Here is a 115343-nt window from a genome sequence, read left to right on the forward strand (position 1 = left end):
AGGCTTTCGCCAAGCATGGCGCGCAGGTGAGCGTCTACTACGCCGGCAAGTCCTTCCTCTCCACCGCGGTCGTTCGCTGGGTTCGTGAGGAGGGCCTGTGCCTGGACACCGCCTCCGGTGGCGAGCTGGCGCTGGCTCTGCGCGGCGGCATGCCCGGCGAGCGCATCGCCCTGCACGGCAACAACAAATCTGAGGCCGAAATCGCCCGCGCGATTCGTAGCGGCCTGGGCCGCGTGGTGGCCGATTCGGTGGACGAAATCAAGCTGATTGAGCGGGTGTACGCCGAGCTGGCCGCCGAGCGCGTGGCTGAGGGCGAGGAGCCCTACCCGCCCGTTCCGGTGCTGATTCGCATCACCCCGGGCGTGCACGCCTCCACCCACGAGTCGATCGCGACCGCTCACGAGGACCAGAAGTTCGGCATGTCCCTGCAACCCGGTACCGCTGCGCTGGCCGGCCTGGACGAGGCAGAGCTGGAGCACTGGGGCGTGGAGGCCTCCGACTCCTACGCTGCGCTGGCGGCGGCAATCCTGAATGTGACCGACTCCCTGGAATTCCGCGGTATTCACTGCCACATCGGTTCGCAGATTTTTGAGGCGGAGGGCTTCGAGCAGGCGGCAACCACCGCCCTGGAGTTCATGAACCGCCTCAACCGTGACCTGGGCGTGACCCTGCCGGAGCTGGACCTGGGCGGCGGCTACGGCATCGCCTACACCGAGGCCGATCGTCCCCGCTCCATCGCCGAGGTGACCGAATCCATTGCCGCTTCGGTTGCGGCCACCTGCGAGCGCCTGGGCATGGCGATTCCGCACATGTCCTTCGAACCGGGCCGCTCGATTTCGGGCCCCTCGGGCGCGACCCTGTACACGGTGGGCACCATCAAGAACGTGAGCATTGAGGACGAAAACGGCGAGATTCGCGTGCGCCGTTACGTCTCGGTGGACGGCGGCATGAGCGATAACGCCCGCCCGGTGCTGTACGAATCGGACTACTCGGCAACCCTGGCGAACCGCGCCCCGGCGGGGGAGCAGGTGCTCTGCCGCGTGGTGGGTAAGCACTGCGAATCCGGCGATATCGTGGTGCGCTACTGCTACCTGCCGGCCGACCTGCAGGCGGACGATATTCTGGCGGTTCCGGCGACGGGCGCGTACTGCTACGTGCTGGGATCGAACTACAACTTCCTGACCCGCCCGCCGGTGATTGCGACCGCCGAGGGTCGTCCCTCCCGCGTGATGATTCGCCGCCAGAGCGAGGACGACATGCTCGCCCTGGACATGGGTTCGGATATCTAAGAACCCCATCCCAGAATCTAAGAAACCGTGAAGTCCCCGTCTCTGAATTGCACGCCGTGAGGCGGCGGTTGCAGGCGGGGCTTCACGGTATTGCGCGTTCAAGACTCCGCCGACGATAAGGCTCACCTCATGATTGTGAGGGATGCCTCATCTCAGAGAATAAAAGTCGCAGCTTGAGGCCGATGGCTTCATCCCGCCTCTTGATAAAGTGGTGTTGAGTGCGTGCTCCGCGTAGCGCGCCGCACCGTAGCCCGAAGAGACCCCGGGGAACGCCCCGGAACGACCGTAGAAAGAGACTATCGTGGCTGACAAAATCAAAGTTGCCCTGCTGGGTGCCGGTAACGTCGGTTCCCAGGCGGCACGCATCCTGATAGAGGATAACGCCGTCCTTGAGAAGCGCATTGGTGCGCCCGTCGAGCTGATTGGCATTGCCGTGCGTGATACTCGGGCAACTCGCCACTGGAATGCCGACCCCTCGCTGTACACCACCGACGCCGAAGCTTTGATTGACGCCGCCGACGTGGTGATCGAGCTGACCGGCGGCATCGAGCCGGCCCGCACCCGCATCCTGCGCGCGCTGAACGCCGGCAAGTCCGTCGTTTCGGGCAACAAAGCCCTGCTGGCCAAGCACGGTGTGGAGCTGCAGGCCGCCGCTGATGAGTCCGGTGCTCAGCTCTCTTACGAGGCCGCCGTGGCCGGTGCGATTCCGATTCTGCGCCCGCTGCGCGACTCCCTGGCCGGTGACCGCGTGACCCGCGTTCTGGGCATCATGAACGGCACCACCAACTACATTCTTGATCAGATGGACACCACCGGCGCCTCCTTCTCGGATGCGCTGGCCGACGCCCAGAAGCTGGGCTACGCCGAGGCCGACCCCACCGCCGACGTTGAGGGCCTCGACGCCGCTTCGAAGGCCGCTATTGTTGCTTCGCTGGCGTTCCACTCGGACTTCACGATTGATGACGTGCACACCGAGGGCATTACCGCCATCACCGCCGATGACGTTGCGGCCGCGGACGCCGACGGCTACGTCATCAAGCTGCTGGCTATCTGCGAGCGCGAGGGTGAAGACGGTGTGAACATTCGCGTGAACCCGACCCTGATTCCGCGCCAGCACCCGCTGGCCGGCGTGCACGGTGCGTTCAACGCCGTGTTCGTCGAGGCTGAGAACGCCGGTGAGCTGATGTTCTACGGTCCCGGTGCGGGTGGCGCTCCTACTGCTTCGGCTGTTCTGGGTGACTTCGTGTCCCTGGCTCGTCGCCTCGTGCTGGGCGGCCCCGGTGTTCCCGAGACCTCCCACGCTCAACTGCACGCAACCAGCCTGGACAACGTGATTTCTCGCTACTCGGTGGGCGTTCTGGTGGAGGACCGCCTGGGTGTTCTGGCGAACATTACCCGCATCCTGGCCGAGCACGGCATTTCGGTGGATTCGCTGCGTCAGTCCGCCCCGAAGGAGGGTGTGGCTCAGATTCGCATGGTGACCCACTCCGCGAAGGACTCCGACCTGCGCCGCGCCATCGCCGTGATTGACGCGCTCGATACGGTGCGTGAGGTGAACTCCGTGATTCGCGTGGAGTCCGAGAAGCACTAGGTGCACGTCGAGAGACTATCCAATCCCGCGGCCTGATGCGCCGCACTAAACCTGCGAGGGCAACCCGCGAGGCCCCTCGCTCACTGACGAACCCGCGTACCCGCTACCGGGGTCACAGGACCCCGACGGGCGGTGCGCCTCAAGATTAAAGGAGAAGCCAATGGCACACGTGTGGCAGGGCGTTATCAAGGAATACCGTGACCGTCTGCCCTTCGGTGAGGACGTTCAGGCCGTGACTCTGGGTGAGGGTGGCACCCCGCTGATTCACGCCCCGGCGCTGTCCGCCGAGACCGGCAACACCGTTTACCTGAAGTTCGAGGGTATGAACCCGACCGGTTCCTTCAAGGACCGCGGCATGACCAGCGCCATGACCGCCGCTAAGCGTGACGGCGCGAAGGCAGTGGTGTGCGCTTCGACCGGTAACACCTCCGCTTCCGCCGCAGCCTACGCGCTGCAGGCCGGTCTGCGCTGCGCCGTGCTGGTTCCGGACGGCAAGATTTCCATGGGTAAGCTCTCCCAGGCGATTGCTCACGGCGCCGACATCATCCAGATTGACGGTAACTTCGACAACTGCCTCGAGATTGCTCGCAAGCTCAGCGAGAACTACCCCGTGTTCCTGGTGAACTCGGTGAACCCCTACCGTATCGAGGGTCAGAAGACCGGTTCCTTCGAGGTCGTCGACACCCTGGGCGACGCCCCCGACTACCACATGCTGCCGGTCGGCAACGCCGGTAACATCACCGCGTACTGGAAGGGCTACAAGGAGTACTCCGAGCCCTACACCAACCGTGACGGCGAGGTTCTGGAGCCCGTGGCCACCAAGCGCCCGATCATGTGGGGCTTCCAGGCCGCCGGTGCCGCCCCGATCGTGGCGGGTCACCCCATCGAGAACCCCGAGACCATCGCAACCGCGATCCGCATCGGTAACCCCGCTTCGTGGGAGAAGGCCGAGGCCGCCCGCGACGAGTCCGGCGGCGTGATTGAGGCCGTGACCGACGAGGAGATTCTCGAGGCGCACCGCTGGCTGTCCTCGCGCGAGGGCGTGTTCGTGGAGCCTGCTTCGGCCGCCGGTGTGGCGGGTCTGCTGAAGAAGCACCGCGCGGGTGAGGCCCCCGAGGGTAAGACCATCGTCATCACCGTGACCGGCCACGGCCTGAAGGACCCGCAGTGGGCCCTGGAGGCAGTGAACGGCGTGAAGGTCGAGCCGACCAAGGCTCCCTTCGACGTGGTTGCTGTGGCAAATATTCTCGATTTGCACTAGCCTATTCGTACTACGAGGTGCACTCCGTCCCGGTTTTCGGGGCGGGGTGCACCTGCATGATGGCGGGGCCCGTACCCCGCCACCACCCATTGTTATGGCGGATGTGCGGATTATCAGCATCCCGCTCGCTCACTCCGTCACCGATCGCGAGGTACCTCTTCACATGTCTTCCCTGAACCTTTCTGATATTCCCGTGGGCGCATCCGTCACCGTGCGCGTGCCCGCCACGAGCGCCAATTTGGGTCCCGGCTACGACAGCCTGGGCCTGGGCCTGGGATTCTACGATGAGCTGAGGGTTGAGCGCATCGAGTCCGGCCTGGAATTTGAGCTGACGGGTGAGGGTAGCGCCGAGGTTCCGCGCAACGAAAACCACCTGGTGGTTCGCGCCATGAAGGCGGCTTTTGAGGCGGCCGGCCTGGAGGAGTTGCCCCCGCTGAAGCTGATTGCGGATAACAAGATTCCGCACTCGCGCGGCATGGGCTCTTCGGCCTCCGCGATTGTTGCCGGCGTGGCGGCCGCCAGCGCGCTGCTGCCCGAGGAGCACCGCCTGGACCGCGAGCGTATGCTGCAGGTCGCCTCCGATATGGAGGGTCACCCCGATAACGTGGCTCCTGCGATTTACGGTAACCTCTCGGTGTCCTGGGGACAGCTGGGGGAGTGGCACTCCCTGATTATTCCGGTGCACCCGCAGGTGCGTCCGGTCGTGGCCGTGCCCGACTACGAGGTGTCCACGAAGCTGGCCCGTTCCCTGATTCCCGCGGAGATTCCTCACGCTCGGGCCGCGGCCAATTCGGCGCGTTCCGCGCTGCTGGTGCGTTCGCTCTCGGATGCTCCCGAGTACCTGATGGATGCGACGGTGGACTACCTGCATCAGGGCTACCGCGTTCCCGCCATGGAGCCGTCGGCCGCCCTGGTCGCCTTCCTGCGCGAGCGCGGCCTGGCCGCCGTGATTTCGGGCGCTGGCCCGACTGTCCTGACCTTCGCCCGCGGTGATGAGCAGGTGCAGCAGGCCGCCGAGGCTATTGCCGAGTTCGAGGCGCAGAGCCCCGCGAGCGAGGTGGAGGACCGTCGTCTGAAGTGGCGCGTGCTCCCTCTTGAAATTGATACTGAAGGTGTTATAGTTACTCAGTAGGACGTGTAACGTCCTATCGCGGGTTCTACCCGCCGTTCGACGACGACCGTAATTGACGCTTCCTCGCGGGTACGTTCTGTACCTCACCCCGTTTCGCCCCTTTCCGGACCTTGTACCCGGTTGGGCCTCGGAGGGGAGCTTACCTTCTACAATGCCTCACCCGCAGGGTGCCGACGTGAAGGTACGGTCTCGGTCACGGCGATTGAACCCTCCCGACCGTTCATTCTTGACCCGCCGGCCCCAGGCCCCAGGTGCGGGTCCGATGAATGAGGGGTGCACGCATAATGATAGAGCGCCTTATCTTCCGTGTGTGCTCGCCGTGTCTGAATCGGCGGGTACGGTAAGAGACGCGAACCGCCTCCAGCGCGGTTCGAGGGAGTCGAAGGTGCAGGTCGCCGCGTTCTGCGGCGGCGCAGGAACCTTTGACCGCGCTATAGCGCCCGCCCGATCTTTATTCTGAAGATTTTCAGGGCTTACAACCAAAGGAATTGTAGTTGGCAAAAAATATTGTTGTCACCGATGAGTTCGGCACGGCATCGACCGCGCCGGAACTGGCAAATTTGAAGGTCGCGCAGCTGCGCGTCCTGGCTCAGCAGCTGGGTATTCGTGGCTACCTGAAGCTGAAGAAGGCGGAGCTGGTTCAGGCTCTGGAGGAGCACCAGCGTGGTGGCGCCGTAGCTGCCCCGGCCGCTCCGAAGGCCGAGACCCCCGCCGAAAAGACTTCCGAAAAGCCCACCGCGAAGGCCGAGGAGAAGGCCGCCGAGGCCTCCGCTGAGGCTCCCGCCGAGGGTGAGAAGGACTCCGAGCCTGTTCAGAAGACTCGCCGTACCCGCCGTACCCGCGTCCAGAAGGATGCTGAGGCACAGGCCGAGAAGGCAGAAAAGAGCGGCTCCGAGGGCTCCGAAAAGTCTGAGAAGTCCGAGAAGCGCACCCGCTCTTCGCGTTACGAGACCCCCGCTCAGAAGCGTGCTCGCGCTCGCCGCGCCGCCGAGGGTCAGGAGGCCCCCGAGGCCTCCGAGAAGGGTGAGAAGTCCGAGAAGTCGGAGAAGCCCGAGAAGCGCACCCGCCGTAGCCGCAAGGACGAGAAGCCCGCAGAGCTTCCCCCGCTGGATGTGCGCGCTGAGCTGGCCGCGGAGCGTATCTCTGAGCGTTCCGAGCCGGGCGATTCGGCTCCGAACTCCTCCGAGCTGAAGGCATCCACCGCCGATGGCACCGCAAGCCTGGACAGCCTGAACGCCGCCCTGGACATGACCTTCGGCGCCGTTGACGGCGAGAAGAGCTCCAAGCGCACCCGCACCCGCGAGCGTCGCCGCGATCAGGACGGCGAACGCACCGAACGCGCAGAGCGTACCGAGCGCCGTTCCAAGCGTGACCGTCAGGCCGAGCGCGCAGAGCGTGCCGAGCGTAAGAACTCCGAGCGTACCGAGCGCCGTTCCAAGCGTGACCGTCAGGCCGAGCGCACCGAGAAGCAGGCTCGCCGCCGCGAGGAGAATGAGCCCCGCCTAAACGAAGACGATGTGCTGGCACCGATTTCGGGTGTGCTGGACATCCTCGACAACTACGCGTTCGTGCGCACCACCGGCTACCTGCCGGGCACCAACGACGTGTACGTCTCCCTGGCCCAGGTGAAGAAGTACAACCTGCGTAAGGGCGACCACGTGCTCGGCGCGATTCGCGTGCCGCGCGAGGGTGAGCCGAACAGCCGCCAGCGCTTCAACGCGCTGGTTCAGGTTGAGGCGATTAACGGTCAGAGCGTTGAAGAGGCCGCTAACCGCCGCGTGTTCTCCAAGCTGACCCCGCTCTACCCCAAGGAGCGTCTGCGCCTGGAGACCACCCCCAAGAAGCTGGGTACCCGCGTGGTGGACCTGGTGTCCCCGATTGGTAAGGGCCAGCGTGGTCTGATTGTCTCGCCGCCGAAGGCCGGTAAGACCCTCATGCTGCAGTCCATCGCGAATGCGATTACCGTGAACAACCCGGACGTGTACCTGATGATGGTCCTGGTGGACGAGCGTCCTGAAGAAGTGACCGACATGCAGCGCACCGTCAAGGGCGAGGTTATCGCCTCGACCTTCGACCGCCCCGCCGAGGACCACACCACGGTTGCCGAGCTGGCTATTGAGCGCGCTAAGCGTATGGTGGAGCTGGGCTACGACGTGGTCGTGCTGCTGGACTCCATGACCCGCCTGGGCCGCGCCTACAACCTGGCGGCTCCCGCATCTGGTCGTATCCTGTCCGGTGGTGTGGATTCCGCCGCGCTGTACCCGCCGAAGAAGTTCTTCGGTGCCGCCCGCAACATCGAAGAGGGCGGTTCGCTGACCATTCTGGCTACCGCCCTGGTCGAGACCGGCTCGAAGATGGACGAAGTGATCTTCGAAGAGTTCAAGGGCACCGGTAACATGGAGCTACGTCTGTCCCGCCAGCTGGCCGACAAGCGTATCTTCCCGGCCGTGGACATCAACGCCTCCGGTACTCGCCGCGAAGAGAACCTGCTCTCCCCGGACGAAATCAAGATCATGTGGGGTCTGCGCCGTGCCCTGGCCGGCATGGAGCCCGAGCAGGCCCTGGGCGTTCTGACCAACCAGCTACGCAAGACCGAAAGCAACGTGGAGTTCCTGCTCACGGTGCAGAAGAACGGCCTGCGCCTGGTCGACTAAGACCCGTGTTTCACGCGCCCCACCCCGGTACGACGGTGGGGCGCGTGAGGCGTTCACCCGTGCCTCCCAGCGAGGCGCCCCGTCAGGGGAGTGACGAATTCTAGTGCCCGCCCGTGCGGCGTAAAGTGCGGGAGATGGAAGAGAGAACAGAATGTTTGAATCTATTCAGGTTCTGCTGGACGAGCACGCTGACCTGCAGAATCAGCTGGCCGATCCCGCCGTGCAGTCGAACCAGGGTAAGGCACGCCGAGTGGGTCGCCGCTACGCGGAGCTGACCGGTATCGTGACCGCCTACAACAAGTACACCTCGCTCAAGGACGACCTCGAGGCCGCCCGCGAGATGGCCGAGGAGGACCCGGAGTTCGCCGCTGAGGTGCCCGGCCTGGAGGAGGAGCTGGAGGTAGCTCAGGAGAAGTTGCGCCGCCTGCTGATTCCGCGTGACCCGGACGATGGCCGCAACGTCATTCTCGAGGTGAAGGCCGGTGCCGGTGGTGACGAGGCCGCCTTGTTCGCGGGTGACCTGCTGCGCATGTACATGCGCTACGCCGAGCACAAGGGCTGGAAGACCGAGATTATCTCTTCGACCAGCACCGACGTGGGTGGCTACAAGGACGCCCAGATTGCTATTAAGGGCTCCTCGAACGAGCCGGCCGAGGGCGTGTGGGCGCACCTGAAGTACGAGGGTGGCGTGCACCGCGTGCAGCGTGTTCCGGCGACCGAGTCTCAGGGCCGTATTCACACCTCCGCCGCGGGTGTGCTGGTGTTCCCCGAGGTGGATGAGCCCGAGGAAATCGAGATTAACCAGAACGACCTGAAGATTGACGTGTACCGTTCTTCTGGCCCCGGCGGTCAGTCGGTGAACACCACCGACTCGGCGGTGCGTATTACCCACCTGCCGACCGGTATTGTCGTGGCGATGCAGAACGAGAAGTCTCAGCTGCAGAACCGTGAAGCCGCGATGCGCGTGTTGCGCGCGCGACTGCTGGCTCACCAGCAGGAGCAGATTGACGCTGAGAACGCGGCACACCGTGCTTCGCAGGTGCGCACCATGGACCGTTCGGAGCGCATCCGTACCTACAACTTCCCGGAGAACCGCATCGCCGATCACCGTACCGGCTACAAGGCATACAACCTGGACGCCGTGCTGAACGGTGACCTGGAGCCGGTGGTTCAGTCCGCTATTGAGATGGACGAGGCGCACCGCCTCGCTCAGGTGGGCCAGGAGCAGAAGTAACCCTGTGCAGAAGTAGGTTCTGTATAGGCTTATGCCGATTTTTTGATTCGGCATGAAACGTTGGTGAGGGGCTCGCCGCTGCGGCGGTGGAGCCCCTCACCTGTATGCAGCGATAGGCTTTGAGCCGTTGAAAGACGAGGAGGAGAGCTCATGAAGGTGAATGTGCACGACCCGCGCGGGGAAGAACTCGCGCAGGTGCTGACGCGCGCCACCGCGGCCCTGGCGCAGGTGCCCAGCCCCCGCGTGGACGCCGAGCTACTCGCAGCGCACCTGCTCCACGGTGGTTCTCGGGCCGAGCTGCAGCGGGCCCTGCTTATGGGGGAACGACTCACCCCCGCGCAGGTCGCAGAGTACGAGGCGCTGGTTGCCCGCCGCGCCGCGCGCGAGCCGCTGCAGCACATCACCGGGCGTGCCCCCTTCCATCACCTGGAGCTGTCCGTTGGGCCGGGCGTATTCGTACCCCGGCCCGAAACGGAACTGCTCGTCGAAGAAGCCCTCAAGGTGCTGAGCGCACGCGCCGAGTCGGCGACCGGTCAGTTGCGCATCGTCGACCTGTGCACGGGTTCCGGCGCCATTGCGGCGGCGGTCAAGAGCGAATTGCCGAACGCCCAAGTCTTCGCGGTGGAGCTCTCCGAAGAGGCCATCCCCTACGCCCGCAAGAACCTGGAGTCGCTCGGCGTGCACCTGGTGCAGGGGGACGCCCTCACCGCCCTCACCGAGCTGGCTGGCCGCTTCGACGCGGTGCTCTCCAACCCGCCGTACATTCCGTCGGCGAACGTGCCCGCCGACCCGGAGGCCGCCCTGCACGACCCGGAGATGGCGCTGTACGGCGGGGGAGCGGACGGCATGCAGATGCCCTCCGCCATCGCCGCGCGCGCCTACGAGCTGCTGGCCCCCGGAGGCTTCTTCATGATGGAGCACGACGACACCCAGGAAGAAGCCGTCGCTGAGCTCCTGGCGCGCGTTGGCTTCGAACGGTGCTACCCGGTACGGGACCTGAATGGCAGGCCCCGGCACAGCGCGGGCTACAAACCTGCCGCCGCAGGCTCCTAGCATCGGGGCCGACTCCTAGCCTCCGAGCCGGGCGGGGCCACCGAACGGAGCCGCCGCGCATCCTAACCGTCGCATCAGCCGCCGACGAGGCGCGACGCGTCAACCCCGTGACGCGCACCCTCCCCGGCATATCGCCGCAATCCATAAAACGTGAGACAATATAACCCGTGACTGCAAAGCTGTACCCCGTAACGACTGAAACCGAGACCCGCGAGGCGCTGGACGCCGCCCGCGAGGCCCTCAAGGCGCACGACACGATTGTGATGCCCACCGATACCGTCTACGGTATTGCCGCCGATGCCTTCTCGCATCAGGGCGTTGCCAAACTGCTGGCAGATAAGGGCCGCGACCGCACCATGCCGCCGCCCGTACTCATCTTTGATATCGCGGCGCTCGCCGGCGTGGTGGATGACGTTCCGGACGACATCTACGACCTGGGCTACCGTTTCTGGCCCGGCGCGCTGACCGTCATTCTTCACGCCTACCCCTCGCTGAGCTGGGACCTGGGCGAGACCCGAGGCACCGTCGCGGTGCGTGTTCCCGACGACGAGTTTGCCCTGAAGCTGCTGACCGAGCACGGCCCGCTGGCCGTCTCGAGCGCTAACAAGACCGGCCAGGAGGCTGCCGCGACCGCCCAGGCCGCCATGGACTCCCTGGGCGAGGACGTCGCGGTGATTATTGACGGTGGCCCCCGCCCGAAGCCGCACGAATCAGAGCCCAACGAGGACGGCGTCACGGTGGTGACCGAACGCGAGCCGGCTCCCTCGACCATCCTGGACTGCACCTCGTTCCCCTACGTGGTGGTGCGCGAGGGCGCGATTCCCGTTGAGGAGCTCCGCGAGGTGATCCCCTCGATTCTGACCCGCGCCGAGGCCGACGAACAGGCGGCCCGCAAGGTGGAGGAGGCACAGGCCCCCACGCAGAACGAGTCGAACACCTCGAACGCCTCCCAGCAGGCGCTGGACGAGCAGGAGGGCCTGGACGAAGCCTACGAGCAGTGGGACAGCACCCACACGGTGAGCGGCGAACCCGCCCGCCGCGCCGAGGCACCCGCGGCTGGTTCGATTGCCGCCTCCCTGCTGGGCGCTACGAGCGCGCTGGGTTCGGGCTTCGGCATCAGCTCGGTGGACCAGGAGCGCTCGCGCGGCTACCGCGACAACACTCCCAAGCCGATTCACGCGGATGAGCCGCGGGTTCAGCCCGTCCCTGCCGATACTGCCCGCGCCCTGGTCTTTGGCGAGGCACCCGCCGCCCCGAAGACTGAAGCCAAGGCCGAGCAGAAGAAGACCGAACCTGAAGTCAAGGTCGAGGCTGATGCTAAGACCGAGGCCCCGGAAGCCGCCGAGGATCACCTGTAGGCCCGGCCACGGTTAAAACTCAGGAGTAAAACTTAAGGGAACGCCCGATATATCAACAGATGTATCGGGCGTTCCCTTATGCTATCTCTCGCCGGAGGCGGCGCCACCTAGCTATTGGCGAAGCGGCGGTCCTTCTTCTTACCCAGTGCCGTGTGGGCGGTGCGCAACACCTCGCGCACGCGCGGGGTGGGTAGCAGGTTGTTCTTGCGGGCCCAGGAATCGTCAATACCCTGACCGAACCACATGACCTCGACCTTACGCACGGAACCGGAGAACCTATCGTTCATGAGCTCCGATACCTTGTAGCCGGCCTTGATGGCCGCGCGGCAGAGCCACTCGGGCAGGTGATGGGGCTTGCGGCGGCCCGCATCCAGTGATGCGGAGGCGACGGTTGCGCCTTCCCAGGGCTGCAGCACGATGGTGGGCAGCTCGCCGGGGAAGGTTCCGAGCATCACCACGAACTCGGCCAGCGCGTACACGCTGGAGACGGGGGACTTACCCTGGCCCGCACCGGCCACCGATGCGAAGGGGGAGGAGGCCATCTTGGCAAAGAGCTCGGTCGTGCGGCGGCCGCGACCCTGAACGCTGGTTGCGCGCAGGATGCACAGCTCGGGTGCGCTCTCGGGATGCTCCTCCAGGAAGTAGTCCTGCAGGTCGAGCAGCGCTTCCTCGCCAAGGGTCTTGGAGAACGAGTAGGCGCTGAAGGGGGCGGTCTCCTCGGATGCGTCGAGCACGGGGCGGGGGCCCTGCACCGCGGCGGAGGAGAGATGAATGACGCGGCGCACGCCGGTGCGCTGGGCGGCAATCGCGATGACAGCCGGCAGCAGGGCGTTCGCGCCCATGAGCGGGGGCAGGTCCTGCATATTCGGGGCGGCGAGGCCGGCGGCGTTCACCACGACCTGCGCGCTGGCGAAGGCTTCTGCGAGGGAATCGATGATGCCCTCCAGCTGTTCTGCCTCGTCGATAATGCTGTCTACGTCAAGGGATCGGGTGGCGAGGCGGGGCGCTTCAATGGGATCGACGCTGATCCCCTCTGCGTTCAGACGCGCAACGATGGCGGAACCAACAAAGCCGCTGGCGCCAATGACTTTCCACCTGGATTCGGACATGTCTTTACCTCTCAAAAGCCCGCGGTCGGTGCGGGGAAAAACAGGGTCATTTCAACTTTCGCATATTTGCACCGGTTATGGTGAATTGTTGGGGCGGTGACCGGTTTTTGGTCGCTTTTTCGCACGACGGGCACAGCTCGGGCACAGGGGAGCCATCGAAAACAGCCTTGAAAACATTGGCTGAATGGCACCTTGCTTCGTCGCGGGCCGTAATACCAGCTCGTAACCTGCGCCTCCACCTAATCCTTAGAGGTTATTCACCCTCTGGCGAAGAGTGAACTGCCGCGGGGCCGGCGCAGTCCGATATGCGAAAAAACAACCGGTTGAGGTTGAATATGCGTCATAATGGGTGCGTTAGTGGGGGAAGATTCACCTCGAGGTGAAGACCCCGGTAAAATGGTCACTTTGGAGAGTTATATCCTCATACATGAGCGTCGCGGGCACCGCCGAAACACCCGGTCCCCGCACGGAGAAGGATATGCCTCAACGTTGAACGGATAAGGTGCCTCGGCGCCGCGGAGGGAGAACACTATGGCAGAACAGCACAGCGACCGACCCGCGCCTACCCAGCACCCCGCCGAACATGACGGTCAGCACGAACCCCGCACCGTCGCGGTGATCGTAACCTACAACCGCCGCGATTTGCTTCCCAAGACCCTGGCGGGCATCGCCTCGGGCCGGATGCGCCCGGTCGCCGTGGTCATCGTCGATAACGCTTCCACCGATGACACCGCCGTATACCTGGACTCCCTGGAGTACGACCTGCCGGTGGACCGCATTACCCTGCGGCAGAACATGGGCGGCGCCGGCGGTTTCGCGGTGGGCATCGACCGCGCCCTGGAACGCCACAACCCCGACCTCGTGTGGGTCATGGATGATGACACCGAGCCGACTGAGAACACCCTGGCCGAGGCCGCTGAGGCGTGGCTCGGCTACTCCGAGGTTCCCGCCGAACGCCCCGCGGTGGTGGCCTCTCGCGTGGTGTGGACGAACGGTGAGGACCACCCCATGAACACCCCTCGCACGATGTTTGCGGCGGGGGAGCAGCGCCACGCCCGCGCCCGCGCGGTGGGGGCCCGCCCGATTCGTAGCGCCTCCTTCGTCTCGATTCTCATGGACGCGCAGGCCATCCGCCGTAACGGCGGCCTGCCCATCGCCGAATTCTTCATCTGGAACGACGATTTCGAATTCTCGACCCGCCTGATTCACCACCGCGACGGCATTGCGGTGCCTTCCTCGGTGGCGAAGCACCACACCAAGACCTTCGGCACGACGAACGCCAACCCCGGCCCGCGCTTCTATAACGACGTGCGCAACAAGCTGTGGGTGTTTACGCGCTCGCGTACCCTGAACCCGCTGGAAAAGCTGCTCTACGGTGGTTCTTCGGCCCGCCTGTGGGTCTCCACCCTGCTTCGTACCGACGACCGCCGTACCTACCTGGGGTACTTCCTGAACGGTCTGCGTGACGGCCTGCGCCCGCCCACCCCGAACCGCCGGGTGCTGGAGGGCATCTACCCGCTGACCTTCCCGGGGCGCTACGGCGTTCCGGCCTCGAACCCCGAGCCGGTCGTGACCGGGAACGCCGGGGCCGCTGGATGCGTGAGCTCCGCCCCCGACTTCTCGGTGCTCATGAGCGTGTACGCGAAGGAGAACCCCGCGTACCTGGAACAGGCGCTGGAATCGAATCTGTTGAACCAGACCCTGCGCCCCTCCGAGCTCGTGCTGGTTCTGGACGGTCCGCTCACCCCCGCGCTGCGCGCCGTGGTGGACCGCTGGGGTGCCCGCGCCGAGAACCTGGATTGCCCGCCGATTCAGCTCGTGGAGCTACCGCAGAACGTGGGTTTGGCCGAGGCCCTGAACGCGGGTCTGCGGGCCTGCAGCTACGAGCTGGTGGCGCGCGCCGATTCTGACGATATTTCCGAGCCCACCCGCTTCGCCGAGCTGATTCCGGCCCTGGCCGCGGGTGGCTACGCGCTACTCGGTTCGGCCATGCTCGAGGTCAACGAGAACAACTCGGCGGTCGAATCGGTTCGCGAGGCCATCGTCGAGCCCAAACGACTGCTCCGCGCCATGGATTCGCGCAACCCGATCTACCACCCCTCGGTGGCATTCCGTAAGAGCGCCGTGCAGACCCTCGGCGGTTACGAGTACGTGCCCGGTGCCGAGGACTGGTGGCTGTGGATGCGCCTGCGCGACGCCGGCTACCGCCTGGGCAACCTGCCCGCACCTCTCGTGCGCTACCGCGTGGGCGCCGGCGCCTACACGAAGCGCGGGGGAGTGGACGCCTGGAAGCAGGACTGGGCGATTCAACGCCGACTGTACACGGGCCACGCCATTTCGAAGGCCCGCTGGGCGCAGAACATGGCGGTGCGCAGCGTGTACCGCTTCGTGCCCGAATCCCTGCGCCGCAACGCTTTCCGCGCGCTGTCCACCGTGGCCGCACGCGCATCCTCTACTCGCTCATCTTCGGACCGTTCTACCGGTGCCGCATCTGAAGGAGGCATGTAGTGGCTCAGTTGAAACCTCACGCTCATGTGGTGATGCGGAAGGCTGCTCAGCGCGGCACGATGGTGACGGAGGGTGACTCTGGCACGATGCTGGTGAACCGCCTGTATGAGCGTAAGCCGTGGTGGTTGATTGCGCAGGCGCTGATTGATTCGAGTGCCTGGGTCCTGGCGGTTTTGTTCGCGTATATGCTCCGCTATAGTGTGCTGCTCAGTAACGGCTCGGTGTTCGATATTATTCACCCGGCGTCGTTGACGATGACCGCTACGTTGGCTGTGGTGTTGCACCTGGTCATTGGTCTGGCGGGCGTGAAGATTTATAACGGCGTCTATTCGTACGGTTCGTTTGACGAGTCCTGGCGTGCCGGCGCGGCTGCTTTGAGCGCGGGTGCGGCGTTGACTGCTTTCTCCTTTGTAGATGAGCTGTTGGGTCTGCCGCATATTCCGCATAGCGTGCCTGCGATTGCGGCGGCGTTTAGCCTCATTATGATGGCGGGCGCTCGCATGGCGAAGCGTGTGTACACTGAGCGCGGTGCTGTGCGTGAGCTGACCGGTGAGCCGGTGATTGTGTACGGTGCTGGCTTTATCGGCGGCATGGTCATGGATTCGATGCTGCACGATGAGGATGCGAAGCTTCGCCCGGTTGCGGTCTTCGATGATGACCAGCTGAAGGCTGGTACGAAGTTCCACGGCATTTCGGTGATTACTACTTACCGCGAGCTGGAGCAGGTGATTCGTGAATCGGGTACCCGTAAGATTCTGGTGACGATTTCGGATATGTCGGAGGATTACTTCGAGTCCTTCTGCAACCGCATGCGTAAGCTTAAGGTTGAGGTTCAGCGTATTAGTAGCGCGAATGCTCGACTGATGGGTGAGCGTCTGATTACCGCGAGCGATAACGACCTGATGCGCGTGATTCGTGGCGAGATTAACTACGATATTGACCGCGATATTCTGCGTTCGTACCTGCACGGTAAGCGCGTGCTGGTCACGGGTGCGGGCGGTTCGATTGGTTCTGAGCTGTGCCGTCAGATTAGCGAGTTTGAGCCGGAGACCCTCATGATGCTTGATCATGATGAGACTCTGCTGATGGAGACGAAGGTTTCGATTACTCATGAGTCGAGCCTGGATGATGACCGCATTATTCTGGCTGACATTCGTGAGGGTGATAATCTGCTGGAGATTTTCCGTGACCGTCGCCCCGAGGTGGTGTTCCACGCTGCGGCTTTGAAGCATGTGTCGGCGCTGGAGGCGTACCCGCAGGAGGCGTGGAAGACGAACTCCTTGGGCACTCTGAACGTGTTGCGTGCCGCGGAGGCGGTGGGCGTGAAGACCTTCGTGAATGTTTCGACCGATAAGGCGGCGGATCCGAAGACTGCGCTGGGCCAGTCCAAGCGCGTGGCGGAGCGTCTGACCGCGTACTTTGGCGAGAAGACCGGCAATACCTACGTGTCGGTTCGTTTCGGTAACGTGTTTGGTTCGCGCGGTTCGATTAAGCCGCTCTTTACGAAGCAGATTCTTTCGGGTGGTCCGATTACTCTGACGGATAAGCGTGCGACCCGTTACTTCATGCTGATTACCGATGCCTGCCTGCTGGTGATGCTTGCCGGTGCGATTGGTCGCCCGGGCGAGGTCATGGTGCTGGATATGGGTCAGCCGGTCAAGATCCTGGATGTTGCGAAGGCGATGCGCCAGGCGTATGAGCGGTATGACGTGGAGATCAAGGAGATTGGTCTTCGCAAGGGTGAGAAGCTGGATGAGGCTCTCTTCGGCGGTACCGAGAAGCTGGTACCTAGTGAGGAGAACCGGTATATTTCCCGGTCGAGTGCCCCGGCACTTGACCCTGATGAGCTCGATTACGAGCTGTGGATTCAGAACTACCGCGAGCACAGCGGCTACGAACGCCACGGCCTGGAGCGCGCACCCGATCCGCGCACCCTGGAGAACGCGCAGACCTTCTAACCGACTGGCTCTTCGACGCCGCCCCTATCGGAGCGTCTTCCCGGCGCCCCGGGGTCGGCAGAGCCATACGATAAACACATTCACGAGACAGTACGACCCGGAGCCCTCATGACCTCCTTTCCCGAGCTAACGAGCATTTTCGTTCTTGCGGTGATTGCCGGTGCCCTCCTGCCCTTTGCGGTGCGTCCGATTCTGCATCGTTACAACATGGTGGACATCCCCAACGAACGGTCCTCGCACACCACGCCGACCTACCGCGGCATGGGCCTGGCGACGGCCGCGGCGACCCTGCTGGCTTTCCTCGTGGCGACCCTGCTGGGCTGGACCTACCGCTCCGCCGAGTCCCTGCAGCTGGCCATCACGATTGCCGCCGCCATGCTTTTCTCCCTGGCCCTGGGCTGGCTCGAAGATATTCGCGGCGTGAGCATTGTGCGTCGTGCGGGCCTGCAGCTGGTCATCGGTGTGCTGGTGAGCGTCAGTTTCGCGACGGTTCAGGGTACCAACCCGCTGCTGGTGGTGGTCGGTGCCGTGTTCATCGCGGGCTACATTAACGTGGCCAACTTTATGGACGGCATTAACGGTATTTCTGGTGCTCACGGTCTGGTGGCTGGTTTGGCGTATGCGCTGACCGGCTGGATGGTGAACTTGCCGTGGCTGGCTTTGGCGGGTGTGGCTGTTGCCGGTGCTTTTGCGGCGTTCCTGCCGTGGAATGTGCGCCCGGGTAAGAACGTGTTTTTGGGCGATGCGGGTTCTTATGTTTTGGGTGCGGCGCTGGGCACGTTGGCTGTGGGTGCCTGGTTTGCAGATGTTCCGTTCCTGTTGGCTTTTGCTCCGCTGATGACTTATCTGGCGGACGCGGGTACGACTCTGTTCCGTCGTTTTATGGCGGGGGAGCAATGGTACAAGCCGCACCGCACTCACACGTATCAGCGTCTGACGGATGTTGGTTTCAGCCACCTTGGTTCGACCGCCGTGGTGACCGGTACGACCATTCTGGTATGGGTGCTGTTGGCGTTTGCGTCTGATTTGTATGCTGCGGGATCTGTGGTGGCGACCGTGGGTGTGGTTCTTGTGGCTCTTGCCGTGCTGGTGGTGTACCTGCGTATGCCGCAGCTCTTTGGTGGCGAGGCTCCTACCTCTACGATTGACCTGTCGAAGCGTTTTGCAGCGGATTCGAAGGGTTCGGCGCCGAAGGCGAAGTCGGCAACTTCGGAGCCTGCTACCGGCTCTTTGACTTCGGCAACTGGTGTTCCTGCGACTCCTGAGAATGTGGAGCCGACCTCGCTGCATCCGGAGCCGATCATTCCGGATTCGGTGAAGGATCGTGCGGGTCAGCCTTCTTCTGCTTCCTCTTCTTCGACGCAGTCTAATCAGAATCGTGGGGAGAAACACTAATGGTTTCTGAACACTCTAAACCTTCGGCTGAGGCTCCTGTAGAGCCTCTCTGGAGGCGCGTGGTGGACGTTCTGTGGTATCCGCCGGCGGAGTGCAAGAAGCAGCAGAAACGCCGCCGAGAGCGTGCTCAAGCAGGTTTGAAGGCATCTTCTTTCGAGAGTCAAGAGCTTTCCTGGAAATTTTTGTTCTACAGGGTATCGGCTTACTCTCTGCTGGCTTGGTTGGGCGGTATGATGAGTGCGTACCTGTTTGCGGGCCCCGTGGGCGCGCTAGGAATAACATTGGGCTTTCTGATAATCTATATATGCTTCACTCTGGGCGTATTAGTTATGTTGGTTGCTCCCATTTTCGACTGGGGTGTACCCAAATCGCTGGTGGTGAGCTACCTCGTGAAGATTGCTCTGCTCGGTCTGGTATTGATGTTTGTGCCATTCCCCGAGAATCTGAGGCACGGTTGGACTCTCGCAGGCGCATGTACCGGCGTGATTCTGTGGATTGTTATTGAAACAGTCAGCATCGCACGACTAAGAATTTTGTACTTCGACACCGACTCGGAAGACCATGGTCGGTAACACGATTGGTGTTTGAAAGGAAAAACGTTTGGCCGAAGAGAAGAAGTGGTGGGACGGAGATAAAAAGCTCCGCACCACCGGAGAATTGGTATCTGACGGAGGTCTCTCCGGCGCCGTCATGTCGATTCTCTATCTGATCATCGGTGTAGCGGTGTGGGGAGGCATCGGTTACCTCGGTGACCTGGTCTTCTCCACCACCTGGCTGGTGTGGGTTGGCGTCTTGATTGGCGCTGTCGGAGGTTTGACCCTCGTCTTTACCCACATGACCAGGCAAAATAAAGACCGTTAGGTCATTGAACGCGGACCGCTAGGTCACACATTCATCCATGTAGTTAGCATGTCAGTCGTTTATAGGCAGACATGGGCTCTTGATAGCCACTAGTAGCAAGAAAGGACTTGCTTTGATCGAGAACGGGTTGATCCTCGCGGAAGCCTATGTGCCGCCGACCCCCGAAGACATGCATCTGCCCCCCTTCTTCACCATTGGTGATTTGGCTTTCGGTAAGCAGAACGTACTGATTCTGCTGTCCGTGGTGATTATCGCGGTATTCTTCCTCACCGCAGCACGTAAGCGCGCCATGGTTCCCGGCAAGACTCAGTTCATCGCTGAGTCTGGCTACATGTTTGCTCGCAACTCCCTCGGCAAGGAAACCCTGGGCGTTCAGCACTACAAGCCTTTCGTGCCGATTCTGTTCGCCTCCTTCTTCTTCGTTCTGGTGAACAACCTCTTCGGTTCGATTCCGTTTGTTCAGCTGCCCTCCTTCTCCCACCCCGGTAGCGCCTACGCACTGGCTGGCGTCGCATACCTGACCTGGGTTGGTGTTGGTATCAAGCGCAAGGGCCTGGGCGGCTTCTTCAAGGACATCACCATGCCTTCGGGTCTGCCGGTCTGGATTTACCCCATCCTGATTCCGATTGAGTTCTTCTCGAACCTGCTGATTCGTCCCGCAACTCACGCACTGCGTCTCTTCGCGACCATGTTCGGTGGTCACCTGGCGCTGATGGTTGCATCCAGCATGGTGACCTACATGGTTGAGACTCTGGGCGGCATCGGCTACCTGGCTGCTATTGCTCCCGGTGCTCTGGGCATGTTCCTGTACTTCCTGGAATTCATGATTCAGTGCATCCAGGCTTATGTGTTCGCTCTGCTGCTGGCTGTGTACCTGCAGGGCTCGGTTTCCGAGGGACACTAGTCAGTTTGCTGACACTCTAAATTTTTTATTAGGTTTTCGCGTTCGGGGCTGGGGTACCGGCTCCGGACGAGAATAAAGCAACCCACACGTTCATTGTGCGGGCTATAACTCAAATCAAACTCTGCTCTGTTCGGGTATGTTCCCGGTTGAGCACTGTTGAAAGGAAAAATAATGGTTGGTTCCATCACTGCGGTTGGCTACGGTCTGGCAGCTATCGGCGGCGGCATCGGCGTGGGTCTGGTCTTCGCGGCTTACATGACCAGCGTTGCTCGTCAGCCCGAGTCTCAGAAGACTCTGCAGCCCATGCTGTTCCTGGGCTTCGCGCTGGTCGAGGCACTGGCAATTCTGGGCCTGGTTCTCGTCTTCATCAAGTAACCGGCTCCGCCACATCCTAAACGACCCATCCCATAGAACAGGATTCCCTCCATGATTTATCTGGCAAGCGAAGGGGGAGCGGAGGCAGCTTCGAACCCCCTCATTCCCGACGTCGGGGAAATTGTCATTACCCTCATCGGATTCCTGATCCTCTACTACATCGTTGCTAAGTACGTTGTCCCGGCGTTCGAGAAGATCTACCAGGACCGTAAGGAAGCAATCGAAGGTGGCCTTGCCAAGGCCGAGAAGGCACAGGCAGAGGCTGCAGCGGCTCGCGATGAGTACACCCAGCAGCTCGAAAGCGCTCGACTGGAGGCTCAGAAGATTCGTGAAGAGGCACGCGCAGAGGGCGAGGCAATCATTGCCGACGCTCGCGAGCGTGCAACCGCTGAAGCACAGCGCATTAGCGATAACGCGTTGAAGGCTATCGAGGCAGAGCGTGCGGCAGCAGCAGTGTCCCTCCGTTCCGAGGTTGGCACTCTGGCTACGACCCTTGCCGGCAAGATTGTGGGCGAAGCCCTCAACGATGATGAGCGATCGGCCCGTGTGGTAGATCGTTTTCTTGCTGACCTTGAAACCGAGAAGCAGAACGCAGGTGCGGCTCGGTAATGGCAGGAGTATCTACTGAATCACTGAGCAAGGTGGAAGAGGTTCTGGAAGCCCACGCTTCCCTGCAGCCTCTGAAGCTTGCGGGCGAGCTTTTCGCACTGGTCGACGTGCTCGACCATAACGGCACCCTTCGCCGCGCCGTCACCGATTCTTCGCGTGACGCAGCGGCCCGCCAGGGAATCGTCAATTCCGTTTTTGACGGCAAGATCTCTTCGCAGGCCATGGCTGTACTCACCAACGCGGTGGCTCAGCGCTGGTCCGAGGATTCCGACCTGGCGGATGCCCTGGAACGTGCAGCGGTGCTCGCCGTGATCGCATCGGCTCAGTCTCGCGGTGGCGTGGATGCCCTGGACGAGGTACTCAACGAACTACTCACCTTTGTGCGTACCGTTGATTCCAACGCTCAGGCGCAGGAAGCGCTGTCCGACCATCAGGCAAGCAAAGAAGCAAAGAAGAAGCTCGCCGTGGCGCTCGGTGGCCCCGCCACCACCGCCGAGGGTGTGCTTCTGCTCGAACGAGTTGGCTCTAATCCTCGTGGCCTCCACGCCGCGCGGGCTGCCGACGAGTTCGCAGAAATCATCGTCAAGCGACAGAACCGTTACATTGCGCGCGTTACCAGCGCAATCAACCTGTCGCAGGCACAGCTTGAACGTCTCGGTCGCGCACTCAACGCCGTGTACGGCCGCGAGCTGAAGCTCGACGTTTCGGTGGATCCCGCCGTTCTGGGCGGTTTGCGTGTTCAGGTGGGCGACGAGGTGATCGACGGTACCGTCGAGACCCGTATGTCCGACCTGTCTCGTTCCATCGGCTAGCGGCTCAAGCTAGCGACGCTGAACCGTTCGTCGCAACGGTGATTTAGAAGATACCTCGGGTAGGCGGGTGCGCGGCGTATGCCTCCTCCAACGCGGAGGCGGCATGGCCCGCCCGTTGAGCCCGAATTGCAAGTTTCGGTTAGTTCCGTTGATGGAACGTAACCACAATGAGAGAGCAGGGACACAAGATGGCCGAACTGACCATCAATGCCGACGATGTCCGTAATGCGCTGAACGAGTTTGCAGCGTCTTACGAACCCGGCAATGCAGAACGTGTTGAGGTGGGTCGAGTTGTATCGGCCTCCGACGGTATCGCTCGCGTCGAGGGTCTGCCCTCGGTGATGGCGAATGAGCTGCTTCGTTTCGAAGACGGCACCCTCGGCCTCGCACAGAACCTGGATACCCGCAATATTGGTGTGATTGTCCTGGGTGACTTCACCGGTATTGAAGAGGGCCAGGTTGTACACCGCACCGGTGAGGTTCTCTCGGTGCCCGTTGGCGACGCGTACCTCGGTCGCGTTGTTGACCCCCTGGGTAACCCGATTGACGACCTGGGCCCCATCGAGGCTGAAGGCCGCCGCGCACTGGAGCTGCAGGCTCCCGGCGTGACCCAGCGTAAGTCGGTTCACGAGCCGCTGCAGACCGGTCTGAAGGCAATTGACTCGATGATTCCGATCGGCCGCGGTCAGCGTCAGCTGATCATTGGTGACCGCCAGACCGGTAAGACCGCTATCGCGATCGACACCATCCTGAACCAGAAGGACAACTGGGCTTCCGGTGACCCGGACAAGCAGGTTCGATGCATCTACGTGGCCGTTGGCCAGAAGGCATCCACCATCGCAGCTGTCCGCCACACCCTGGAGACCCGCGGCGCGCTGGAGTACACCACCATCGTGGCATCTCCCGCATCCGACGCAGCCGGCTTCAAGTACCTGGCACCCTACACCGGTTCGGCTATCGGCCAGCACTGGATGTACGGCGGCAAGCACGTCCTCATCATCTTCGACGACCTGTCGAAGCAGGCAGAAGCATACCGCGCCGTGTCCCTGCTGCTGCGTCGCCCGCCGGGACGTGAAGCATACCCCGGTGACGTCTTCTACCTGCACTCCCGCCTGCTGGAGCGTTGCGCTAAGCTCTCCGACGACCTGGGCGCAGGCTCGATGACCGGCTTCCCGATCATTGAGACCAAGGCAAACGACGTTTCCGCCTTCATCCCGACCAACGTCATCTCCATTACTGACGGCCAGATCTTCCTGCAGTCCGATCTGTTCAACGCTAACCAGCGCCCGGCAGTGGACGTCGGTATCTCCGTGTCCCGCGTTGGTGGTGCCGCACAGACCAAGGCTATGAAGAAGGTCTCCGGTACCCTGAAGCTGGAGCTGGCACAGTACCGTGCGATGGAAGCGTTCGCGATGTTCGCATCCGACCTGGACGACGCCACCAAGGCTCAGCTGACCCGCGGTTCCCGCCTGACCGAGCTGCTGCGTCAGCCGCAGTACACCCCGTACGCCGTCGAGGAGCAGGTTGTCTCCATCTGGGCCGGCACCAACGGCTACCTCGACGACATTGAGGTCTCCGACGTGCTGCGCTTCGAGGCAGGCTTCATCGAGTACCTGCGTCACAAGACCTCGGTCCTGACCGACATCGCCTCCTCCGGCAAGCTTGAGGACGACACCGTTGCCGCTCTGAAGACCGCGGTGACCGAGTTCAAGCAGGGTTTCCAGTCTGAGGGCAGCAGCCACCTCGTCGACGCAGGTCACGAGGAGCACAAGGCAGCTCGCGATAGCGACATCACCCAGGAAACCATCGGTTAGCGATTAGTCCTCGCTCCCTGCCCGCCCCGGCTCTAGGGTCGGGGCGGGGCAGACGAGCAGGAGAAAGGAAGCTCTATGGGAGCCCAGATTAGGGTTTACCGACAGAAGATTGCTTCGACGTCGTCCATGAAGAAGATCTTCAAGGCGATGGAGATGATCGCGACCTCCCGCATTAACAAGGCTCGTAACGCTGCTCAGGCTGCCGGCCCTTACGCGAACGCTCTGACCCGCGTGGTGACTGCGGTTGCGACTCAGCACGGTATTAAGCACCCGCTGATTCACAAGCCGAACGAGTCCGGAGCCTACGAACACCGCCGCTCCGCAATCCTGGTTGTTACCAGCGACCGCGGTCTGGCCGGCTCGTACTCCTCCGCTATCCTGCGTCGTACCGAATCTCTGATTGAGAGGCTGCGCTCTAACGGCCAGGAGGTACAGCTGTACCTGGTTGGTCGTAAGGCAAAGGCTTACTTCGAGTTCCGTGAGCGCCCCTACGCCCGTGCGTGGGAGGGACACACCGATGCACCTCGTGTTGAAACCGCCGTCGAGATTCGCGATGCGCTACTTGAGGCCTACGACCTGCCCTTCGAGGAGGGCGGCGTGGACGAGCTGCACATCGTATACACCGAGTTCAAGTCGATGGTTGTTCAGGAACCCAAGATCCTGCGCCTGCTGCCCATCCACGTGGGCGAGGCAAAGGAACTGGGCGAGGAAATCGTTCCCGATCAGGAACTGACCAAGGCTGAGTACGAGCAGGCGGCATCCTTCGAGTTCGAGCCCTCCGCTGAGGAAGTGCTCAACGCGCTGTTGCCGCGCTACATTGCATCGCGTATCTTCTCCTGCCTGCTGCAGGCAGCGGCAAGTGAGCTGGCATCCCGCCAGCGCGCAATGAAGACCGCAGGTGACAACGCTGAGACGCTGATTACCAAGTACACCCGTTTGATGAACAACGCACGTCAGGCGGAAATTACTCAGGAGCTCTCCGAAATCGTGGGCGGCGCAGACGCCCTCGACTCCTAGTACTTGTACGCCAACGAAGCCATCAACTGTCCAAACTTTCTAAGTAAGTGAGAAATATGACTGCCACCTACAACGAATCGGTCTCCGCACCGACTCAGGGCGCAACGGGTCGTATTGCCCGCGTCATCGGCCCCGTGGTCGACGTCGAGTTCCCCGCCGGTCAGGTCCCCGAGATTTACAACGCTCTGACCACCGAGCTGACCCTTGACGGTCGCACCCGCACCATCACCTTCGAGACCGCACAGCACCTGGGCGACTCAATCGTTCGCGCTATCTCCCTGCAGCAGACCGACGGCCTGGTCCGCGGTCAGGCTGTGGTCGACACCGGCGCACCGATTTCCGTTCCCGTCGGTGACGGCGTGAAGGGTCACCTCTTCAACGTGCTCGGTGACGCCCTCGACGTGCCGAACTCCGAGATCAAGGCTGACACCTACTGGCCGATCCACCGTGCCGCTCCCGGCTTCGCAGAGCTGGAAGGCTCCACCGAAATGCTGGAGACCGGCATCAAGTCCATCGACCTTCTGACCCCCTACATCAAGGGCGGTAAGATCGGTCTGTTCGGTGGTGCAGGCGTGGGTAAGACCGTGCTGATCCAGGAAATGATTACCCGTGTGGCTCGTAACTTCGGTGGTACCTCCGTGTTCACCGGTGTTGGCGAGCGTACCCGTGAGGGTAACGACCTGTGGGTCGAAATGGAAGAGGCAGGCGTTCTGAAGGACACCGCCCTCGTGTTCGGCCAGATGGATGAGCCCCCGGGAACCCGTCTGCGCGTGGCGCTGACCGGTCTGACCATGGCGGAGTACTTCCGCGATGTTCAGAACCAGGACGTGCTGCTCTTCATCGACAATATCTTCCGTTTCACTCAGGCAGGTTCTGAGGTTTCCACCCTGCTGGGCCGTATGCCCTCCGCAGTGGGTTACCAGCCGAACCTGGCGGACGAAATGGGTCTGCTGCAGGAGCGTATTACCTCCACCCGCGGTCACTCCATCACCTCCATGCAGGCAATTTATGTGCCTGCGGATGACTACACCGACCCGGCGCCGGCAACCACCTTCGCGCACCTGGATGCGACCACCGAGCTCTCTCGTGAAATCGCATCGCGCGGTCTGTACCCGGCAATTGACCCGCTGTCCTCCACCTCCCGAATTCTGGACGCACAGTACATCGGTCAGGAGCACTACGACACCGCAATTCGCGTGAAGGCTATTCTGCAGGAAAACAAGGAACTGCAGGACATCATCGCGATTCTGGGTGTGGACGAGCTCTCCGAGGAGCAGAAGATTGTCGTGGCTCGCGCACGTCGTATCGAGCAGTTCCTCTCCCAGAACACCTACACTGCAAAGCAGTTCACCGGTGTCGAGGGTTCGACCGTTCCGCTGAAGGACACCATCGAGTCCTTCCAGATGATCTGCAACGGCGATGTCGACCACATCCCCGAGCAGGCGTTCTACAACATTGGTGGTATGGACGACGTTATGCGCCGCTACGAGGAAATCAAGGCACAGACTGGAGCTAAGTAATCATGGCTCTGAAAGTTGAAGTTGTTTCCCGTGAGCGCACGGTGTGGACGGGTGAGGCGAACTACGTTCGTGCACGTTCCGTCGACGGTGAGCTCGGTATTCTGCCGGGCATGATCCCCACCTGCGCACTGCTGGCACAGGACGGCGAGCTGCTCATCGAACCTGTTGAGGGCGAAACCATTAAGACCACCCTCAACGCTGGTTTCTTGACCGTCTCGAACGATCACGTGACCATCGCCGCCAAGCACGCACAGGTCTAGGCCTCGCCTGGACTCGGTGATATAGCAATCGCCGGTGCCCGACCTCGCAAGGGGAGAGGCACCGGCGATTGGCGTATCCGGGCTACATCGTGTGCGCAGAAAGAGGGACGCTTCCCAAAGCACAGGAAGCACCCCTATGAGTTGTCTAGAGCTGCTTAGAACAGGCGGTCCGCGCTGTCGTCCACGCCGCGCATGGCGTCGTAGTCCAGGCTCACGCAGCGGATGCCGCGGTCCTCGGCCAGGGTGCGGGCCTGCGGTTTGATGGTCTGAGCGGCGAATACGCCCTGCACCGGCGCTAGCAGCGGGTCACGGTTGAGCAGCTCCAGGTAGCGGGTGAGCTGCTCCACGCCGTCGATATCGCCCACACGCTTGAGCTCGACCGCCACGGAGACGCCGTGCGCATCCTTGGCCATGATGTCGACCGGGCCAATCGCGGTGGGAAATTCGCGGCGCACGAGGGAGTAGCCCTCGCCCAGGGTGTGGATCTGCTCGGCGAGCAGGCGCTGCAGGTCGGCTTCCACGCCGTCCTTGATGAGGCCCGGGTCCACGCCCAGGTCGGTGGAGTGCTCGTGCTCGATGCTGTAGATGCGAATGAGCAGACGGTCGTCGCTCTTGGCGGCCTGCACCGTCCAGAGCTGCTGAACGTCGGGCTCCAGGTCCTCACGGATGCTCTGCGGAACGTCCTCACGCTCAGCCACCAGTAGGGAACAGGGAGGGCTCATCCAGTTCAGGGGCTTGTAGGAGCCGCCGTCGGAGTGAATGAGAACCGAGCCGTCGTTCTTCACCATGAGCAGGCGGGTGGCGCGAGGAAGGTGGGCGCGCAAGCGGCCCTCGTAATCAACGGAACATTCAGCAATGACAATATGCATCCGTCCACTCTAGCAGGTATCCGCAGCCTCGGGGGAGAGGGCAGGAGCGGGCGCGGTAGAATAGGGCTCATGGCACGTAAGAATCACCCCGGTAAGCGAGCGTCCGGTACCACCAGCGATAAGTGGCACCGTAGCGCACCCGCGGGACGGGACATCAGCAGGATTCTTGACCCCGCGCCCCGCCTGGAGAGCGACCGCTTCGGCGATTGGCTCGTGCAGTACATTCCGGCGGTGAACGCCCGTAAAACTTACACGTGCCCCGAATGTTACCGCCCGATTCCGCCGGGAACCGCGCATCTGGTGGTGTGGCAGGAGAGCCACACGCTGGGACGTTCGAGGGCCATCGACGAGCGCCGGCACTGGCACCAGCACTGCTGGAGGACCCGCCGCAAATAGCCGCGGCAGAGCATCGCGTCGGGCAATCCGGCACCCAGACGCTAGAACCCCCAACGTCAGAAGAATGACAGACGCGCACGCGCGTACATCTCAAGAGTGAAGGAACCCCATGAGCACCGCAGAGGTTACCCGCGAGCAGGAATTCAATCCCGCCCGCTACGTCTTCAGCACCCCCGCAGAACCCACCCCCATTAAGGCACGCACCGTGCTACCGGCACGCCGCGAGAACTTCGTCGTGACCACCGCCGACGGCAAGCGCCTGGTCGGCGAGCTGGCCCTGCCCGAAGGCGAAATCAAGGCAACCCTGGTGACCTTCCACCCGCTGCCCACCCACGGCGGCTACATGGACTCCCACGTGTACAAGAAGGCGTCCTTCCGCCTGCCGGCCCTGGCGAACATCGCGGTGCTACGCTTCAACACGCGCGGCACCTCCTCGATTCGCGGCACCAGCGAGGGCGTCTTTGACGGCGGCTTCGCCGAGAAGAAGGACTTCGACGCAATCCTGAAGTTTGTGCGCGAGCGCGCCCTGCCGAACCCCTGGCTGGTCGGTTGGTCCTTCGGCACCGAGCTGGTGCTCAAGTACGGCCCCGAATACGCCGGCGAGTTCACCGGCGCGATTCTGCTCTCCCCGCCGCTGCACCGTGTGCACCCGGCCGAGCTGGACGAGTGGAACAAGATCTCGAACCCGCTGTACGCGCTGGTCCCCGAGCACGACGACTACCTGCAACCTCCCGCGGCCCGCGAGCGCTTCGCCGCCGTGCCTCGCACTCACGTGATTCCCTTCGAGGGCTGCAAGCACCTGTGGGTGGGCGAGAAGTCGGTGCAGCAGGTACTCAACACCGTGGTGAGCATCGTGACCGGCACCGAAACCGAGCTGCCCACCGAATACAGCGGCCCCGTGGCGGAAGAAATTACCGAGCTCTAAAGGTTCGGTATAAAAACACGGCATAAAACATAAAGGCGGCGGCTTTGGATAGAACATCCAAAGCCGCCGCCTTCGTATCTATACGAGATAGTTGCCCGCAGGAAGAAGAACGAGCGCGTAGAGAACCTACAGCTGTTTACAGCTAGGTGACTGCAGTTGGGCGGTGACTACAGCTGGGAAGTGACTATAACTGGTCTTGGCGAGGAATGAACACCTCACGCACCAGAATCAGCATGGAAGCCGCCGCCGGAATAGCAATCAGTGCGCCCAGCACGCCCCAGAGCGCGCCACCGGCAGCCACCGAAATAATCGCAACACCGGCAGGGACCGACACAGCGCGAGCCATAATACGCGGAGAAATCAGGTACGCCTCCACCTGCAAGTACAGGAAGTACGCCACCGCAAACCACAGCGCCATGCTCCAGCCCTGGGTCAGCAGAATCAGCGAGGTCAGAATCAGCGCCACCACGCCGCCAACCAGCGGGATGAACGCCAGAATTAGGATGACGATGGCCATCAACTGGGGGAAGCTGAACCCCAGGAAGAGCATGGCGAAGAAAGCGAAAAGGGCGTTGCAGATGGCCACCATAGCCTGGCCCATCACGTAGTTACCCACCGAGTCGGTGATCTTATCTGTGATGTACTTGACGCGGGCGCGCTTGGAACCCGGCGCCAGACGCACACCCCAGGCCTTGATGGTGTTCATCGAGGTGAGGAAGTACAGGGACAGGAACAGAACAATAATTACGCCGGTCACGCTCTGCGCCAGGGTAGAACCGGCAGACAACAGGCTCGACATAAAGCTATTGACCTGCGAGGAAGAGAACGTTGACTCCAGGAACTTGGGGACGTTCTCATTCACCCAGCTGCTGATGCTAAAGCGCTGATCGAGCTCGTGGTACCAATCAGAATCGATAGTGTTTTGGTAAATATTCGGGGCATACTGCACAAACTTGGAGGCCTGCTCGCTAATAATCGGGCCGATGCTCATCACCAGGGCGGCAACGGCACCGGCAAAACCGGCGAGAACCACGATCACACCGATGTTGCGCTTAATGCCCCAAGCCTCCAGGCGACGCACAATCGGGTCCAGACCCAGCGCAATGAAAATAGCGCCGGTCACCCAGCCCACCAGGGCACCCACGTTATTGAAGATGTAGTAGGCCAGCAGGGCCAGACCCACACCGACGGTCATGAGGAAGCCGAACGCGACGGGGTTGTGCATCATGGAGGTCTTGCCGTTACCGAGGACCTTCGGCGGCGGGGGAGTATCGCTACCGGCCGCCGACACCACGGGTAGAGTATCGGTCGGGGGCATAGATGCGCGTCGGCGGTTGGAGCGCACCTGGCTGATGCTCTCGGTCAGATCGGTGAGGGTACCCGTCAGCTGATCGGCGAGGGATTCCTTCTTGTGGTGTTCCTCGGAGTGCTGGTCCCCGCCATCGCCGGAGGGGTGCTTCTGATTGCTCATACGGGTCCTTTTCGAGGGAATCGGAGGTTTGTGCGTTGCGACGTCGCGTATGTCTGCGGCGTTTCTCTACTGTGCCATTCTACCGGCTCACGGCCGTGAGGGTTGTGCCCACCGCGACGGGGCCGACCCGTGAGAGTGCGGTTGCACCAACCACGCCCCATCGGTTCGGATGTGCTGAGAGCTAAGGGGCGGGAGTTATTGCCCCCGGGCGAGCCGAACCGGAGATAATGGAGAGAAGAGCCGCGGCAGATTGGGCTATCGCGCGAGAACGTCCGGGCTCAAAGCCGTCGTGAACGACGTGCGCGCGGCACGAGAAGTTGAATGGCGGGAAACGCCGAACAACGTGAACGGAAGGAACGCAGGATGAGCATTATCTTTGACCCGGCAGACCGCGGGCAGAACAACGCCGCGCGGGGTGGGGCGCAGACTGCGCCGGCCGAGGCGAACATCCCCGCCTCGGTGCGCAACGCCGTGGAGCTGAACCCCACCTCCGGCACGCAGGGGTCCGCGGCATCCTCGGGTAATCAGCCCGATGCCCCCGCCGCCCCCACCTGGCGCTACGACGTGAACACCCCCGAGGAGTTCCAGAAGTTCGTTCAGCTCTCCAGCCAGGGCGCCGTGATTTTCGCGCTCTACGCGCCCCATTCACCATCCTCACTGCAGATGCTCGAGGGCGTGCAGAAGCTTGTGGACTCCGCCGCCGGATCCATGATTTGCGCCGCCGTGGACATCACCAAACTGCCCGAGGCCGCGCAGGCCTTCGGCATGAGCGGCGTACCCGCCGGCGTGGCCGTGCTGGGTGGGCGACCCGCCCCGATCTACACCGGCCCGGTCAGTGCCGAGGACCTGGCCGACGTGCTCTCGCAGGTTCTGCAGCTCGCCGCCCAGTACCAGCTGCCTGGCGGTTTTGACCCCGCCGTCCCCGAGGATGAAAAGCCCCTGCCGCCCCTGCACGCTGAGGCCGTGGCCGCCCTGGATCGCGGCGACCTGCCCGCCGCCCGTGAGGCCTACCGCAAGGCCATCGCAGAGAATCCCGGCGATAAGGAGGCGAAACTCGGCCTCGAGCAGGTGGAGCTGCTGGCCCGCGTGAAGGACCTGGATCTGGCCACCGAACGCGCCGCCGCCGCATCCGACCCGCTGAATATTGAGGCGGCCTTTAACGTGGCCGACCTGGATCTGGTGGGCGGCCACGTGGAGGATGCCTACAACCGCCTGCTGCGCCTGTTCAGTGCGGTTGGCCCCGACGATAAGAAGCGCGTGCGCGAGCGCCTCGTGCAGCTCTTCGACGTGGTCGGCGCCTCGGACCCGCGCACGGTGAAGGCGCGTGCCGCGCTGACCATGGCGCTGTTCTAAAGAGGCTCCCCGGCGCGGCCGGGGCAACCTCCGGGAGGACCCACCGGAGAATCGTATGGAATGGTGTGCAATAGGCGGGCCGCCGCCTCGTTGACCTGTAGTGTCGGCGGGGTGGCGGCCCGTTTGCGTGCGTAACGCACCGGCAGGGTAGGGTACGGCATTTTCACTGTGGGGGCGCCCTGCGAACGGCTTCTCTGCGAATGGTCTTGAACGTCCGGACTGTGAACAAATGACATTTTTGAGCATCTTTCAGAAAAAGGTATTTTGGCTAATGGGGGGGTGATAGGGTGAGAGTGTGACCCGTTACTCTCACGCGTAAGGAACCAACGATGCCCCAGGATCCGGTGAACACCCCGCCCCACGACCCGCAGCACGGAACGCCGCAGCACGGTGCAGCGCAGAGCCCAGCTCAGCCTACCCCGGTTCAACCTAGCTCAGCTCAACCCGAACAGCCGGTAGCCCAGCAACCCGAACAAGCCGCCTACGCTCAGCCGGCCTATGCTCAGCCGGGTCAGCAACCCCCGCAGTTCCAGCCGGCCCCCGCGCAATTTCCCGTGGCGCCTCCCCAAGCACCGTCGCAGACCGGAGCCGCCGTCGAGATTCGGGGACTCGCCAAGCTCTTCGACGACAAGGTCGCGGTGGATCGCATTAACCTGACGATTCCCTCCGGCTCGTTCTACGGGCTGGTCGGCCGCAATGGTGCGGGTAAAACCACGACCATTTCCATGGTTACCGGCATGCTTCAGCCTACCGAGGGTACCGCGCTGATTCGCGGTATTGACATGTGGGCCGACCCGCTTAAGGCTAAGGCGCACCTGGGTGTGCTGCCCGACGGCGTGCACCTCTTCGACAAACTTACCGGCGAGCAGCTCATCACCTACTCCGGCTACCTGCACGGAATCGATAAGGAAACCGTTGCCTCCCGCGTCAAGGACCTGCTGGCCGCCATGGACCTGACCGACGCGGCCGGTCGCGCCGTCGCCGACTATTCCGCCGGTATGACCAAGAAGATTGCGCTCGCCGCGGCCCTTATCCACGCGCCCTCCGTGCTGATCCTGGATGAGCCCTTCGAGGCGGTCGACCCGGTTTCCGCGGCCAATATTCAGGACATCCTGCGCGGCTTTGTCGCATCCGGCGGCACCGTCGTTATCTCCTCACACGTCATGGACCTCGTGCAGCGCCTGTGCGATCATGTGGCGATTATGGACTCGGGCCGAATCCTTGCCGCCGGAACCGTCGACGAAGTACGTGCCGGCGTGAGCCTTGAAGAACGATTCGTGCAGCTGGTTGGTGGCCGCACTTCCTCGGAAGGATTGTCATGGTTGGGCACCTCGTCTCACTAAAGTGGAAGTATGTGCAGGCCTCCTTCCGCCGTAGCGTCTGGGCGGTTATCGGTCTGGTCATCGCCGCCGTCTACGCGGTCCTCGCGCTCCTTGGCCTCGCCGTCGGGTACCTGGCGGCGGCCTTTGAGGCGCCCGAAACCGGTCCGCTCATCGCGCTACTGGCCGGCTCGGTGCTCGCTATTGGCTGGTCGGTCGTCCCCATCTTCTTCAGCGGTCTGGACGGCACCCTGGACGAGAGCCGATTCGTGCTCTTCCCCATCGAGCCCGCCACCCTGCAGAAGGGGCAGTTCCTCGGCGGGTTCGTGGGCATCCCCGGCGTTGCCTCCGTGCTAGCCGTGCTCCTGGGCCTCATCGCGTACGGTTCCCAGCCGCTCCTGCTGATCGTGTACCTGGTTTGCGCGGTACTGGGCCTGGCCAACCTCATGGTGTGGGCACGCCTGGCCAACCGCCTGGGTATCATGCTGAGCGCAAACCCGCGCGTCGCCAACGGGCTGATGATTGTGGCTGCGGTGCTCATGATGAGCATGGGCTTTATCTCCGGCGGTACCGCAACCTACCTGATGAGGCACTGGGATGCGCTGCTCCCGTTCCTGCCGTGGCTGGGCGTGACTCCCTTCGGTTCGGCCTACGCCGTACCCTACTGGCTCGCGGCGGGTAACGTTCCCGCGGCCCTCGGATGCCTGGTGCTGACCCTCGGCTACCTGGCCGGCGGCTGGTGGCTGTGGGGTAAGAACCTCGCGCGCTCCATGGCGAACGTTGGCGGTAGCGCCCATCACGCGAGCGCAGCCGAAGTTGCCGCGGGCGACCTGGGTCTGTTCGCTCGGTTCCCCGCAACCCCGCGCGGCGCGGTGGCGGCCCGCACCCTACACTCGCTGCTCAAGGACAACCGCCTGCAGATGCTGACGGTTACCACGGTCATGATGTACCTGCTCCTGGCGGTTGGCTTTCCCCTCTTCATGTCGGCCACGGGCGGGAGCATCCATGGGGAGATTGGCTTCGGCCCCAACCCCGAGCAGGCTACACAAGTCGTCAATAGCGGCGTGATGCAGCTCTTCGGATTCTGGATCTACTTCTGCACCGTCTTCACCGGCTACTACATGTGCTTCCTCGTTTCATACGACAACACGGCCTTTAGCCTGCACGTGCTCTCCCCGCTGCGAGGTATCGACGACCGAATCGGTCGCCTGTGGGGCTACAGTATTCTCGTTGCTCCGATTGTGGTGCTGATGGTGCTGGTGGCCTCTGCGGTGAACGGGCACCTGGAACTTTTCCCCATCGTGCTGATGCACCAGCTGGGCGTGTTCGCGGCGGCGGCAGGCATGGGCTGTGTGCTGGATACCTTCATTAGTCCGCCCGTGGCGCCTCCCGGCGCTAACCCGTTCAAGAACCCGAAGAATAACGAGGGCATGGGCAAGCAGCTACTCCTCATGCTTTCAATGGCCGTGGTGATGCTCAGCGCCCTGCCCGGTGGTATCTCCGTGATCGTGTACGTTTTCCTCACGCAGAACCTGCTGACGCTGGTCATCGGAGGCGTACTGCAGCTGATGATCGGCGCGGGCCTGCTGGTCGGAGGCGTCGTCTGGGGCGGCCGCCGTTTCGACCGGATGAGCCCCCGCATGCTGGAACGCGTGGCGCGATTCAGCGTGAACTAGCGCCCGGCAGCTGACGCCGTGCTGGTTCGCCGCGCGTCCCTCACGGCACCCGGCGCAGAGCCCGCGGCCCGCAATCGTCACGGTTGCGGGCCGCGGGTTTGCTATGAGCCACTAGAATGGAGAGAGGCATGCACGAGCTAGGAGCCGCGGGGTGACCGCGCTCGCAAGAACTTAAAACACCAAGGAGAGAAGAATGAGCTCTATTGAAGGTATTGAAGATCCGTTCGGCCCCGGAACGGCCGGCGGCACGGCACTGCTGGAGCGCGAGGAAACCCAGCTATCCGAGCCGGGCGACCACGAGCGTTTCTCCCACTACGTGCGCAAGGAGAAGATTCTAGAGTCGGCGCTGACCGGTGAGCCGGTGCGTGCGCTCTGCGGCAAAATGTGGGTACCCGGCCGCGACCCGCAGAAGTTCCCCGTCTGCCCCCAGTGCAAGGAAATCTACGAAGGTCTCGCACCCGGCAACGACGGCGATAACGGCTCCGGCGAATAATACAACCAGATAATACGACTCAGACAATACGCCTGGGTAAACCCGAGTGAATACATCTGAATAACACGCCTCAGCAGTAAAGCTCAGCGGCAAAACACCCCATGAGACTTTGCTGACGAGCACCAAATTCTTGCACCACAGCCCGGCCCAACCCGCGGCGGTGGTGCTAGAATTTAACCTCGCTGTGCCCGGAAACCGGTTTTATAACAGGCTCAGAACGGGCCGGCAGAGGCAGACGAGGAAGAAGGAGAGAATGAGCGCAGCACCAGAGGAACCCACGCTATTTGACAGCATGGTGAAGCCGAAGCTCTCCCCGGCATACCCCGACCGCGCCCCCTGGGGCACCTCGGTGCACCTGCGAGCCTGGCAGGCCGAGGCCATGCAGAAGTACTTCGAAAAGAACCCCCGCGACTTCATGGCCGTGGCAACCCCCGGCGCGGGTAAAACCACCTTCGCGCTCACCCTCGCCAAGGAACTCTTCAACCGCGGCACGGTGCGCCAGCTCATCGTTGTGGCGCCGACCGACCACCTGAAGAAGCAGTGGGCGGACGCCGCCGCGAAGGTCGGTATTCCGATTGACCCGAACTTTAAGAACGCGGACGTGACCATCAGCCGCCACTACAAGGGCGTGGCGCTGACCTACGCGCAGGTGGCGAATAAGCCGCAGCTGCACGCGCGCAACACCGAGGCGACGAAGACCCTCGTTATTTTTGACGAGATTCACCACGCCGGAGACTCCCTCTCATGGGGTGACGGCCTGCGCGAGGCCTTCGACGACGCGACCCGCCGCGTGGCGCTGACCGGCACCCCGTTCCGTTCCGATACCTCCCCGATTCCGTTCGTCACTTACGAGGGCGACAACGACGGTATCCGCCGCTCCAAGGCGGACTACTCCTACGGCTACGGCCCGGCGCTCAAGGATCACGTGGTGCGCCCGGTCATCTTCATGGCGTACTCGGGTCAGATGCGTTGGCGCACCTCCGCGGGTGAGGAAATGGCGGCAAACCTGGGCGAGGGCTTCACCAAGGACATCACCTCCCAGGCATGGCGCACCGCCCTGGACCCCGACGGCGAATGGATTCCGACCGTGCTCGCCGCCGCCGACAAGCGTCTAACCGAGGTGCGCCGCACCGTGCCCGACGCCGGCGCGCTCGTCATCGCCACCGACCACGCGGACGCCAAAGCCTACGCCGAACAGCTGCAGAAGATTACCGGCGAATATCCCACCGTGATCCTCTCGGACGACCGCGAGGCCTCCGCCAAGATCGACGAGTTCCGCGAGGGCATGCAGCGCTGGATGGTCGCCGTGCGCATGGTGTCCGAAGGCGTGGACGTGCCCCGCCTTGCCGTGGGCGTGTACGCCACCAGCACCAGCACCCCGCTGTTCTTCGCGCAGGCTATCGGACGTTTCGTGCGTGCCCGCAAGCGCGGCGAAACCGCATCCGTGTTCCTGCCCTCGGTGCCGCAGCTGATGATGCTGGCCAACGATATGGAGGTCGAGCGCGACCACGCCCTCGACCGCGGTGCGCCCCAGGACATCGACCCCATGGTCGAGGGCCTGGACGACCACCTGATTGAGGAAGCGAACCGCGAGGAACGCGCCTCCGAGCAACTGGCACGCGGCAAGTTCGAGGCGCTCGGCTCCGAGGCGTCCTTCCACGGCGTGCTCTTCGACGGCGCCGAGTTCGCCTCCGGCAACCTCGCCGTGGGCAGCGAGGAGGAACAGGACTTCTTGGGTATTCCGGGCCTGCTGGACGCCGAGCAGGTGGGCACGCTACTGCGCGCGCATCAGCGTGAGCACGCGGCTCGTCGCCCGGCAACCGCGGTGCCTTCGGTGGTGGATCATCGCCAGCTGAAGGCGCTGCGCAACAAGCTGGCGAAGAACGTGGCGGCGTGGTCGATTCGTTCGGGCAAGCCGCACGGCGTGATTCACAACGAGCTGCGTAAGATTTGTGGCGGCCCGGCGGTGGCGCAGGCCTCCGCGGAGCAGATTCAGGCACGTCTCGATAAGCTGTCGGACTGGTTCGTGGGTCGACGCTAAAACATAGAGAAAAGCCCCGCGAACGTGTATACGCTCGCGGGGCTTCTGTGTGCCCGTAATATTTGTTTACGTAGATGCTTCGCGTAGACGCGATAGGGCGGGCATCCCGAGTACTCTCGGGGTGCCCGCCCTATCGTTGTGCGAGTTGCGTTGAGGCTAGAGGACCTCCACGACCTCCACGCCGTCGGCTTCCAGTGCCTCGGCGGTTTCGTCGAGCTTATCCTCGTGCACCGGCGCGGTCAAATCAATCAGAACGCGGGTCTCGTAGCCGGCGTCGACCGCATCGCGCGCGGTGGCCGACACGCAGTAATCGGTGGCGATACCGACAACATCAACGTACTCGATACCGCGCTCATCCAGCCACTCCGACAGGGGAGTCTGCGGGCCGTCCTCGGAAGCATCCGCGCCCGGCTCGTGCTCACCGGTGGCCACCTCGTCCTCGGGAGCCAGCAAACCCTCGAAACCCGAGTATGCGGCCTCGTAGCGGCCCTTACGGAAGTACGCCTCAATGTAGTCAGTGTCCAGGTTCTCGTGAATCTGCGCACCCTTGCTCTTGGCCACGCAGTGCACGGGCCAGGAGTCCACAAAATCCGGGGTATCGGAGAAGTGCGAACCCGGATCGATATGCCAATCCTGGGTGGCCACGATTGCGTCGTAGCGGTGGTGGTTGTTCTCCACGAACTCGCTGATGAGCGAAGCAACCTCGGCGCCGCGCGCGGTCGCCAGGGAACCGCCCTCGCAGAAGTCGTTCTGCACGTCCACAATAATCAATGCCTTAGACATAGCCGTCCTTACAAGCCGTTCCTATACGGTCACGGGTAGAAGTATGGCGCGCCGCCCCGCGTGATTGCGCCGGATGCACCCCGTCCTTGAGGGGTATCGCGGCAGCTCGCGGGGCGGGCACCGTGGGGGAGTTTTAGATGAATTCGGTCGGGATAACCGGCTCGCCCTCGGAGAGGCGACGAGCGGCCTCGGGCAGCTCGGCCAGGGACGCGGCGTGGCGGGCGGTTGCGCGGCGCACGCCCTCCTCGCCGGTGAAGCCGGGCAGCAGCTCGCCCTCGCGAACGAAGTCCACGAGCAGGGGGCGGGTGTCCTCGTGCAGGGCCGGGTCTTCGTGGGTTCCCAGAACCTCGGCCGTCGCGATGCCCATGCTGTTCAGGCGGCGGGCCGCGAGCTTGGCGCCACCCACCGAGGCCTTGCCGGCCGAGGCCTTCGCGACCGGCTGCATCTCGCCCGCGGAGTTCTCGCGGGCCACGACCTTGTACACCATGGAGGAGGTCGGTGCGCCCGAACCGGTCACCAGGCGGGTACCCACGCCGTAGGAGTCTACGGGGGCGGCGGCCAGCGAGGCGATGGCGTATTCGTCCAGGTCGCTGGTCACTGTAATCTTCGTATTGGTGTTACCCAGCGAATCGAGCAGTTCGCGCACGTGGGCGGCGGTGGTGACCAGGTCACCCGAGTCCAGGCGAACGCCGCCGAGCTCCTCGCCGGCCAGTTCCACGCCCAGGCGCACGGCGTTGTCCACGTCGTAGGTGTCGACCAGCAGGGTCGTGCGGGCGCCGAGGGAACGCAGCTGCGCTTCGAAGGCTTCGCGCTCGTTGTCGTGCAGCAGGGTGAAGGCGTGGGCGCTGGTGCCGATGGTGTGCAGGCCGTAGGAGCGGCCCGCCTCCAGATTGGAGGTGCCGGCGAAGCCAGCGATGACGGCGGCGCGGGCAGCGGAGACGGCGGCGCGCTCGTGGGCGCGGCGCGAACCCATTTCGAGGCAGGGGCGGTTGCCGGCGGCGGCGGTCATACGCGAGGCGGCGCTGGCCACGGCGGAGTCAAAGTTCAGGATGGACAGCAGGTAGGTTTCGAGGATGCACGCCTCGGCGAAGGTGGATTCGACCTGCATGACGGGGGAGTGGGGGAAGAACGCCTCACCCTCGGCGTAGCCGCGGATGTTGCCGCTGAAGCGGAAGGACTCCAGGAAGGAGAGGGTCTCCTTGTTGACGACGTTGCGGGAGGAGAGGAACGAGAGCTCTTCGTCGGTGAAGCGGAACTCGGAGAGTCCCTCGAGGAAGCGGCCGGTGCCGGCGAGCACGCCGTAGCGGCGGCCCGCGGGAAGGCGGCGGGTGAAGACCTCGAAGGTGCACTTGCGCTGGGCGGCTCCGGAGGCGAGAGCTGCCTGAAGCATGGTCAGCTCGTAGTGATCGGTGAGAAGCGAAGTAGTAGTCATGTGTCTAATTGTAGAGGGGGGAGCGGGCGTTTTTCTTATTGTGACGGCGTGTCAATCACTACATAAAGTACTATTGACTATAAGTAGTGTAGTATGAAAAAGTACAGGCACTCTGCCCGCCGCCCGGCGCGTCCGGCCGTATAATCGAAAGAGATTCGGCCACCGCACACACCGGCCGCGAGCCGCCGCCACGCTGCACGAAGTGGCGAGGCTCGGTTCCCAACAGCCCGGCCCCACGAACTCCGGAATCCATCAGACCGGACCCCGAAGGACCCCCATGAATAACGCAGCCGTGACCCTCTCCAGCGGAACCCTTACCGAAGGCGACACCGACCTGACCACCGAGCTCGAGAACATCCTCGCCGCTGATACCCCCTGGAACGTCATCGTCTGGAACGACCCCGTCAACCTCATGACCTACGTGGCATACGTCTTCCGCAGCCACTTCGGCTACTCCCGCGCCCGCGCCGAGGAGCTCATGCTCCAGGTGCACCACAACGGCAAAGCCATCGTCTTCACCGGGCCCCGTGAGGACGCCGAAAAGCACACCCAGGCCATGCACGCCTGGGGTCTGCTGGCCACCTTCGAGAAAGTGGAGAACTAATGGCACGCCCCTTCCGACGCACCCCCGGCGGCTACACCGCACGATTTGAACAGCCCGAGCGCGAGCTCATCCGAGAACTCGCCGAGGATGTGCGCGCCCTGCTACGCCCCTCCGACACCGCCGCCGACGGCAGTACCGTCGACCCGCTCGAGGCGCTGGTCGGCATCACCGAGAACCCCACGATTCCCGAGGACAGCGCCGTGGCTCGCCTGCTCCCCGTCGCCAGCAGCGACGAGGAAAGTGCGGCCGAGTACCGTCGCTACACCGAACGCGATTTGCGCGAAACCAAGCGCGCCAACCTGGCAATGCTCGCCTTCGACATTGAGTCGAGCGACCTGCGCCTGAACGAGGAGCACGCCCGCGCCTGGGCCGCTGCCCTCGGCGATATTCGCCTGGTGCTCGCCGACCGCCTGCAGATTACCGATGAAGAACGCGCCGACGAGATCGGCACCATCACCGACGCCTCGCAGGTCACTAACAATGAGGAGTATATGGCGATGGTGTACAACTTCATCTCGTGGGTGCAGGATTCGCTCATGCTTGCGATGATTGAGGGCCTGGACGAAGAGGAGTAGAGGCCTCTTCTCGGTTCATAAGGTGCACGCGCGCGCAGTAATATTGCCCGTCGACGTGCGATAGAACACCGCCCACTGAACGGATTTTTCGTTTGCCCCCTCGCACCGCCGTCACAGACCGTCTCATAATGGTGGTTCTGGACTCATCTAACCCCCTCCCGGGAAGAAACCACCCCGAACGCGGGTTAGCATAGAACGAGGAAACGACCGATACCGAAGTGTAGGTGACCCATGAGTGACAGCATCGACGCAACCAATCCCTACCGTGCCCGCACCCCCTGGGGAAGCCCCGAACCCGTAGCCCCCACCGCCGCGGCACCCATCGGCGTCTTTGACTCCGGCGTAGGCGGCCTTACCGTGGCCCGCGCCATCATGGATCAGCTGCCCCACGAACGCATCATCTACGTCGGCGACACCGCGCACGGCCCCTACGGCCCTCTCAAAATTGCAGAGGTGCGCGCCAACGCACTGCGCATCATGGACGAGCTCGTCGACTCCGGCGTGAAGATGCTCGTCATCGCCTGCAACACCGCATCCGCCGCCGTGCTGCGCGACGCCCGCGAACGTTACACCCGCCAGTACGGCATCCCCGTCATCGAGGTGATTCAGCCCGCCGCCCGCCGCGCGCTTGCCGCGACCCGCAACCGCAAGATCGGCGTGATTGCGACGGAGGCGACCGTCACCTCCCGCGCCTACGAGGACACCTTCGCGATTACCCCCAACCTTCAGGTGTACTCGGTGGCCTGCCCGCGCTTCGTGGAGTTTGTGGAGAAGGGCATTACCTCCGGCCCCGAACTGCTGGAGACCGCTCGCGAGTACCTGCAGCCCCTCAAGGATGCCGGGGTCGACACGCTCGTGCTCGGATGCACCCACTACCCGTTGCTGGCCGGCGTGATTTCCTACATCATGGGCGAGGACGTCACCCTTGTCTCCTCCGCGGATGAGACCGCCAAGGATGTGTACCGCGAACTGCTCAACCACGCCATCGAGAGCCCGGTTCCCGAGGAGCACCCGCACCACGAGTTCCTCGCTACCGGCGAATCTGAGACGTTCTCGCAGCTGGCGCGCCGCTTCCTCGGCCCCGAGGTCACGAACGTTCGCCACACCAAATCCGTGGCCGAGCGTTTCCCGACCGGCTCCTTTGCCACCATCACCCCCGAGATGCTGGCCGCACACCGCAACATCACCCTGGACGAAGACGTCGCCGAGGCCGAAGAGGCCGCGGCGACGCAGGAAGGTCCCGCATGCGCCTAACGATTATCGGTTGTACCGGTTCCTTCCCCGGCCCCGTCTCGCCGGCCAGCTGCTACATGCTCACCGCGACCGACTTCGCCGGCCGCACCTGGCGCGTCATCGTGGACATGGGCAACGGCTCCCTCGGCATGCTGCAGCGCCATATCGACCTGAGTGATATCGACGCGATTCTCATCTCGCACCTGCACCCGGACCATTGCATCGACCTGTCCGGTCTGCACGTGGCCGTCAAGTGGGATCCGCGCGGCTGGCCCAAGGGACGTATTCCGCTCTACGGCCCGGCCGCCATTAACGAGTACCTTTCGGCGACCCACGGCCTGGACCCCGACCCGGGCATGAGCACCGAGTTCGAGTACCACACTTGGACCGAGGGCGAGCCCGTGCAGATTGGCCCGTTCCGCGTGGAACCCTTCCGCGTGGTGCACCCCTCGAAGGATCCCTACGCCCTGCGCATCACCTGCAACGACCGCGAGGGCCACACGATTTTCGCCTACTCGGGTGATACCGACCTGTGCGAGGGCCTGGTTAAGGCCGCGCGCGGCGCCGACCTGTTCCTGTGCGAGGCCGCCTACCAGGAGGGTCGCGACGACGCCCTGCGCGGTATCCACCTGACCGGCAAGCGCGCCGGACAGGCCGCCCAGGAGGCGGGCGTACGCAACCTGCTGCTGACCCACCTGCCCGTATGGAACGACCCTGACATCGCCCGCGCCGAGGCACGTAGCGCCTTCTCCGGTCCCGTGGGCGTTGCCGAAATGGCCGCGAGCTACCGCATCTACCCGCGCCCCACGCCGGCGCATCCGGTGACCTCCACGCTGAACGTGGTGGAGGTGCTGGACCCGCCGCTCAAGACCGCCATTGCCCTCCCTAAACCCTAGCTGGACTAGCGCAAACCACATTCAACCCGACCACGTTATAAGCACAACAGACCGACCGACCCAAGGAGAACCCATGACTGTGACCCGCGACGACGGCCGCGCCCTCAACGAACTGCGCCCCATCACCATTACCCGCGGCTGGTCCCGCAACGCCGAGGGTTCCGCCCTCATCGAGTTCGGAAACACCCGCGTGCTGTGCACCGCATCCTTCACCGAGGGCGTGCCGCGCTGGCTCAAGGGCGAGGGCAAGGGCTGGGTGACCGCTGAGTACGCCATGCTGCCGCGCGCCACCAACACCCGTTCTTCGCGCGAGTCGCTGAAGGGCCGCGTGGGCGGCCGCACCCACGAGATTTCCCGTCTGATTGGCCGCTCCCTGCGCGCGGTCATCAACATGGAGGAGCTTGGCGAGAACACCATCGTGCTCGACTGTGACGTGCTGCAGGCTGACGGCGGTACCCGCACCGCCTCGATTACCGGCGCGTACGTGGCCCTGGCCGACGCTATCGCCTGGGCGAAGGAGCAGAAGATTATCTCCGCCAAGGCTAACCCGCTGATTGATTCGGTGTCCGCGATTTCGGTGGGCATCATCGACGGTACCCCTATGCTTGACCTGCCCTACACCGAGGACGTGCGCGCAGAGACCGACATGAACGTGGTCGTCACCGGTAGCGGCAAGTTCGTGGAGGTTCAGGGCACCGCCGAGGGCGCCCCCTTCGACCGCGACGAGCTCAACAGCCTGCTCGACCTGGCCCTGGAGGGCACCGCAGAGCTGGCCCAGATTCAGCGCGAGGCCCTGAAGAACGACTAACCCGCACGGCGCCCCACCCCGCACCGTGTGCACCTGTTGCAAAGGAGAAACCATGGCAGAAGCAAAGATTGTTCTGGCAAGCCACAACAAGGGCAAGCTCAAGGAGCTGCGCGAGATTCTGCGCGGCCACATCGACGGCCTGGACGTTGACACCCAGGTCGTGGATGCAGCCAGCGTGAACGCACCCGATGTTCCTGAGACCGGTGTGACCTTCGCTGAGAACTCCCTGCTCAAGGCTCGCGCGGTCGCCCGGGCAACCGGCCTGATTGCTATTGCCGACGACTCGGGCCTGTCCGTGGACGTGCTCGGCGGCGCCCCCGGCATCTTCTCGGCCCGCTGGGCCGGCCGCCACGGCGATGACACCGCGAACCTGAACCTGCTGCTGGCTCAGCTGAGCGATATCGCTCCGGAGCACCGCGGCGCGAAGTTCTGCTGCGCCGCATCGGTGGCCTCCCCGGACGGCTTCGAGGCGGTTGAATACGGTGAGCTACCCGGTGAGCTACTGACCGCACCGGCGGGGGAGGGTGGCTTTGGCTACGACCCGATTCTGCGCCCCGTGGAGCTCAACGGTGAGAACGCCCTCTACGAGGGTAAGTACGCCGGCAAGTCTTGCGCTGAGATTCCCGCCGAGATCAAGAACTCGATTAGCCACCGCGCGCGTGCTTTTGAGGCGCTGATTCCGCAGATTGCTGCGGCTCTGGCCTAAAACCGTCACTGGGGCGTTACAGCTTGTTTGCTGTGCCTGATATCTGTCGGGTATCTGCCTGGCGGAGGGACGAGTGCGATTTATTCGTACACCGCGGCCAAAATCCCCCATACGAATACCACTTAAAGGCACAATAGGTAAAGAAGCTTTACCTCAGGGTTAGTGACACCAAAGAGACTCGTCTGCTGAAGGTACCTTCGGCAGACGAGTTTTGTTGTTGAAAAGCACTTCAACGGAGCATCTGCCTGATGCCTGCTGCCACCGACCCCGGTAGAAAAACCTGCCGCGAAAGAGAACGCACCGATGTTCATCCTTCTCTTGCTGATGGCGCTGATGCTTGCCGTCGCCCTCTGGTCCTACTCCTACGTGTGGCGCGGCCTCAACCGCCGTGTTATCGCCGCCGTCAAGGTGGTCGACCCCATGATCACGCTCGGCCCGTACGCCATGGTGGCCTGGGCGGGGTTGATGGGCATCATCGCCACGAATATGTGGGCGACCGGTACCCTCCAGCTGGTGCTGAGCGTGGTGTTGTGGGTGATTGTTGCCGGTACTCTCGGCTGGGCTGGTTTTTGGCTCCTCATGCACTGCCTGGGCGGCCAAACCCCCGGCAAGCGCCCCATGTGGTGGCGTGAGGCGGTTGCCGCGAAGTTCGCCTGGCGTAACCTCTCGCGCATGCCCGCCTACCTGGGTGCTCGCACCAGCATCCTGCCGGTGGAGAACCCGCACCTGACCAAGCCGTACTCGGGCTCGTGGACTCGCCCGCTCGGTGCGACCATGCCCGGGTACAGCTCCAACGGTGAGTTTATTGAGGGCTTTGACGAGTTCGGTCGCAAGATGCCGCGCCTCTACCCGGTGGGCCCCGAGCCGACTATTTTTGAGATGGCGCGCTGGGGTAAGTCGGTGAGCTCCGATCAGTTGCTGACGACCTTCCTGCCGACTGCGCCGTTTGAGCGTCTGCGTCTGCCCGGCACCATTACCGGCCCCTTCACCTTTGCGGGGGAGGTGCCGCACGGTGCGGTGACGAAGTGGCCTCGCCGCAGCGGTGCGAACCGCGCCTTCGGCTCCTACGCTCGTCTGGGCGAAATCACCGAACGTAAGGTTGAGCTGCTGGTCGACCACCGCATCATTGCGGCACTGCAGACCACCCGCGAAAGCTACGAACGCCGACACAGCTGGATGCTCGCCTTCACCGATATCGCCGACGGTGACTTCACGATGGACGCAGACGAGAATGGCAACCTGCGCATCACCTTCGGCACCGCCACCGAGGGGTACGAGACTCCGTGGGTCTTCACCAGCACCCTGAAAGACAGCCCCCGCCTGCGCCGCAAGATTCGCCGCGCCATGCGCGAGCGTCGCGTGCTCAAGCAGAGCAGCGGCGAGCTGATGGACTGGTACTTCGTGCCGAAGCTCAGCGAGTTCCCCCACGGCCCGGTCACGAATGAGCTTCCCGAAGAGTTCTACTTCAAGTCCAATATCATGGTCACGAACCGTCACGAGAGCTCCTCGAAGGCTACGGGCGAAGCACACTAGCGGGGTGAACGGGGGAACCACGCACGGCACCATCGGTGACCGTCCTGACCACCCTTTTCCCCAAGCCACGCTAGAATAGAGTTCCGAACGTTGAACGCTCTGCGGGGCACGACACGCGTCGTGCCCCGCATCCGTTCTGCCTAGTAGCACGTGAGCCGGGCCCTCACTCCGCCCTGCGTGCGGCGCGCGTTCACCACCGCAGACATATTCACCCGAAAGGAATCCCGTGGCGTCCTCGAACTACACCGCTCGCAACCTCTCCGTTCTGGAAGGTCTTGAAGCAGTCCGCAAACGCCCGGGCATGTACATCGGCTCCACCGACTCCCGCGGCCTCATGCACTGCCTCTGGGAGATTATCGACAACTCGGTGGACGAGGCGCTCGCCGGCTTCGGCCAGTCCATTCAGGTGATTCTCTACCGCGATGGTTCGGTGGAGGTTCGCGACGACGGCCGAGGCATCCCCACGGATATTGAGCCGCGTACCGGCCTATCCGGTGTGGAGGTCGTCTTCACCAAGCTTCACGCCGGCGGTAAGTTCGGCGGCGGTTCCTACACCGCCTCCGGCGGTCTGCACGGTGTGGGCGCATCCGTGGTGAACGCGCTGTCTTCGCGCCTGGACGTGCAGGTGGACCGCGGTTCGAAGACCTACCAGATGTCGTTCCGTCACGGTATTCCCGGCCACTTCGATTCGGGCCGCACCCCCAAGCCCGATGACCCGTTCACCCCCGCATCCGAGGGCGCCGACGCCCTGCAGATTGTGGGTAAGGCGAAGCGCGGTGTGACCGGCACCCGCGTGCGCTACTGGGCTGACCCGCAGATTTTTACCCCCGACGCCAAGTTCAGCTACGAGGACCTGGTGGCTCGTGCGCGCCAGACCGCGTTCCTCATTCCGGGCCTGCGCATCTGTATTCGCGATGAGCGCCGGCTGCCCGGCACCCCCGGCGAACTGGAGGCACACGAGGAGGTCTTCCAGTACGACGGCGGCATCAGCGAGTTCGTGGAGTTCCTGGCGCACGACGAGCGCGTCACCGACATCTGGCGTTTCAGCGGTAGCGGAACCTTCACCGAGACCGTGCCCGTGCTGGGGGAGGACGGCCGCTCGCAGCTGACTGATGTGGAACGTGATTGCGAGGTGGACGTTGCCCTGCGCTGGGGCATCGGCTACGAGACCACGATTCGCAGCTTCGTGAACATTATTGCCACCCCCAAGGGCGGTACCCACACCGCGGGCTTTGAGCAGGGCCTGCTGCGCGTGATGCGCAAGCATCTGGCCGACAACGCCCGCAAGTACAAGGTGGGTAACGACAAGATTGAGAAGGACGACGTGCTCGCGGGCCTGACCGCCGTGCTGACCGTTCGTCTGGCCGAGCCGCAGTTTGAGGGTCAGACCAAGGAGATTCTGGGCACCCCGGCGGTTCGCCAGATTGTCTCCAAGGTGGTGGGCGATGCCCTGAAGGCCCGCCTGGAGTCGACCGCCCGCGCGGAGAAGGCGCAGGCTACGGCTCTGTGCGAGAAGGTCGTCTCTGAGATGAAGACCCGCGTCTCGGCGCGTATTCACAAGGAGACGCAGCGCCGCAAGACCGCGCTGGAGTCTTCATCCATGCCCACCAAGCTGGTGGATTGCCGTTCGACGAACGTCGAACATTCCGAGCTGTTCATTGTGGAGGGTGACTCGGCGCTGGGTACTGCGCGTCTGGCTCGTTCCTCCTCGTACCAGGCTCTGCTGCCGATTCGCGGTAAGATCCTGAACACTCAGCGCGCCTCGGTGACCGATGTGCTCGCGAACGCCGAGTGCGCGGCGCTGATTCAGGTGATTGGTGCCGGTTCGGGCCGCACCTTTGACCTAGAGTCTGCCCGTTACGGCAAGGTCATCATGATGACCGATGCGGACGTTGACGGCGCGCACATCCGCACCCTGCTGTTGACCCTGTTCTACCGTTACATGCGCCCGCTGATTGAGGCCGGTCGCGTGTACGCCGCGGTTCCGCCCCTGCACCGCGTGGAGGTGGTGCGCCGCGGTAAGCCGAACGAGATGGTGTACACCTACTCCGAGAAGCAGCTGCACGAGCTGCTGGATTCTCTGCGGGAGCAGGGCGTGACCTACAAGGAACCGATTCAGCGTTACAAGGGTCTGGGTGAGATGGACGCCGACCAGCTGGCCGAGACCACGATGGATCCGCGCCACCGCATGCTGCGCCGCATCCGCATCGAGGATGCTGAGGCTGCCGAGCGCGCCTTCTCGCTGCTGATGGGTTCCGAGGTGGCTCCGCGTAAGGAGTTCATTATCGCCGGCGCGCATCAGCTGGATACCGAGAACATCGATATGTAGCGGTTCTTCCCGTGTGTGTTTGCGTGTGTATTTTCTTGCGAGACTCGTGGAAAACATGCTGACGATTTGTCATAAAGTGGGAATTTTCTATGATTATTGTCACAATAGATTTCACCACGGCGCAAAAAATCAGTATTTTTGATGCAAATTTAATGAATTGGCACTGAATAACTATTGTGTCAGTTTCGATAAATCCGTCACCAAAATCTTGCAGACATCGCAATTTACTGCAAGGTTTGAGGGAGGGGTTGGAAAAGGCTTCCGTACTCCGGATGGTGACAGGCTGTTTCTAAACCGTCTCACCTCGGTATTTGCTGATAACGTGCGATGAACCTTTATCGAAACGTCAAACATTTAACGCCCAGTCGGCGCACAGGTGTCTCACAGCCTTCAAAGAAAAACCTGTACCGTAGATGGGTGAGAGACACTGTGTCAGTAACTCTCGCACTCCCTTCACTGACGGGGGAGTGCCCGATTCTGGCGCACGCGCATATCAGTACACACATAGTAAGGACCTATCAATGGATCCCCTTGATTTTGGTAGGTGGCAGTTCGGTATCACCACCGTCTACCACTTCTTCATGGTTCCGCTGACCCTGGGTCTGGGCCTTGTAGTGACCTACCTGTACATTTGCTACGTTCGTACCAAGAAGGACGAATACAAGCGAATGACGAAGTTCTGGGGCAAGCTGTACCTCATTAACTTCGCCATGGGTGTGGCCACCGGTCTGGTTCAGGAGTTCCAGTTCGGTATGGCATGGAGTGAATACTCCCGATTCGTGGGCGACGTCTTCGGCGCCCCGCTGGCTATGGAAGGCCTCTTCGCGTTCTTTGTCGAGTCGACCTTCCTGGGCCTGTGGATCTTCGGCTGGGATCGCCTCAAGCCCGCAGTCCACGCCTTCTCCCTGTTCATGGCTGTTCTCGGTTCCTGGATTTCCGCCTTCTTCATTCTGGTGGCAAACTCCTGGATGCAGCACCCCGTCGGCGCAGAAATGATTGACGGTCGTCCCCGTATGACCGACATCGGCGCCGTGCTGATGAACCCCACCGCATGGGTCACCTTCCCGCACGTCATCACCGCATCCATTCAGGTTGCCGGTGGCTTCCTGGTCGGTATCGCCTGGTACAAGCTGTGGCGCCGCCGCAAGGACGGCATTGACAAGGTCGTTGACGGCAAGGTTGTCGTTGGTGAGTCCGACAAGGGCGCACGCGACAAGAAGGACTTCCAGGTTTGGCTCAAGTCCCTGCGCCTGGGCGCAGTGGTGGGCCTCATCGGCTTCGCTGGTGTTGGCGCATCCGGCCACATGCAGGCACAGATGATGATTCACGAGCAGCCCATGAAGATGGCTGCCGCCGAGGCCGCCTGCCACGACGGTACCTCCTTCTCCGTGCTGACCGTTGGTGAGCTTGGCGCTCAGAGCTGCGACAAGATTCACACCATCATCGAGGTTCCCGGCGTGCTGTCCTTCCTGGCACACGACAACTTCAACACCCCGGTGAAGGGTATCCAGACCCTGGTTCCCGAGTACGAAGCTAAGTACGGCACCAACCTGCCCGATAACCCGCTCTACGGTGAGCGTGCAGGTCAGAAGATTGATTACCTGCCCTCCCTCGAGGTCTCCTACTGGGGCTTCCGCGGCATGATCGGTCTGGGCGCAGTCGTCGTTCCCTTCTACCTCTACGCACTGTGGGTTACCCGTAAGAAGGGCGTGGGCACCGTCCCCGAGTCCAAGCTGCTCAAGAACGTTGCCGTCTGGTCCATCCTGGCTCCCTTCTTCGCAATTGCACTGGGCTGGATCTTCACCGAAATGGGCCGTCAGCCCTTCGTGGTTGTCCCCAACCTTGAGGGCGATCCCGCAATCCGCCTGTACACCGCAGCAGCTATCTCCCCGGGTGTTTCCGGTGAAGAAATCCTCTTCTCCCTGCTCACCCTGGGCCTGCTCTACGGCGTGCTGATGGTGGTTGAGGTTTACCTGCTCATCAAGTACGTCAAGGCCGGTGTGGTTGCTGCAATGCCCGAGCTGGTTCAGTCGCACCACGAGGACGAGTCCAACGACAAGTCCAAGCGCGACGTGCTGGAGTTCGCCTACTAGGCGGGTAAGGATTGATTCACCATGAACTTTGATTTCAATATCTTTGCCGGTCAGCCTGGCCTGCCCACCCTCTGGTTTGTTGCCATTGGCGTCTTCCTCATCATGTACATGATCCTGGACGGTTTTGACCTGGGTGTCGGTATGCTGATGGGTTCCAAGTTCGCAAAGAACGAGAAGGAACGCCGTCTGCTGCTGAACATCATCGGCCCCGTCTGGGACGGTAACGAGGTGTGGATTGTGTCCGGTGGTGCTGCTATCTTCGCGGCATTCCCCATCTGGTACGCAGCCCTCTTCTCGGCTCTGTACATCCCCCTGACCCTCGCGCTGGTCTTCCTGATTCTGCGCGTGGTCGCAATTGAATACCGCGGTAAGAAGAACGACGAGAAGTGGATCCGTAACTGGAACATCGCTCTGTCCGTCTCCTCCTTCTTCATCGCTCTGCTCGTGGGCGCGCTGCTGGGCCTGACCTCCATGGGTCTGCCCATCAACGAGAACGGTGACCGCGTTGGCGGTGCCTTCGCCTGGATTTCTCTGCCCGTCCTGCTGGGCGGCCTGGGCTTCGTGGGCTTCGCTCTGGTTCAGGGTCTTGCCTTCGTCGCTCTGAAGACCGACGGCGATATCCGCGACCGTGCCCGCAACACCCTGGTGCGCTGGGCTCCCGTCCTGCTGCTGCCGATCGTCGCATGGGTTCTGACCCTGGACTTCACCAGCGGTAACGGCATCTCCTGGCTGTGCACCATCCTGGCTGTTGTTGCCGTTCTGATTGCTTGGGTCTCCGCTAAGGGCGGCCGCGAGGGTCGCGCTTTCGCCGGCCTGTCCGTGTTCGTCGCACTGGGCGCACTGGCAATCTTCACCGCAATGTACCCGAACGTGCTGCCCTCCACCCTGGACCCGGCATACTCGCTCACCATTGCGAACGCATCCAGCTCCGAGTACACCCTGGGCGTTATGACCTTCGTGACCTGCCTTGGTCTGCCGGTCGTGTTCGTCTACCAGGCTTGGACCTACTGGGTCTTCCGTAAGCGTCTGCACGTGGATCACATCCCCGAGGCTCACGACGCTACCGAACTGGCTGAACTGCCGACCAAGTAGCATGTAGCTGATTGAAAATCCCCCGGATTTCTCTTGCGAGAAGTTCGGGGGATTTTTTGTATTTGCGGGGAGAACACGGATCCAAGGTAGGTGAGAAGAGAATTCATAAAAATTTTTGGTGCACACCCCCCCCGAAATTCGAGCGCGACAGGGAGCGGAACGTGTAATGTGGTGAGCAACTCACTCCTATGAAAGGTGTTCAACGATGAAATCTCTCAACCGCCGCACCGCCGCTCCTCGTACCGGCACGAGCCGCCGCCTGCTCGCCACGGGTGCCCTGCTCTGTGTCGGCATCATGCCCCTGAGTGCTTGCTCGCTCTTCAACCCGCCGCTGGAACGCGACGAAAGCGTCCACGCCATCTTTGACGCGGAGCAGGACATCGTGAAGATGCCCCTGGACGATTACACCTACTACGAGCGCACTCACTACGAATACACGGCCTTTCAGATTGCTATGAAGCAGTGCTTTGCCGAACACGGGCAGAACTACACCATCCAGGCTCCCTACTCTGAGGGTGCGCCCCGCGGCGAGATGGGGCGAAAGTACGGTCCCTGGAATGTCGAGTACGCCCAGAAGTACGGTTTTCAGAAGCGAGACCCCAACAACGCAGCCGCCCCCATCTCCTATAACTCGGGGGAGAGCATGAGCCCCGAGGACAAGCTTCGCACCGAATGCTACCCCAAGGCCCGCGAGACCCTGGAGGCCGCGGTGCCCGAAGGTAAGAGGCCCGAGAATGAAGGGCAGTCCACAAACAGTCGTATCTCTACCGAGGCGGGTAACGCTGTGTACGGTAGCAAACTGCACCGCGAGCTCGAAGAGAAGTGGAAGCAGTGCGTCTCAGACCGCGGCCTCACCCCTCGCTCGGCAGGCTCCGTCGCCGAGGAAACCCCGCTGGCTGAGCAGCTGAGCAAGAACGACGGATTCAACAAGCCCGCCTCCGAAGAAGAGATTCGCATCGCCACCATCCAGGCCGAATGTAACCAGCAGGTCGGCATGAGCAAGCAGCTCTACGACCTGGAAGCTCAGTACCAGATGCCGCTCATCCGCAAGTACCAGTCGCAGCTTGAACAGGAGCGCCAAGCCGATCGCGACCGCGACGAGAAGTTCAAGCAGTACGTTCAGGAGCACCAGTAACCCGAGCGTCCACGACCGGTTTTGACGTCGGATTTTAAAACCGAATCTTGATACCGGGGAAAGACCGGTAATGGTGCGGGCCACCCGAGACACAGGCTCGGCGGGTAGCCCGCACCCGCGAGGATATTCCCGCAGAGGATGCAGCTCGCGGCAGGCGGGTGGGCGCGCAAAAATTTTTGGTGCACACCCCCCCCGGATTTAAGGCGCGGCAAGGAGCAAAAAGTGTAATGTGGTGAACAACTCACTCTTATGAAAGGTGTTCAACGATGAAGTCCCTCAACTGCCGCACCGCCGACCCTCGCACCGGAACTAGCCCTCGTACCGGCATGAGCCGCCGACTGCTCACCACGGGTGCCCTGTTCTGTATCGGCATCATGCCCCTGAGCGCCTGCTCGCTCTTCAACCCGCCGCTGGAACGCGACGAAAGCGTCCACGCCATCTTCGACGCGGAACAGGACATCGTAAAGATGCCCCTGGACGATTACCTCTACTACGAGAGGGGCACTCATTACGAATACACGGCCTATCAGATTGCCATGAAGCAGTGCTACGCCGAACACGGGCAGAGCTACACCGACCCCGACCAAGCTCCCCAATCTGAAAGCGCGCCGCGTGGCGATCCGGGCCGAATGTACGGCCCCTGGAACGTCGAATACGCCAAGAAGTACGGTTTTCAGAAGCGAGACCCCAACGCCAAAGCTCCCATCTCCGTCACCCCAGGGGCAAGCCTCAGCCCCGAGGAGAGGCTCATCATCGAATGTGAGGACAAGGCCCGCGAGACCCTGGACGCCGCGGTTCCCGAAGGTAAGAGGCCCGAGAACGACGTGCAGTCCACATACAGTCGTATCTCCACCGAGGCGGTCAACGCCGTTTACGGTAGCAAACTGCACCGCGAACTCGAAGAGAAGTGGAAGCAGTGCGTCTCAAACCGGGGGCTCACCCCCATTAAGGCAGGGGCGGTAGCCGAGGAATCCCCGCTGGCTGAGCAGTGGAGCAAGAACGACGGTATCGACGAGCCCGCCTCCGAAGAAGAGATTCGCATCGCCACCATCCAGGCCGAATGTAACCAGCAGGTCGGCATGAGCCAGCAGCTCTACGACCTGGAGGCACAGTATCAGATGCCGCTCATCCGCAAGTACCAGTCGCAGCTTGAGCAGGACCGCAAAGCAGAACGTGAGCGTGACGAGAAGTTCAAGCAGTACGTTCTGGAGCACCAGTAAACCGGGGCACTAAAAGACAGCGCACCGAAAGACGGCGCTAAGAAATAGGCAGCGCAGAGAAATAGACAGCGTTGACACAGTTCAGAAAGACACCGCCATGACCACTCACACGAAAAACCAAAACAGCGGGCACCGCTTCAGCGAACGCATCGCCCGACCCCGCGTGCTCCTGCTGCTGGCTATCCTCGCCATCGGCTCGCTCATGCTGTCCTTCTACCTGGGCACCCGCTACGCCGCCACGGGCCCCGACCCGGCCGTGCAGGCGAAAACCGTGATTCCGGTCTGGGCGAAGGTCGAAGAACGAACCGTCAGCGAGGGCCTCGCCATTGCCGGAACCACCAAGGCTGGGGAGACCGCCCCGATTAGCGCGCGCACCAACGGTGAGCCGGTGCTCGTCTACCAGAACCAGAAGCCCGGTAACGTGCTCAAGGCCGGTGACTTCATCGGCATCATTGGCGCCGACCCCGTCTTCGTGCTGGAGGGGCCGCTGCCGCTGTATCGCGACCTCAACCTGGGCGATAACGGCGACGACGTGCTCGCCTTCCAGAAGGCGCTGAACTCCGCCGGGTACTCCACCGTGCAGAGCGGCACCGTCACCGAAGACACCCTCGACGCCGTCACGCGCCTGCACCGCGCGCACCTGACCGGCGTGCCCAGCGAGGGTGTCACCACCATTGCCCGAAGCAACTACGCGATTCTGCCCGGCGGTAGCCACACCGTCACCGCCGTTGCCGCGGTGGGCCAGCTCATCAGCGACGGCAACCCCATCGCGAGCGTAGAAACCAGCGAACCCTACGTGGAATCCAGCGTTGAACTCGCCGTCGCCAACAAGCTCAAGGTGGGCGACCGCGTTAGCCTGCGCACCTCTACCGGCAGCGTGGAGGGAACCATCACCAGCATTGGTGAGCTGCAGAACGACCCCTCCAAGGGCGCGGCGAAGAGCGTGCGATTCAGCGCCGACGACCCGAGCAAGCTCACGCCGGGCCAGAGCGCATCCATCACCAGTAAGGGCAACACCTCAACCACCCTCGCCGTGCCGACTACCGCGGTACGCCAGGACTCCCAGGGCACCTACGTGCTGGTTGAAAAGGGCGGAAGCTCCACCTCGACCAGCAAGGATGCGCCCGCCACCGAACGAGTCAACGTTGAGGTTCTGCGCACCGCCGGCGGATACGCCGCAATCAACGCGAACCTCAGCACGGGACAGAAGGTGCTTGTCTCATGAGCCGCCGTAAGAGAACCCCAGACGCAAGCCCGGGACGTGCGCCTACAGTTGCGCCCAACGTAGCGTCCGCCGCTACACCTGCCGCCGGGCTCGGTACCGCGCCCGCTATCGAAATGCACGGCATTACCCGTGTTTTCGAGAGGAGCGAACGAGCAGTCCTCGACCATCTCGACCTGGTGGTGGAACGCGGCGAATTCCTCGCCATTATTGGTCCGTCGGGCTCCGGTAAATCCACCCTGCTCAACGCCATTGGCCTGCTCGACACTCCCACCAGCGGAACCTACAGCCTCTTCGGCAAAAACACGGAAGGACTCAGCGACAGAGAACGCGACGAAATGCGCCGAGACCACCTCGGCTTCATCTTCCAATCCTCAAACATGCTGCTGGACGAAACCAGCACGACCAACGCCTCCATGGGCCTGCGCGTGCAGGGCGTACCCTACGGCGAGCGCCTGCAACGCACCGAAGAAACCCTAGAATTTCTGGGGTTGAGCGACCGCGCCAGCATCCGTACCCGCTACCTTTCCGGTGGCGAGAAGCAGCGCTGCGCCATTGCTCGTGCCCTCGCCACGCGCCCGCCGCTGATTCTTGCCGACGAGCCCACCGGCAACCTGGACAGCCACAATAGCGCCAAGGTCATTGAGATTCTTCAGCGCATTAACGCGACCGGCTGTACCGTGCTGGTGATTACCCACGACCCGGAGGTTGCCGCCGCCGCCCGCCGCGTGATCCGCATTGAGGATGGGCGGCTGCACGAGCAGAGCCGCACCGATTCGGCTACGGTGCCGGTTGCTGAGGTGCCGGTTGCCGAGGCTGTGTCGGCTGCAACGGATACCCCTGCAGAAGCTACGGTAGGTGCCCCGGTAGACGCCTCCGCCAGCCTCGCACCGGGGGAGAAGCCCGCTACGCATCGCCGCGGAAGCTTCCTCACCGACGACAGCATCGAGGCGATCTCGGCGCTCACCTCACGACCGCTACGCACCCTGCTGCTGGGCCTGTCCTTCGCACTGGGCGTGGGCGGACTCATTAGCGCCTCCGGCATGAGCGAATCCGCCAGCTACCAGGTGAACCAGCGCCTGCTCGGATCCGAACAATCCACGCTCTACATCAGCGACAGGGACAATGACCAAAACATGCTCGGAACCTACCGGCAGGGTGAATCCGCGCAGAATGTTGCCGACCGCATTAGCGCGCTGGACTACGTGAAGAACACCGGATTCGTCAGCAGCGTGGCGCCCGCCGACGTGCGAATCACCCGATTCAGCCCCTACGAGGACGAACCCAAGACGGCGATTGGCCTCAGTTCCACCTCGAAGACCAGGCTCGAGCAAATCGGTGCCCGCATGAACCCCGAAACCCTGCGTGCGCTCGAACAGATGAACTCGACCCTCACCCAGCAGAACGTTGCCGACCGTGAACGCGCAGAGCAGCTCTCCGGCGCTATCGTCTCGGTCTCCGCTGCCCGCGCCCTCGGCATTCTCCCCGAAGATAAGGCGGCAGATAACGCCACAACCGAGCCCAGACCCGGCGAGCTACCCGCCGTCGACTACGGCATTAAGCTCGGTGGGCTGCCGCAGGTGGCACCCGGTGTGAGCATCTGGGTGGATGGTCAGCTGATGCCGGTCGTCGGCCTTTTCGACCCCGGCAATAGCGGCTACGAATTCAGGAACACGGTCATTGTCTCGCCGGGCACACTTCAGCGCACCGGACGCGGCCAGGTGACCTACATTGCCGAAACCGAACGAGGCTACGGCAAGGCGGTCGCCAAGGCCATTCCGCTGACCCTCAAACCCGCTGAACCCAGCCAGATTAACGTGGAAACCCCCTCCGACCTGCAGAGCCTGCGCGCGTCCATCGCCTCGGATCTGGGCCTGTACGTGGGTGTGCTCTCCGGTATTCTGCTGGTGCTCGCCTCCCTCTCGGCGGCAACCGCCATGTACCTGTCCGTGCAATCGCGTACTGCCGAAATCGCGCTGCGCCGCGCCATCGGATCCAGCAAATGGCTGATTGCCCGCATCTTCCTCATGGAGGGCGTCATGCTCGGCGTGCTCGGCGGCTCCATCGGCGCCTGCTCCGGCATGATTGCGACCATCATTCTTTCGCTCGTGCAAGGCTGGCAGGCGGTCCTCTCCCCGGGATTCGTGGTGCTCGGCGTGGGCGTTGGCGCCCTTACCGGTCTGGTGTCTTCGGCGTACCCGGCGTGGGTGGCGTCCCGCAAGAGCCCCGCCGACGCGATGCGCGGCTAGAACTAGCGCAGGGTGAGGACCAGCCAATTATCCGAAACTTGACTGGTCAAATAGGTATTGGATAGCCCAACCCTTAAACTGATGGGAGGTAAAAACAGCAGAAGACTAAGGACAACACGTGAGTCGAACGCACACACCGCGTCATGCTGATAAACATCAGAACACTGAGGCACCAGAGGTGACCGAAGGAAAGCGCAATAACCGCGCTGACCGCCGTCCGCCGCTGGGACCCAACGCCCGCAAAAATCTGAGCACCTTCGGCATCATCACTGCCGTGCACACCCTGGCCACCGTGCTTTTCAGCGCGGCGCTCGCGGTCATCATTGCCCGCGCAGCCCACGCGGGGTTTGCCGCGGTCGCCGCCGAACACGCGCGCCTCAAGGAGACGAGCGCGCCGGACGTGTACCGCGCCTACGTTGAGTTCGCCGGCTCCGCCCAGGCACACCTGGAGGCGCACGGCGGCTGGCTGCTCGGACTCGGCGGCATCTTCGGTGACGGCGACGCCATCACCCCCGGCTTGCTCATCGTGGCGGTCCTGGCCCTCGCGGTGCGTTCGGGCGCGGACTACCTGCTGGCGGTGAGCGCGCAGCGTGCCGCCTCCGGAGCGAAGTCTCAGATTCGCCGTAGCCTGCTGCGCCGCGTGCTCGCCACCGGTGGCGCGGACACCCCCGAGGGTACCGGCGCGACCGCGGTGTTGCTTTCGCGCGGCCTGAACGCCCTGGACGACTACTACACCAAGACCCTGACCGCGTTTGTTTCCACCGCGGTGGTGCCGGTCCTGCTGTGGATTGTGGTCGCCTCCCTGGACATGATGAGCGCCCTCGTGTTGCTCTGCACCCTGCCGCTCATTCCCGTGTTCATGGTGCTGATCGGCAAGAACACCCGCACCGAAACCGCGGAGGCGCAGGCCGAGCTGCACCGCCTCTCGGACCACATCCTGGAGCTCGTGCGCGGCCTGCCCGTGATCATCGGTCTGGGCCGTGAACGCGCGCAGACCCGCGCCATGAACTCCCTGGGCCAGCGCTACCGCGAGCGCACCATGCAGACCCTGCGCAGCGCCTTCATGTCTTCGCTGGCTCTCGAGCTGATTACCACCATCTCCGTGGCGCTGATTGCCGTGCTGATTGGTGTGCGCCTGGTCAACGGCACCCTGGGCCTGGACACCGCCATTCTCGTGCTGCTGCTCGCCCCCGAATGCTACCAGCCGCTGCGCGATGTGGGCGCCGCCTTCCACCAGTCCGAGGACGGCGTGGCCGCTCTGCGTAGCGCCCAGAAGATTATTGATGCGCCCCTGCCCGAGGAAACCGTCGAGGACGACTCGGCCAATCCCGCAGCCATCGAGGTGCGCAACCTGGACGTGAACTACCCCGATCGCCCCGAGGTGCTGACCGACCTGTCGCTGAGCCTGCCTCGCCGCGTGGCTCAGGCGGCGGAGCCCGGTTCGGAACGCGGTACCGTCATCGGTATCATGGGCCCCTCCGGTTGCGGCAAATCCACCCTGCTGAACGTGTTCTCCGGTGCCGTGCGTGAGGGTCTGGTGCCCACCGGCTCGCAGGAGCCGATGCGCGTCACCGGTAGCGTCACCGGCCTGGGCACGACCCTGATGATTCCGCAGTCGCCGGTCTTCACCGCACCCACCGTGCGCGCCGAAATGGCACTGTACGCCCTGAGCGCCGACGACTCCGAACGCGAGCGCGCCGCGGCCCTGGTGACCGGCGTGCTGGAGCGCGGCGAGTTCGCCGTGAGCCCCGCCGATAACGACCTGATGATGCGCCCGCTGGCGCAGCTGGGCCTTGAGAGCGTAAACGTGCTGGAACCGGGCGCCCTGAGCGCCGGTCAGGCGCGCCGCCTCGCCGTGGCACGTACTCTGGCCCGCGCCGAGGCCATCTACCGCGCCGGCGGCGAGCAGACCGTGCTGACCGTCCTGGTGGACGAGCCCACCGCGCATCTGGACGCCTACTCGGCCTACCTGGTCACCCGTGCCCTGCACCGCCTGGCTGAGCTTGGCGCAACCGTGCTGATCGTGACCCACGAGGGTGAACTGGCCGCGCACTGCGACCACCTCGTGCGAGCCGAGCTGGGCGCGTCTGGAGACACCTGGAGCACCTCGCTCAACGCGACCCGCGTGCCCGTGCCCGCCGAAGCCCCCGCGCACCTGCTGGAGCTCAAGAGCGAGCACGAGGCCGAAAGCCGCGCCCTCGTGGAGGTCGCCCCCGCCGCGGACGAGAACCCCCAAGAGGAAAAGCCCGCGGGCCTGTTCGCCACCCTGCGCACCCTCAAGGAACTGACCGGAATCGGTGCGAGCGCCTTCTCCGGCCCCGTGCTGATGGCGGCGACCACCTCCCTGATGGCCGCGGCCCTGACCGCGCTGTCCGGCTGGCTTATCGTGCGCGCGGGCGAGGGCCCCGCCATGATGTACCTGATGGTCGCCATCGTGGGCGTGCGATTCTTCGGCCTGGGCCGCGCGTGCGCCCGCTACGCCGAGCGTCTGATGACCCACTCGAAGGTGCTGGCCGCCGCGAATATCCTGCGTCTGCGCGCCTGGGTTGGCGCCTGGCAGAGCGTGAGTAGCGTGCGTGCCCTGCTGCGCGGTGACGCCCTGCTGGAGCGCCTCGTGGGAGGTATTGACGAGCTTCGCGACGGTATTCCGCGCGTGATTATTCCGCCGGCTGCGCACCTGCTGGTCATGATTGCCGCGCTGGTGACGACCGCGTGCATCCTGCCGCAGGCCCTGATTCCCGTGCTGGCGGCGGTGCTGGTGAGCACCTTTGTGGCCCCCTGGGCCGTGCTTCGTGCCGATGCCCGCGCGGAGGCTCTGGCCCGCCAGTCCACCGCACGTATGCTGCGCCTGGGCACCGGTATGCTCTCCGCCGCCGAGGACCTGCGCGCCAACGGCGTGGCGAACACCGCCGAACGCGCCAACAACGATCTGGACGCGCAGAACCTCTCCGCCCTGCAGAAGGGCTCGACCGCCCAGGGCCTGGGCCGAACCCTCGTAGCGCTGAGCTGGTTTGGCGCCGCGCTGGCGAGCGCCGTGATTGCCTACCCGCTGGCCGTAAACGGCACCGTGGGCGCCCCCGAGTCGGCGATCGTGGTGCTACTGTGCACCGGCATGCTGGAGAGCTCCCTGGGCCACATCGAGGCGGTTCGCTCCTGGCCCGAGTTCGCCCGCCTGCTCGCCTCGATTGCCCCGAGCGTTCGCGACGTATCCCTGGAGGGCGTTGTCGCCACCTCGACCCTGAAGCGTTCCGTGCCCACCGAAGCCGAGGTGGACACCCACGTTCTGCCGCGTCGTGCCGAGCGTCTGCGTGCCCGTGCCGAGGCCGAGATGGAGGAGCTGCTGGAGGCGGACCGCCAGCGTGCCCGCCGCTTCGCGCGCCCCGACTCTGCGGCTGAGTCCAAGGCTGAATCTCCGCGCCCGCCCAAGCCCGGCGAGCCCAAGATAGTCGGATGCGGCACCCCGCAGCAGCTCGGCGTGAAGGTCACCGGCGCGGCCCCCGCCCTGGCCATGCAGGACGGTTCCGCCCGCTGGCCCGGCATGGACCACCCGGTCTTCGCACACCTGAACCTGACGGCTCGCGAGGGCTCCTGGACCGCGGTGACCGGCCCCTCCGGATCCGGTAAGTCCACCGTGCTGGCTACCCTGCTGGGCTTCCTGCCCCTGGAGTCGGGCCGCATCGAGGCCGCCGGCGAGGCACTGGATCCCGAAGAGCTGCGCGGCTACGCGGCGTGGTGCCCGCAGGCGGCGCATATCTTCGAGTCGACCCTCGAGGGTAACCTGCTGCTGGCCCGCGACCGTTCGGATCGACCGAGCGAGGAGGAGCTCATCGAGGTTCTGCGCCGCGTGGGTCTGGGCGAGTGGTTTGACGCCCTGCCGAAGGGCCTGCGCACCCCCGTGGGTGCCGGCGGTTCCTTCCTGTCGGGCGGTCAGCGTCAGCGCCTGGCGGTGGCTCGCGCCCTGCTGGTGAACTCGCCGGTTCTGCTGCTGGATGAGCCGACCGCGCACCTGGACGCCGAGTCTGCCCGCGCGCTCATGGCCGACCTGGATGCGGCAACCCGCGCCAGCTCCGTGGCCACGGTTCTGGTGTCGCACCGTCCCGAGGATGTCGCCTACTGCGACGAGGTGGTTCGCCTCTAAACGCACCCGGGCGCAGGCACCGCGTGCGAGGCTGAACGCAAGAAACTGCCCGCAAGAAACTGCACGAAAGGCCCCGGTACTTCACGGAAGTACCGGGGCCTTTCTGTGTGCGCAGATAGTTCTGAGTGTTTATATCTCCGCGCGGATAGGTTCGGGTGAGGGGGGGAGAGGAGGAAGCTAGACCCAGCCGAGTATCTGCGCGCTCAACCGCAGTAGCATGAGGGTCATAACGATAACGAGCACGCGGCGAATGAATCGTTCGCCCAGGTGAATTGCGGTGCGGGCACCAACCCAGCTTCCCGCCATGTTGGCGCATCCCATGGCGATTCCGAGGAGCCAGTGAATTGAGCCCAGCGGAATGAAGTAGAGGAGCGCGCCGAGGTTGGTGGCGGTGTTGAGAACCTTGGCGGCGGCGGTCGCGTGGAGCATATCGTAGCCCATGGCTACCTGCAGGGCGACGAGCATCATCGCGCCGGTGCCAGCCCCGAGGATGCCGTCGTAGCCGCCCAGAATCAGACCCAGCGCAAAGCCGCGCACTAGGAACGATGAGGTTGTGAGCGCGCGAGACTGCCCGCGAGGTATGCGCGGTTGTAGCACCGAGAAGACGAGGATAGCGGCTAGAACCACCACAATGGCGGGGCGGAAAATATGTGCCGGCAGGATTGTGGCGCAGTAGGCGCCGGCGGCGGAGGCGCAGAACGCCACGAACGCTACGGGGAGTAGGATTTTCCACGGGATTTTGAGTGAGCGAATATAGGTTGAGGCACTCGTCAAAGTGCCCATGGAACTGGCAACTTTATTGGTGCTCAGGGCGGCGACGGGTGAGAATCCGGGTGCCATGAGCAGTGCGGGGAGCTGGATCATGCCGCCTCCGCCCACGACAGAGTCGATGCATCCCGCGCAGAAGGCGGCGAGCAGGAGCACGATAAATAACTCTGGTGTGACGGACACTAAATCAAGCACGACAAATCCTCTAGGAATAATGCGTCAATAAATGTGTGCTGTGTTACTTAAGGTACACCACATAAAAGCCGGGGGTGAAGACACACACAACGTGTCTTCACCCCCGGCTTTGTTAGCAACATGAGGTCGAAAGGCCGTGAACGGCGCGCCTAGAAGAGCTTTTCACCCTCCGGGCTGACCGCCAACGCCGCGGAAACCGCCGCGTAGTTCGGACCAACCACACCGATGCTCTGGGTGAGCATCACGCCGGAGCCGTCGCGGGCACCGTGCTCGGTCGGCAGGGAACGAGCCACGCCGCCGGAGGATGCCGCCTTCGTCGGGCCCACGCCCACCCACGCCAGAGCCAGCTGGCTCTCACCGGTGAGGAATCGGTGCGCACGCACACCGCCGGTCGCGCGGCCCTTCTGCGGGTACTCGCTCAGAGCGGTGACCTTGGCGCTCGCCAGGCCGTCCTTGCCGTTGGTGACGGTCACGACCTCCGCCGCGTCGCCGGGCGCGGTCACACCCAGGGCGATGACGCGGTCGCCCTCGGTGAGCTTGATGCCTGCGATGCCGCCTCCGGTGCGTCCCTGCGGACGAACCTTGGCGGCGTCGAAGGTCAGCAGTTTTGCGTCGCGGGTGACGAAGGTGAGTACCGCATCGTCGGCGGGGCAGGGGGCGGCGGCCACGATTTCGTCGCCGTCCTTGAGCTTCATGATGTCCCACTCGGTCTGATTCAGCGGGTAGTCGGGGTTCACGCGCTTAATCACGCCGCCGGCGGTTGCCATCGCCAGCACGGTGTTCAGCGGCACGAGTGCAATCAGCTTCTCACCCTTAGCGAGCTGAACCAGCTCGGTTGCCTTCACCGCCGACGCCATGGAGGGGGTGCCGCCGTTCTCGTCCAGCACCGTAATGTCCATGACGGACAGACGCACCATGCGTCCGGCGGAGGTGACGGCACCAATCTCACCGCGTGCGGTGGTCGGCACAATCGAAGCGAACACGTCGTGCTTGAAGCGCTTGCCGGGATCCACGAGCGCCTCGCGGATGGGCTTGCCGGGGGTGCGTCCCATCATGCCGGTGGCGGAGAGCAGCACCCAGCAGGGCTCGTCGGCAATCTCGAGGGCCAGGCCCAGACTCTTCTTCGCCTTGGACTGCGCGGTGACTGCCTCAATGGCGACCTGCATCTCGTCCTTGGTTTTGAGCTGGGTGCGGCGGTCGGTGCCGTAGCGTTCGGCAACCTCGGCGAGCTCCTCGGAGACCAGTTCGCGCAGCGCCGCATCGGAGCCGAGGATGCGCTGCAGCTCCGCGATTTCCTGCTGCAGGGTATCGCGTTCTGCCTCGAGCTCCAGGCGGGAGTACTTGGTGAGCTGGCGCAGGCGCAGCTCCAGAATGTGGTTCGCCTGCGTGTCGGTCAGGTCGAAGACGACCTTCAGCTTTTCGCGTGCCTGAGCGGTCTCGTCGGATTCGCGAATAATCTGGATGACCTCGTCAATGTCGAGGATGGCCACGAGCAGGCCCTCGACCAGGTGCAGGCGGTCGGTGCGCTTGCCCAGGCGGAACTCGGTGCGGCGGCGGACCACGTTCAGGCGGTGGTCAATGTACACGCGCATCAGGTCGAGCAGGCCGAGGGTCTGCGGCTGACCGTCCACGAGCGCCACGTTGTTGATACCGAAGGAGTCCTCGAGCGGGGTGTGCTTGTATAGGGCGGCGAGCACGGCCTCGGGGTTGAAGCCGTTCTTGATCTCGATGATGAGGCGCAGGCCGTGGGTGCGGTCGGTCAGGTCGACCACGTCCGAGATGCCGGTGAGCTTCTTGGAGTTGACGCCGTCCTTGATCTTTTCGATGACCTTTTCGGGGCCGACCATGTACGGCAGCTCGGTGACGACGATGCCCTGCTTGCGGGGGCTAACCTGCTCGATGGAGACCTTCGCGCGGGTCTTGAAGGTGCCTCGGCCGGTTTCGTAGGCGTCACGGATTCCGCTCAGGCCCACGATGGTGCCGCCGGTGGGCAGGTCGGGGCCGGGGATGAACTTCATGATGTCTTTGAGGCTCGCCTCGGGGTGCGCGATGAGGTGGCGGGTACCGGCGATGACCTCGCGCAGGTTGTGCGGCGCCATGTTGGTGGCCATGCCGACCGCGATGCCTGTGGTGCCGTTGACGAGCAGGTTCGGGAACGCGGCGGGCAGCACGGCGGGCTGCATGAACTGGTTGTCGTAGTTGGGCACGAAGTCGACGACATCTTCGTCGAGGTCGGCGGTCAGCGCCTGCGCGGCGGGCGCCATGCGCGCCTCGGTGTATCGGGCGGCCGCGGGACCGTCGTCGAGGGAGCCGAAGTTACCGTGACCGTCCACGAGGGGCAGACGCAGCGCGAAGGGCTGAGCGAGGCGCACCATGGCGTCGTAGATGGCGGCGTCGCCGTGCGGGTGGAGCTTACCCATGACCTCACCGGTCACGCGGGCGCTCTTGACGTGGCCCTTATCGGGGCGCAGGCCCATCTGCTGCATCATGTAGAGGATGCGGCGCTGTACGGGCTTGAGGCCGTCGCGGGCGTCGGGGAGGGCGCGCGAATAAATCACCGAGTAGGAGTACTCCAGGAAGCTGGATTCCATCTCGGCGGATACGTCGATGTCGACGATATTCTCTACCACATCCACCGGGTAGTCACTGGCGGTGGATTTGGATCGGCGAGCCATATATCTCCTCGTGTCGGTGTGTTTTTCGTACTTCTATTCTAGCGGGTGCACGCGGGTGAACCTGGCCGACCGGTCAGCGTCACGCGCGAAGATACACGGAGACGCGCGGGGATACCCGGGCGTGCGTCTGGGCGGCCGGGAGATGGTGCGTCGACCCGGCGGGGGAGCGGGCCTCGCCCGGCGTCTCGTCATATGCGCACCTGTACGCGTGGTTAAGTAGCACAGCCCGGCTGGAACCCTCTAAGGTAGAAGGTAGTAATGCCTAACCGCCGAAACGCGCACGCCCCGCAGAGCCGCCGTGCGCGCCGGCTGACACCGCACGAAAGAGGTCCGATGAACACCCCCACCCCCGAACGCGAGCAGCTGGTCGCAGACATCAAGCACGCCGGCTTCTACCCTGACCTGGTGCTGGAAGTGGTGGACGAGGCCCTGGCCGATATGAACCCCGACGCCCACTTCGTGCAGCACGAAACCCATTTCTCGCGCGATAACTTCCACCGCCACATCACCGTGATGGTCCTGTGCGGCGACTTCATCGTGTTCGCCCACCTGGACGACCAGCACCTCGAGGGCGATGCGCAGGGCACCGTGGCGCACGTGAGCGTGGAGGCCGTGCACCTGAGCGACCTAAACGCGGTCACCATGAGCTACGGCTTCAGCCAGCCGCAGGCCTACAACGCCGGCAACACCGCCCCGACCGAAATTTCCTTCCAGATTGCCTGGACCGGCTCCCTGCACCTGGAGCTCGCCCCGGCCGGCTGCCAGGATCCGCAGTGCAACGCCGACCACGGCTACACCGGTGACGCCCGCCGCGAGGATATCGCGGTGCGTGTTTCCGCAACCGCTGACGGCCCCGAGTCGGTGTACCGCGCCCAGCACTTTGCGCGCGCCCTGCACCGCGCCCGCATGCGTGCCACCCGCCGCTAAGCAGTCATCCGCCGCTAAGCAGTCACCCGCCGAGAGGAACCACCATGACGGCCCCGTCCCGCACCGAACAGCCCGCCCTGCACGATATCTTGGGTGCGCCGCTGCCTCCTGCGCCGGCCTACGGTCGCAATAGCATCGCCGATGTGCTGGAGTCCGCCTCATCCCTCGTGGCTCAGCGAAGCCTGGCGCGCCCCGCGCACGCCCTGGACGCCGATCCGGCCTTCCACTCCTCCGCCGACCCTCTGAACCTGGCTGCCCGCCTGGCCGAGCAGGATGTTGACCCGGACTCCTTCCGCCACGCCTGCGTGATCTTGGTGGACGGCCTGGGCGAGGAGCTGCTCAACCGATACGCCGGCTACGCGCCCGCCCTGCGCAAGAGCCTGAACCTGGGCCCGCTGGACGCCGCGTTCCCCACCACGACCGCCGCCTCACTGACCTCGTTGGGTACCGGCGCCGCACCCGGTGCGCACGGCGTTGCCGGCTACGAGGTGCGCAACCCGGATGGCAACGGGGGAGCGGGCTCGGTCATGAACCACCTGTCCGGTTGGGATCAGTCGGTCGACCCCCACGCCTGGCAGCCGTTGCCGACCGTGCTGGAACGCCACCATACGAACCGCCGCGTGCTCACCATCTCGCTGGGCAAGTACCGCGGCACCGGACTCACCGAGGCCGCCCTGCGCGGCGGAGACTTCGTGGACGCCGTCGGGTACAACGCCCGCGTCACCTACGCCCTGGAGGCGCTCTCCAGCCGCACCCCGACCACCGTGTACCTGTACTGGGGCGAGATTGACGCCGCGGGCCACCGCTACGGCGTGGGCAGTGACGAATGGCTGCAACAGCTTGAGGAACTGAACTCGGCGCTGAAGCGTCTGGCGGAGCGCGCCCCGGCGTGGGCGGCACTCTTCGTGACCGCCGATCACGGCATGGTGAACGTGCCCGAGCATCAGCGCATCGACTACTCCGGCGTTGAGGAGCTGACTCGCAACATCGCGATGACCGCGGGCGAGCCGCGCGCCGTGCACCTCTACCTGGAGGACACCTCGGATGCGGCCCGCGCCGCCACCGCCCAGCGTTGGGCGCAGTACTGGGGTGAGCGCGCCTGGGTGGTGGACTCGCGCGAGCTGATGCGCGCCGGCTACTTCGGACCGATCGTGACCGATGTCGCGCGCTCGCGCATCGGCGACCTGATGGTGTGCGCTCGCGATGACTGGGCGCTCTACGATATGCGCCACTACCAGGAACGGGCCCTGCACATGGTGGGCCAGCACGGCTCGCTCACTGACGCCGAGCGCCTGGTACCCCTGCGCATGCTCAAGACCTTCTAGATTCGGAAGAGCCCCGCTCAGCGGATACAAGCTGAGAAGATAGAAAAAGCCGCCGGTTATTCACGCGAATAACCGGCGGTTTTCTGCTGTCTTGGTGCCTTTGCCTAGAAGCCTTTGTCGGGCGGCGCGAGGGCGGTCGCTTACTTGCGGCCGCCGAAGATGATGTCGTCCCAGGCGGGAACGCTCACGCGCTGCTTCTTCGAGGAAGACTTGGGCTTCTCGGCTGCGGGGGCCTTGGCGGGTTCCTCGGCCGCACCTGCTGCTTCTGCGGGCTCATCCTGCGCCGCGGGAGCCTCGGCGCTCTCGGCTGCCTCGGTCTCGGGGGAGTGCTTGCCGTACTCCTCCGGTGCCGGATGCGCCGCGGGGGTGTGCGCGGAGGGCGCACCGGTCAGCGGGCCTCGATCGGCGGTTGCGGGCTGTGCGGGTTGCTCGGGCTGTTCCTCGTTCGCGCGGGTGGTCGCCTCAGCCTTGGGGGCCTCAGCAGGAGTCTCTGCGGGAGCTTCAGCCTGCGGAGCCTCAGCGGACTCGCGATGCACGAACACCTCGGGCTCCTCAACCTGGGCGGGACGCACCGAGCGGGCGCGTTCCAGAAGCTCCTTGAGCTTACGCTCGTCAGCACTCTCGGAAGAAGCCAGGGGAGCCGGTGCGGGCTCCGGAGCCTTCGGCAGGCGGGCCTGCGGAACCTCCACGGGGGCCTTCTTCGCGGCGGCGGCCACAGCGTCCTCGCTATTGCCCATCAGGAAGTACGCGGCCTCGTTCGAGGCGTACAGGCCCTGGTTCGCGGGGTTGTACACCCAGCGGGCGGGGAACATCACCTGCGAGGGCAGGTTCTGACGCACCGAATCCTTCAGCGCAATATCAACCTCAACGCGCCACTGGCCGTTCTCCTGCTGGCGGGTCGTCCAATCCTGGGTGGCCTCCTCAAAACCGTAACGCTCCGAAACCTCCTCAATGCGGGCGCTGAGCGTCACCGGAATCTGCGCGCTGCCCGAAGCCGAATCGCGGCGGCCAATCTTCACGCTCTGAGCGGCGCGAATAATGTGGGCGCGCTCGGCCACGATCGGCCACTCGTAGCGGCGCACGCGCTCCGGCTCCCAGCCGGACTCCTCCGCAATCTCCTCAACGGAGGCACCCTGACGGAAACGGGTCTGAATATCGCGCGGGCCGTAGGTGCCCTTAGCGCCCAGGCCGCGGGCGGGCTGAATACGGCGAGCCTTGGTGATGCTCGTGCGCAGGTAAGCGTCAATGGGCAGCAAGAAGCGAGTGCCGTCGGCAGACTCAAGCACCAGATTTTCGCCGTCATCGTGCACGCCAATCAGACGTAGCTCAAGCATGAGAACCTCCATAGGTGAACCGGGCGCCTTCCGTGAAATGTGGTGCACGGAACGCAAACTACCTTCCAGGGTACCGTGAAAGCGCGCAAAATCAGTAGCGCGGGGGCTTGTTTGGGCCAAAAAATATGTCCCGCGCCATCTTTATTGCACAGAATATGACGCCGTATATGCTCAAAGCTCACGCTGGATTAGACAAAAGGGTGTTCAATGGTGAACAATACCTGGCATGTCGTCACGGGCGTAGCGGCGGCATGGAGAATTTTAAAACCAGAGTGGCGCGGCTAACGCGGCCACAGATTCAATAGATTCAACGGAGCGTGAAAGTTTGGCAACTGATTACGATGCACCTCGCAAGCAGGACGAAGAGCAGAGCGAAGAGTCCTACGAGGAGCTCAACGCGCGCCGTTCCGACATGCAGTCCGGCGCGGTAGATGAGGACGAGAACAGCGCCGCCGAGAGCTTCGAGCTTCCCGGCGCCGACCTCTCCAACGAGGAGCTGAACGTCGTGGTTCTGCCCGCTCAGGACGACGAGTTCACCTGCGCATCCTGCTTCCTGGTCCGCCACCGCTCGCAGATTGCACGCGAGGACGGCGGCCTGTACTACTGCGTCGAATGCGAAGGCTAATATTCCAAGGATGGGTAACCCCCACCCGATAGACATCTGAACGGGGCGAGTGCCACACGGCACCGCCCCGTTGAGTATGCCTCCGCACCCGCCGCGCGGAGCCTGGCACACACATCCCGAAAGGACCGACCCCGATGAACCCCATCAACGTTCACATTAAGCTGCTCGATCCCGAGCTGCCCGCCCCCTCCTACGCCAAGCCCGGTGACGCCGGCGCCGATCTGCGCTCGCGCATCGAATTCGAGCTGGAGCCGGGCGAGCGTGCGCTCGTGCCCACCGGCGTGGCCATTGCCCTGCCCGAGGGTTACGTGGGTCTGGTGCATCCGCGCTCGGGTCTGGCCACCAAGCACGGTATTACCATTGTTAATGCGCCCGGAACCGTTGACTCCGGCTACCGCGGTGAGCTGATGGTCACCCTGCTCAACACCGATAAGACGAAGACTTTCCACGTGAGCCGCGGCGATCGCATCGCTCAGCTGATGATTCAGAAGTACGAGCACGCGACCTTCACCATCGTGGAGGAACTGGACGAGACGGAGCGTGGCTCCAGCGGCTTCGGCTCCAGCGGAGTTCACTAGGACGGGCTCGCACGGGTCCGCCGCGCTGCGGCTCGCGCGTAGAAACGTACCTCCCCTCAACGGATTCTGACGGATTCCCCGGGTGGAGGGAACACAACCCGCACCCGGGGTGCGGCGAAAGGTGGAACACCATGTTCGGATTTGGTAAGAAGAAGAAAGCCGAGGAGGCCGAGAAGGCCGCCATCGACAAGGCTGTCAACGAGGAAATCGAAGAGACCAGCGTCGAGGTCGAGGAGCTGAAGGAGGAGGAGAACTCCGCCGAAGTGATCAAGTACGATCGTGTGAACGGCCCCCACGACATCGAGGAGGTCAGCGAAGAGGATCTCGAGGACTACGTCGACCTGGGCGCCCTGCGCATCAAGATGCACGAGGGCATGAACCTGCGACTCGAGACCGATGACTCGACCGGTGCGGTGATTGCCGCAACCATCACCCGCGACGGTGCAACCCTGCAGGTGCAGGCCTTCGCAGCGCCGCGTACCACCGGCATTTGGGACGACATCCGCCACGACCTGACCGAGTCCGTCGCCTCCCAGGGCGGCACGGTTGAGGTGTACGCCGGCGTTTTCGGTGCCGAGATGCTGACCCGCCTGCCCGCCGTCACCCCGGACGGCAAGCGCGGCGAGCGCATCGCCCGCTTCGTGGGCGTGGACGGCCCCCGCTGGTTCCTGCGCGGCGTCATCTCCGGTGCCGCTGTGCTGGGCGACGAGGCTGCCGCAGCCTCCGTGGAGGAGGTTTTCCGCGATGTGGTGGTGGACCGCGGTGACGACCCGCGCCCGCCCCGCGAGCTGCTGCCCATGACCCTGCCCGCAGACCTGGCTATCGCCGAGGACGACGGCGAGGACGAGGAGCCGAAGGATAATCACCAGGAGCTCCGCCCGATGCCTCGCCGCGGCCCCGAGATCACCGAGATCGGCTAATGCCGAGCTTTTCGCATCATCCGAGCGCGCTCGTGGTTCCCGAGGAGCCCCTGATTGCTCCCGGCTACCCCGAGCGCTTTCGCGTGCGCCTCGCCGGTCGCGTGGAGCAGGTGTGGCTGCCGACGGCCCACAGCAAGCCGATGTACCGCGCCGAGCTGCTGGTCGCCAAGTCGAAGCCGCTGCAGTGGACGAACCCGCGCGCAATCATCGGCATGCCCATTGTGGAGCCTCCGGGCGAGGATTTTGACGAAGATGCTGAGGCTCCCACGGATGCCGGGAAGCACCTGAACACGGCCTCGCTGGCCACGGTCACCTCGCAGCTGGAAACCGTGGATGTGGCTTTTCCCTCCTACCCGCCGTTCAACTACGGCGACCGGGTGATACTCAAGTGGCAGGGCCAGCAGATGGTGCCGGGCATCCTCGCCGGTGCGCTCCTGCGCTGTTCGGGCGTGGTGTCGATTCGCGCGAACCAGCCGATTATTTACAATCCGCGCTACGAGATTGTGCCGCAATTCTTTGTGGAGAAGGGATAACATGAGCTCCGAGCCGACCAGCCCCGACCGGGAGGCCGAGAAGACCGCGCGCGAGACCGTGCCCGCATCCGCCGCACAGCAGGGCCGGGCGAGCGAGCGGAACGAGTCCTCCAAATCGTCCGAGTCGCCGCACCAGTTCGCGCAGGCGGTGAGCGCCTCCATGAGCGCGAACATGCGCCGCACCGCCAATGGTGACGTGGATGTTCTGCACGCCATCGGCGGTTGGCGCGGCCTGGTGGAATCCTCCCTGCCCGCGGTGGCGTTCCTGGTGTTGTTTACCGTGACGAAGGAACTGAACCTTTCGCTGATTGCCGCGCTGGTCGCGGCCGCCGCCTTCACCCTGATTCGCCTGGTGCAGGGGTCCAAGCTGGTGAGCGCCCTGACCGGTCTGGTGGGCGTGGCGATTTGTGCTTTCGCGGCCTACCGCACGGGTAACGCGAGCGACTACTTTGTGGTTGGTTTCTGGACGAACGGCCTGTATTCGCTGGGGTACCTGGTGTCCATGGCGGTGCGTTGGCCGATTACGGGCCTGATTTTCGGAGTGATTCGCGGCGAGGGCCTGACCTGGCGGAAGAACCCGGTGCGGGTGCGCCAGTACATGCTGGCCACCTGGATTATTACGATCCTGATGCTTCTGCGCCTGGCGGTGCAGATGCCCCTGTACTTTGCCAACGCGGTGGAGGCGCTGGGCGCCACCCGCCTGATTATGGGCCTGCCGCTGTACGCTTTGGGCGTGTGGCTGGCCTGGCGCGTTTCGGCCCCCGGAGAGGCGAGCGCGGGCGAGGCGCGCTCGGGAGAGGCCGCCGAGGCTCGCGATGCCGACGAAGCTGAAGCACCTGAGACCGCTAATAGCGCTGACAGCGCTGAGGGCTCTGAAAACCGCTAAAACACACCCCGCACCTTCGTAGAGAATGCTTCATAGAAGATAAGGCGAAAGCCCCGGTCCGTAAGGGGACCGGGGCTTTCGCATCCTCAAATTTAGGGGATAACCACGCCGCGCAAGTCTACGCGAAGAGAGCGCGAATCTGATCCTCACCGGCAATCGTCGTGATGAAGAACAGCTCGTCGCCGCCCTCGAGCGCGACGTCGGGGCTCGGCGGAATCGGGGCGCCATCGCGCAGAATCGCGGTGAGTACCGTATCGGCCGGCCACTGCACGTGGTCCACACGGTAACCGATGATGGGGTGGTCCTCCGGCACAGTGTACTCGGCCAGGGTCGCGCCACCGGCCTGCAGAGTCAGCAGACGCACGACGTCGCCGACCTCCACGGCCTCCTCAACCAGCGCGGTCATCAGGCGCGGGGTGGACACGGCCACATCCACGCCCCAGGAGTCGTCGAAGAGCCACTCGTTGCGGGGGTTATTCACGCGGGCCACGGTGCGCGGCACGCCGAACTCGCTGCGCACCAGCAGGGAGACCATCAGGTTTGCCTTGTCGTCACCGGTTGCGGCAACGACCACGTCCGCCTTGTTTGGGTGCACCTGGCGCAGCACGGACAGCTCGCAGGCGTCGCCGATATGCCAGCGCACACCGGGCAGGTCGGCGCGCTTCTTAGCTTCGGGCTTGGAATCGATGATGGTCACGTCGTGTCCGTTCATCATGAGCTCCTTGGCAATCGACGCACCCACGGAACCGGCACCGACGATGAGTACCTTCATTACTTCTCCTTAGGGTTCGGGCGCTGGCGGCCAAAGAGCTGGCGGGGATCGGGCAGGGAGGGGGTCCCGGATCCAGGGGTGGCCTTACTCGTGGCGGAACGCAACCAGTCCATATTCGCGTCGGTGCGGTACTCCACCTCCTCGTCCTCGGTGCGCGGCGGGCGCGAAAGAATACGCGTCACATCGGCGACGTCGTCGGTACGCATCATCACGTGCACGCTATCACCCTGCTGGTAGGCGCTATCGGGGCGGGGGAGCATACCCTCACCAAAGCGGGTGATGTAGGCGATGCGCACCCCGGCGGCACGCTCAATGTCGACGAGCGCGTGGCCGGCCCAGCCGTCATCCAGCGGAATCTCGGTGAGCATGAGACGGCCCGAAGGCTCACGGAAATCACCCTTCAGGGCCTGCTCGGGCAGCAGACGGCGCAACACCTGATCGGTAGACCAGCGCACCGAGGCCACCGTGGGGATGCCCATGCGCTGGAAGAATTCGGCGCGGTTGGGATCGTACACGCGAGCCACCACGTTCTTCACCTTGAACAGCTCGCGAGCCACACGCGCGGCAATGATGTTCGAGTTATCACCCGACGAGACGGCGGCAAAGGCGTAGGCCTCGGTAATTCCGGCGCGCTTGAGGGTCTCCTGATCGAAACCCACACCGGTCACCAGCTGACCCTCAAAACCCTTGCGCAACGGCTGGAAGGCGCGCTCATCCTGATCGATGACGGCAACCGTGTGCCCGGAAGCCTCCAGCGTGCGGGCCAGCATGACGCCCACACGCCCGGCGCCCATGATGACAAAGTGAGGCATGCTTCTCTCCATGTGTTGATGACGCGCTTTAACGCATACCCTTCCAGTGTAATTGAACCGCTCATTGAATTGAGCTTTGGGGCCCGGGAAGATAGCCTTAATAGGTGAGAAATCGTTGGGACAGGATGCGCATCGCCCTGATCGGTCGACCGGTCAGCACGCGGAACCTTTCGGCAGTGACCCTGCCGAAGCGGTACGCCCTGCCCCTTTTCGGTGCCGACGGTATCTCCTCGGTGGCCTATGCTGCCGACCAGACAATCCTGACCCTGGCCGCGGCGGGTGCTTCGGCGCTCGCGTTCTCCCCGTGGGTTGGCCTGGCGGTCGCCCTGGTGGGGCTGGTGGTCATCGGCACCTACCGCTACAACATCAGCCAGATTGCCGCCGAGGGCGATATTCAGCTGGTGCACAAGAAGCTGGGCGCGCTACCCTCGGTCATGATGGGTGCCTCCTCGCTCATGGACTACATGCTGACGGTGTCGGTGTCCATGTCTTCGGCGGCCACATTCCTCGTGGCCCTGTACCCCGAGATTCAGGATTGGCGCACAACGATTGCGGTGTTGCTCATCCTGGCTCTGACGCTCACGGCCCTGCGCGGTCTGCAGCTTATGGGCAAGATTGCTCACTGGCCGCTGTACATCTTCCTGGCGCTACTGGGAATCACCCTGATTATTGGTTGGGTGCGTGCCTCCGTGGGCGCCCTGCCCGTGGCCGAATCCGCCGGCTACGCCATCGTGCCGGAGCTAGGCAGCAACGCCACCGAAGGCGTGGCGCTCATGCTGCTGCTGGCACGCTCCTTCTCGGGAGGCGCGGTTGCCTTTTCCGGCGTGTCGACGATTTCCAATTCGGTCCGCTACTTCCGCCCGCCCAAGAAGTACAACGCGGCCCTGACCATGATGATGATGGGCATCATCACCTCCGTTCTGCTGGTGGGCCTGTTGAGCCTGGCCTACCTCACGCACGTGCACATGGTGCATGACACGACCCAATTCCTCTTCATCGACGGGCGCGCGCCGGGGGAGTACTTCCACCAGAAGCCCGCCCTCTACCAGGTGGCTCTCGCGGTGTACCGCGACACCCCGATTTACGCGCAGCTGCTGGTGTTTGCGACTGTGGGCGTGCTGATTATCGCTTCGATTACCGCGTTCACCGGCTTCCCCATGATCGCCTCCTCCCTGGCGGACTACCAGTACCTGCCCGTCTTCTTCCGCAGCGTGGATTCCCGCGGCCTGTACACCAACGGCGTGCTGACCCTCGCGGGCTTCTCGACGATGCTCACCGTGCTCTTCGGCTCGGATGTCTACTCCCTGATTCAGCTGTACATTGTGGGTATGTGTATCTCCATGGCCATGGTGCAGCTGGCCGTGGTGCGTTACCGCATGCGCCTGCTGCGCGTTACCCTGGCCCAGATGCCCCGCCGCGCCCTCCTGCGCGATATCGCGGTGTCCGCCCTGGGCGTGACCGTCACCGCCGCCGTACTCGTTGTGGTGATCGTCACGAAGCTCGGTGCCGGCGCCTGGCTGTCCCTCGGAATGATTGCCCTCATGGTTGGAGGTATGATGCTCACTCACCGCCGTTACGCCACGGTCGATGAAGCCATGGATATGCCGCTGAACGCCGAGTCCGTGGCGGATGTGGCGGCTCTGCCCTCGCGCGTGCACGCCATCGTGTACGTGGAACGCGTGCGCAGGCCCGCGGTGCGTGCCCTCTCGTATGCGCGTGCCTCGCGCCCCTCGACGATTGAGGCGCTCACCGTCAACAACGACCGCGCGGCTCTCGAGGTCGTGAAGAACCGCTGGTACGCCCTCGACATCCCCGTGCCGCTGTCGGTCATCGACTCGCCCTACCGCGATACCGTGCAGGCCGTGGTCTCGTACATTCGCCGCCGCCGCAAGAAGTCGCCGCGCGACATTCTGGTCGTGTACCTGCCCGAATTCGTGGTGGATCACTGGTGGCAGCGTATTCTGCACCGTCGCACGGTGCGCCGCCTGAAGAAGGCGCTGCTGCACGAGCCGGGCGTGATGACCGCGACCGTGCCGTGGGCCATGCACGAGGACGAAGTGTACGACGAAATCTCCGATCAGCGCCTGCAGTCCGAAGAGGTCGTCGAGGAGACGACCGCCCCGGGAGAGAACCCCGCCCTGGCACCGAACGTCACCCGCCCCGCCGGTGGCGGCCGAGAGCTCACCCAGAGCAACCGCCATGCGGTCTACCGCGGCCGGTTGCACGAGGATTCTGCATCCTAAGCTACGCGGGCGAGCGCAACTTCCCGAGAGCTTCCCTAGAAAACGGCGGCCCCGAAGAGCCGTGCTGAAACATGAGGGGACCGCGCTGAAAAGCTCGCCCTATTGCCTTGCTACAAGCACCTGCTGCAAATGCCCCGGACCGGCACGGTGAGGGCTTCACCGCACTTCACCCCCGGGGAGCGTCGAAACCCGAGACCCCGAATATTTCGGTGTAAAATAGTTCACATTAAGTGATGATTAGGAGACAACGTCGTGACTCAACACACCACTGACCCCGCTGCCGCCTCCACAGAAGCAGGCGGTTACAGCGTCGGCCAAGTCCTCACCGTCACCTGTGAAGCACCCGCCCACGGAGGCTCCTTCGTCGCCCGCACCGCAGAGGGCGTCATCTTCGTTCGCCACGGCGTTGTCGGCGAGCAGGCTCGCGTGCGCATCACCTCCATCGGCCCCAAGCGCCGCTACTACTTCGCGGACGTCATCGACGTTCCCGTGCCCTCCCTTGCCCGCCGCCCCCATCCCTGGATTCAGGCCGATGCGCTCGCCAGCGCCGAGGAGCGCGCCGCCGCAACCGGCGTACCCGAGCTGCTGGGCGGCATGGAGTACGGTCACCTCGCGCTGGATGAGCAGCGCCGCTACAAGACCGATATTGTGCGCACCCAGATTCACCGTCTGGGCGGCCTGCCGCTGACCTCTCCGCTGCTGACGAACCTGACCGTCGAGGAGCTGCCCCTGCGCGATAACTCCGAGGGGCTGTCGTGGCGAACCCGCGTGCGCTACGCCGTGGCCCGCGTGCGTGAGGAAAACGCAGAGGGCCGACCCGTCGTGACCTGGCGCGTCGCCATGCACCCGTACCACGCCTCCTCGCCGGTCCCGGTCGTTGATTTTCCGCTTGCGGCCAGGGAGTTGCGCGACCTGCACCTGGAGCAGCTGAACCTGCGCGGTGTGCGCGAGGTGGAGGCGACCGTCTCCTCCCGCGGCCGGGTGCTGCTGCAGTTCATCGTGGACCCGCGCTTCTCGATTGACGAGATTGCGCGCGCGGTGGAGGAGCAGGCCACCGAGGCCTGGGGACTGCTCGCTAAGCGTAAGGTGTCCCTCTACTTCACCCCGGAGTCGACCTCGAACGGCAAGCCTAAGCGCCGCCGTCCCGGCGCTTCCCACACACCCTACCGCCGCGTGGAGGAAAGCGACCGCCTGCTCGGCGCTGGCCTGCGTTCGGTGACCGAGGAGGTGACCTTCGGTCCCCGCCGCTTCAGCTACCAGGTTTCGGCCGGCGGTTTCTGGCAGATTCACCGTTCGGCTCCTTCGACCATGATTGCGGCGATGCTGACCATGCTGCGCCCGCAGGAGGGCGAGTGCGCCCTCGACCTGTACGCCGGAGCGGGCCTGTTCACCGCGGCCCTGGCCGATGCGGTGGGACCCACCGGAACGGTCATCAGCATCGAGGGTTCCCCCGTGACCCACAAGGACGCCCGCTCCAACTTTGCGCCCGACGGATGCTCCCGCACCGATAACTCGGCGCAGACCCGCATCGAGGTGATTCGCGGTGACGTGGCGCGCCACCTGGTCGACCTGAAGACCGCCCGCGACTTCGAGCAGATTCCGCCGATTGACGCCGTGGTTCTGGACCCCTCGCGTGAGGGCGCCAACCGCACCACCCTGGAGCGCCTGGACGCTCTGGATCCCGGCCGCATCCTGTACGTGGCCTGCGATCCGGCGGCCCTGGGGCGCGACACCGGTATTCTGCGTGAACTCGGCTGGGATATGGTGCAGCTGCGGGCCTTCGACATGTACCCGAACACGCACCACGTTGAGAGCGTGGCGCTCTTCGAGCGGGCACCGGCAAAGCCTCGCCCGCGTCGTCGCCGCAAGTAGGCGGCGGGTTGGCCGCGGCTCGTCCTTCGGCAGAGGAGGACGGGACGCGGGCCGGCGTTCGATTGGCGGCAGACCTGCCCGGGGTGCCGTCGGAAGAGGGGAGAACTCGTCTCACCTGACGGTGACGCGAATCTGATTTTTAGCCCCTTAAAAGGTAAAATCATTGGAGAACCAACGCACGGAATGAGCCGTGCCCTGAACCCTTGAGGAGTGTGGGTGTATGTCTGCTGAAAATGCGTCGCCGCAGGAGAACAACCCGAAGGCCGCCACCCCCGGAGCACCCACCGTAGATTACAGCCTTGGCGATGGCCACACGGCCCGCCTGCTGCCCGGCATCAAGGACCCCTCCGACCTGCGCAACCTGAGCTACGAGCAGCTGGAGGAGCTCTCCAACGAGATTCGCCAGTTCATCGTGACGAACGTTTCGGCGACCGGCGGCCACCTGGGCCCGAACCTGGGCGTTGTGGAGCTGACCCTTGGCATCCACCGCATTTTCGATTCCCCCAAGGACAACATCCTCTTTGACACCGGCCACCAGTCCTACGTGCACAAGCTCGTGACCGGCCGTCATGCGTTTAAGACTCTGCGCCAGAAGGGCGGCCTCTCGGGCTACCCCGACCGCAACGAGTCCAAGCACGACATTATTGCCTCCTCGCATGCCTCCAGCTCTATCTCCTGGGCCGACGGCATTTCGCGCGCCAACCGTATTAACGGTGAGGACGACCGCTACACCGTCGTGCTCATCGGCGACGGCGCGCTCACCGGCGGCATGGCCTGGGAGGCCGTGAATAACATCGCCGCCGACCGTAGCCGCAAGGTCGTAATCATCGTGAACGATAACGGCCGCTCCTACGCGCCCACCATCGGCGGTTTCGCCAACCAGCTTTCCGAGCTCAAGCACGGCGTGCAGCAGCAGGTGGACCGCGTTCGCCTGGACCACCGCTACGACCGCGCCCTCGACGCGGTGCGCGTGGGCCTGCAGCGGGGCGGCGCCCTGGGCCAGATGATTTACCGAGGCCTGCACGGCATGAAGGCCGGCATCAAGGACGTGGTGGTGCCCAAGGGTATCTTCGAGGAACTCGGCATGAAGTACGTGGGCCCCATCGACGGCCACGATCAGCAGGCTGTGGAGAACGCCCTGACCGCCGCGAAGAACTACGGGGGCCCGGTCATCGTGCACGCCATCACCGAGAAGGGCCACAGTTATGCGCCCGCCCGCGCGAACAAGGACGACCAGTTCCACGCGGTCGGCCCGATTGACCCGCTGACCGGTAATGCCGTCTCCAAGAGCACCGCCGAGTCCTGGACCAGCGTCTTTGGCCGTGAGATTGCAGATATTGCGGATGAGCAGGAGAACGTCGTCGGCATCACCGGCGCTATGCTCATTCCCGTGGGTCTGCGCGAGTTCCAGAAGCGCCACCCCGACCGCGTGATTGACGTGGGCATCGCCGAGCAGCACGCCATCGCCATGAGCGCGGGCCTCGCCTACGGCGGCATGCATCCGGTCGTCGCGCTCTACGCGACCTTCCTGAACCGCGGTTTCGACCAGCTGCTCATGGATGTGGCACTGCACAAGGCCGGCGTGACCGTGGTCCTGGACCGCTCCGGCATCACCGGCCCCGACGGCGCAAGCCACCACGGCATGTGGGACTTGGCGATGCTGCAGTTCATCCCCGGGCTGCACCTGGCCGCCCCGCGTGACGCCGCAACCCTGCGCGAGGAGCTGCGCGAAGCCGTAGCCATCAACGACGCACCCACCGTGATTCGCTACCCCAAGGGCTCCGTGGGCGAGGACATCCCCGCTATTGAGCGCCGCGCCGACGGTGTAGACGTTCTGGCCCGCACCGGCGAACCGCATCCCGAGACCGGCCAGCGCGACGTGCTCTTCGTGGCCGTGGGCGCCATGGCCCGCGTGGCCCTGGAGGTTTCCAAGATTCTGGCCGCAGAGGACATTGAGTCCACCGTGATTGACCCGCGCTGGATCATTCCCGTTCCCTCCTCCGTCGTGGAGCTGGCCCGTGACCACCGCATCGTGGTGACCATCGAGGACGGCGTGCGTTCCGGCGGCGTGGGTGCGCGCATCCGACAGGAGATGCGTGAGGCCGGCGTCGATACGGCCCTGAGCGAGCTGGGTCTGCCCGCCGAGTTCATCCCGCACGCATCGCGCGAGCAGATTCTGGAGGAGGTTGGCCTGACCCCCGAGCGAATCGCCGCGGATGTGCGTGCCCAGCTGGCCGGCGACAAGGTGCCCTTCGCCCGCGAAGAGGGCCAGAAGCCCCGCCACACCGCGTAGCCGTAACGCGTAAAAGTTAGAGACGCAGAAAACCCAGCTACCCCGACCGGGTAGCTGGGTTTTCTGCGTTTTCGACGGTGCACTTCAAGAGCGTAATTCAACAGTGCACTTCAACGGCACACGAAACTAAAACGGGGCGGATACGAGCCCTAGCTGTTGTTTCCCACAAAGATACGGCCGTCTTTCACCTGCACCGAGTAGGTCTTCAGCGGGGTCTCCGCCGGGCCGTGCAGCACCGAACCGTCGGCGGTCGCGAACTCCGAACCATGGCAGGGGCACACGATGCGGTTCGAATCCTGCACCTGCAACTGGCACCCCTGGTGAGTGCACACGGGGCTGTACGCCTTGTACTGACCCTCGGACGGCTGGGCCACAATCACGGTCGTGGTGCCGCGGGTCAGCTTAGCGGCCTTACCCACGCCCACCGAAGACGCGGCTGCCATATCCACGGTTCCGTCGGGCGCGGTCACCGTCGTGCCGCCGCCCTCGGCGCAGGAAGCCAGCGCCGCGGTGGAGGCCAGGGCCCCGGTCACCAGGGTTGCACGGCGCGAAAACAGACGGGACGAGGCCCTCTCGGCATCCGACGCAAGGTCGGTTTCGGCAGTCGCCGCGGGCTTCACCGAAGCGGACTGCTCCTGAACGCTCGCCTGCCGGCAGCAGGAACAATTCTGAGAAGTAGACATAAATCCTCTTTCGTTGAGCGAAAGCTAACCCAAATGCTTCGCGAATACCGGCGCGATCGCGGGGGCGACCAGACCGGTCTGCCAGTTGCGTGCGCCGTAGGCGGCCAGCGCATCCCGCAGGGACTGCTCGTCGTGACGGGCCGGAGGCTCCCAGCACAGTCGACGCACGTAATCGGTCGTAATCAGGTTCTGCGCCGGAATCGTCAGGCGCTCTGAGAGGTCGTCAATCACCTGGCGAACCTCGGTAAACAGCGCAAGATTCTCGGGGCGCTTCGACTCCCACGCCTTCAACGGGGGAGGGGCGGTCGAGGGCAGGGTGTACGGCACCGCGTTCTCGCCGCGGGCCGCGGATGCGATAGCGCGCACCCAGCGGGGACCCTCACGGCGCAGGCCGCGCGTCTGAAAACCGGGGATGGCCATCACGGCCGGCACGTTGCGGGGCATGGTGCGGGCCGCCTCAATCAACGCGGAATCGGGTAGTAGCCGCTTCGAATCGATGTCCTTCTTGCGGGCCAGCGAATCGCGTTCAACCCACAGGTTACGCAGCGCCGTCAGCTGTTTGACCGACCGCAGGGCAGTGCGGCCCTTCGTCTTGCGCCAACGCTCCGGCTGGTCCGTGGGGTCCTTCACCGGTGATGCGCACAGGTACGCAAACTCCTCTTGAGCGTACTGCAGCTTGCCCTGCTTGCGGAGTAGCTCCTCCAAGGCGTCGCGCAGGTCGATGAGCACGTCAACGTCCAGTAGCGCGTAGTTCAGCCACGACTCCGGCAGGGGACGGTGCGACCAGTCCTCCTTCGAATGCTTTTTCTCCAGCCTGTAGCCCAGAAGCTCCTCAACCGTCGCGCCCAGATTCACGCGTTTCAGGCCCGCCAGGCGAGCACCCAGCTCGGTATCGAATAGACGCTTGGGGCGCATGCCCAGCATGTCGAGGCTCGGGAAGTCCTGAATCGCCGCGTGAATCACCCATTCGGCGTCGGCCAGCGCATCATTAATGATGCGCAGGTCAGAGAAGGCTTCCGGATCGATCAGGTACAGCTTGTCCTCGCGCTTGAGCTGCACTAGGAACGCGCGCGAACCGTAACGGATACCCTGCGCGCGCTCGGTATCAACGGCCACCGGGCCGGAGGCCGCCGCCAGCGACTCGGCCGCACGGCGCAAACCGCTCTCGGTGTTAATCAGCGTGGGAATCGGCGTCGAAGGGGTGTTCAGCGGAACAACCTCGGGAACCTCAATATCCTGAAGGGTCAGCGAACCGTTCGCTTTAGCTGCGCTACTCATGGAACCATCCTCTTCTGACGCTCAGGTGTTGTACATGTAAATCGCCCCGGGCACGCCACACCGGCCCCCAAAGGCACTAGGCCATTCTACCCGTCCCGGCTGAGAGGCTCGAATTAGGGGAATTTGGGTGGCCCCGGGGCCGCTTCTGGATGCTATTCCTCTTCGGCCTTTTCGTTCTCGGCCGGAGTGAGGGTCAGGCACACCGAGTTAATGCAGTAGCGCAGGTCGGTGGGGGTGGGGTAGCCCTCACCCTCGAATACGTGGCCCAGGTGCGAGTCGCAGGCGGCGCATCGCACCTCGACGCGGCGCATGCCGAACGTCGTGTCTTCCAGGTAGCGCACGCGGTCCTCGGCCAGGGGAGCGAAGAACGACGGCCAGCCGCAGTGCGAGTCGAACTTCTGGTCCGAGCGGAACAGCTCCGTGCCGCAGGCCCGGCAGGAGTAGATGCCTTCGGTGTGTGTGTTCCAGTACTCGCCCGTGAAGGGACGCTCCGTGCCGCCCTCGCGCAGCACCGCATATTCTTCGGGGCGGAGGACTTCACGCCAATTCTTTGCGATGGTGCCGACACCCGGCAACGAGTTACCCATGGGATTCTCCTTTAAATCGTTGATCTGTACACATGCATAACGCGGCGGTGGAGAAGTATATTTCCTCAACCGCCGCGGTGCGCAACCTGTGCCGATAATATTCTGTCGCGGGGCAGCACGAGGCTGTTAGGCGCGGATATCTGCGTACTTTCCGTTGGTGAGCTTCAGCAGGTCGTCGGGGGCGAGCTCGACGTCCAGTCCACGCTTGCCTCCGGACACCATGATGGTATCGAAGAGCTGGGCGCTTTCGTCCAGGAGGGTGGGGGAGGGAGTCTTCTGACCCAGCGGAGAAATACCGCCCACCACGTAGCCGGTGCGGCGCTCAGCGACCTTCGGGTCGCACATGGAGGCGCTCTTCCAGCCGAGGGCTGCGGCGGCAGCCTTAATGTTCAGCTTGCCAGAGACCGGCACGATTGCGACGGCGAAATCCTTCTCGTGCACGATCAGCAGGGTCTTGAACACCTGCTCCTCGGAGGCGCCGAGGTTCTTCGCGGCCTCTTCACCGAAGGAGGTGACGCCCTCAACATGCTCGTATTCGCGCATCTGGAAGGGGGTGTTCGTCTCGGTGAGGAGGGCAACGGCGGCCGTTGCTGCTCCGCTCTTCTTACCTTTAGTTTTCTTAGCCATAGACACCATTTTACGGAAGTCACCATGCGCCGAAACACATGTGGCTTCTCAATGGTTATGGGGTTATTTCAGTAGCCCTTTTTCCTTCAGCTGCTCTTGAGAAAGCGAGCCAACAACAGCCCAAAATCCATCTGATTTGCCTACGTTCTGAGGTAGCCTTTAGGCTCCCTTTTTCTTAGTAAATACCGATGAGTAATTGCATGCCAAGACTAGTCAGGATGATAGCAATCCAGCAAAGGGCTCCAAGAAGAATGGATTTTCCACTGGATTTGATCATAGCAATGAGGTTGGTTTTGAGACCAATAGCACTCATAGCCATGATGATGAGGAATATGGAGAGTTGTTTGAGAGGTGAAAAGAAGCTATTGCTGACACCGAAAGATGTGAGAAGAGTAGTTATCAGAGAAGCTAGGATAAAGTAGAGAATGAAAACGGGGAAGATTTTTTTAAGCTTCACTCCTTGGTTGTTGCCTTGTTGACGGCTTTGCCAATAATAGGAGAGGAAGAGAACGATAGGGATAATAGCTAGAGTACGTGTCAGCTTGACAATAGTTGCAGGCTCAAGAGTGTTTGCATTGTAAAGACTATCCCAGGCACTAGCAGTAGCTGTCACAGAGGAAGTATCGTTGACCGCAGTACCCGCAAAGAGAGCAAAACCTTCGTTGGAAAGATGGAGCCAAGAACCTAGAGTTGGAAAGATAAGAGCTGCCAAGACATTGAAGAAAAAGATAACAGAAATGGATTGGGCTACTTCTTTTTCCTTGGCGTGAATAACAGGAGCAGTCGCTGCAATGGCAGAACCGCCACAGATAGAAGATCCAACTCCAATCAAGGTAGCTAGCTTTGTATCAAGGTTAAAAAAGCGTTGGAAAAAGAAAGCTATAATCAAAGCAATTGAAATAGTTGAAAGGATAACAGGAAGGGAAGATTTTCCAACTGCGAAAACTTGTGAGATATTGAGTCCAAACCCAAGCAAAATAACAGCATACTGAAGCAGTTTTTTGGAGCTATAAGTCAAGCCGGCATCCAGTTGTGCATAGGAAGTGAGAAAGGGATGGAGAATCATTCCGATAAAAATGGCGAAAACAGGTGCTCCCACAACAGGCAGAAATCCTCCTAAAATCCAAGAGATGATAGAAATGATCAGACAGACTGACAGTCCTGCCCAATTTTTTGATAGAAATGACATAAAAACCTCCGAAAATAAATACTCCTTATTATAATATTATTTGTTAGAAAATTAAACTAGAAAGTAGGAATACAGACCCAGCCCGGGGAACGCGCCACCTCAGCCTCCGCGCTGATAAAGGCCTTCGATATCCTTGAGGAACTTAATATCCTTCTCGTAGGTATCCAGCATATAGGGCCATACATACTGCATGTCACCGGTCTGAATACCGTAGTTACGGGCTCTGACCCAATCGGTCATCATCTCACGAAGACCAGCAAAGGTTTCAGGGTACTGTTGCGGCTTAGCCTTCGGAAGAGGGACGTTTTGAGCTATACCATATGCATCAGCTTTGCGGTACTCGCCGTCGGGTGCCTTTGATCCGCCGGAATAGCCGCGGGTAATGACCGGGCTCGGAGTAGCGGAAGCAGAAGTAGCGTTAGATGCTGCCGCAGACGCCGAGGCGGTTTCGCTCGGCGCTGCGGAGGCGGTGGCTGCCGCCTCGTTATTTGCCTGATGGCCGCATGCCGCAAGCAGGGCACCAAGACCCAGAAGGGTACCGCCGCTCAGCATTGCGCGGCGGGTAAATAAGGTTGGAAGTCATGGAATTGTATTCCTCATATCGGTGTGGTGTGTGAAGAGATGGGGGGGCTGGTTAGAAACCGGAAGACTAACCAACCGAAGGGAAGAACCCCGATAGATGAGAAGCCACATGTGTTTCGAAAAGCCACCAAAGAAGCGGCTTCTCGGCAAACATGTGGCTTCTCAACGTAAGACCCGCGGCGGACTTTACATGTCGGGCCAGTCGCGGTGCAGTGAATACTCTGTGTCCCCGTCACCGCTGTCGTTGAGATGCCAGCGCTGGCCGGTACGGATGTCAGCCTTGCGTAGGCGCGGGTTCGGGTTATCCTTCTTGCCCATCGTCGGGTCATTCTTGCAGCCCCAACGAGTGTCGTCTTCATCGCAGGAGCCGGCCACGCGTCCCACATCAACCCACCACACACGAATCAGTAGCGGGTCGACAGTTTCCTTCGTCAACACGACATCCAGGGCCTGCCAGTCGCCGCCGTTCACCCGGAAACGACCAGAGTAAGACACCGTTGCGTAGGCATGGAAATTACCCGAACGCTTATACACATAACTGGTGGCGGTCTTGCGTGACTCTTCACCGCGTGCCCTGCTAACCGGCTTACCCATGGTGTAGAAGCTACCCTCGTCACCGTTGCCGTATTGGATGGTCATTTGGGTGGGGTAGGATTCGATTTCTACGTGGCCGATCATGAGGTCGCCTTCCCAGTGTGCGGTGGGTGCGTCGACGTAGAAGTTGACGGCTTGGTTCTTGTAGACGTTGGGGTTGTTTTCGCCGAGGCCGGTGCCGAGGTTGTAGGACTGTTTTAGTTTGGGGGCCTGGATATTGGTGTTAGCGAATTGGTCCTCGATTTCTTGGAGCATTTCTTCGATAGTGGGTCCCTTGGGGGTTTCTTTGGGGTTGGTGGGGGTGAGGGTTTTAGTATCGTTGGGTTGGCAGTATGTTGAGAACCCGGTTTTTAGGTTGTAGTTTGCAGCTTCGCCGGTTGCGGGTTGTTCTAGGACGCGTATGGGTTTACCCGGACGCTGGTCCTCGGTATAACAAACGTCTTTTCCTGATTGTTGGTTGTTATACTTTGGGAAAAACATTCTATGGTTCATCCCATCCAGTGTTTCAACATTCCTTCTCCTAAATTCTTCAGCAGCTTTTTCAGCATCATATTCGACACCTGTATTATCACTTTTTGAATCATTTACAGTGTTATCTTCTTCCCCTTCACCAGTGGAACGAGATGGTGGCAAAGGGGCTGAGGAATCTCCAGGAATTTGTACACAATGGCCATTAGGATTCTGACACTCCACCGCGTAAATAACGGAGAAAGAACTTATATTCACAAGAGTAGAACACAGCAGAAGCTTTACAAGGGTACTGGAACGAAAAGTCACTTTTTCAAAATCCCCTTTTGAATCAATTCGCGCTGAGAAAGCGTATTTACAATCTTCCAATACCCATTATTAAAATTAAAGATAAATGCACACATGTCGTCGTTATTGGCAGTATTTTTCTTTGTAGTTGTATGCCCATCGGGTTCAACATAAATAGCGTACGTCCATAGATGACGGGTCACCAGTGTATATTCTTTAGTCTCCGCGTCGAAAGTAAAAGCACCTTCCTGCTGATAACCATCGGTTCCTTCGATGACCCAGCCACCGCGCTTATACAACCCCTCAAGGTAGTCGTAGAACTTGTATTCCGATGTATTTTTTCCCATGTACATCCGGGCATAGCTACAATCACCGGTCTGCATTCCATAGTTGTGTGCATCTAGCCAATTATTCATCATGCTTTGCATGCCATCTTCATTCTCAGGGTACTGCGCGGGCTCATTGCGGGGCTTCGGGACATTCTGGGCCGGGCCGTAACCGTCCGCCTTGCGGTACTCGCCATCGGGGGCTTTCGAGCCACCGGAGTAGCCTCGGGTAATGACAGGACTCGGGGTGGCTGAGGCCGAAGACGCATCGGTAGCCACAGCAGTTGCCGAAGCGGTCTCACTCGGTGCGCCGGAAGAAGTCGAGCCTGCAGCCTCATTAGCGGCCTGCTGACCGCAGGCCGCCAGCAGGCCGGTCAAGCTGAATAGTGCGCCGCCACTCAGCAGGGTGCGGCGGGTCAAAGCGGATTCAGGTCCCATTAGGGGTGCTCCAATCGTCGGTGATGGTGTGTATGTGCTAGTCGAGAATGTTTCTGTAGGTACGGCGACGTGCCTCGAAAGTGTTCTGGCTAGGTATTCCATGCTGTCGATGCACCGGTGCATCGCTTTGGGTCCCGAGACCACTTTACAGGATGTTTGCCATCTTTTGCAGTCTTTTGTGGTTTGTGAAGTTTAGATGTAGATATTGGAATACTTTCGCTATCAAGTAGGTCTTCGGAGAGTGTTGATTGAGAGAAGTGTTGGTTCAGAGGGTATTGGGGGAGGGGGCGAGGCAACCTCGACCTCTCAGACCTGCCAACTGCATCCGGCGCATCGCCTTACTCATAATGTGGCGGGCAACTCATGCGGCTCACGCGGGGTGTTAGGCAGTACTACACTTAAAACGAAAGTCACATCGCCGTCACTGAAGAAAAGAGTTTTTGTGCCCACCACGACCGTACATTTGACCGACCGCATCCCGCGCGTGTCTGCCGATGAGCTGCTGGCAGGTTTCCGCCCGTCAGAGCGTTTTGGAGAGGTTTCGTTCGACACCTATATCCCCGACCCGAACCAGCCTTCGCAGGCTGAAGCGGTGCAGAAGCTCAAGGATTTTGGCGACAAGATTAACGGCGGCGGCTCCGGCAGCGGCTTCTTTGGTCGACTCTTTGGCGGCAAGAAGAAGGACACCTCGAAGGCCGGCCTGTACCTTGACGGCGGTTTTGGTGTGGGTAAGACCCACCTGCTGGCTTCGCTGTGGCATTACGTAGACGGCCCGAAGGCGTTCGGCACGTTCGTGGAGTACACGAACCTGGTGGGTGCGTTGACGTTCCGCAAGACGGTTGAGGCGCTGAGCGGTTACAAGCTGGTGTGCATCGACGAGTTTGAGCTGGACGACCCGGGCGATACGGTGCTCATGTCCCGCCTGATGCGTGAGCTGGCCGATGCCGGCGTGAAGCTTGTGGCGACTTCGAACACTCTGCCGGGTGCCCTGGGTGAGGGTCGCTTCGCGGCGGAGGACTTTAAGCGTGAGATTCAGGTTCTGTCCTCGCAGTTTGAGGTGCACCGCGTGGATGGTGAGGACTTCCGTCACCGTGGCCTGCCCGCCGCACCGGAGCCTGTAGCAGACGCCGAGTTTGACGCGAAGGTTGAGGAGGTGTTCGCCGGTAAGACGGTGGGCGTCGATAACTTCGCGGACCTGGTGGAGCATCTGGCGAAGGTTCACCCCTCGCGTTACCGTCAGCTGATTGACGGTCTGCAGGGTGTTGCGTGGCGTGATGTGCAGCCGATTACGGAGCAGTCGGTGGCGTTGCGTTTTGTGGTGCTGGCTGACCGCCTGTATGACAAGGACCTGCCGATTGTTTCTTCGGGTGTGCCTTTTGACAAGGTGTTTACTGAGGAGATGCTGGCCGGTGGTTATCAGAAGAAGTATTTCCGCGCGGTGTCTCGTTTGACCGCGCTGGCTCGTGAAGGCCTGCTGGGTGAGGAGGCGGAGCGCTAGTTCCGTTGTTCGCCGGGGCCGAGCTTTGGCCGGCTCGGGTTTTGATGCGCTGTTCTTTCTAGTCCCGTGAGACTCGAAGCTCGCCCGGTTTGCATGGTTAGCTTGGTTAGTCTGGTTTACCTGAACCGCGCCAACCCCTCTCATACGTGAAGACCCCCGCCGGGTCGCTTAGGAAGCACCCGGCGGGGGTCTTCGTTTGTCTTAGCTAGCCTTCGTTATCAAGCTTGAAGCTCTGCAGGCCTAGCTGGGTGCTGTACACGAGCTCGTAATCGCAGAGTTCGTACGAGTATACGCCTGCTTCGACCTCTTCGAAGGGCAGGATGAGTTGCCCTTCCAGCATGAATGATTTCTGCCAGTTTTCGATGCGTTCCTTTTCCAGCTGGTCGAGTGCGGCGTCGAATCGGAGTTTCCCGCCCTTGATGCGGTGGTTGGGTGCATCTGAGTATTGGTAGGGGAGTCGAATCGATGAAGCCGCGAGTTGCATGCTCTGCCAGTAAGTCGGCGGGTCATCGGCTGAAGCGTCAAAGCGGAGAGATTCAGCCTCGTCTGTGCCGTTGATGGAAGGCAAGAGTCGGTAGCTTTTAATCGCACTCTTGGGGTTGCCCGGTTGGTTCCGTTCCACAACGATTGCGATAACTTCCAGGGATGCGTCGGTGTCGCGGACCTTTGCCTCGCCGATTTGCTCGTCAGAGAAGCGCAAATCGTCAGGCTTAAGGAGGCGATTCATGCAGTCCGCCATGGTGTACTGTGCGCGCTGAGGTGCACAGAGCAGATAGCCTTTAGCACGGACCTTGGCTAGATCCTTACCTTTCTCACATTCTTGCTTGGCGCTCTCGTAGATTTCTGCCCAGGCACTAGGAATCTCACCAGATGCATTTTCCTGATAGGTTTTCTGCACCAGTGGACTGATATCCGCAGGAATTCGAATAGGTTCACCGTCGAAGTGGGGGAGTAGCTGTGCGTAGCTGCTGAGCAGGATCATCGGCTCATAGACTGCCTTGGACCCACGCGGGAAGTCGGGTGCCTCAACGTGTGAGCCGAACGTTTCAACTCCTCGTACGTAGCACACCGGATTACGGTATGCGGGGGTGCGTTCTGAGCTGCTGCGGCTATCGTGACGGTGTAGACGTCCCATGCGCTGAAGCACCAGGTCAACCGGCGCGAAGTCGGTAACCATTACGTCAAAGTCCAGGTCAAGCGACTGTTCGATGACTTGCGTACCCACCACAATGAGGCGGTGCGGGCGCGAGGAATCCTCCCCGTCAGCTTTGCTGTAGTGTGCCTTCTTGCCGAGCTTTGAGACAAGGAGTTCCTCTTGCTCGGCGCGGTGCGTGGCGGTAAAGCGAGAGTGCGTGAGGATTACGTGCTCTTCACCGAACTGTTCACTCAGAAATGCGTGCATTTCCTGGGCTCGCCCAACGGTGTTGCAGATGACTGCGGCGCATCCGTGGTCATTGGCGAGCGGTTCGAGCACGTTCAGGACGCTTTCGGGGCTGTCAGCGATGAGCTTCAGCTCGATTTCGGTTTGCTCTACGGGCTGTTCAACCTTCCATTTCTTGGGAGTTCCGTTGTCCTCGGCGGTGAGCGTGTGAATGACGGGGTAATCCAGATCTAGGAAGGGTTCTTCGGACGCTTCCGGCTTAGGTGCTGCCTGAATACCTGCGAGTCGAGCTTTCATTTTCGCCATCAGGTCATTCTGTGATGGGGGAGCAGGAGTAGCTACTTTGTTCGGTTCTGCTCCAACCTTTAGACCCTTGGCATAGCTCTTCATCAGATCATCACGAGTAGCTGACGGCAGGGTTGCCGACATGAGAATGACGGGCGCATTCATCTGGCCCAGCCAGTAGAGCGCAGCGGAAAGGTACTTGCTCATGTATGCGTCATAGGCGTGCACCTCATCAATGATGATGACCTTGGAGGCAAGCCCAAGGTAGCGGAGCATCACATGCCGTGCTTGCAGTGCGGTCATGAGTACCTGGTCGATGGTACACACAACGAAGCTTGAGAGGAGCCCTTTCTTGGTACCGCTGAGCCAACTGTGGCGGGCGAGAGATGTTCCAGGGCGTAACGTTTTTCGGTTGTTTTCTCGCCCAGGGGTAGATGATTCGTCAAAAATATCTGCCTTGGAGAGTGCCTCGTAGGACTTGTTGAAGCGGTTCTTAGAATGGCCCAGGAACATGGAGTGCGGCTCAATAGGTCCGCCCTGTTCTTGCGCCACGTTATTTGTCTGGTACTTCACCCATTCGATAACACGGTCAAAGAGAGCGTTGGAGGTCGCCTGAGTCGGTGCCGCGAAGGCCACTCCGGTGCGACCGGTTGCCTGCGCAAGGAACTCGGCCGCAATGAGACCGGCTTCAGTCTTACCCTGACCCATCGGCGCTTCGATGCACATCATGCCGCCGTGTTGCATGGAGCGTGCCGCTTCGACTACGACTTCCTGCATGGGGCGTAGGGTCGGGTTGCTCCACCCAAAACGGGATGCGTAAAGATCAGCTGCGGGGGTATCGGGATTAGTGTCCAGCGCGGCAATCCAACGCTGTTCGAGCCCGAGCGCCTGCCAGCCGATGCGCGCTCGTTGCTCCTGTTCGGCTGAGCTGAAGGTTCCCATGGGGAAGAAATCAGGGTTTGAAGCAATCCAGTCTGACATGATGACGAAACCGGTAATGCAGAACTGCACGGAAACGGGGAGAGCCTGTCCGTGCTGTGCTAGCTGCTGTAACGCCGAGGACGCGCCAAAACGTTCCAGGGTAATGTTGTAGAGCTCCTGCCAGACGGCATGCCACCTGGGGGAGAGGCGTTCCAAAATAACGTTGCTCAGTTCAGTGGATGTAGGCATGTAGTCTGCGGGTGTGCCGTGGTGTGCACCGGAGATACTAGCGAGAGTTTCAGCAACTTCACGTGGCATGCCCTCAATATTGTTGGTGAGCAGGTAAATGAGGATGCTCTGGCTGTACTTGCTGTGGGGGCACCGCAAGCCGCTAGTGGGCGTGACGAGGTCTTCGGGGAATTCAAAGTCCTGCTGTTCGATACGCTGACGGTACACGGCGAGGTTTTCGTCGCGTCGTGCATCGAGCTGCCCGGAGAATTCGGGGGTTGCCTTGCCCATGTCGTGGGTTGCGGCAAGCCAGCATACGAGCGCGCGCGTATCTTCCATGGAGAGATGGAGGTGCTCGCTGAATTGCTTCTGTAGACCGGGGGCGAGCCATGTATCCCAGAGCCGTGCGGCTACAGAGCCGGCGTCGAGCATGTGCTGAACGAGGGAGAGTCCGCGGGTGGGGGAGTCTTTATCTCCTGTTTTTGCCCAGAATGATGCCGTTTCAGGTGTTGAAAGATGTTCAGGGTCGGGTGCCATGATTCTCCTTAGACGGTAGACTAGTGCGTGCCTCGCTGCGGTGCGAGGCGTATGTTCCCCGAAGCAGACGGGGATGAGCCAGTATGACTTTTGATGGCTGATGTGTTCCCTGTGTGAGCGGGGATTCTGCGTCTTTGGGTACGATTTTATCAAAAATTACAAACGTATGACTTTAATATGGCAGAATCTCTTGACTTAATCTTCTGAATGGTCCTATGATGAACTCAACAAGCCAATGAAGGTTCTTCAAAGAACCTCCTGACAAGGCTTAATTGCCTGGTCTACTCTCATTGTGGACCAGAGTCCGTTATTGTGCTCGCTTATTCGTCATCGACGGTGAGCCGATTTCAAAGAAGAAAGGAGTGGGAATGGTTGCTATGGAAGAACCTCAGTTCAACCTGCTTGACGAATGTTGGATACCTGTATTGCGGGTGGACGGAAGAAATGTTGAGGTTTCTCTGAAAGACTTGTTTGTTTATTCCTATAAGATTCGGCGGATAGACACTGGTGACCCGTTGCAAGATACGGCTATTTTGGGTGTTGCTCTTGCTGTCTTTGCGCGTGCCGCTTTTCTTAGTGAAGGCGTTAAGACCTTCGGTGGTGTGGCACCCTGGATTCGCCAGATGCGTGAATCTGACACTGGTAACCTGGTCGCTGTTCTTGGGTACCTCGAGTACTTCAGGAATCGTTTCTGGCTGGCTGGAAGCGACCGTCCCTTTATGCAGGTATCTGAATTGGGGCCTCGAGGAGGCGGTATTTCAAAGGTAAAATTGACTGATTTATTTCTTGAGTCACGTGTCAGTACAACAAAGCGACCACAATTTACAATGGTTGCAGATGATGCCTTGAAAACTCTGACGTATGCTGAGGCAGCTAGGCGTCTTATAACTTTGCAAGCTTATGACATCTATGTGCCTCGTGGAGCCGCTGCTGGAGATCCTAGAGAAAAAGCTGGGAAAGTATACGGTGTGTCAACAGGGTGGTATGGAACAACCGGCAAGGTAATTGTTCATGGAGCCAACCTGATGGAGACCTTGCTGTATAACCTCGACTATGGGCAGCTGACCGGCGAGTCGTTTGAACATGATTTGCCGGTTTGGGAGCGCACTGAACCTGATACCGCAGCACCGCGTGCCTACACCGGAGGCCCTGCTTCCCAATATAAAGACGTAGCAATCCCTGCGAAAGGCATGTGCGAGATTCTGACCTGGCAGTCGCGTCGTATCCGTCTGCAACATGACGGGTACCGTATTGTTGGGGTTTTTATCGCTAATGGAGACAAATGGTATAACAAGGATACTTATGTCGACCACCTAACAGGATATCGCCGTAATAAGAAGCAGGAATGGGTTCCTAGACTTCATGCGGCTGAGCACTCGCTGTGGTACGGGGCAAGCTCTTTGCTAACTTGGCTAAATCCGGAGTCTGATGAGCAGAACAAACCAGCTCCGGTAATTCGTCAGCTTGGATTAGGCCGATACTTTCCTGCAGATACTGTAGTTAATGTGCAATTAGTTGGTGTTCAATATGGGGACGTTTATGGTTCATTCGTCAGCCAGGTTATCTCTGAATCTGTCCCTATGGAACTTTCCCTGCTAACTGTTGAAGGGGCCTCGGTGTCCCAGATGGTATGCGAGAACATTAAAGCCACTATGGATGTGGCGGATGCACTTGGGCAGTTTGCAGGCAACCTATTGAAAGCTGCAGGTAAGGAATATAAGTTCTGCTCTGATGCTACAGAAGCCCTGCTCCATCGCATGGAAGATTCTTTTCGTCAGTGGGTTGTTCTCCAACATCCTTCTAAAGATATTGTTCTTCAGAAAAAAGAATGGCAGAAAACAGTGCGCACCTCAGTTAGCCAAGAAGCTGAGCTCTTGATAAATAGCGCTGGCCCTAAAGCCATGATGGGAACGTTTGTGAAAGATCGCTCGGGGAATGATTCTTTCTACAGTGCAGCTACTGCTAGGCGACAGCTTGAAAGTCGTCTGCGTAAGATTATCCCCTTGGCTTATCAGGACTTTATATCTCACTCTGACAAGGAGGAAACCAATGAGTGAATACACGGCGCAGAACGAGCTACGACGTTTCGTTGTAGCAAAAATACTGCGTTTGTACCACCAGAAAAGTAACGGGGTTTCATCAGCTACTGCCCAGCTGGCGCAGCTTCGTCGAGGTGTGGGGGCATCACCCCTTCAGCACCCGGAACTGTTAGGAATCATTCTGGAACAGGAAGACGGTGCTGAAGGTATCCCGGAAGAGTACCGCGGCAAGGGCGACCAACCGAGTAATGCGGAGAACGCCGCGTACACTGCTTTGACTCTTTTTGCTCTGCATCAGCAGTCGCAGAACCAGCCTATGCATGTTGCGGGTGTTTCTTTCGGCCAGGCAGTCGGTCGCTTAGTCAGTCAGACCACTTCTTCAACGAAGAAGCGTTTTGATTCTCTGCTGACAGCTCAGACGGAGAACGCGCGCCAGCATTATCTGCGTAGCCTGATTACTCTGCTCCGTTCCGAAGGTATTGCCTTTGATTACGGTCGATTTGCGGTGGATTACATGCGTCTTCTGACTCCTGTGACGCGTCAGAAGGTACTGTACCGCTGGAACCGCGACTTCTCCTACGGACTCATCCCTGCTCGCGATGCTGCGAGCAAAACCGCTAAGTAACTATCACTCCTGAAAGAAGGAAAACATCATGACTACTTTCGTCGATATCCACGCCCTGCAGACCCTGCCCCCGTCGAATATTAACCGTGACGACACAGGCAGCCCCAAGTCCGCTTTCTTCGGCGGCGTTCAGCGTCAGCGTGTTTCCAGCCAGGCTTGGAAGTCCGTTATTCGCCGTGATTTTGAATCGCATCTCGACCGCTCGAAGCTGGGTGTACGTACCCGCTTGGTTGCCGACAAGGTAGTGGCGCGCATCCTGGATCTTGCGCCCGAGTTCGATGCTGACCTGGCTGAAAAAGCTGTCGTGGAGGCGTTCAAGGCGGCAAAGATTAAGCTGGAGAAGCCGAAGAAGAAGGAAAACGAAGAAGCAGGCCGTGCTGTTTCTGGCTACCTGATTCTGCTGAGCAACCAGCAGATTGACAAGCTGGCGCAGGCAATCATTGACGCTAACGGCGAGAAGCTCGTTGCGAAGGATGTTAAGGAAATCCTCGACACCAACCACAGTGTTGATATTGCTCTCTTCGGTCGCATGCTGGCAGAAGCTGCCGACTTCAACGTTGACGCCGCATGCCAGGTAGCACACGCTTTGAGCGTCCACGGTTCCGAACCCGATTTCGACTACTACACCGCTGTGGATGACGTCGTTCGTTCTTCCGATGACTCTACCGGTGCGGGCATGATCGGCACCATTGAGATGGCGGCAAGCACCTTCTACCGCTACGCCAACATCAACTTGGACGCGCTGAACGCTAACCTGGGTGATGCTTCTGCAAGTGTTGAGGCAACCCTGGCGTTTGTCCGTTCCTTCATCAATTCCATGCCTACCGGTAAGCAGAACTCTTTCGCCGCACGCACCCTGCCTGACGCTGTTATCGTCACCGTTCGCAACGACCGCCCCATCTCCTACGTGAACGCCTTCGAGAAGGCTATTACGGAGGTTGAGGGCCGCCGCGTGGTTGCTGCTCGGGCGCTCGCATCTGAGGCGAAGAACATTGAAGAAGCGTACGGTTACGAGCCGGTTGCTTCGTATGTTCTGGCTTTGGGCGACCTCAAGGAAGAACTGGCTGGTCTTGGCGAGTCTGTTTCTTTGAAGGGTCTGCTGGAGTCCCTGGAAGCTCAGCTGACTGCTCTCACCTCTCAGGAGTCCTAATGCCTACCCTGCTCTTGAAGATGAGCGGGCCGTTGCAGTCATGGGGTACTCAGAGCCGTTTCCGTCGCCGTGATGCTGGACATGAGCCGAGCAAATCTGGCGTGATTGGAATGGTAGCTGCAGCCTTGGGGCGCTCGCGTAATGAGCCGGTTGACGATTTGGTTTCGTTGAGGTTCGCGGTGCGTACGGATGCCTCGGGTACTCTGATTCGTGATTATCAGACCGCTAAGAACTGGGCTAAGAACCCGAAGGGTGCGGTTTCTCTTTCGACTCGTATGTACCTTTCGGACGCTGTTTTTGTGGTGGCTCTGGAAGGTGAACGTGAACAGCTGGAGACTATCGAATCTGCGCTGAAGAAGCCTGTTTATCCTCTGTATCTTGGGCGGCGTGCGTGCCCGGCTGGTTACGACCTTGTCCTGGGTATCCGTGAGGAGCCCGCTGAGGAGGCTCTGCGTTCGTTGGAGTGGCAGGTTCCTGAGTATCGCCGTAAGGATTTTCCGAGCCCGGTAGCGTTGCGTATCCTGCGTGATGCGTTGCCTGGCGAGCGTGGTGATTTGGTTCAGGATATTCCGGTGAGTTTCAGCTCGGAGCATCGTCAGTATGCTTCGCGTGAGGTTGTATCGGTTGAGCCTGTCCTCGTAAATATCAAGGAAAATCAGCGTGCACAGAACATGGAGGAAGGGGCTTCTGTAAAGAACTCTTCTACCCAGGATTCTGAGTCTGATTATATGAAGGCGGTGGTGGAAGCGTGACGTATTTTTCTCGTTTCATGATTAATCCGCAGCGTCGTGGCGCGTGGAAGCTTCTGCGTAGCCCGCAGGCTATGCATGCTGCTGTGATGGCGACTTTGCCGCCGGATACGGATTATTCTGAGAGCCGCATCCTGTGGCGTTTGGATGACTCTAAGCATGCTCCGGTTCTGTACATGTTGAGCCCTGAGAAGCCTGATTTTTCGGCTCTTGTGGAGCAGGCTGGTTGGCAGACTCGCCCTGGTGAGAGCGCTCATTATGGTCGTTTGCTGGCGAAGCTGGAGAACGGTCAGGAGTGGGCTTTCCGTCTTGCCGCAAACCCGGTGAAGCGCCATACGAATAAGCAGACGGGTAAGCGTGAGGTGTTCCCGCACGTGACGGCTAAGCAACAGCGGGCGTGGATTCGTGAGCGTGCTCCGCAGTGGGGATTTGAAGTAATTCCCGCGGTTGAGGGTCAGGATATTGAGGAGTGCCCGATGGTTTCTTCTCGTCAGGACCTTGCGTTTGCCCGCCGCAATGCTGAGGGCAAGGTCGGTAAGGTGACTCACCGTAAGGCTCAGTTTGATGGTGCTCTTCGCATCACTGATGTTGAGCTGTTCCGTAAGTCTCTGCTCTCCGGTATGGGCAGGGGTAAGGCGTACGGCATGGGCCTTCTGACGTTGGCGCCTCTGTCCCGCTAGGTAACGCGGGTGAAGGGTGGGGGACTGTTCTGTGTGATGGTGCCCCGCCCTTTCTTTATTCACTCATACTTTTGTGCCGATGCTGGCACGCTGATGTTCATAGGAGAAGATCATGCAGGGGGCTATTCCTCCGAGCTCGTCTGAGCTGTTCCGTAGTTCTGACCGTTTGAGTTTTGTGTATGTGGAGCATGCGACGATTTCCCGTGCGGATAGTGCGGTGACGTTTGTGAAGGAAGAGGGCGTGGTTCATTGCCCTGCTGCGAGTTTGAGCGCTTTGCTGTTGGGGCCGGGTACTCGTATTACTCATCAGGCGATGGCTTTGTTGGGGGAGTGCGGTACTACGGTGGTGTGGGTTGGCGAGCAGGGGGTTCGTTATTATGCGAGCGGTAAGTCTGTGGCCCGTTCTTCGCGTCTGTTGATTGCTCAGGCGAAGTTGGTGTCGAATACGCGGAGCCGTTTGGCTGTGGCGCGCATGATGTATCAGTGGCGTTTTCCTGGTGAGGATACGAGCGAGCTGACGATGCAGCAGCTGCGTGGTAGGGAGGGCGCTAGGGTGCGTTCTGTGTATAGGCAGTGGTCTGAGCGGACTGGTGTTCCGTGGGAGCGCCGTGAATATGATCCGAATAATTTTGGTGATGGGTCACCGATTAATCAGGCGTTGTCGGCTGCTCATGCTGCGTTATATGGGATTGTTCATGCGGCGATTGTGTCTTTGGGCTGTGCGCCTGGGCTGGGTTTTGTGCATACCGGTAATTCTTGGTCTTTTGTCTATGACGTTGCTGATTTGTATAAGGCTGAGATTACGATTCCTGCTGCGTTTGAGGTGGTTGCTGGCTATACGGAGGGGATGGATATTGGGTCTGTGACCCGTAGGGCGGTGCGTGACCGTATTCGCTCTGAGAAGGTGATGGAGCGGGTTGTGCGGGATATTCAGCGGCTTCTGCTGTCTGAGGAGGTTCCTGAGGAGATGCTTGAGCTGGATGTTGTGGGTTTGTGGAATGAGCAGGGTGAGGCTCAGCGCGGTGGCATGAATTATGGCGATGGAGGGGCGAACTGATGATTGTTATTGTTTTGTCTGCTTGTCCGGTGAGTCTTCGTGGTGATTTGACGAAGTGGCTTTTGGAGATTAATCCTGGTGTGTTTGTGGGTCGTGTGAGCGCCAGGATTCGTGAGAAGTTGTGGGCGCGTGTGTTGGAATCGGGTGGTACTGGTCGTGCGACTATGGTGTTTCCGGCGGATAATGAGCAGCGGCTTGAGTTTCGGGTGAATAATGCGGATTGGGAGCCTGTCGATTTTGAGGGTGTGAAGCTGATTTATCGTCCGGTTGTTCGTAAAACGGTGCCTAAGTCAGGGTGGAGTAAGGCGAGCAGGTATCGCCGTGCTCGTCGTGGTTAGGAGCTGCTGTTTATCGTGTATTCTGGACTTGGGCTCTGGCTTCAAAGTGATTCTATTTTGCCGGTATAAGGGGTAAAGCCCCATGTCAGCAAGTGTGTTCCCCGCGCGAGCGGGGATGAGCCCAATTGGGAACAGGACGTCGTGTGGGCTTCCAAGTGTTCCCCGCGCGAGCGGGGATGAGCCCAGGTGTGCAAACTATATGAACCCCCGTATTTCGTGTTCCCCGCGCGAGCGGGGATGAGCCCAAGACGTGCAATACTTGCCGGCTGACCTGCCTGTGTTCCCCGCGCGAGCGGGGATGAGCCCTGGCTCCGAGCCCCAACCACCGCGACGGATACGTGTTCCCCGCGCGAGCGGGGATGAGCCCGCTTCTTCTCTCTGGAGGGAGCTTGCGGAAGGGTGTTCCCCGCGCGAGCGGGGATGAGCCCCGCGTGAAGGGCGCTGATGGTCAGTGGTCATCGTGTTCCCCGCGCGAGCGGGGATGAGCCCCAAGAAACCCAAAAGGTCATCTCCATCATACAGTGTTCCCCGCGCGAGCGGGGATGAGCCCACTAGGTCTGCTACCTTGACAGGGTTGTTTCCGTGTTCCCCGCGCGAGCGGGGATGAGCCCAACAAGAAGAACCGTGAAGAGCCTTCCAAGGGGTGTTCCCCGCGCGAGCGGGGATGAGCCCAAAGGTAGCAACAACCTGCAACACTATGAAAGGTGTTCCCCGCGCGAGCGGGGATGAGCCCCTGAGACTCGTAGGTGAAAGTCCAGGAGGCGAGTGTTCCCCGCGCGAGCGGGGATGAGCCCGAAATCACCTTCAAGTACAGCAATGAGGCGTCGTGTTCCCCGCGCGAGCGGGGATGAGCCCGCGGCCTCGAAGCTATCGCCGACGGCGAACCAGTGTTCCCCGCGCGAGCGGGGATGAGCCCTCGAGGGTGAGGAACCGCACGACGCAGAGACCGTGTTCCCCGCGCGAGCGGGGATGAGCCCCACCCTTACCAATGGTTGGTATGGGGGGGCGTGTTCCCCGCGCGAGCGGGGATGAGCCCCGGAACCGGAGCCTTCCACCCCGGCACCCGAGGTGTTCCCCGCGCGAGCGGGGATGAGCCCGCGGTACGACGCTTCTTCGAAGACACCTCGGTGTGTTCCCCGCGCGAGCGGGGATGAGCCCTTCATGGTCATGATTTATTGTCCTTCTGTTGCGTGTTCCCCGCGCGAGCGGGGATGAGCCCGGTGCACCGGTGGGCTACGACCTCACGAGCGGGTGTTCCCCGCGCGAGCGGGGATGAGCCCTCGCAATAATGCGCCCACTAAAGAATGGTTCAGTGTTCCCCGCGCGAGCGGGGATGAGCCCCGTGAGTAATGTCGTTACGAAAAATGACGTTTGTGTTCCCCGCGCGAGCGGGGATGAGCCCGGCCAGGTGACCGGGGGTGTAGAGGGCCTTCTGTGTTCCCCGCGCGAGCGGGGATGAGCCCGACAAGCTGGTGCCGGGCGGTGCTGGTATTGGGTGTTCCCCGCGCGAGCGGGGATGAGCCCTACGAGATGAAAGAGAGTCAGTAATGACCGCGGTGTTCCCCGCGCGAGCGGGGATGAGCCGGCGGCGGCGGCAAAAACAATGGGCCAAAACATGTGTTCCCCGCGCGAGCGGGGATGAGCCCGCGATTAACCGAGAGGTCCACGGCGTGACATTGTGTTCCCCGCGCGAGCGGGGATGAGCCCTTGCCGGTAACCAGCGTCGCTGAGACTGGTTCGTGTTCCCCGCGCGAGCGGGGATGAGCCCCAGTTCTGCGCTTTTAAAGATGCTCACGACCGGTGTTCCCCGCGCGAGCGGGGATGAGCCCCCGAGAAGGGGGCGGCTTTCCATCTCGAAGACGTGTTCCCCGCGCGAGCGGGGATGAGCCCGCCTCGGACAGCGCACCGTCAAGACAACCTTCGTGTTCCCCGCGCGAGCGGGGATGAGCCCATCACTATCGGGAAAACCCGCAGATGACGTATGTGTTCCCCGCGCGAGCGGGGATGAGCCCCCGTCCGCGTTTACCCCGCCGGCACCCGTGTTGTGTTCCCCGCGCGAGCGGGGATGAGCCCAAGGGCCTGGCCCTGCCGGGGGTCCTCTCCACGTGTTCCCCGCGCGAGCGGGGATGAGCCCAGCCGCCCCACACTTCAGTCAGAAGTGCGGGGGTGTTCCCCGCGCGAGCGGGGATGAGCCCAGCCGGTGACCGGTGAACAGAATGACCAGCAGGTGTTCCCCGCGCGAGCGGGGATGAGCCCGACAAGCTCGTGCCGGGCGGCGCGGGTATTGGGTGTTCCCCGCGCGAGCGGGGATGAGCCCGGTTGTTTCTTGAGGGAGTGCCAATGATGATGGTGTTCCCCGCGCGAGCGGGGATGAGCCCGCGCGTTCTATTGGCATTGAGTGCCGCCCGGAGTGTTCCCCGCGCGAGCGGGGATGAGCCCACGGGCCGCGGCTCGTGGTGGGCAATCTCATTGTGTTCCCCGCGCGAGCGGGGATGAGCCCTTATCACGCCCGCCGGCCCCGCCCTTGCCGGCGTGTTCCCCGCGCGAGCGGGGATGAGCCCAAACCCAGCGAGGCATCAACCGGGGCGTACTCGTGTTCCCCGCGCGAGCGGGGATGAGCCCGTCGGTTGCCTTTGCAGATGCCATAGTCTCGGGTGTTCCCCGCGCGAGCGGGGATGAGCCCGCGCCCGCTCCGCTGTCTCATGCTGAGGTGGAGTGTTCCCCGCGCGAGCGGGGATGAGCCCAGTGTCACGCCAACGCATGACACCACCACCGGGTGTTCCCCGCGCGAGCGGGGATGAGCCCCGTTCACCACGGACGGCGACAGGATAACCGGAGTGTTCCCCGCGCGAGCGGGGATGAGCCCGTCCGCGCTCTGTGCTAGGGCACGGTCTGCACGTGTTCCCCGCGCGAGCGGGGATGAGCCCCGGGCATACCAGAAATAGGAGTCTGCTTAGACGTGTTCCCCGCGCGAGCGGGGATGAGCCCCCAGGGACACGGCGGGACTCCAGCGCCTCGGAGTGTTCCCCGCGCGAGCGGGGATGAGCCCATCCTCGCCCTGGTTTGCAAGCTTGTCAAGCCGTGTTCCCCGCGCGAGCGGGGATGAGCCCTGGGCAGGCCGCTAAGATTCGCGATACTCTGGGTGTTCCCCGCGCGAGCGGGGATGAGCCCATGACCGAATGCATGGCGTTCTATGTACAGGCGTGTTCCCCGCGCGAGCGGGGATGAGCCCGGTTCCCGTGAGATTACGATTAGCGGGGATGTGTGTTCCCCGCGCGAGCGGGGATGAGCCCAGGCGGTACACCTTCTCATTGGCGACGGTCACGTGTTCCCCGCGCGAGCGGGGATGAGCCCTATCGACGTTATCGGTTCTGTATTCCGCTGGTGTGTTCCCCGCGCGAGCGGGGATGAGCCCGCCTGGATTCGTGGAGGCGGCGCATCGAGATTGTGTTCCCCGCGCGAGCGGGGATGAGCCCCCCAAGTCCTGCCGGTGAGAGAGGCCGGGTGCGTGTTCCCCGCGCGAGCGGGGATGAGCCCTATAAGTGTAAGGAAGAACGGGGCGGAACCCCGTGTTCCCCGCGCGAGCGGGGATGAGCCCGAAAACACGCAGATTGGTATTGACGAGCTACGGTGTTCCCCGCGCGAGCGGGGATGAGCCCCGTACTTATCGCCCCTGTAATCAACCACACGGGTGTTCCCCGCGCGAGCGGGGATGAGCCCATTCCCGCTAATGTCGGCGGTATTGTTTTTCAGTGTTCCCCGCGCGAGCGGGGATGAGCCCGTGGTTGGCGCTGTGAACTCCGCCTTTGATGCGTGTTCCCCGCGCGAGCGGGGATGAGCCCCACCGGGCTAAACTCACTAATCCCGAACAGAAGTGTTCCCCGCGCGAGCGGGGATGAGCCCATCGATAGCGCCCTTAATACCATTCCAGACAGGTGTTCCCCGCGCGAGCGGGGATGAGCCCAACTCAACCGTGGTTCCGTGCACAAAGCCGGTGTGTTCCCCGCGCGAGCGGGGATGAGCCCCATGAGTGCCCAATAGCCGGTGTCCACCGCCAGTGTTCCCCGCGCGAGCGGGGATGAGCCCTTTGTGACCCACACGGTACCGGAAATGCTGGTGTGTTCCCCGCGCGAGCGGGGATGAGCCCTAAACACATCACGACTATAGAGTTAGTCACCACGTGTTCCCCGCGCGAGCGGGGATGAGCCCGCGGCGGCAACCTGCTCACCCAGCGAACCAGCGTGTTCCCCGCGCGAGCGGGGATGAGCCCGGCGACCCGAATGTGACGCAGAACGGGTATGTGTGTTCCCCGCGCGAGCGGGGATGAGCCCGCGTTGGCGGCGCGCAGGTTCGCGATGGCGCGGTGTTCCCCGCGCGAGCGGGGATGAGCCCACTACCCCCGCCGTCCAGGAGGCGGCAACCGAGTGTTCCCCGCGCGAGCGGGGATGAGCCCGCTCATCCGAGACCACGCGAGCGATTTCCTTTGTGTTCCCCGCGCGAGCGGGGATGAGCCCCGACTCGGAGGGCGACGACCAGATGCGCGCACGTGTTCCCCGCGCGAGCGGGGATGAGCCCTCAGCGACGGGGTTCACGGTGTCAACGACGACGTGTTCCCCGCGCGAGCGGGGATGAGCCCTGGATTTTAGGAGGAGCAATGAATAACATTTCGTGTTCCCCGCGCGAGCGGGGATGAGCCCAGCTGGGGCAGCCGTGAGGAACGCATGAACCCGTGTTCCCCGCGCGAGCGGGGATGAGCCCCCGGTTGCCGCGTACCCGGCGGCGACTAACGCGTGTTCCCCGCGCGAGCGGGGATGAGCCCCCTTTGAATGGGAGACCAACTACAGCGCCGAAGTGTTCCCCGCGCGAGCGGGGATGAGCCAACGGCGCGAACCGCAAAAATTATTGAGCAACAGTGTTCCCCGCGCGAGCGGGGATGAACCTTGCTGTAGGTCATTCTGCGTGGTGCGGTCACTGTGTTCCCCTCGGGCGAGGGGATGAGCTTCGGCGTTGCCGTTCTCTTTTCGCTGGTCTTGGATGGGTTTGCCCTCTGAGCCTGCAGGGCATCTAGAAATGGCGATGAAAGACGAATACCTGTAGTAGGTCTTGGCGTCTGGTCGTTTGGGCTGGCAGGCATTATAGTCGTGACTAATACTGTCCATGTGGTTGGCTGCTTATTGACTGCAAGAATATAAAAACCCCGGTGCCACCGCCCAAAAACAGGTGTGGGAAAAGACACCGGGGACCCTCACCAAACGAGGGGGACAGAAGGGCGTGAAAATCATCAACACGCAGAAGAAAGGATAACAGCAATGGCAAAGAAAGAGGAACACACAGAGTTCACCGTGTATCTGTCCTCTAAAGAGGTTGCGGCAATGGCTGGAGTGGAGGTTAAGACCGTGAATAATGCCCGTCAGAAGGGCGACCTGCACCCCGCCTCACGGACTGGCAGCACCTGGGGTTATTTTGAATCCGAGGTGCGCCGCTGGATGGATTGGCGCGAGAAGAACCCGCCGAAATCCCGAGTATGGGGCTGGAATAACAGCGGCACCCCGCGTCCGCACGGTGTTGAGGTCAAAGAAAAGAAGGATAAATGAGCGGTTTTTCTTGTGTTCCCCGCGCGAGCGGGGATGAGCCCACCTACAGTAAAGGTGAGCCTGTGCCTCCTACGTGGTCCCCGCGCGAGCGGGGATGAGCCCGCGTTCTGCCATGCCTTTAATTTCGAAGATGGGTGGTCCCCGCGCGAGCGGGGATGAGCCCTGCGCCAGCCCCTGTGCTCCTACACCGGAGACGTGGTCCCCGCGCGAGCGGGGATGAGCCCGGCAAGGGCAAACAGAGGGCTGAAAATCCCACGTGTTCCCCGCGCGAGCGGGGATGAGCCGAGCGGCCACCGTTCCGTAGCTGAGGCGTACCGATGTTCCCCGCGCGAGCGGGGATGAGTCTCAGAACTGCCACTGCATCGTGAGATTCAGTGCATATTCCCCGCAGTAGCGGGGATGAGCCCTATATTAAGGGCAATAATGAAAGAGGCTCAACGTATTCCCCGCACTCGCGGGGCACAGGTAAAGCCCCTCGGCCCGCAGCAGTAAACTGCAGGTCGAGGGGCCTCCTCATGCATTAGCGTTAGCTGGTAGAAGGGTCAGCACCCGAAAACCCGGGAACCGCCCCTTACGCCACCACCGCCTCCTTGGCCGCGGTGCCGTTGCGGGTCCACAGCAGGAACGCCGCCACGCTGTTGATGATGTAGAAAATGTACTTGCCGACGTTCGCAAAGTTACCCTGAGTCAGCGCCTTCACGCACTGCACGGTGTTGTACAGAGCCCAGAACTGCCACTGCATCGTCAGCTTCAAGGCGTTCAGAATGTTCGCTGACAGGGACAGGCCAAACACCACGGTCGTGATCCAGAACAGGAAGGTCATCTGGCCGCGGTAGCCGATATAGTTCGCTACCAGGGAGAATGCGAACGAACCCGCCACAATGCCGGCGATAATCAGCAGACCCTTCTTGCCGGTCGGCGGTTCCATGGCCTTGCCGCGCTCGGAGTTCTGCCACCTACGAATCGCGAAGGTGTACACGATAAAAGTCACCGGGTAGGTGATGATTGCCGCCTTATTACCCAGAATGTAGTCGATCGTTCCAGACAGCGCCGTGTTAATAATGCCGAGCACGTTACCGACGTTCGAGAGGCGGCCGGTCAGGCGGGTGGACATCATTGAAATGCCCACGTTAATCACTGAAATAACGCCGAGGGGGATGAGGCTCGTCATCGGGCCCCAGTCAACGTACTTGGCGAGGTTGGTGTTCAGGTATCCAGACCCGATAGCGATGGCAATAACCAGTGCCACGCCGAAGAGGTCGGCGTAACGCGACTTGGCGAAGAAGATAAGTGCCTTATCCACGAAAGCTCCTTTGGGATGGGTGTGTTAGCTCGCCGTTGAGTGGTATCGCAACGGTGATAAGGTTGTAATAACTATAACTCCCGAATCTGGAGACACGCCAAAAACACACCAAACCGGTGCTATTTGTAACGCGATTCACTTTTGAGGGGCTGTAGATTGATTCGGGGCTTGCGGGTTGAATCGGGGAGGCGGGTTGATGATTCTCACGCCTTCTAGCCTCACATAATTCGCCAAACCCTCGAATAAACTCGAACCTTAAGGTATTCTTGATAGCTGGGTCAGGAACCACGCCGGTCTCACTCACTGCGCATCCGCCCGGCACTCACCCTCCGCGTCTCACTCACGCTCAACAGGGAATCGCGTATCGGCCTCACTCACCGCACACGCTATTGCCGCGCCTCCTGCCACCCGTAGCTCACTCAACTCAAACGACAAGTGAATAGGACAATCATGCCCTTCCTCAACAATCGACTCTCACGACGATTCTTCCTGAAGGGTGCCTCCGCTGCCACCGCAGCAGGCGCCCTCGCACTGCAGGCCCAGGCTGCAAACGCAGATGAAGCCCCCAAGACCGCCGAGTCCCCGGCCGCCGCCGAGGAGACCAAGGGCCCGCGCCTCACCATCCAGCGAGCCACCATCACCGAAGACGGAATGACCGTCAGCTACACCGCGCACGGCCTGCGTGAACTCCTCGCCGAAGGCACCACCCTGACCGTGCGCCACGGCTACGTGCGCGACAACTCCTTCGAAACCCTGCGCTCTTGGCCGCTCACCCCCGAATTCAACGGTGACGAAGACACCTTCAGCGGAACCGACCTGTTCCCCATCGAACTCATTCAGCCCGAGGGCGTGGACCACGCCCTGCAGCTGGATATCTGCACCGACCCCTGGGGGCAGGAAATCGCCCACCAGGTCGCCGCACGCATCCCCGTGGCCGAAACCAAGATCCTGAAGACATCCTTCGAAGACGTGCCCGGCAACCACCCCTACGCCGACGACATTCGCGTGGCTAACCAGAAGAAGTGGCTGCTGCCCAACCCGCAGACCGGCGCCTTCGAGCCGGACCGCGCCGTCACCCGCGAAGAGGTCATCGCCCTGCTCAACCGTGCGGCGGGTCGTCCCGGCGTGAGCGAGAACTCGGAAGTCGCACCCTACGCGGATGCGGTAGACCGCCCCGCCGCGAACGCCCTGCACTGGGCGCGCGACCGCAAGATTGCTGAACCGATCGCTAGCGGCGAGCGCATCGACCCGACTGCCCCGATCTCGCACGAGGAGCTGGCGGCGGTGCTGTACCAGTACAACACCGAGGTGCAGCTCTCCGAGCTGGAGGATGCCTTGGGCTCCCGTTTCCGCGATGTGCTGGGTGCGGGTCCACTGCACCGTTACGTTGCGTGGGCTGGCGCGAACGATATCGTGCTGGACTCTTCGGGTGAGTTCAAGCCGACCGCCCCGACGACCCGCGCGGAGCTGGCTCGCTTCATTCGCCGCTACAAGCTGCAGAACCTGCTGTTCACTGACTTCTCGTATGTCTCCTAATTTTTAGCTATCCCTGGCGTTGCGCGCTGGGTAGCGTGAAACCCCCGTCTTCTGGCTTTTGCTGGAGGCGGGGGTTTTGTTGTGCGGGTTTAGCGACAGGCTGTGCCTGGCATGTGAAATTTTTGCGTCATATATACCTGAAATCTTGCAAAAACCTAGGAGCTAAGTAAGTATTACCTAGAAGGTAAATTAATGATTGCCTTACTTAATACTGTGTGAAGGCTAGTTCACTCCTTGTGGGTGCACGAAACACCCGCCGCATAAGGCAGAAAAACACGGCGCCTCACCGCCCCTCAAACAGGGGAGAGGCACCCCTTCACACACCACCCACACGATAAAGGACATACATATGAACCTCGCATCGAGCAAGGTATTCAAGGGCCTCGCCGTTGGCTCGCTGGCACTGGCAATCTCGGGCGTTGCCACCATCCCCGCATCATTCGCTGCGGACCCCGCCCCGGCGGCAAGCCAGAGCAGCGACGCTCGCACCATTGCAGACAAGGCCATGGCGAAGATTACCCAGGGCCTACCCGGTCAGTTCCAGGTCGCTTACTCCAAGAAGACCAACAAGATTTGGGTTGCGGGCACCGCGGACCGCGACAAGCACGTCTCCACCATCGCTCGCATTGACGCGAACTCCCTGAAGATTGAGGCCGTCGCCGAGCTGCCTATCATCAAGAACGACAAGGGCTACCAGTACGATGCGGCCTATGGCATCACCGTTGACGACGTGGACGGCACCGTATGGGTCACCAACACCACCGACAACTCCATTTCCGTGTATGACCAGGAAACCCTGCAGCAGACCTGGACCACCGCGGGTATCGCAGAGACCGACCCGAACTGGATTGAGCACCCCCGCTCCGTTCTGGTTGACCACGAGTCCGGCAAGGCGTTCGTCACCGGTCGTTTCTTCGTGTCCGCTATTGACCTGAAGACCAAGCAGGTTGAGAAGATCCAGCTCGAGGGCGCACCCGACGGCGGCACCCGCTACATCAGCATGAACATCCTGGTTGATGGAGGTAAGCTGTACGTGCCCGAGCGTACCGGCGGCAAGATTTTCGTCGTCGACACCAAGACTTTCAAGGTCGAGAAGACCATCTCTGTGAAGGGCGATAAGGACGGCGAGGTTCGCCCCTCCGACGTGGCTATTGACCACTCGCAGAACGAAATTTACGTCTCTTCGCAAGGCGTGAAGGGCGAGAACTCCGGTGTATCCGTGTACGATGCGACCACCTACGAGTTCAAGAAGTTCATCCCCTTCGGCACCCAGGCGCTCTCGCTCGATAACGATGAGGCCAACGACCTGGTGTACGTGACCGACTTCGGCACCGGCAAGGTGGGCGTGATTGACGGCGGCGCAGCGGACAAGCTGATTGCCGAGGTCGCCATGAACGGCGGCAAGGCAAACGACCTGGTCGTACTGCCCAACGGCTCCGTGGTCGCCGTGGACAAGCAGGCTGGCGCAACCGCAACCGTGCCCTACGTCCTCGACGGTACCACCGGTACTGTCAGTACCTCCAGCCAGGTCACCAGTAAGCCTTCTAAGGACAAGCAGGGCAACGAGGTTCCCGCCAAGACCTCCGAGATTCAGGCGAACTCCATCCTGAAGTTCAAGGTCACCGCAACCGCGGGCGACAACTCCGAGGTCAAGCAGGTCACCCCCGAAACCCGCGAGTTCCAGGGCTACCCGGCAACCGCCACCAAGACCACCAAGGCAACCGACACCACCACCCCCTCCACCGAGGCACACCGCACCGTGGATGCAAACGGTAGCGTCGCAAATATCATTCAGGGCCTGCCCGGTCAGTTCCAGGTTGGCTACTCCAAGAAGAGCCATAAGCTCTTCGTGCCCACCGTGGGTGCGCGAGGCAATCTTGCTTCCTCCCTGGCGCGCGTGGATGCAGACACCCTGCAGACCGAGGCCTTCGCCGAGCTGCCCGTCAAGCAGAACGACAAGGGCCAGTACGGCTACACCTCCGCGTACGGTGTGACCGTCGATGACGTGGACGGCACCGTCTGGGTCACCAACACCACCGACAACTCCGTGGCGGTGTACGATCAGCAGACCCTCAAGCTCATCTGGACCAACGAGGGCGTGAAGGAAGGCGACCCGAACTGGATTGAGCACCCCCGTTCTGTGCTCGTCGACCACGAGTCCGGTAAGGCGTTCGTGACCGGCCGCTTCTTCGTCTCCGCTATCGACCTGAAGACCAAGCAGGTTGAGAAGATTCAGCTCGAGGGTGCCCCCGACGGCGGTACCCGCTACATCAGCATGAACCTGTTCCTGGACGGTGGCAAGCTGTACGTGCCCGAGCGTACCGGCGGTAAGCTCTTCGTCGTGGATACCAAGACCTTCAAGGTTGAGAAGACCATCCAGACTCAGGGTGAGGATTCCACCGTTGAGGTTCGCCCCTCCGACGTTGCTGTGGATCACTCGCTGAATGAGATTTACGTTTCTTCTCAGGGTGTGAAGGGCGTCAACTCCGGTATCTCCGTGTACGACCTGCGCACCGGCGAGTTCAAGAAGTTCGTCAAGTTCGGCACCCAGGCGCTCGCTCTGGAGCACGATGAGGACCGCGACCTGGTGTACGTGACCGACTTCGGCACCGGTAAGGTTGCGGTCTTTGACGGCCGCGCCGACGAGGTGATCGGCGAGGTCGAGATGAACGGCGCCGCCGCGAACGACGTGACCCTGCTCAAGGACGGCTCCGTGCTGGTCCTTGACAAGAAGGACCGCGACGAGAAGGTCACCCTGCCCTACGTGCTCAACGGCACCACCGGCGAGATCAGCACCGCCAGCGAGTACACCACCCTGCCTACCAAGGACCGCCAGGGTAACGACGTGCCCGCATCGGTTCAGCAGCTGAAGGCCAACTCGATTCTGAAGTTCAAGGTTGGTCTGAAGGACACCGCCGAGAGCGCGGCTCCCGTGACCCTCACCCCGACCGCCCTGCAGTTCGCGGGCTACCCGATGGTGACCGGCGTGAAGGCCGAGGAATCGAAGCCGACTGACCCGAAGTCTGAGGACGCTAAGAAGGACAACTCTTCGACCCCCGCCCCCTCGCAGTCGGCCGATTCGGCCACCGACGCGAAGGATACTGCGAAGTCCGATGCAAAGACCGATAGCAAGAGCGGTTCTCGGGACGAGCTGAACCCCTCCAAGGATGGCGTGAAGGCCGATCTTTCCGGTTCCTCGCAGGCTCAGCGCGAGGGTGGCTCCTCGAAGGGTGCTCTGGCCAGCACCGGTGCGAACGGCGTGGCCGGCCTGCTGGCCGTGGGTTCGGTCGCCCTGCTGGGTGGCGCGGCCATTCTGGTTCGCCGTCGCAAGGCCTAAGCTGTAACCGCCGACTTTGCCATAAGGAGGCGGTGAGTAGCAACGTTCAGCGGCCACTCTGAGCTGCTGCGTGAGGCGGGCTCCCGGCCCCGCCGCAATCGTCGAGATTGCGGCGGGGGAGGGGCCCGCCTTTTGCGCGTATTGGGTGCGTTCGCACGAACGGAAAAGTGATGTCGTTGAGGGAAGAATAATGCATCGGAATAATGTACCGGGTGAAGCAAATTTTTACATTAATGTGTAAATATAAGAGCTAATGAATATCAGGCTGACCAGGGTTTTTGCCTCCCGGGGAAGGCAAATCTCCCTCTAAGGGTTCAACGTTCACGTGATGCTCAAGGTAAATTCGCGGGATGCGCCCAAAAATATTGAACACACCCTCGACATAGCTTGTATTTTCCTGGGAAAACACTGAGGATAAGAGGGTAGGTAAATTTATGCATTACTTGCGCTTCTGCTCCCGCTACCGCTGAGCGTGTCACCGCACGCTCACGAAGTGTCTCGTTAGCACTTCGATACGGCGGCGAAGTACTTCCGTTACATCTCTACAAGGACACACATTGAACCTCACTCCTTCTTCGGGTAAGGCGCTGAAGGGCATCGTTGCTGGCTCCCTCGCGCTCGCCATTTCCGGCGCGTCCATGATTCCTGCCTCCTTCGCAGCGCAGAACACCGCGCAACCGACCACGACCCAGTCCGCTTCCTCCTCCGACGCAGAAAGCACTGAAAGCCGCGTCGTAGATGTCTCCGCATCCACCGCCCAGATTACTCAGGGTCTGCCCGGCCAGTACCAGGTGGCCTACTCGCAGGCGCACCACAAGATCTGGATGGTTGGCGTGGGTGGCAGTAGCAACCTGGCCTCCACCATCGCACGTGTCGATGCAGACACCATGAAGATTGAAGAAGTAGCGGTCCTTCCCTTCGAATATGACGCAAACGGCCAGTTCGGCTACGTTTCTGCGTACGGCATCACCGTCGATGATGCCAACGGTACCGTGTGGGTTACCAACACGACCGACAACTCCCTCTCCGTGTTCGACCAGGAGACCATGGAGCAGATTTGGACCAGTCACGGCATGTCCCAGGCTGATCCGAACTGGATTGAGCACCCCCGCGAGGTTCGCGTGGATAACGCATCGGGCAAGGTGTTCGTGACCGGCCGCTACTACGTCTCGGCTATCGACATGAAAACCTTCGAGGTCACCAAGATTCAGCTGCAGGGTGCACCCGACGGCGGCACCCGCTACATCGGCATGAACGTGGCCATCGACGGCGACAAGCTGTATGTGCCCGAGCGTACCAGCGGCAAGCTCTTCGTGATTAACACCAAGACCCTGAAGACCGAGCAGGTCATCCAGACCCGGGGCGAGGACTCTTCGGTTGAGGTTCGCCCCTCCGATGTGTCCATCGATCACTCCCAGAACGAGATTTACGTATCCTCTCAGGGCGTGAAGGGCGTTAACTCCGGCATCTCGGTGTACGACCTGAAGACCGGTGCGTTCAAGAAGTTCGTCAAGTTCGGCACCCAGGCCCTGGCCATGGTCAACGATGAAGAGCGCGACCTCGTGTACGTCTCCGATTTCGGCACCGGTAAGATTGCTATCTTTGATGCCAAGACCGACCGCGTGATTGGCGAGGTCGAGATGAACGGCGGCAAGGCTAACGACCTGACCCTCGCCGACGACGGCTCCGTCGTGGCCGTGGACAAGCAGGACATTGAGGGTGCAACCGCCTCCGTGCCTTACGTTCTTGACCCGAAGACCGGCGACGGTTCGACCACCGACAACTACATGTCCAAGGCTCGGGTTGGCCGCGATGGTAAGACCATCCCCTCCACCCGCGAGGTCCTCAAGCCGAACTCCATCATGAAGTTCCGCGTCGAGCTTGCCGACGGCGAATTCACCTCGCCCGCAACGATTGTTCCTTCCAAGCTGGCCTTCCAGGGTTACCCGAAGGAAGCGCTGCCCGTGATTATCGGCCCCACCCTGAACTTCGCGGAGGGCACGATTGACATCACTCGCCCCTACACCTTCCATGTCACCGGCGCTGATTTTGATAAGCCCCCGGCCGAGGGTATTCGCCTCTTCCTGGTTAAGGACGGCGAGTGGCTTCCCGGCAACGACAAGCTGACCGACAGCGAGCTGCAGAACATCCAGAAGATTTCCACGGTTATTCCGGCCAGCGACTTCGTGTACAACGAGAAGACCGGTAAGTACTCCTTCAGCGGCACCCTGCGCGTACCGGCAAACACCTTGAAGTACGGCCAGGGCTACCTGCTCGGCACCGTGACTGCCGGTTCCGACGTTGCTGTGAACCGCGACTACGATTCGGCTCGTGCGCTGATTGTTAACGATGTTCAGGAAGACGCGGATAAGGCTGATAACCGCGCCACCTCGGATGACTCGAGCAAGCCGAGCCAGCCCGCAGAGTCGCCTGCCGCCCAGCAGCAGGATAACGCTCAGTCCAAGACTGCTGACTCGAACGCCCCTGCCGCACAGGAGCAGATGGGTTCCACCGTGAAGACTCCCGCGAAGAAGAGCTCTTCGTCGCAGCCGGCCTCGAACTCTTCTTCCTCCTCTCAGTCGAAGGGCTCTAACGCTCAGGTAAATGCCTCCGCGACGAAGTCCTCGACCCAGAGTGGTTCGCTGGCTAAGACCGGTGCACAGAGCGTTCTGAGCCTGGCTGCCGTGGGCGCTTTCGTCCTGATTGCCGGCGCCACCCTGGTGGTGCTGCGTCGCCGTAAGTCCTAGCCTGTAACGGTATCTGATCGGTTCTTATCGGTCCTTCCGGATGCGCCCCGTACCGAGTGTGCGGGGCGCATCTGTATTGGGGCGCTGATGCGGGTCGGGGAAGCGGTCGGCAATATCTGTTGTGACGGCAGAAACCAACATTGGATAATGTGTGCCATTTCACCCGATTTCGATTTGGTCGTTTCATGGAACCTCTGTATAGTAGTATGTGTTGTCAGGGAGACCTGATAAAAGAGATGTAAATCTCACGGCCCCATCGTATAGCGGCCTAGTACTCCGCCCTCTCACGGCGGCAACACCGGTTCAAATCCGGTTGGGGTCACCACTAGGAAAGAAGCTCTCCAGTCGAAAGACTGGGGAGCTTCTTTGTTTATGTCTGTATTCGTTAGAACTCTCTGGCTTTGCGGTGCCGCCGTGAGCCTCTCACGGCGCCGCTCCTTACGTCGCGGCACTCCGGGGCATGATGGATTTCCTCGCGCGCTCGGCATCATGCCCCGCCACTTCTTGCGGCGTGGCATTCGGACGCATAATGAATTCCCTCGCGCGCTCGGCATTATGCGCCCTCATCACCATACAAATCCGGTTGGGGTCACCACTAGGAAAAAGCCTTGGTTCTTCGGAATCAAGGCTTTTTTGTTTATCTCTTATTCGTCAAAGGTCTTTAGATTTGCGGTGCCGCCGTGAGCCTCTCAAAGACTAAAAGCGAGAAGCCACATGTGTTTCGAAAAGCAACAAACATGGTGGCTTCTCGAAACACATGTGGCTTCTCAGCGGTATAAGGCGTAGAAACTTTACTGCGCTTGTTGAATCTACTGCGCCGAGGCCTCAGCAGAAGCGGTAGTAGCCTCCGCAGAAGCGCTCGGGCTCACCGAAGCAGCCGGCGAAGGCGAAGCTGTACCGGGAGTACGGCGCACCATACGCCAGGTGCCGTCCTGGTAATGAGCCACAACCTGGCCGGCCACCGGCTTACCCTGGTACTTGAACACATCGGCCAGGGTCTGGGTGCGGTCGTTGGTCTTGCTGTACACGCCAGCACCCTCGGCGGTATCAATCGTCATCTCGGTAGCCCAGGTGTAGTAACCGGTGCGAGTGTCCTTCGTGGGGCGATCCGCGGTCAGCGAGAAGACCAGAGGGCGTTCCGAACCAACCACCCAGCCGCTATCAGAGGCGTACATGCTCTGGAATAGCTCGGCCACCGTGGTGTAGTCACCCGTGTGGTCAATGTTCGTGAAGCGGGCACCGTCGCCGGTGAGCAACAGGTAGTTCAAGGTGGCCTGCCAGTACGCAATGAACGCGTGCAGGCCCTCAACGCTGTTCTCACGCAGCTTCGCGGGCTCCAGGGGAACCGGAACGTTCTGAGCCTTGTGCTCCTTCGTACCGGCCTCAAAGGTACCGGTCGAGGAGTAATCGGCCAGAACGACCTCGCCCTTCAGGCTGGGGCCGGGCTCAACGGTGGTCGTCGCCTCCGGAGAGGGAGCGACGGAGGCGGAAGGAGTCGTGCTTGCGCTCGAAGGTGCGGTAGTCGCACTCGGCGAGGAAGACGACTCAGAAGAGTTAGAAGAGCAAGCGGCCAGCAGGGTAGCGGCCCCCATACCCAACGCAGTTAGCGCGGTACGGCGGGTGTACAGAGTAGACATAAGAATCTTTCTGAGTAATGTACGTGCATGAACAGTTAAAACCAGAATATCGCAGGCTGGTTCTCAACCCAATATGAAGTTATCCGGGAGGCTGACTAGACGTTGAGTCCGCCGCTCTTCCCACTGCCGCTCTTCGGGCTCTTGGAACTGGGGGAGGGGGAACTGCTGGAGCTTCCGGAGCTACCGCTGTCGTCGTCGCTCGTATCTTTGGTGATAACGGTCCAGCCGCCAGACCTGTAGGTCATATCGATGTAGATGTCGTGGCTCTCCGCGGTAAAGGCCGTGTTGGAGCCCCTACCCTGCAGATAAATCTTCAGATTCTGATCGAGAAGCAAACGACCATTCCAACGGTATCGCGGGTTAGAGCCCGAGGACTTCTGGGTAGGAGTATCGGTGGAAAGCGAGATGCCCATCGGAGCATCAGAACCGTACATCCAACCGGACTTGTCCTGGTACATGGTGGAGAAACGCTGGAAAATCTCCACATAATCCTGATCGGACTTGCTCAGCGGTTCGGAGTCGCCAGTAAGCAACAAATAATTAATCGACGAAATCCAGTAGCCGAGGAAAGAGTAGAT

87 protein-coding genes, 1 tRNA gene and 1 CRISPR repeat array (2 of these 89 cut by a window edge) are annotated in these 115343 nt (G+C 61.9%); of the genes, 66 read left to right on the top strand and 22 right to left on the bottom strand.

Features of this window, described 5'->3' with window-relative positions; all coding sequences use genetic code 11:
- The 8 genes from AC3E6W_RS04560 to AC3E6W_RS04595 form a co-directional block, all read left to right on the top strand.
- A protein-coding gene (locus AC3E6W_RS04560) for a diaminopimelate decarboxylase family protein (RefSeq protein WP_490652438.1) crosses the window boundary here: on the top strand, positions 1–1289 show its 3' portion. The gene continues 232 nt to the left of window position 1, outside the view; only the last 1289 of its 1521 coding nucleotides appear in the window; the start codon falls outside the window, past its left edge; it ends in the stop codon at positions 1287–1289.
- Between the two features lie 301 nt (positions 1290–1590).
- Positions 1591–2880 carry a homoserine dehydrogenase gene (locus tag AC3E6W_RS04565; protein WP_294646412.1) on the top strand — a complete coding sequence of 430 codons (1290 nt, stop codon included), beginning with the start codon at positions 1591–1593 and terminating at the stop codon, positions 2878–2880.
- A 160-nt stretch (positions 2881–3040) separates the two neighbouring features.
- Positions 3041–4141: a threonine synthase gene (gene thrC, locus AC3E6W_RS04570; RefSeq protein WP_490652439.1), complete on the top strand. Its 1101-nt coding sequence runs from the start codon at positions 3041–3043 to the stop codon at positions 4139–4141.
- Between the two features lie 163 nt (positions 4142–4304).
- Positions 4305–5273 carry a homoserine kinase gene (gene thrB, locus AC3E6W_RS04575; RefSeq protein ID WP_049333719.1) on the top strand — a complete coding sequence of 323 codons (969 nt, stop codon included), beginning with the start codon at positions 4305–4307 and terminating at the stop codon, positions 5271–5273.
- 494 nt (positions 5274–5767) lie between these two features.
- A complete protein-coding gene (rho, locus tag AC3E6W_RS04580) occupies positions 5768–7927 on the top strand; it encodes a transcription termination factor Rho (RefSeq protein ID WP_490652440.1) in 2160 nt (719 codons plus the stop codon).
- Positions 7928–8078: 151 nt separating this feature from the next.
- Entirely contained in the window at positions 8079–9161 is a 1083-nt protein-coding gene (prfA, locus tag AC3E6W_RS04585; protein ID WP_049363905.1) for a peptide chain release factor 1, read from the top strand.
- Between the two features lie 150 nt (positions 9162–9311).
- Positions 9312–10214, top strand: a complete 903-nt coding sequence (gene prmC, locus AC3E6W_RS04590; RefSeq protein WP_490652441.1) for a peptide chain release factor N(5)-glutamine methyltransferase — start codon at positions 9312–9314, stop codon at positions 10212–10214.
- A gap of 167 nt (positions 10215–10381) precedes the next feature.
- Complete coding sequence (locus AC3E6W_RS04595; RefSeq protein ID WP_490652442.1) at positions 10382–11572, top strand: L-threonylcarbamoyladenylate synthase; 1191 nt, start codon at positions 10382–10384, stop codon at positions 11570–11572.
- Positions 11573–11679: 107 nt separating this feature from the next.
- Here AC3E6W_RS04595 and AC3E6W_RS04600 read toward each other — a convergent pair whose 3' ends face one another.
- Positions 11680–12681, bottom strand: a complete 1002-nt coding sequence (locus AC3E6W_RS04600; RefSeq protein WP_049333680.1) for an NAD-dependent epimerase/dehydratase family protein — start codon at positions 12679–12681, stop codon at positions 11680–11682.
- Positions 12682–13212: 531 nt separating this feature from the next.
- Here AC3E6W_RS04600 and AC3E6W_RS04605 point away from each other — a divergent pair.
- From AC3E6W_RS04605 to AC3E6W_RS04665, 13 genes are all read left to right on the top strand, one after another.
- Entirely contained in the window at positions 13213–15189 is a 1977-nt protein-coding gene (locus AC3E6W_RS04605; RefSeq protein WP_490652443.1) for a glycosyltransferase, read from the top strand.
- Positions 15189–17147, top strand: a complete 1959-nt coding sequence (locus AC3E6W_RS04610) for a polysaccharide biosynthesis protein (RefSeq protein ID WP_490652444.1) — start codon at positions 15189–15191, stop codon at positions 17145–17147. Before AC3E6W_RS04605 ends, AC3E6W_RS04610 begins: the two co-directional genes overlap by 1 nt.
- A 108-nt stretch (positions 17148–17255) precedes the next feature.
- A complete protein-coding gene (locus tag AC3E6W_RS04615; RefSeq protein WP_490652445.1) occupies positions 17256–18542 on the top strand; it encodes an MraY family glycosyltransferase in 1287 nt (428 codons plus the stop codon).
- Positions 18542–19114 (top strand): hypothetical protein, encoded by a 573-nt coding sequence (locus tag AC3E6W_RS04620; RefSeq protein ID WP_490652446.1) that lies wholly within the window; start codon positions 18542–18544, stop codon positions 19112–19114. Before AC3E6W_RS04615 ends, AC3E6W_RS04620 begins: the two co-directional genes overlap by 1 nt.
- A gap of 28 nt (positions 19115–19142) precedes the next feature.
- Positions 19143–19403 (top strand): hypothetical protein, encoded by a 261-nt coding sequence (locus AC3E6W_RS04625; protein WP_005506464.1) that lies wholly within the window; start codon positions 19143–19145, stop codon positions 19401–19403.
- Between the two features lie 112 nt (positions 19404–19515).
- Complete coding sequence (atpB, locus tag AC3E6W_RS04630; RefSeq protein ID WP_005506462.1) at positions 19516–20307, top strand: F0F1 ATP synthase subunit A; 792 nt, start codon at positions 19516–19518, stop codon at positions 20305–20307.
- Between the two features lie 171 nt (positions 20308–20478).
- Positions 20479–20682: an ATP synthase F0 subunit C gene (gene atpE, locus AC3E6W_RS04635; protein WP_049333669.1), complete on the top strand. Its 204-nt coding sequence runs from the start codon at positions 20479–20481 to the stop codon at positions 20680–20682.
- A gap of 51 nt (positions 20683–20733) precedes the next feature.
- On the top strand, positions 20734–21291 hold the full coding sequence (locus AC3E6W_RS04640; protein ID WP_049333667.1) for a F0F1 ATP synthase subunit B: 558 nt from the start codon (positions 20734–20736) through the stop codon (positions 21289–21291).
- On the top strand, positions 21291–22103 hold the full coding sequence (locus AC3E6W_RS04645; RefSeq protein ID WP_049333666.1) for a F0F1 ATP synthase subunit delta: 813 nt from the start codon (positions 21291–21293) through the stop codon (positions 22101–22103). Before AC3E6W_RS04640 ends, AC3E6W_RS04645 begins: the two co-directional genes overlap by 1 nt.
- A 188-nt stretch (positions 22104–22291) precedes the next feature.
- Positions 22292–23917, top strand: a complete 1626-nt coding sequence (gene atpA, locus AC3E6W_RS04650) for a F0F1 ATP synthase subunit alpha (RefSeq protein WP_049333664.1) — start codon at positions 22292–22294, stop codon at positions 23915–23917.
- A 75-nt stretch (positions 23918–23992) separates the two neighbouring features.
- Positions 23993–24934: a F0F1 ATP synthase subunit gamma gene (locus AC3E6W_RS04655; protein WP_490652447.1), complete on the top strand. Its 942-nt coding sequence runs from the start codon at positions 23993–23995 to the stop codon at positions 24932–24934.
- A 56-nt stretch (positions 24935–24990) separates the two neighbouring features.
- Entirely contained in the window at positions 24991–26454 is a 1464-nt protein-coding gene (atpD, locus tag AC3E6W_RS04660) for a F0F1 ATP synthase subunit beta (protein ID WP_490652448.1), read from the top strand.
- A gap of 2 nt (positions 26455–26456) precedes the next feature.
- Positions 26457–26714: a F0F1 ATP synthase subunit epsilon gene (locus AC3E6W_RS04665; RefSeq protein WP_294646440.1), complete on the top strand. Its 258-nt coding sequence runs from the start codon at positions 26457–26459 to the stop codon at positions 26712–26714.
- A 155-nt stretch (positions 26715–26869) separates the two neighbouring features.
- Here the strand turns inward: AC3E6W_RS04665 and nucS are convergent, their stop codons facing one another.
- Complete coding sequence (nucS, locus tag AC3E6W_RS04670) at positions 26870–27583, bottom strand: endonuclease NucS (protein ID WP_490652449.1); 714 nt, start codon at positions 27581–27583, stop codon at positions 26870–26872.
- Between the two features lie 69 nt (positions 27584–27652).
- Here nucS and AC3E6W_RS04675 point away from each other — a divergent pair, with 69 nt between their 5' ends.
- Together AC3E6W_RS04675 and AC3E6W_RS04680 are read left to right on the top strand one after the other, a co-directional pair.
- Complete coding sequence (locus tag AC3E6W_RS04675; protein WP_049333654.1) at positions 27653–27979, top strand: Rv1322 family protein; 327 nt, start codon at positions 27653–27655, stop codon at positions 27977–27979.
- 109 nt (positions 27980–28088) lie between these two features.
- A complete protein-coding gene (locus AC3E6W_RS04680; RefSeq protein ID WP_490652450.1) occupies positions 28089–28904 on the top strand; it encodes an alpha/beta hydrolase in 816 nt (271 codons plus the stop codon).
- Positions 28905–29088: 184 nt separating this feature from the next.
- Here AC3E6W_RS04680 and AC3E6W_RS04685 read toward each other — a convergent pair whose 3' ends face one another.
- Positions 29089–30375 (bottom strand): AI-2E family transporter, encoded by a 1287-nt coding sequence (locus tag AC3E6W_RS04685; RefSeq protein ID WP_490652451.1) that lies wholly within the window; start codon positions 30373–30375, stop codon positions 29089–29091.
- Positions 30376–30738: 363 nt separating this feature from the next.
- On the opposite strand from AC3E6W_RS04685, the gene AC3E6W_RS04690 reads away from it, so the two are divergent.
- From AC3E6W_RS04690 to AC3E6W_RS04710, 5 genes are all read left to right on the top strand, one after another.
- Positions 30739–31728 (top strand): co-chaperone YbbN, encoded by a 990-nt coding sequence (locus AC3E6W_RS04690; protein ID WP_490652452.1) that lies wholly within the window; start codon positions 30739–30741, stop codon positions 31726–31728.
- 329 nt (positions 31729–32057) lie between these two features.
- Positions 32058–33071, top strand: a complete 1014-nt coding sequence (locus AC3E6W_RS04695) for an ABC transporter ATP-binding protein (RefSeq protein ID WP_490652453.1) — start codon at positions 32058–32060, stop codon at positions 33069–33071.
- Positions 33047–34723 (top strand): transporter, encoded by a 1677-nt coding sequence (locus AC3E6W_RS04700; RefSeq protein ID WP_371555767.1) that lies wholly within the window; start codon positions 33047–33049, stop codon positions 34721–34723. The genes AC3E6W_RS04695 and AC3E6W_RS04700 overlap by 25 nt, the downstream gene beginning before the upstream one ends.
- A gap of 193 nt (positions 34724–34916) precedes the next feature.
- The gene (locus tag AC3E6W_RS04705) at positions 34917–35216 is read left to right on the top strand and encodes a DUF3039 domain-containing protein (protein WP_005506434.1); all 300 of its coding nucleotides are present in this window, start codon (positions 34917–34919) and stop codon (positions 35214–35216) included.
- Between the two features lie 253 nt (positions 35217–35469).
- Positions 35470–37257 (top strand): DEAD/DEAH box helicase, encoded by a 1788-nt coding sequence (locus tag AC3E6W_RS04710; protein ID WP_490652454.1) that lies wholly within the window; start codon positions 35470–35472, stop codon positions 37255–37257.
- 156 nt (positions 37258–37413) lie between these two features.
- Here the strand turns inward: AC3E6W_RS04710 and AC3E6W_RS04715 are convergent, their stop codons facing one another.
- Together AC3E6W_RS04715 and AC3E6W_RS04720 are read right to left on the bottom strand one after the other, a co-directional pair.
- A complete protein-coding gene (locus AC3E6W_RS04715; protein WP_049333640.1) occupies positions 37414–38040 on the bottom strand; it encodes an isochorismatase family protein in 627 nt (208 codons plus the stop codon).
- A 133-nt stretch (positions 38041–38173) separates the two neighbouring features.
- Entirely contained in the window at positions 38174–39472 is a 1299-nt protein-coding gene (locus AC3E6W_RS04720; RefSeq protein ID WP_049343123.1) for a nicotinate phosphoribosyltransferase, read from the bottom strand.
- A gap of 277 nt (positions 39473–39749) precedes the next feature.
- Between AC3E6W_RS04720 and clpS the strand changes: the two genes are divergently transcribed.
- The 15 genes from clpS (at position 39750) to AC3E6W_RS04795 (ending at position 61305) form a co-directional block, all read left to right on the top strand.
- A complete protein-coding gene (gene clpS / locus AC3E6W_RS04725) occupies positions 39750–40076 on the top strand; it encodes an ATP-dependent Clp protease adapter ClpS (RefSeq protein ID WP_049333636.1) in 327 nt (108 codons plus the stop codon).
- Positions 40076–40651 carry a DUF2017 domain-containing protein gene (locus tag AC3E6W_RS04730; protein ID WP_049333633.1) on the top strand — a complete coding sequence of 192 codons (576 nt, stop codon included), beginning with the start codon at positions 40076–40078 and terminating at the stop codon, positions 40649–40651. The genes clpS and AC3E6W_RS04730 overlap by 1 nt, the downstream gene beginning before the upstream one ends.
- Before the next feature lie 231 nt (positions 40652–40882).
- A complete protein-coding gene (gene murI / locus AC3E6W_RS04735; protein WP_049343120.1) occupies positions 40883–41905 on the top strand; it encodes a glutamate racemase in 1023 nt (340 codons plus the stop codon).
- Positions 41896–42780: an MBL fold metallo-hydrolase gene (locus AC3E6W_RS04740; protein ID WP_049333630.1), complete on the top strand. Its 885-nt coding sequence runs from the start codon at positions 41896–41898 to the stop codon at positions 42778–42780. The genes murI and AC3E6W_RS04740 overlap by 10 nt, the downstream gene beginning before the upstream one ends.
- A gap of 73 nt (positions 42781–42853) precedes the next feature.
- Positions 42854–43588 (top strand): ribonuclease PH, encoded by a 735-nt coding sequence (gene rph, locus AC3E6W_RS04745; RefSeq protein WP_049345640.1) that lies wholly within the window; start codon positions 42854–42856, stop codon positions 43586–43588.
- A gap of 52 nt (positions 43589–43640) precedes the next feature.
- Positions 43641–44294: a non-canonical purine NTP pyrophosphatase gene (locus AC3E6W_RS04750; protein WP_490652455.1), complete on the top strand. Its 654-nt coding sequence runs from the start codon at positions 43641–43643 to the stop codon at positions 44292–44294.
- Between the two features lie 303 nt (positions 44295–44597).
- Positions 44598–45827, top strand: coding sequence for an RDD family protein (locus AC3E6W_RS04755; RefSeq protein WP_049345636.1), 1230 nt, complete (start codon positions 44598–44600; stop codon positions 45825–45827).
- Positions 45828–46053: 226 nt separating this feature from the next.
- Positions 46054–48156 (top strand): DNA gyrase/topoisomerase IV subunit B, encoded by a 2103-nt coding sequence (locus tag AC3E6W_RS04760; RefSeq protein WP_314506969.1) that lies wholly within the window; start codon positions 46054–46056, stop codon positions 48154–48156.
- Between the two features lie 521 nt (positions 48157–48677).
- On the top strand, positions 48678–50249 hold the full coding sequence (locus AC3E6W_RS04765) for a cytochrome ubiquinol oxidase subunit I (protein ID WP_049343116.1): 1572 nt from the start codon (positions 48678–48680) through the stop codon (positions 50247–50249).
- A gap of 21 nt (positions 50250–50270) precedes the next feature.
- Entirely contained in the window at positions 50271–51341 is a 1071-nt protein-coding gene (gene cydB / locus AC3E6W_RS04770; RefSeq protein WP_049343115.1) for a cytochrome d ubiquinol oxidase subunit II, read from the top strand.
- A gap of 205 nt (positions 51342–51546) precedes the next feature.
- A complete protein-coding gene (locus AC3E6W_RS04775) occupies positions 51547–52476 on the top strand; it encodes a multidrug transporter (protein WP_314083124.1) in 930 nt (309 codons plus the stop codon).
- Positions 52477–52742: 266 nt separating this feature from the next.
- The gene (locus AC3E6W_RS04780) at positions 52743–53696 is read left to right on the top strand and encodes a multidrug transporter (protein WP_306539057.1); all 954 of its coding nucleotides are present in this window, start codon (positions 52743–52745) and stop codon (positions 53694–53696) included.
- A 97-nt stretch (positions 53697–53793) separates the two neighbouring features.
- Complete coding sequence (locus AC3E6W_RS04785) at positions 53794–54921, top strand: efflux RND transporter periplasmic adaptor subunit (RefSeq protein WP_049343113.1); 1128 nt, start codon at positions 53794–53796, stop codon at positions 54919–54921.
- Positions 54918–57167 carry an ABC transporter ATP-binding protein/permease gene (locus AC3E6W_RS04790; RefSeq protein WP_490652456.1) on the top strand — a complete coding sequence of 750 codons (2250 nt, stop codon included), beginning with the start codon at positions 54918–54920 and terminating at the stop codon, positions 57165–57167. The genes AC3E6W_RS04785 and AC3E6W_RS04790 overlap by 4 nt, the downstream gene beginning before the upstream one ends.
- Positions 57168–57345: 178 nt before the next feature.
- Positions 57346–61305, top strand: coding sequence for a thiol reductant ABC exporter subunit CydD/CydC (locus tag AC3E6W_RS04795; protein ID WP_490652457.1), 3960 nt, complete (start codon positions 57346–57348; stop codon positions 61303–61305).
- Positions 61306–61482: 177 nt separating this feature from the next.
- Here the strand turns inward: AC3E6W_RS04795 and AC3E6W_RS04800 are convergent, their stop codons facing one another.
- Together AC3E6W_RS04800 and AC3E6W_RS04805 are read right to left on the bottom strand one after the other, a co-directional pair.
- Positions 61483–62268: a sulfite exporter TauE/SafE family protein gene (locus tag AC3E6W_RS04800; protein WP_070681546.1), complete on the bottom strand. Its 786-nt coding sequence runs from the start codon at positions 62266–62268 to the stop codon at positions 61483–61485.
- 149 nt (positions 62269–62417) lie between these two features.
- The gene (locus AC3E6W_RS04805) at positions 62418–64943 is read right to left on the bottom strand and encodes a DNA gyrase/topoisomerase IV subunit A (RefSeq protein WP_490652458.1); all 2526 of its coding nucleotides are present in this window, start codon (positions 64941–64943) and stop codon (positions 62418–62420) included.
- Positions 64944–65276: 333 nt separating this feature from the next.
- Here AC3E6W_RS04805 and AC3E6W_RS04810 point away from each other — a divergent pair, with 333 nt between their 5' ends.
- Together AC3E6W_RS04810 and AC3E6W_RS04815 are read left to right on the top strand one after the other, a co-directional pair.
- Positions 65277–65870: a DUF5998 family protein gene (locus tag AC3E6W_RS04810; protein WP_490647627.1), complete on the top strand. Its 594-nt coding sequence runs from the start codon at positions 65277–65279 to the stop codon at positions 65868–65870.
- Between the two features lie 44 nt (positions 65871–65914).
- Positions 65915–67195 (top strand): alkaline phosphatase family protein, encoded by a 1281-nt coding sequence (locus AC3E6W_RS04815; RefSeq protein ID WP_490652459.1) that lies wholly within the window; start codon positions 65915–65917, stop codon positions 67193–67195.
- A 140-nt stretch (positions 67196–67335) separates the two neighbouring features.
- Here AC3E6W_RS04815 and sepH read toward each other — a convergent pair whose 3' ends face one another.
- Positions 67336–68529, bottom strand: coding sequence for a septation protein SepH (gene sepH / locus AC3E6W_RS04820; RefSeq protein WP_490652460.1), 1194 nt, complete (start codon positions 68527–68529; stop codon positions 67336–67338).
- Between the two features lie 325 nt (positions 68530–68854).
- On the opposite strand from sepH, the gene AC3E6W_RS04825 reads away from it, so the two are divergent.
- The 5 genes from AC3E6W_RS04825 (at position 68855) to AC3E6W_RS04845 (ending at position 72071) form a co-directional block, all read left to right on the top strand.
- Positions 68855–69154, top strand: coding sequence for a DUF4193 domain-containing protein (locus tag AC3E6W_RS04825; RefSeq protein ID WP_049333595.1), 300 nt, complete (start codon positions 68855–68857; stop codon positions 69152–69154).
- A 134-nt stretch (positions 69155–69288) separates the two neighbouring features.
- On the top strand, positions 69289–69732 hold the full coding sequence (gene dut / locus AC3E6W_RS04830) for a dUTP diphosphatase (protein ID WP_490652461.1): 444 nt from the start codon (positions 69289–69291) through the stop codon (positions 69730–69732).
- 131 nt (positions 69733–69863) lie between these two features.
- Complete coding sequence (locus AC3E6W_RS04835; RefSeq protein ID WP_371584613.1) at positions 69864–70652, top strand: DUF3710 domain-containing protein; 789 nt, start codon at positions 69864–69866, stop codon at positions 70650–70652.
- On the top strand, positions 70652–71185 hold the full coding sequence (locus AC3E6W_RS04840; RefSeq protein ID WP_490652462.1) for an asparaginase: 534 nt from the start codon (positions 70652–70654) through the stop codon (positions 71183–71185). The genes AC3E6W_RS04835 and AC3E6W_RS04840 overlap by 1 nt, the downstream gene beginning before the upstream one ends.
- A gap of 1 nt (position 71186) precedes the next feature.
- Positions 71187–72071 (top strand): DUF3159 domain-containing protein, encoded by an 885-nt coding sequence (locus AC3E6W_RS04845; protein ID WP_490652463.1) that lies wholly within the window; start codon positions 71187–71189, stop codon positions 72069–72071.
- Positions 72072–72189: 118 nt separating this feature from the next.
- Here AC3E6W_RS04845 and AC3E6W_RS04850 read toward each other — a convergent pair whose 3' ends face one another.
- Positions 72190–72843, bottom strand: a complete 654-nt coding sequence (locus AC3E6W_RS04850; RefSeq protein ID WP_294646508.1) for a potassium channel family protein — start codon at positions 72841–72843, stop codon at positions 72190–72192.
- The gene (locus tag AC3E6W_RS04855) at positions 72843–73655 is read right to left on the bottom strand and encodes a potassium channel family protein (protein ID WP_049359769.1); all 813 of its coding nucleotides are present in this window, start codon (positions 73653–73655) and stop codon (positions 72843–72845) included. Before AC3E6W_RS04855 ends, AC3E6W_RS04850 begins: the two co-directional genes overlap by 1 nt.
- 176 nt (positions 73656–73831) lie before the next feature.
- Between AC3E6W_RS04855 and AC3E6W_RS04860 the strand changes: the two genes are divergently transcribed.
- The 3 genes from AC3E6W_RS04860 to dxs all read left to right on the top strand — a co-directional run bounded on the left by AC3E6W_RS04860 (position 73832) and on the right by dxs (position 80063).
- Positions 73832–75898 (top strand): APC family permease, encoded by a 2067-nt coding sequence (locus AC3E6W_RS04860; RefSeq protein WP_490652464.1) that lies wholly within the window; start codon positions 73832–73834, stop codon positions 75896–75898.
- A 252-nt stretch (positions 75899–76150) separates the two neighbouring features.
- Positions 76151–77770, top strand: a complete 1620-nt coding sequence (locus tag AC3E6W_RS04865) for a class I SAM-dependent RNA methyltransferase (RefSeq protein WP_490652465.1) — start codon at positions 76151–76153, stop codon at positions 77768–77770.
- Positions 77771–77990: 220 nt separating this feature from the next.
- The gene (dxs, locus tag AC3E6W_RS04870; RefSeq protein WP_490652466.1) at positions 77991–80063 is read left to right on the top strand and encodes a 1-deoxy-D-xylulose-5-phosphate synthase; all 2073 of its coding nucleotides are present in this window, start codon (positions 77991–77993) and stop codon (positions 80061–80063) included.
- Positions 80064–80212: 149 nt separating this feature from the next.
- Here the strand turns inward: dxs and AC3E6W_RS04875 are convergent, their stop codons facing one another.
- The 8 genes from AC3E6W_RS04875 to AC3E6W_RS04910 all read right to left on the bottom strand — a co-directional run bounded on the left by AC3E6W_RS04875 (position 80213) and on the right by AC3E6W_RS04910 (position 87123).
- Positions 80213–80746 carry a Rieske (2Fe-2S) protein gene (locus tag AC3E6W_RS04875; protein WP_294646516.1) on the bottom strand — a complete coding sequence of 178 codons (534 nt, stop codon included), beginning with the start codon at positions 80744–80746 and terminating at the stop codon, positions 80213–80215.
- Between the two features lie 24 nt (positions 80747–80770).
- Entirely contained in the window at positions 80771–82024 is a 1254-nt protein-coding gene (locus AC3E6W_RS04880; RefSeq protein ID WP_070649019.1) for an HRDC domain-containing protein, read from the bottom strand.
- A gap of 152 nt (positions 82025–82176) precedes the next feature.
- Positions 82177–82611 (bottom strand): peptide-methionine (R)-S-oxide reductase MsrB, encoded by a 435-nt coding sequence (gene msrB, locus AC3E6W_RS04885; protein ID WP_049347611.1) that lies wholly within the window; start codon positions 82609–82611, stop codon positions 82177–82179.
- A 126-nt stretch (positions 82612–82737) separates the two neighbouring features.
- Positions 82738–83238: a Cys-tRNA(Pro) deacylase gene (gene ybaK / locus AC3E6W_RS04890; RefSeq protein ID WP_005506356.1), complete on the bottom strand. Its 501-nt coding sequence runs from the start codon at positions 83236–83238 to the stop codon at positions 82738–82740.
- Between the two features lie 175 nt (positions 83239–83413).
- On the bottom strand, positions 83414–84427 hold the full coding sequence (locus AC3E6W_RS04895; protein WP_490652467.1) for a YeiH family protein: 1014 nt from the start codon (positions 84425–84427) through the stop codon (positions 83414–83416).
- Between the two features lie 99 nt (positions 84428–84526).
- Positions 84527–84979: a DUF6318 family protein gene (locus AC3E6W_RS04900; protein WP_490652468.1), complete on the bottom strand. Its 453-nt coding sequence runs from the start codon at positions 84977–84979 to the stop codon at positions 84527–84529.
- 216 nt (positions 84980–85195) lie between these two features.
- Positions 85196–85858, bottom strand: a complete 663-nt coding sequence (locus AC3E6W_RS04905; protein ID WP_490652469.1) for a hypothetical protein — start codon at positions 85856–85858, stop codon at positions 85196–85198.
- A 518-nt stretch (positions 85859–86376) separates the two neighbouring features.
- Positions 86377–87123, bottom strand: coding sequence for a DUF6318 family protein (locus tag AC3E6W_RS04910; protein ID WP_490652470.1), 747 nt, complete (start codon positions 87121–87123; stop codon positions 86377–86379).
- Positions 87124–87565: 442 nt separating this feature from the next.
- On the opposite strand from AC3E6W_RS04910, the gene zapE reads away from it, so the two are divergent.
- Positions 87566–88621, top strand: coding sequence for a cell division protein ZapE (gene zapE / locus AC3E6W_RS04915; RefSeq protein WP_490652471.1), 1056 nt, complete (start codon positions 87566–87568; stop codon positions 88619–88621).
- A 205-nt stretch (positions 88622–88826) separates the two neighbouring features.
- Here zapE and cas3 read toward each other — a convergent pair whose 3' ends face one another.
- A complete protein-coding gene (cas3, locus tag AC3E6W_RS04920) occupies positions 88827–91973 on the bottom strand; it encodes a CRISPR-associated helicase Cas3' (protein ID WP_490652472.1) in 3147 nt (1048 codons plus the stop codon).
- 368 nt (positions 91974–92341) lie between these two features.
- Here cas3 and casA point away from each other — a divergent pair, with 368 nt between their 5' ends.
- From casA to AC3E6W_RS04960, 8 genes are all read left to right on the top strand, one after another.
- The gene (gene casA / locus AC3E6W_RS04925; protein WP_490652473.1) at positions 92342–94030 is read left to right on the top strand and encodes a type I-E CRISPR-associated protein Cse1/CasA; all 1689 of its coding nucleotides are present in this window, start codon (positions 92342–92344) and stop codon (positions 94028–94030) included.
- Positions 94023–94637, top strand: a complete 615-nt coding sequence (gene casB / locus AC3E6W_RS04930) for a type I-E CRISPR-associated protein Cse2/CasB (protein WP_490652474.1) — start codon at positions 94023–94025, stop codon at positions 94635–94637. Before casA ends, casB begins: the two co-directional genes overlap by 8 nt.
- Positions 94638–94665: 28 nt before the next feature.
- Positions 94666–95787 carry a type I-E CRISPR-associated protein Cas7/Cse4/CasC gene (gene cas7e / locus AC3E6W_RS04935; RefSeq protein WP_490652475.1) on the top strand — a complete coding sequence of 374 codons (1122 nt, stop codon included), beginning with the start codon at positions 94666–94668 and terminating at the stop codon, positions 95785–95787.
- Positions 95787–96539, top strand: a complete 753-nt coding sequence (cas5e, locus tag AC3E6W_RS04940; RefSeq protein WP_314066134.1) for a type I-E CRISPR-associated protein Cas5/CasD — start codon at positions 95787–95789, stop codon at positions 96537–96539. The genes cas7e and cas5e overlap by 1 nt, the downstream gene beginning before the upstream one ends.
- Positions 96536–97216 (top strand): type I-E CRISPR-associated protein Cas6/Cse3/CasE, encoded by a 681-nt coding sequence (gene cas6e / locus AC3E6W_RS04945; protein WP_490652476.1) that lies wholly within the window; start codon positions 96536–96538, stop codon positions 97214–97216. Before cas5e ends, cas6e begins: the two co-directional genes overlap by 4 nt.
- A gap of 112 nt (positions 97217–97328) precedes the next feature.
- Positions 97329–98273: a type I-E CRISPR-associated endonuclease Cas1e gene (cas1e, locus tag AC3E6W_RS04950; protein WP_490652477.1), complete on the top strand. Its 945-nt coding sequence runs from the start codon at positions 97329–97331 to the stop codon at positions 98271–98273.
- On the top strand, positions 98273–98611 hold the full coding sequence (gene cas2e / locus AC3E6W_RS04955; RefSeq protein ID WP_049352937.1) for a type I-E CRISPR-associated endoribonuclease Cas2e: 339 nt from the start codon (positions 98273–98275) through the stop codon (positions 98609–98611). Before cas1e ends, cas2e begins: the two co-directional genes overlap by 1 nt.
- Before the next feature lie 94 nt (positions 98612–98705).
- Positions 98706–103553: direct repeats of the CRISPR family, unit length 29 nt; unit sequence GTGTTCCCCGCGCGAGCGGGGATGAGCCC.
- 367 nt (positions 103554–103920) lie between these two features.
- The gene (locus tag AC3E6W_RS04960) at positions 103921–104205 is read left to right on the top strand and encodes a helix-turn-helix domain-containing protein (protein ID WP_490652478.1); all 285 of its coding nucleotides are present in this window, start codon (positions 103921–103923) and stop codon (positions 104203–104205) included.
- Between the two features lie 571 nt (positions 104206–104776).
- Here the strand turns inward: AC3E6W_RS04960 and AC3E6W_RS04965 are convergent.
- Positions 104777–105508 (bottom strand): nicotinamide mononucleotide transporter, encoded by a 732-nt coding sequence (locus AC3E6W_RS04965; protein ID WP_490652479.1) that lies wholly within the window; start codon positions 105506–105508, stop codon positions 104777–104779.
- A gap of 450 nt (positions 105509–105958) precedes the next feature.
- Between AC3E6W_RS04965 and AC3E6W_RS04970 the strand changes: the two genes are divergently transcribed.
- The 4 genes from AC3E6W_RS04970 to AC3E6W_RS04985 all read left to right on the top strand — a co-directional run bounded on the left by AC3E6W_RS04970 (position 105959) and on the right by AC3E6W_RS04985 (position 113453).
- A complete protein-coding gene (locus tag AC3E6W_RS04970) occupies positions 105959–107044 on the top strand; it encodes an S-layer homology domain-containing protein (protein WP_490652480.1) in 1086 nt (361 codons plus the stop codon).
- Positions 107045–107393: 349 nt separating this feature from the next.
- Complete coding sequence (locus AC3E6W_RS04975) at positions 107394–110381, top strand: LPXTG cell wall anchor domain-containing protein (RefSeq protein ID WP_490652481.1); 2988 nt, start codon at positions 107394–107396, stop codon at positions 110379–110381.
- Positions 110382–110938: 557 nt separating this feature from the next.
- Complete coding sequence (locus tag AC3E6W_RS04980) at positions 110939–113128, top strand: DUF5074 domain-containing protein (RefSeq protein ID WP_049343452.1); 2190 nt, start codon at positions 110939–110941, stop codon at positions 113126–113128.
- A gap of 249 nt (positions 113129–113377) precedes the next feature.
- Positions 113378–113453 (top strand) — tRNA-Glu (locus AC3E6W_RS04985).
- A gap of 484 nt (positions 113454–113937) precedes the next feature.
- Here the strand turns inward: AC3E6W_RS04985 and AC3E6W_RS04990 are convergent.
- Positions 113938–114765, bottom strand: a complete 828-nt coding sequence (locus AC3E6W_RS04990; protein ID WP_049342802.1) for a DUF6318 family protein — start codon at positions 114763–114765, stop codon at positions 113938–113940.
- 95 nt (positions 114766–114860) lie between these two features.
- Positions 114861–115343, bottom strand: partial view of a DUF6318 family protein gene (locus tag AC3E6W_RS04995; RefSeq protein ID WP_049334064.1) — the 3' portion only. 348 nt of this gene lie beyond the right edge of the window; the window shows 483 of its 831 coding nt (coding positions 349–831); its start codon lies beyond the right edge, outside the window; its stop codon occupies positions 114861–114863.

The sequence above is a fragment of the Rothia sp. SCPM-O-B-18226 (M350) genome (assembly GCF_058213595.1).

Bases quoted from the DNA above. Each gene is read 5' to 3' on its own strand.
- thrC (WP_490652439.1), top strand. From the start codon at position 3,041: ATGGCACACGTGTGGCAGGGCGTTATCAAGGAATACCGTGACCGTCTG.
- thrB (WP_049333719.1), top strand. From the start codon at position 4,305: ATGTCTTCCCTGAACCTTTCTGATATTCCCGTGGGCGCATCCGTCACC.
- prfA (WP_049363905.1), top strand. From the start codon at position 8,079: ATGTTTGAATCTATTCAGGTTCTGCTGGACGAGCACGCTGACCTGCAG.
- prmC (WP_490652441.1), top strand. From the start codon at position 9,312: ATGAAGGTGAATGTGCACGACCCGCGCGGGGAAGAACTCGCGCAGGTG.
- AC3E6W_RS04600 (WP_049333680.1), bottom strand. From the start codon at position 12,681: ATGTCCGAATCCAGGTGGAAAGTCATTGGCGCCAGCGGCTTTGTTGGT.
- AC3E6W_RS04605 (WP_490652443.1), top strand. From the start codon at position 13,213: ATGGCAGAACAGCACAGCGACCGACCCGCGCCTACCCAGCACCCCGCC.
- AC3E6W_RS04615 (WP_490652445.1), top strand. From the start codon at position 17,256: ATGACCTCCTTTCCCGAGCTAACGAGCATTTTCGTTCTTGCGGTGATT.
- AC3E6W_RS04620 (WP_490652446.1), top strand. From the start codon at position 18,542: ATGGTTTCTGAACACTCTAAACCTTCGGCTGAGGCTCCTGTAGAGCCT.
- atpE (WP_049333669.1), top strand. From the start codon at position 20,479: ATGGTTGGTTCCATCACTGCGGTTGGCTACGGTCTGGCAGCTATCGGC.
- AC3E6W_RS04640 (WP_049333667.1), top strand. From the start codon at position 20,734: ATGATTTATCTGGCAAGCGAAGGGGGAGCGGAGGCAGCTTCGAACCCC.
- AC3E6W_RS04645 (WP_049333666.1), top strand. From the start codon at position 21,291: ATGGCAGGAGTATCTACTGAATCACTGAGCAAGGTGGAAGAGGTTCTG.
- atpA (WP_049333664.1), top strand. From the start codon at position 22,292: ATGGCCGAACTGACCATCAATGCCGACGATGTCCGTAATGCGCTGAAC.
- AC3E6W_RS04655 (WP_490652447.1), top strand. From the start codon at position 23,993: ATGGGAGCCCAGATTAGGGTTTACCGACAGAAGATTGCTTCGACGTCG.
- atpD (WP_490652448.1), top strand. From the start codon at position 24,991: ATGACTGCCACCTACAACGAATCGGTCTCCGCACCGACTCAGGGCGCA.
- AC3E6W_RS04665 (WP_294646440.1), top strand. From the start codon at position 26,457: ATGGCTCTGAAAGTTGAAGTTGTTTCCCGTGAGCGCACGGTGTGGACG.
- nucS (WP_490652449.1), bottom strand. From the start codon at position 27,583: ATGCATATTGTCATTGCTGAATGTTCCGTTGATTACGAGGGCCGCTTG.
- AC3E6W_RS04675 (WP_049333654.1), top strand. From the start codon at position 27,653: ATGGCACGTAAGAATCACCCCGGTAAGCGAGCGTCCGGTACCACCAGC.
- AC3E6W_RS04680 (WP_490652450.1), top strand. From the start codon at position 28,089: ATGAGCACCGCAGAGGTTACCCGCGAGCAGGAATTCAATCCCGCCCGC.
- AC3E6W_RS04685 (WP_490652451.1), bottom strand. From the start codon at position 30,375: ATGAGCAATCAGAAGCACCCCTCCGGCGATGGCGGGGACCAGCACTCC.
- AC3E6W_RS04690 (WP_490652452.1), top strand. From the start codon at position 30,739: ATGAGCATTATCTTTGACCCGGCAGACCGCGGGCAGAACAACGCCGCG.
- AC3E6W_RS04695 (WP_490652453.1), top strand. From the start codon at position 32,058: ATGCCCCAGGATCCGGTGAACACCCCGCCCCACGACCCGCAGCACGGA.
- AC3E6W_RS04700 (WP_371555767.1), top strand. From the start codon at position 33,047: ATGGTTGGGCACCTCGTCTCACTAAAGTGGAAGTATGTGCAGGCCTCC.
- AC3E6W_RS04705 (WP_005506434.1), top strand. From the start codon at position 34,917: ATGAGCTCTATTGAAGGTATTGAAGATCCGTTCGGCCCCGGAACGGCC.
- AC3E6W_RS04710 (WP_490652454.1), top strand. From the start codon at position 35,470: ATGAGCGCAGCACCAGAGGAACCCACGCTATTTGACAGCATGGTGAAG.
- AC3E6W_RS04715 (WP_049333640.1), bottom strand. From the start codon at position 38,040: ATGTCTAAGGCATTGATTATTGTGGACGTGCAGAACGACTTCTGCGAG.
- AC3E6W_RS04720 (WP_049343123.1), bottom strand. From the start codon at position 39,472: ATGACTACTACTTCGCTTCTCACCGATCACTACGAGCTGACCATGCTT.
- clpS (WP_049333636.1), top strand. From the start codon at position 39,750: ATGAATAACGCAGCCGTGACCCTCTCCAGCGGAACCCTTACCGAAGGC.
- AC3E6W_RS04730 (WP_049333633.1), top strand. From the start codon at position 40,076: ATGGCACGCCCCTTCCGACGCACCCCCGGCGGCTACACCGCACGATTT.
- murI (WP_049343120.1), top strand. From the start codon at position 40,883: ATGAGTGACAGCATCGACGCAACCAATCCCTACCGTGCCCGCACCCCC.
- AC3E6W_RS04740 (WP_049333630.1), top strand. From the start codon at position 41,896: ATGCGCCTAACGATTATCGGTTGTACCGGTTCCTTCCCCGGCCCCGTC.
- rph (WP_049345640.1), top strand. From the start codon at position 42,854: ATGACTGTGACCCGCGACGACGGCCGCGCCCTCAACGAACTGCGCCCC.
- AC3E6W_RS04750 (WP_490652455.1), top strand. From the start codon at position 43,641: ATGGCAGAAGCAAAGATTGTTCTGGCAAGCCACAACAAGGGCAAGCTC.
- AC3E6W_RS04755 (WP_049345636.1), top strand. From the start codon at position 44,598: ATGTTCATCCTTCTCTTGCTGATGGCGCTGATGCTTGCCGTCGCCCTC.
- AC3E6W_RS04765 (WP_049343116.1), top strand. From the start codon at position 48,678: ATGGATCCCCTTGATTTTGGTAGGTGGCAGTTCGGTATCACCACCGTC.
- cydB (WP_049343115.1), top strand. From the start codon at position 50,271: ATGAACTTTGATTTCAATATCTTTGCCGGTCAGCCTGGCCTGCCCACC.
- AC3E6W_RS04775 (WP_314083124.1), top strand. From the start codon at position 51,547: ATGAAATCTCTCAACCGCCGCACCGCCGCTCCTCGTACCGGCACGAGC.
- AC3E6W_RS04780 (WP_306539057.1), top strand. From the start codon at position 52,743: ATGAAGTCCCTCAACTGCCGCACCGCCGACCCTCGCACCGGAACTAGC.
- AC3E6W_RS04785 (WP_049343113.1), top strand. From the start codon at position 53,794: ATGACCACTCACACGAAAAACCAAAACAGCGGGCACCGCTTCAGCGAA.
- AC3E6W_RS04790 (WP_490652456.1), top strand. From the start codon at position 54,918: ATGAGCCGCCGTAAGAGAACCCCAGACGCAAGCCCGGGACGTGCGCCT.
- AC3E6W_RS04805 (WP_490652458.1), bottom strand. From the start codon at position 64,943: ATGGCTCGCCGATCCAAATCCACCGCCAGTGACTACCCGGTGGATGTG.
- AC3E6W_RS04810 (WP_490647627.1), top strand. From the start codon at position 65,277: ATGAACACCCCCACCCCCGAACGCGAGCAGCTGGTCGCAGACATCAAG.
- AC3E6W_RS04815 (WP_490652459.1), top strand. From the start codon at position 65,915: ATGACGGCCCCGTCCCGCACCGAACAGCCCGCCCTGCACGATATCTTG.
- sepH (WP_490652460.1), bottom strand. From the start codon at position 68,529: ATGCTTGAGCTACGTCTGATTGGCGTGCACGATGACGGCGAAAATCTG.
- dut (WP_490652461.1), top strand. From the start codon at position 69,289: ATGAACCCCATCAACGTTCACATTAAGCTGCTCGATCCCGAGCTGCCC.
- AC3E6W_RS04835 (WP_371584613.1), top strand. From the start codon at position 69,864: ATGTTCGGATTTGGTAAGAAGAAGAAAGCCGAGGAGGCCGAGAAGGCC.
- AC3E6W_RS04840 (WP_490652462.1), top strand. From the start codon at position 70,652: ATGCCGAGCTTTTCGCATCATCCGAGCGCGCTCGTGGTTCCCGAGGAG.
- AC3E6W_RS04845 (WP_490652463.1), top strand. From the start codon at position 71,187: ATGAGCTCCGAGCCGACCAGCCCCGACCGGGAGGCCGAGAAGACCGCG.
- AC3E6W_RS04850 (WP_294646508.1), bottom strand. From the start codon at position 72,843: ATGAAGGTACTCATCGTCGGTGCCGGTTCCGTGGGTGCGTCGATTGCC.
- AC3E6W_RS04855 (WP_049359769.1), bottom strand. From the start codon at position 73,655: ATGCCTCACTTTGTCATCATGGGCGCCGGGCGTGTGGGCGTCATGCTG.
- dxs (WP_490652466.1), top strand. From the start codon at position 77,991: ATGTCTGCTGAAAATGCGTCGCCGCAGGAGAACAACCCGAAGGCCGCC.
- AC3E6W_RS04875 (WP_294646516.1), bottom strand. From the start codon at position 80,746: ATGTCTACTTCTCAGAATTGTTCCTGCTGCCGGCAGGCGAGCGTTCAG.
- AC3E6W_RS04880 (WP_070649019.1), bottom strand. From the start codon at position 82,024: ATGAGTAGCGCAGCTAAAGCGAACGGTTCGCTGACCCTTCAGGATATT.
- msrB (WP_049347611.1), bottom strand. From the start codon at position 82,611: ATGGGTAACTCGTTGCCGGGTGTCGGCACCATCGCAAAGAATTGGCGT.
- ybaK (WP_005506356.1), bottom strand. From the start codon at position 83,238: ATGGCTAAGAAAACTAAAGGTAAGAAGAGCGGAGCAGCAACGGCCGCC.
- AC3E6W_RS04895 (WP_490652467.1), bottom strand. From the start codon at position 84,427: ATGTCATTTCTATCAAAAAATTGGGCAGGACTGTCAGTCTGTCTGATC.
- AC3E6W_RS04900 (WP_490652468.1), bottom strand. From the start codon at position 84,979: ATGCTGAGCGGCGGTACCCTTCTGGGTCTTGGTGCCCTGCTTGCGGCA.
- AC3E6W_RS04905 (WP_490652469.1), bottom strand. From the start codon at position 85,858: ATGCTCCAAGAAATCGAGGACCAATTCGCTAACACCAATATCCAGGCC.
- AC3E6W_RS04910 (WP_490652470.1), bottom strand. From the start codon at position 87,123: ATGGGACCTGAATCCGCTTTGACCCGCCGCACCCTGCTGAGTGGCGGC.
- cas3 (WP_490652472.1), bottom strand. From the start codon at position 91,973: ATGGCACCCGACCCTGAACATCTTTCAACACCTGAAACGGCATCATTC.
- casA (WP_490652473.1), top strand. From the start codon at position 92,342: ATGGTTGCTATGGAAGAACCTCAGTTCAACCTGCTTGACGAATGTTGG.
- casB (WP_490652474.1), top strand. From the start codon at position 94,023: ATGAGTGAATACACGGCGCAGAACGAGCTACGACGTTTCGTTGTAGCA.
- cas7e (WP_490652475.1), top strand. From the start codon at position 94,666: ATGACTACTTTCGTCGATATCCACGCCCTGCAGACCCTGCCCCCGTCG.
- cas5e (WP_314066134.1), top strand. From the start codon at position 95,787: ATGCCTACCCTGCTCTTGAAGATGAGCGGGCCGTTGCAGTCATGGGGT.
- cas1e (WP_490652477.1), top strand. From the start codon at position 97,329: ATGCAGGGGGCTATTCCTCCGAGCTCGTCTGAGCTGTTCCGTAGTTCT.
- cas2e (WP_049352937.1), top strand. From the start codon at position 98,273: ATGATTGTTATTGTTTTGTCTGCTTGTCCGGTGAGTCTTCGTGGTGAT.
- AC3E6W_RS04960 (WP_490652478.1), top strand. From the start codon at position 103,921: ATGGCAAAGAAAGAGGAACACACAGAGTTCACCGTGTATCTGTCCTCT.
- AC3E6W_RS04970 (WP_490652480.1), top strand. From the start codon at position 105,959: ATGCCCTTCCTCAACAATCGACTCTCACGACGATTCTTCCTGAAGGGT.
- AC3E6W_RS04975 (WP_490652481.1), top strand. From the start codon at position 107,394: ATGAACCTCGCATCGAGCAAGGTATTCAAGGGCCTCGCCGTTGGCTCG.
- AC3E6W_RS04990 (WP_049342802.1), bottom strand. From the start codon at position 114,765: ATGTCTACTCTGTACACCCGCCGTACCGCGCTAACTGCGTTGGGTATG.